The sequence below is a fragment of the Kiloniella sp. genome (assembly GCF_965205715.1).
Classification (GTDB): Bacteria; Pseudomonadota; Alphaproteobacteria; order Kiloniellales; family Kiloniellaceae; genus Kiloniella.
The window spans coordinates 115,344-230,686 of sequence record NZ_CBDBHW010000002.1; the positions used below are offsets into that span (position 1 = coordinate 115,344).

At 44.9% G+C, this 115,343-nt stretch carries 107 protein-coding genes, 5 tRNA genes and 1 riboswitch (1 of these 113 only partly in view); of the genes, 22 read left to right on the forward strand and 90 right to left on the reverse strand.

The genetic code is table 11. The features are described from left to right. Window positions 1-117: 117 nt before the first annotated feature. Together ACOGW3_RS02720 and ACOGW3_RS02725 are read right to left on the reverse strand one after the other, a co-directional pair. Complete coding sequence (locus tag ACOGW3_RS02720; RefSeq protein WP_419901549.1) at window positions 118-942, reverse strand: inositol monophosphatase family protein; 825 nt, start codon at window positions 940-942, stop codon at window positions 118-120. Window positions 943-1,007: 65 nt separating this feature from the next. After that, complete coding sequence (locus ACOGW3_RS02725; protein WP_419901550.1) at window positions 1,008-2,024, reverse strand: adenosine deaminase; 1,017 nt, start codon at window positions 2,022-2,024, stop codon at window positions 1,008-1,010. Between the two features lie 143 nt (window positions 2,025-2,167). Here ACOGW3_RS02725 and ACOGW3_RS02730 point away from each other — a divergent pair, with 143 nt between their 5' ends. After that, entirely contained in the window at window positions 2,168-2,467 is a 300-nt protein-coding gene (locus tag ACOGW3_RS02730; RefSeq protein ID WP_419901551.1) for a MazG nucleotide pyrophosphohydrolase domain-containing protein, read from the forward strand. A 129-nt stretch (window positions 2,468-2,596) separates the two neighbouring features. On the opposite strand, the gene groL is transcribed toward ACOGW3_RS02730, so the two are convergent. The 12 genes from groL to ACOGW3_RS02790 form a co-directional block, all read right to left on the reverse strand. Further along, window positions 2,597-4,237, reverse strand: coding sequence for a chaperonin GroEL (groL, locus tag ACOGW3_RS02735; RefSeq protein ID WP_419901552.1), 1,641 nt, complete (start codon window positions 4,235-4,237; stop codon window positions 2,597-2,599). A gap of 62 nt (window positions 4,238-4,299) precedes the next feature. Further along, window positions 4,300-4,587 (reverse strand): co-chaperone GroES, encoded by a 288-nt coding sequence (gene groES / locus ACOGW3_RS02740; RefSeq protein ID WP_419901553.1) that lies wholly within the window; start codon window positions 4,585-4,587, stop codon window positions 4,300-4,302. Between the two features lie 163 nt (window positions 4,588-4,750). Then, complete coding sequence (gene hflX, locus ACOGW3_RS02745) at window positions 4,751-6,076, reverse strand: GTPase HflX (protein ID WP_419901554.1); 1,326 nt, start codon at window positions 6,074-6,076, stop codon at window positions 4,751-4,753. Window positions 6,077-6,102: 26 nt separating this feature from the next. Then, window positions 6,103-6,363, reverse strand: a complete 261-nt coding sequence (gene hfq / locus ACOGW3_RS02750) for an RNA chaperone Hfq (protein WP_047763419.1) — start codon at window positions 6,361-6,363, stop codon at window positions 6,103-6,105. Window positions 6,364-6,526: 163 nt separating this feature from the next. Then, complete coding sequence (locus ACOGW3_RS02755; protein WP_419901555.1) at window positions 6,527-7,174, reverse strand: HAD family hydrolase; 648 nt, start codon at window positions 7,172-7,174, stop codon at window positions 6,527-6,529. A gap of 65 nt (window positions 7,175-7,239) precedes the next feature. Then, window positions 7,240-8,616, reverse strand: coding sequence for a Trk system potassium transporter TrkA (trkA, locus tag ACOGW3_RS02760; RefSeq protein ID WP_419901556.1), 1,377 nt, complete (start codon window positions 8,614-8,616; stop codon window positions 7,240-7,242). Between the two features lie 27 nt (window positions 8,617-8,643). After that, a complete protein-coding gene (locus tag ACOGW3_RS02765; protein WP_419901557.1) occupies window positions 8,644-10,035 on the reverse strand; it encodes a sigma-54-dependent transcriptional regulator in 1,392 nt (463 codons plus the stop codon). 39 nt (window positions 10,036-10,074) lie between these two features. Beyond that, entirely contained in the window at window positions 10,075-12,381 is a 2,307-nt protein-coding gene (locus tag ACOGW3_RS02770; protein ID WP_419901558.1) for an ATP-binding protein, read from the reverse strand. Then, entirely contained in the window at window positions 12,381-13,850 is a 1,470-nt protein-coding gene (gene ntrC / locus ACOGW3_RS02775; protein WP_419901559.1) for a nitrogen regulation protein NR(I), read from the reverse strand. The genes ACOGW3_RS02770 and ntrC overlap by 1 nt, the downstream gene beginning before the upstream one ends. Continuing rightward, window positions 13,850-14,977 carry a two-component system sensor histidine kinase NtrB gene (locus ACOGW3_RS02780; protein WP_419901560.1) on the reverse strand — a complete coding sequence of 376 codons (1,128 nt, stop codon included), beginning with the start codon at window positions 14,975-14,977 and terminating at the stop codon, window positions 13,850-13,852. Before ACOGW3_RS02780 ends, ntrC begins: the two co-directional genes overlap by 1 nt. A gap of 1 nt (window position 14,978) precedes the next feature. Then, the gene (gene dusB / locus ACOGW3_RS02785; protein WP_419901762.1) at window positions 14,979-15,962 is read right to left on the reverse strand and encodes a tRNA dihydrouridine synthase DusB; all 984 of its coding nucleotides are present in this window, start codon (window positions 15,960-15,962) and stop codon (window positions 14,979-14,981) included. Window positions 15,963-16,101: 139 nt separating this feature from the next. Then, window positions 16,102-16,905: a cytochrome C assembly family protein gene (locus ACOGW3_RS02790; RefSeq protein WP_419901561.1), complete on the reverse strand. Its 804-nt coding sequence runs from the start codon at window positions 16,903-16,905 to the stop codon at window positions 16,102-16,104. Between the two features lie 109 nt (window positions 16,906-17,014). On the opposite strand from ACOGW3_RS02790, the gene ACOGW3_RS02795 reads away from it, so the two are divergent. Genes ACOGW3_RS02795 through ACOGW3_RS02810 form a run of 4 tightly spaced genes read left to right on the forward strand, consistent with a single transcriptional unit; the run spans window position 17,015 to window position 19,998 of the window. Continuing rightward, complete coding sequence (locus tag ACOGW3_RS02795) at window positions 17,015-18,196, forward strand: bifunctional 2-C-methyl-D-erythritol 4-phosphate cytidylyltransferase/2-C-methyl-D-erythritol 2,4-cyclodiphosphate synthase (protein WP_419901562.1); 1,182 nt, start codon at window positions 17,015-17,017, stop codon at window positions 18,194-18,196. 36 nt (window positions 18,197-18,232) lie between these two features. Beyond that, window positions 18,233-18,736, forward strand: a complete 504-nt coding sequence (locus ACOGW3_RS02800; protein WP_419901563.1) for a phosphatidylglycerophosphatase A — start codon at window positions 18,233-18,235, stop codon at window positions 18,734-18,736. A gap of 9 nt (window positions 18,737-18,745) precedes the next feature. After that, window positions 18,746-19,237 (forward strand): CinA family protein, encoded by a 492-nt coding sequence (locus ACOGW3_RS02805; protein ID WP_419901564.1) that lies wholly within the window; start codon window positions 18,746-18,748, stop codon window positions 19,235-19,237. After that, window positions 19,234-19,998 (forward strand): CPBP family intramembrane glutamic endopeptidase, encoded by a 765-nt coding sequence (locus tag ACOGW3_RS02810; RefSeq protein ID WP_419901565.1) that lies wholly within the window; start codon window positions 19,234-19,236, stop codon window positions 19,996-19,998. Before ACOGW3_RS02805 ends, ACOGW3_RS02810 begins: the two co-directional genes overlap by 4 nt. Before the next feature lie 104 nt (window positions 19,999-20,102). Here the strand turns inward: ACOGW3_RS02810 and ACOGW3_RS02815 are convergent, their stop codons facing one another. The 12 genes from ACOGW3_RS02815 to tpiA all read right to left on the reverse strand — a co-directional run bounded on the left by ACOGW3_RS02815 (window position 20,103) and on the right by tpiA (window position 33,055). Next, a complete protein-coding gene (locus ACOGW3_RS02815) occupies window positions 20,103-20,564 on the reverse strand; it encodes a type II toxin-antitoxin system RatA family toxin (RefSeq protein WP_419901566.1) in 462 nt (153 codons plus the stop codon). 15 nt (window positions 20,565-20,579) lie between these two features. Next, complete coding sequence (gene lipA / locus ACOGW3_RS02820) at window positions 20,580-21,596, reverse strand: lipoyl synthase (protein WP_419901567.1); 1,017 nt, start codon at window positions 21,594-21,596, stop codon at window positions 20,580-20,582. Window positions 21,597-21,765: 169 nt separating this feature from the next. After that, window positions 21,766-23,163, reverse strand: a complete 1,398-nt coding sequence (gene lpdA, locus ACOGW3_RS02825) for a dihydrolipoyl dehydrogenase (protein ID WP_419901568.1) — start codon at window positions 23,161-23,163, stop codon at window positions 21,766-21,768. An 11-nt stretch (window positions 23,164-23,174) separates the two neighbouring features. Beyond that, window positions 23,175-24,488: a pyruvate dehydrogenase complex dihydrolipoamide acetyltransferase gene (locus ACOGW3_RS02830; RefSeq protein WP_419901569.1), complete on the reverse strand. Its 1,314-nt coding sequence runs from the start codon at window positions 24,486-24,488 to the stop codon at window positions 23,175-23,177. A 21-nt stretch (window positions 24,489-24,509) separates the two neighbouring features. Then, complete coding sequence (locus tag ACOGW3_RS02835) at window positions 24,510-25,889, reverse strand: pyruvate dehydrogenase complex E1 component subunit beta (protein WP_419901570.1); 1,380 nt, start codon at window positions 25,887-25,889, stop codon at window positions 24,510-24,512. A 27-nt stretch (window positions 25,890-25,916) separates the two neighbouring features. After that, entirely contained in the window at window positions 25,917-26,942 is a 1,026-nt protein-coding gene (pdhA, locus tag ACOGW3_RS02840; RefSeq protein WP_419901571.1) for a pyruvate dehydrogenase (acetyl-transferring) E1 component subunit alpha, read from the reverse strand. A 190-nt stretch (window positions 26,943-27,132) separates the two neighbouring features. Next, window positions 27,133-27,447 (reverse strand): FtsB family cell division protein, encoded by a 315-nt coding sequence (locus ACOGW3_RS02845; protein ID WP_419901572.1) that lies wholly within the window; start codon window positions 27,445-27,447, stop codon window positions 27,133-27,135. Window positions 27,448-27,857: 410 nt separating this feature from the next. After that, window positions 27,858-29,132, reverse strand: a complete 1,275-nt coding sequence (gene eno / locus ACOGW3_RS02850; RefSeq protein ID WP_419901573.1) for a phosphopyruvate hydratase — start codon at window positions 29,130-29,132, stop codon at window positions 27,858-27,860. Between the two features lie 61 nt (window positions 29,133-29,193). Continuing rightward, entirely contained in the window at window positions 29,194-30,057 is an 864-nt protein-coding gene (kdsA, locus tag ACOGW3_RS02855) for a 3-deoxy-8-phosphooctulonate synthase (RefSeq protein ID WP_419901574.1), read from the reverse strand. Between the two features lie 48 nt (window positions 30,058-30,105). After that, window positions 30,106-31,734 carry a CTP synthase gene (locus tag ACOGW3_RS02860; RefSeq protein WP_419901575.1) on the reverse strand — a complete coding sequence of 543 codons (1,629 nt, stop codon included), beginning with the start codon at window positions 31,732-31,734 and terminating at the stop codon, window positions 30,106-30,108. A gap of 90 nt (window positions 31,735-31,824) precedes the next feature. Beyond that, the gene (gene secG, locus ACOGW3_RS02865) at window positions 31,825-32,160 is read right to left on the reverse strand and encodes a preprotein translocase subunit SecG (RefSeq protein ID WP_419901576.1); all 336 of its coding nucleotides are present in this window, start codon (window positions 32,158-32,160) and stop codon (window positions 31,825-31,827) included. A gap of 148 nt (window positions 32,161-32,308) precedes the next feature. After that, window positions 32,309-33,055, reverse strand: a complete 747-nt coding sequence (gene tpiA / locus ACOGW3_RS02870; protein WP_419901577.1) for a triose-phosphate isomerase — start codon at window positions 33,053-33,055, stop codon at window positions 32,309-32,311. Between the two features lie 247 nt (window positions 33,056-33,302). On the opposite strand from tpiA, the gene ACOGW3_RS02875 reads away from it, so the two are divergent. Continuing rightward, on the forward strand, window positions 33,303-35,204 hold the full coding sequence (locus tag ACOGW3_RS02875; RefSeq protein WP_419901578.1) for a SurA N-terminal domain-containing protein: 1,902 nt from the start codon (window positions 33,303-33,305) through the stop codon (window positions 35,202-35,204). Beyond that, the gene (gene trpE, locus ACOGW3_RS02880; protein ID WP_419901579.1) at window positions 35,204-36,721 is read left to right on the forward strand and encodes an anthranilate synthase component I; all 1,518 of its coding nucleotides are present in this window, start codon (window positions 35,204-35,206) and stop codon (window positions 36,719-36,721) included. Before ACOGW3_RS02875 ends, trpE begins: the two co-directional genes overlap by 1 nt. A 39-nt stretch (window positions 36,722-36,760) precedes the next feature. Here trpE and ACOGW3_RS02885 read toward each other — a convergent pair whose 3' ends face one another. From ACOGW3_RS02885 to ACOGW3_RS02895, 3 genes are all read right to left on the reverse strand, one after another. Further along, window positions 36,761-37,987, reverse strand: a complete 1,227-nt coding sequence (locus ACOGW3_RS02885; protein ID WP_419901580.1) for a divergent polysaccharide deacetylase family protein — start codon at window positions 37,985-37,987, stop codon at window positions 36,761-36,763. 100 nt (window positions 37,988-38,087) lie between these two features. Further along, entirely contained in the window at window positions 38,088-38,492 is a 405-nt protein-coding gene (gene cueR, locus ACOGW3_RS02890) for a Cu(I)-responsive transcriptional regulator (protein ID WP_419901581.1), read from the reverse strand. Between the two features lie 3 nt (window positions 38,493-38,495). Then, on the reverse strand, window positions 38,496-40,976 hold the full coding sequence (locus ACOGW3_RS02895) for a heavy metal translocating P-type ATPase (RefSeq protein ID WP_419901582.1): 2,481 nt from the start codon (window positions 40,974-40,976) through the stop codon (window positions 38,496-38,498). 203 nt (window positions 40,977-41,179) lie between these two features. Between ACOGW3_RS02895 and ACOGW3_RS02900 the strand changes: the two genes are divergently transcribed. The 6 genes from ACOGW3_RS02900 (at window position 41,180) to lexA (ending at window position 46,180) form a co-directional block, all read left to right on the forward strand. Continuing rightward, window positions 41,180-41,743, forward strand: a complete 564-nt coding sequence (locus ACOGW3_RS02900) for an anthranilate synthase component II (protein ID WP_419901583.1) — start codon at window positions 41,180-41,182, stop codon at window positions 41,741-41,743. 63 nt (window positions 41,744-41,806) lie between these two features. Continuing rightward, entirely contained in the window at window positions 41,807-42,874 is a 1,068-nt protein-coding gene (gene trpD / locus ACOGW3_RS02905; RefSeq protein ID WP_419901584.1) for an anthranilate phosphoribosyltransferase, read from the forward strand. Continuing rightward, entirely contained in the window at window positions 42,871-43,665 is a 795-nt protein-coding gene (trpC, locus tag ACOGW3_RS02910) for an indole-3-glycerol phosphate synthase TrpC (RefSeq protein WP_419901585.1), read from the forward strand. Before trpD ends, trpC begins: the two co-directional genes overlap by 4 nt. Before the next feature lie 24 nt (window positions 43,666-43,689). Then, the gene (moaC, locus tag ACOGW3_RS02915; protein ID WP_419901586.1) at window positions 43,690-44,172 is read left to right on the forward strand and encodes a cyclic pyranopterin monophosphate synthase MoaC; all 483 of its coding nucleotides are present in this window, start codon (window positions 43,690-43,692) and stop codon (window positions 44,170-44,172) included. Further along, window positions 44,172-45,365 (forward strand): gephyrin-like molybdotransferase Glp, encoded by a 1,194-nt coding sequence (gene glp, locus ACOGW3_RS02920; RefSeq protein ID WP_419901587.1) that lies wholly within the window; start codon window positions 44,172-44,174, stop codon window positions 45,363-45,365. The genes moaC and glp overlap by 1 nt, the downstream gene beginning before the upstream one ends. A 113-nt stretch (window positions 45,366-45,478) precedes the next feature. Beyond that, complete coding sequence (lexA, locus tag ACOGW3_RS02925) at window positions 45,479-46,180, forward strand: transcriptional repressor LexA (protein ID WP_419901588.1); 702 nt, start codon at window positions 45,479-45,481, stop codon at window positions 46,178-46,180. A gap of 7 nt (window positions 46,181-46,187) precedes the next feature. On the opposite strand, the gene ACOGW3_RS02930 is transcribed toward lexA, so the two are convergent. After that, window positions 46,188-48,230, reverse strand: a complete 2,043-nt coding sequence (locus tag ACOGW3_RS02930; RefSeq protein ID WP_419901589.1) for a ComEC/Rec2 family competence protein — start codon at window positions 48,228-48,230, stop codon at window positions 46,188-46,190. 208 nt (window positions 48,231-48,438) lie between these two features. Then, window positions 48,439-48,590, forward strand: a riboswitch (FMN riboswitch). An 81-nt stretch (window positions 48,591-48,671) separates the two neighbouring features. On the opposite strand from ACOGW3_RS02930, the gene ACOGW3_RS02935 reads away from it, so the two are divergent. The 3 genes from ACOGW3_RS02935 to ACOGW3_RS02945 all read left to right on the forward strand — a co-directional run bounded on the left by ACOGW3_RS02935 (window position 48,672) and on the right by ACOGW3_RS02945 (window position 52,293). Next, entirely contained in the window at window positions 48,672-49,157 is a 486-nt protein-coding gene (locus ACOGW3_RS02935) for a 6,7-dimethyl-8-ribityllumazine synthase (RefSeq protein WP_419901590.1), read from the forward strand. Between the two features lie 302 nt (window positions 49,158-49,459). Next, window positions 49,460-50,875, forward strand: a complete 1,416-nt coding sequence (gene gltX, locus ACOGW3_RS02940) for a glutamate--tRNA ligase (RefSeq protein ID WP_419901591.1) — start codon at window positions 49,460-49,462, stop codon at window positions 50,873-50,875. Between the two features lie 113 nt (window positions 50,876-50,988). Continuing rightward, complete coding sequence (locus ACOGW3_RS02945) at window positions 50,989-52,293, forward strand: citrate synthase (RefSeq protein WP_419901592.1); 1,305 nt, start codon at window positions 50,989-50,991, stop codon at window positions 52,291-52,293. A 75-nt stretch (window positions 52,294-52,368) separates the two neighbouring features. On the opposite strand, the gene gloA is transcribed toward ACOGW3_RS02945, so the two are convergent. The 21 genes from gloA to ACOGW3_RS03050 form a co-directional block, all read right to left on the reverse strand. Then, on the reverse strand, window positions 52,369-52,773 hold the full coding sequence (gloA, locus tag ACOGW3_RS02950) for a lactoylglutathione lyase (protein WP_419901593.1): 405 nt from the start codon (window positions 52,771-52,773) through the stop codon (window positions 52,369-52,371). Window positions 52,774-52,810: 37 nt separating this feature from the next. Beyond that, window positions 52,811-53,995 carry a lipid-A-disaccharide synthase gene (lpxB, locus tag ACOGW3_RS02955; protein ID WP_419901594.1) on the reverse strand — a complete coding sequence of 395 codons (1,185 nt, stop codon included), beginning with the start codon at window positions 53,993-53,995 and terminating at the stop codon, window positions 52,811-52,813. Continuing rightward, window positions 53,988-54,815 (reverse strand): LpxI family protein, encoded by an 828-nt coding sequence (locus tag ACOGW3_RS02960; protein WP_419901595.1) that lies wholly within the window; start codon window positions 54,813-54,815, stop codon window positions 53,988-53,990. The genes lpxB and ACOGW3_RS02960 overlap by 8 nt, the downstream gene beginning before the upstream one ends. A 2-nt stretch (window positions 54,816-54,817) precedes the next feature. Beyond that, window positions 54,818-55,603 carry an acyl-ACP--UDP-N-acetylglucosamine O-acyltransferase gene (gene lpxA, locus ACOGW3_RS02965; protein WP_419901763.1) on the reverse strand — a complete coding sequence of 262 codons (786 nt, stop codon included), beginning with the start codon at window positions 55,601-55,603 and terminating at the stop codon, window positions 54,818-54,820. Next, on the reverse strand, window positions 55,603-56,073 hold the full coding sequence (fabZ, locus tag ACOGW3_RS02970) for a 3-hydroxyacyl-ACP dehydratase FabZ (RefSeq protein WP_419901596.1): 471 nt from the start codon (window positions 56,071-56,073) through the stop codon (window positions 55,603-55,605). The genes lpxA and fabZ overlap by 1 nt, the downstream gene beginning before the upstream one ends. A gap of 4 nt (window positions 56,074-56,077) precedes the next feature. Continuing rightward, complete coding sequence (gene lpxD, locus ACOGW3_RS02975; protein WP_419901597.1) at window positions 56,078-57,106, reverse strand: UDP-3-O-(3-hydroxymyristoyl)glucosamine N-acyltransferase; 1,029 nt, start codon at window positions 57,104-57,106, stop codon at window positions 56,078-56,080. A 19-nt stretch (window positions 57,107-57,125) separates the two neighbouring features. Then, entirely contained in the window at window positions 57,126-57,683 is a 558-nt protein-coding gene (locus ACOGW3_RS02980; protein WP_419901598.1) for an OmpH family outer membrane protein, read from the reverse strand. 3 nt (window positions 57,684-57,686) lie between these two features. Further along, on the reverse strand, window positions 57,687-59,978 hold the full coding sequence (bamA, locus tag ACOGW3_RS02985) for an outer membrane protein assembly factor BamA (RefSeq protein WP_419901599.1): 2,292 nt from the start codon (window positions 59,976-59,978) through the stop codon (window positions 57,687-57,689). Between the two features lie 46 nt (window positions 59,979-60,024). Beyond that, window positions 60,025-61,125 carry an RIP metalloprotease RseP gene (gene rseP / locus ACOGW3_RS02990; RefSeq protein WP_419901600.1) on the reverse strand — a complete coding sequence of 367 codons (1,101 nt, stop codon included), beginning with the start codon at window positions 61,123-61,125 and terminating at the stop codon, window positions 60,025-60,027. Window positions 61,126-61,225: 100 nt separating this feature from the next. Beyond that, a complete protein-coding gene (locus ACOGW3_RS02995; RefSeq protein ID WP_419901601.1) occupies window positions 61,226-62,428 on the reverse strand; it encodes a 1-deoxy-D-xylulose-5-phosphate reductoisomerase in 1,203 nt (400 codons plus the stop codon). An 18-nt stretch (window positions 62,429-62,446) separates the two neighbouring features. Then, window positions 62,447-63,271 (reverse strand): phosphatidate cytidylyltransferase, encoded by an 825-nt coding sequence (locus tag ACOGW3_RS03000; protein WP_419901602.1) that lies wholly within the window; start codon window positions 63,269-63,271, stop codon window positions 62,447-62,449. After that, entirely contained in the window at window positions 63,234-63,950 is a 717-nt protein-coding gene (locus tag ACOGW3_RS03005) for an isoprenyl transferase (protein WP_419901764.1), read from the reverse strand. Before ACOGW3_RS03005 ends, ACOGW3_RS03000 begins: the two co-directional genes overlap by 38 nt. Window positions 63,951-63,976: 26 nt before the next feature. Then, complete coding sequence (gene frr, locus ACOGW3_RS03010; RefSeq protein ID WP_419901603.1) at window positions 63,977-64,519, reverse strand: ribosome recycling factor; 543 nt, start codon at window positions 64,517-64,519, stop codon at window positions 63,977-63,979. A 31-nt stretch (window positions 64,520-64,550) separates the two neighbouring features. Then, on the reverse strand, window positions 64,551-65,267 hold the full coding sequence (gene pyrH, locus ACOGW3_RS03015) for a UMP kinase (protein WP_419901604.1): 717 nt from the start codon (window positions 65,265-65,267) through the stop codon (window positions 64,551-64,553). Between the two features lie 174 nt (window positions 65,268-65,441). After that, window positions 65,442-66,368, reverse strand: coding sequence for a translation elongation factor Ts (gene tsf / locus ACOGW3_RS03020; protein ID WP_419901605.1), 927 nt, complete (start codon window positions 66,366-66,368; stop codon window positions 65,442-65,444). Window positions 66,369-66,465: 97 nt separating this feature from the next. Then, on the reverse strand, window positions 66,466-67,284 hold the full coding sequence (gene rpsB / locus ACOGW3_RS03025; protein WP_419901606.1) for a 30S ribosomal protein S2: 819 nt from the start codon (window positions 67,282-67,284) through the stop codon (window positions 66,466-66,468). Between the two features lie 196 nt (window positions 67,285-67,480). Continuing rightward, the gene (dnaE, locus tag ACOGW3_RS03030) at window positions 67,481-70,966 is read right to left on the reverse strand and encodes a DNA polymerase III subunit alpha (RefSeq protein WP_419901607.1); all 3,486 of its coding nucleotides are present in this window, start codon (window positions 70,964-70,966) and stop codon (window positions 67,481-67,483) included. 184 nt (window positions 70,967-71,150) lie between these two features. After that, a complete protein-coding gene (locus tag ACOGW3_RS03035; protein ID WP_419901608.1) occupies window positions 71,151-71,831 on the reverse strand; it encodes an ABC transporter ATP-binding protein in 681 nt (226 codons plus the stop codon). Further along, window positions 71,824-73,071: a lipoprotein-releasing ABC transporter permease subunit gene (locus ACOGW3_RS03040; RefSeq protein ID WP_419901609.1), complete on the reverse strand. Its 1,248-nt coding sequence runs from the start codon at window positions 73,069-73,071 to the stop codon at window positions 71,824-71,826. The genes ACOGW3_RS03035 and ACOGW3_RS03040 overlap by 8 nt, the downstream gene beginning before the upstream one ends. A gap of 40 nt (window positions 73,072-73,111) precedes the next feature. Further along, window positions 73,112-74,431: a proline--tRNA ligase gene (proS, locus tag ACOGW3_RS03045; protein ID WP_419901610.1), complete on the reverse strand. Its 1,320-nt coding sequence runs from the start codon at window positions 74,429-74,431 to the stop codon at window positions 73,112-73,114. A 181-nt stretch (window positions 74,432-74,612) separates the two neighbouring features. Then, window positions 74,613-74,840, reverse strand: coding sequence for a hypothetical protein (locus ACOGW3_RS03050; protein ID WP_419901611.1), 228 nt, complete (start codon window positions 74,838-74,840; stop codon window positions 74,613-74,615). 145 nt (window positions 74,841-74,985) lie between these two features. Here ACOGW3_RS03050 and istA point away from each other — a divergent pair, with 145 nt between their 5' ends. Together istA and istB are read left to right on the forward strand one after the other, a co-directional pair. Continuing rightward, window positions 74,986-76,494 carry an IS21 family transposase gene (gene istA / locus ACOGW3_RS03055; protein ID WP_419901087.1) on the forward strand — a complete coding sequence of 503 codons (1,509 nt, stop codon included), beginning with the start codon at window positions 74,986-74,988 and terminating at the stop codon, window positions 76,492-76,494. Next, entirely contained in the window at window positions 76,491-77,303 is an 813-nt protein-coding gene (gene istB, locus ACOGW3_RS03060) for an IS21-like element helper ATPase IstB (protein WP_419901088.1), read from the forward strand. Before istA ends, istB begins: the two co-directional genes overlap by 4 nt. Before the next feature lie 7 nt (window positions 77,304-77,310). On the opposite strand, the gene ACOGW3_RS03065 is transcribed toward istB, so the two are convergent. The 33 genes from ACOGW3_RS03065 to ACOGW3_RS03225 form a co-directional block, all read right to left on the reverse strand. Then, the gene (locus ACOGW3_RS03065; protein WP_419901612.1) at window positions 77,311-77,655 is read right to left on the reverse strand and encodes a hypothetical protein; all 345 of its coding nucleotides are present in this window, start codon (window positions 77,653-77,655) and stop codon (window positions 77,311-77,313) included. 132 nt (window positions 77,656-77,787) lie between these two features. Next, the gene (locus ACOGW3_RS03070; protein WP_419901613.1) at window positions 77,788-78,030 is read right to left on the reverse strand and encodes a DUF1467 family protein; all 243 of its coding nucleotides are present in this window, start codon (window positions 78,028-78,030) and stop codon (window positions 77,788-77,790) included. Window positions 78,031-78,066: 36 nt separating this feature from the next. Then, window positions 78,067-78,471 carry a methylmalonyl-CoA epimerase gene (gene mce / locus ACOGW3_RS03075; RefSeq protein WP_419901614.1) on the reverse strand — a complete coding sequence of 135 codons (405 nt, stop codon included), beginning with the start codon at window positions 78,469-78,471 and terminating at the stop codon, window positions 78,067-78,069. A gap of 12 nt (window positions 78,472-78,483) precedes the next feature. Continuing rightward, the gene (locus ACOGW3_RS03080) at window positions 78,484-80,169 is read right to left on the reverse strand and encodes a ribonuclease J (protein WP_419901615.1); all 1,686 of its coding nucleotides are present in this window, start codon (window positions 80,167-80,169) and stop codon (window positions 78,484-78,486) included. Window positions 80,170-80,183: 14 nt separating this feature from the next. Beyond that, window positions 80,184-80,960 (reverse strand): type III pantothenate kinase, encoded by a 777-nt coding sequence (locus ACOGW3_RS03085; RefSeq protein ID WP_419901616.1) that lies wholly within the window; start codon window positions 80,958-80,960, stop codon window positions 80,184-80,186. Between the two features lie 13 nt (window positions 80,961-80,973). Further along, window positions 80,974-81,741 (reverse strand): biotin--[acetyl-CoA-carboxylase] ligase, encoded by a 768-nt coding sequence (locus ACOGW3_RS03090; protein WP_419901617.1) that lies wholly within the window; start codon window positions 81,739-81,741, stop codon window positions 80,974-80,976. A 7-nt stretch (window positions 81,742-81,748) separates the two neighbouring features. Next, window positions 81,749-83,194 carry an NADH-quinone oxidoreductase subunit NuoN gene (nuoN, locus tag ACOGW3_RS03095; RefSeq protein WP_419901618.1) on the reverse strand — a complete coding sequence of 482 codons (1,446 nt, stop codon included), beginning with the start codon at window positions 83,192-83,194 and terminating at the stop codon, window positions 81,749-81,751. 13 nt (window positions 83,195-83,207) lie between these two features. Next, a complete protein-coding gene (locus ACOGW3_RS03100; RefSeq protein WP_419901619.1) occupies window positions 83,208-84,734 on the reverse strand; it encodes an NADH-quinone oxidoreductase subunit M in 1,527 nt (508 codons plus the stop codon). Window positions 84,735-84,739: 5 nt separating this feature from the next. Next, window positions 84,740-86,671, reverse strand: coding sequence for an NADH-quinone oxidoreductase subunit L (gene nuoL / locus ACOGW3_RS03105; RefSeq protein WP_419901620.1), 1,932 nt, complete (start codon window positions 86,669-86,671; stop codon window positions 84,740-84,742). Between the two features lie 7 nt (window positions 86,672-86,678). Beyond that, window positions 86,679-86,990: an NADH-quinone oxidoreductase subunit NuoK gene (gene nuoK, locus ACOGW3_RS03110; RefSeq protein WP_419901621.1), complete on the reverse strand. Its 312-nt coding sequence runs from the start codon at window positions 86,988-86,990 to the stop codon at window positions 86,679-86,681. A 2-nt stretch (window positions 86,991-86,992) separates the two neighbouring features. Next, window positions 86,993-87,607, reverse strand: coding sequence for an NADH-quinone oxidoreductase subunit J (locus ACOGW3_RS03115; protein ID WP_419901622.1), 615 nt, complete (start codon window positions 87,605-87,607; stop codon window positions 86,993-86,995). Between the two features lie 73 nt (window positions 87,608-87,680). Next, window positions 87,681-88,169 carry an NADH-quinone oxidoreductase subunit NuoI gene (gene nuoI / locus ACOGW3_RS03120; RefSeq protein ID WP_419901623.1) on the reverse strand — a complete coding sequence of 163 codons (489 nt, stop codon included), beginning with the start codon at window positions 88,167-88,169 and terminating at the stop codon, window positions 87,681-87,683. 56 nt (window positions 88,170-88,225) lie between these two features. After that, a complete protein-coding gene (gene nuoH, locus ACOGW3_RS03125; RefSeq protein ID WP_419901624.1) occupies window positions 88,226-89,257 on the reverse strand; it encodes an NADH-quinone oxidoreductase subunit NuoH in 1,032 nt (343 codons plus the stop codon). Then, window positions 89,250-91,316: an NADH-quinone oxidoreductase subunit NuoG gene (nuoG, locus tag ACOGW3_RS03130; RefSeq protein ID WP_419901625.1), complete on the reverse strand. Its 2,067-nt coding sequence runs from the start codon at window positions 91,314-91,316 to the stop codon at window positions 89,250-89,252. Before nuoG ends, nuoH begins: the two co-directional genes overlap by 8 nt. A 9-nt stretch (window positions 91,317-91,325) precedes the next feature. Continuing rightward, window positions 91,326-92,612 (reverse strand): NADH-quinone oxidoreductase subunit NuoF, encoded by a 1,287-nt coding sequence (gene nuoF, locus ACOGW3_RS03135; RefSeq protein WP_419901765.1) that lies wholly within the window; start codon window positions 92,610-92,612, stop codon window positions 91,326-91,328. A 5-nt stretch (window positions 92,613-92,617) separates the two neighbouring features. After that, the gene (nuoE, locus tag ACOGW3_RS03140; RefSeq protein ID WP_419901626.1) at window positions 92,618-93,223 is read right to left on the reverse strand and encodes an NADH-quinone oxidoreductase subunit NuoE; all 606 of its coding nucleotides are present in this window, start codon (window positions 93,221-93,223) and stop codon (window positions 92,618-92,620) included. Beyond that, entirely contained in the window at window positions 93,220-94,398 is a 1,179-nt protein-coding gene (locus ACOGW3_RS03145; protein ID WP_419901627.1) for an NADH-quinone oxidoreductase subunit D, read from the reverse strand. The genes nuoE and ACOGW3_RS03145 overlap by 4 nt, the downstream gene beginning before the upstream one ends. Further along, window positions 94,398-95,018 (reverse strand): NADH-quinone oxidoreductase subunit C, encoded by a 621-nt coding sequence (locus ACOGW3_RS03150; protein WP_419901628.1) that lies wholly within the window; start codon window positions 95,016-95,018, stop codon window positions 94,398-94,400. The genes ACOGW3_RS03145 and ACOGW3_RS03150 overlap by 1 nt, the downstream gene beginning before the upstream one ends. Before the next feature lie 33 nt (window positions 95,019-95,051). Next, window positions 95,052-95,606, reverse strand: a complete 555-nt coding sequence (locus ACOGW3_RS03155; protein ID WP_380253753.1) for a NuoB/complex I 20 kDa subunit family protein — start codon at window positions 95,604-95,606, stop codon at window positions 95,052-95,054. Beyond that, window positions 95,597-95,968, reverse strand: coding sequence for an NADH-quinone oxidoreductase subunit A (locus tag ACOGW3_RS03160; RefSeq protein ID WP_419901629.1), 372 nt, complete (start codon window positions 95,966-95,968; stop codon window positions 95,597-95,599). Before ACOGW3_RS03160 ends, ACOGW3_RS03155 begins: the two co-directional genes overlap by 10 nt. 256 nt (window positions 95,969-96,224) lie before the next feature. Beyond that, a tRNA-Asp gene (locus ACOGW3_RS03165) sits at window positions 96,225-96,301 on the reverse strand. A gap of 29 nt (window positions 96,302-96,330) precedes the next feature. Beyond that, window positions 96,331-96,407 (reverse strand) — tRNA-Asp (locus tag ACOGW3_RS03170). A gap of 856 nt (window positions 96,408-97,263) precedes the next feature. Then, window positions 97,264-97,339: transfer RNA gene (locus tag ACOGW3_RS03175), tRNA-Val, on the reverse strand. Between the two features lie 163 nt (window positions 97,340-97,502). Continuing rightward, window positions 97,503-97,781: an HU family DNA-binding protein gene (locus tag ACOGW3_RS03180; protein WP_380253749.1), complete on the reverse strand. Its 279-nt coding sequence runs from the start codon at window positions 97,779-97,781 to the stop codon at window positions 97,503-97,505. Between the two features lie 167 nt (window positions 97,782-97,948). After that, on the reverse strand, window positions 97,949-100,348 hold the full coding sequence (gene lon, locus ACOGW3_RS03185) for an endopeptidase La (RefSeq protein ID WP_419901630.1): 2,400 nt from the start codon (window positions 100,346-100,348) through the stop codon (window positions 97,949-97,951). Window positions 100,349-100,479: 131 nt separating this feature from the next. Further along, the gene (gene clpX, locus ACOGW3_RS03190; protein WP_419901631.1) at window positions 100,480-101,745 is read right to left on the reverse strand and encodes an ATP-dependent Clp protease ATP-binding subunit ClpX; all 1,266 of its coding nucleotides are present in this window, start codon (window positions 101,743-101,745) and stop codon (window positions 100,480-100,482) included. 190 nt (window positions 101,746-101,935) lie between these two features. Further along, a complete protein-coding gene (clpP, locus tag ACOGW3_RS03195) occupies window positions 101,936-102,577 on the reverse strand; it encodes an ATP-dependent Clp endopeptidase proteolytic subunit ClpP (protein WP_419901632.1) in 642 nt (213 codons plus the stop codon). Between the two features lie 141 nt (window positions 102,578-102,718). Further along, complete coding sequence (gene tig, locus ACOGW3_RS03200) at window positions 102,719-104,164, reverse strand: trigger factor (protein ID WP_419901633.1); 1,446 nt, start codon at window positions 104,162-104,164, stop codon at window positions 102,719-102,721. A gap of 104 nt (window positions 104,165-104,268) precedes the next feature. Then, window positions 104,269-104,354, reverse strand: a tRNA-Leu gene (locus ACOGW3_RS03205). A gap of 149 nt (window positions 104,355-104,503) precedes the next feature. Next, window positions 104,504-105,142 carry a DUF4197 domain-containing protein gene (locus ACOGW3_RS03210; RefSeq protein WP_419901634.1) on the reverse strand — a complete coding sequence of 213 codons (639 nt, stop codon included), beginning with the start codon at window positions 105,140-105,142 and terminating at the stop codon, window positions 104,504-104,506. Window positions 105,143-105,281: 139 nt separating this feature from the next. Beyond that, window positions 105,282-105,716: an IS200/IS605 family transposase gene (tnpA, locus tag ACOGW3_RS03215; RefSeq protein WP_419901154.1), complete on the reverse strand. Its 435-nt coding sequence runs from the start codon at window positions 105,714-105,716 to the stop codon at window positions 105,282-105,284. 355 nt (window positions 105,717-106,071) lie between these two features. Further along, window positions 106,072-106,323, reverse strand: coding sequence for a hypothetical protein (locus ACOGW3_RS03220; protein WP_419901635.1), 252 nt, complete (start codon window positions 106,321-106,323; stop codon window positions 106,072-106,074). A 142-nt stretch (window positions 106,324-106,465) separates the two neighbouring features. Continuing rightward, the gene (locus ACOGW3_RS03225; RefSeq protein ID WP_419901636.1) at window positions 106,466-107,536 is read right to left on the reverse strand and encodes an NAD(P)H-hydrate dehydratase; all 1,071 of its coding nucleotides are present in this window, start codon (window positions 107,534-107,536) and stop codon (window positions 106,466-106,468) included. On the opposite strand from ACOGW3_RS03225, the gene ACOGW3_RS03230 reads away from it, so the two are divergent. Then, window positions 107,523-108,755 (forward strand): ISL3 family transposase, encoded by a 1,233-nt coding sequence (locus ACOGW3_RS03230; RefSeq protein ID WP_419901077.1) that lies wholly within the window; start codon window positions 107,523-107,525, stop codon window positions 108,753-108,755. The two genes, ACOGW3_RS03225 and ACOGW3_RS03230, sit on opposite strands and share 14 nt — an antisense overlap. Window positions 108,756-108,761: 6 nt before the next feature. On the opposite strand, the gene ACOGW3_RS03235 is transcribed toward ACOGW3_RS03230, so the two are convergent. The 5 genes from ACOGW3_RS03235 to ACOGW3_RS03255 all read right to left on the reverse strand — a co-directional run bounded on the left by ACOGW3_RS03235 (window position 108,762) and on the right by ACOGW3_RS03255 (window position 111,636). Further along, window positions 108,762-109,292, reverse strand: coding sequence for an NAD(P)H-hydrate epimerase (locus tag ACOGW3_RS03235; protein ID WP_419901637.1), 531 nt, complete (start codon window positions 109,290-109,292; stop codon window positions 108,762-108,764). 122 nt (window positions 109,293-109,414) lie between these two features. Beyond that, a complete protein-coding gene (locus ACOGW3_RS03240; protein ID WP_419901638.1) occupies window positions 109,415-110,326 on the reverse strand; it encodes a tetratricopeptide repeat protein in 912 nt (303 codons plus the stop codon). Window positions 110,327-110,406: 80 nt separating this feature from the next. Beyond that, window positions 110,407-110,760 carry a PilZ domain-containing protein gene (locus tag ACOGW3_RS03245; protein ID WP_419901639.1) on the reverse strand — a complete coding sequence of 118 codons (354 nt, stop codon included), beginning with the start codon at window positions 110,758-110,760 and terminating at the stop codon, window positions 110,407-110,409. Between the two features lie 80 nt (window positions 110,761-110,840). Next, the gene (gene tnpA / locus ACOGW3_RS03250; protein WP_419901640.1) at window positions 110,841-111,257 is read right to left on the reverse strand and encodes an IS200/IS605 family transposase; all 417 of its coding nucleotides are present in this window, start codon (window positions 111,255-111,257) and stop codon (window positions 110,841-110,843) included. A 302-nt stretch (window positions 111,258-111,559) separates the two neighbouring features. Continuing rightward, window positions 111,560-111,636: transfer RNA gene (locus ACOGW3_RS03255), tRNA-His, on the reverse strand. A 492-nt stretch (window positions 111,637-112,128) separates the two neighbouring features. Between ACOGW3_RS03255 and ACOGW3_RS03260 the strand changes: the two genes are divergently transcribed. Both ACOGW3_RS03260 and glnA read left to right on the forward strand, forming a co-directional pair. Beyond that, complete coding sequence (locus ACOGW3_RS03260; protein ID WP_419901641.1) at window positions 112,129-112,467, forward strand: P-II family nitrogen regulator; 339 nt, start codon at window positions 112,129-112,131, stop codon at window positions 112,465-112,467. A gap of 57 nt (window positions 112,468-112,524) precedes the next feature. After that, window positions 112,525-113,934 carry a type I glutamate--ammonia ligase gene (gene glnA, locus ACOGW3_RS03265; protein WP_419901642.1) on the forward strand — a complete coding sequence of 470 codons (1,410 nt, stop codon included), beginning with the start codon at window positions 112,525-112,527 and terminating at the stop codon, window positions 113,932-113,934. 292 nt (window positions 113,935-114,226) lie between these two features. Here glnA and ACOGW3_RS03270 read toward each other — a convergent pair whose 3' ends face one another. After that, window positions 114,227-114,853, reverse strand: coding sequence for a response regulator transcription factor (locus ACOGW3_RS03270; protein WP_419901643.1), 627 nt, complete (start codon window positions 114,851-114,853; stop codon window positions 114,227-114,229). A gap of 217 nt (window positions 114,854-115,070) precedes the next feature. Here ACOGW3_RS03270 and ACOGW3_RS03275 point away from each other — a divergent pair, with 217 nt between their 5' ends. After that, on the forward strand, window positions 115,071-115,343 hold the start of the coding sequence (locus ACOGW3_RS03275) for a CHASE2 domain-containing protein (RefSeq protein ID WP_419901644.1). The gene runs 1,821 nt beyond the window's last position; 273 of the gene's 2,094 nt are visible here — the first part of the coding sequence; it begins with the start codon at window positions 115,071-115,073; the stop codon falls past the right edge of the window.

Genomic DNA, 115,343 nt, shown 5'->3' on the forward strand with positions numbered 1-115,343 from the left:
ACCTCAGGATTATTGCCTTCCTGTGATAATGCTATTGTGCCATTTCCAACTAATTTGGATCCCCCGAAATAACTAAAATAGCTAACCTTAGAATAAGGATAGATGTTTTAATTTTTGTTAAAATATAAGAAGTTTTGGAAATAGAGCCTTATGAATTTGATGCCATATATCTTTATTCGGAGCGAGAAGAAGTCCACTTTTCCCAAAGGAATCAAAGTTATATTCTTTTTGATCAAGACAGGCTCCAAAGCCACCTGCTTCTCGATGAATTAACACACCAGGTAAATGATCCCAAGGCATCAACCTTGTATATAAGGAAAATTGTGTTTTAGAGGTCGCAAGCCTTTCATAGTCGGCACCAGCACAACGTAGCGTCTTTACGACGTTGAGTTTGCACCTATTCTTTTCAATCCAGGAGACAACCTCTGTATCCAGCCCCTTTGAACCGTGTAAAGTCCCGATACAATCAGAACTCTCAATTCCAAAAGGTGTTGTTACCTTTAATCGAATACCATCTTTAAAAGCCCCCTCACCCGTACGCACTTGAAGAAGAGACGTCGTCAGTGGATCATAAATCCAGCCAGCAACAGTTTCTCCTTTATAAATCAAAGCCAGCATGCACTTAAAAGTTTCGATGCCCCCCGCGAAGTTATTGGTACCGTCGATCGGATCAATTACCCATGTAAGCTGATCATGATTTATTTTGTTTAATAGATCTGGCTCCAGAGCAACCCTCTCTTCTCCAATGACATCACTCCCAGGAAAAATATCTTTGATCAAACCTGATAGGCGATGCTCAGTATTTATATCTGCAACGGTAACAGTCTCTCCTCCCATTTTCTGGGAGATGTCACCTTCCTGCAGGTTTCTAAAACGAGGGACTATCTCTAAATCTGAAACGACTTTGAGTAACTCTTCGACTTTATCAAGTTTGGAAAACATACGCCCTTTCAATATCGCAATGAACGATACTATCAATAATATAATTATATCGTATTCTTGCTTTCTTAATGTTGAGCAAGAATATCTGCAATCCGATTTATATGAGGGGCTTTTTCTTCATCGGTCAGAAAAGATCCCTCAATCGAGTTGTGGCACAGTTTAGCAATTTCTGTTTTAGATAAACTTAAAGCCTCAACAACGGATATAAAATTGGCTGTCATATATCCACCAAAGTAGGCGGGATCATCGGAATTGACGGTCACATTAAGTCCTGCAGCCATCATCTCTTTCAACGGGTGCTCTTTCATGTCACTTACGCCACAAAGCTTAAGGTTTGAAAGAGGGCAAACCGTCAAAGCGATACCCAAATTGGCCACTTGTTTGGTCAATTCAGCATCTTCGATTGTTCGATTGCCATGATCTAACCGATCAATTTGCAAAAGATCTATTGCTTCACGAACATATTCTGCAGGACCCTCTTCACCAGCATGCGCGACCAACTTCAATCCCATTTCTCTAGCGGCATTGAAAACCCTTAAGAACTTCGATGGCGGGTGTCCCAACTCGCTGGAATCCAAGCCTACGCCAACAATACGGCCATCAAACCATGGTTCAGCTTCGTTCAAGGTCGCAAATGCCTCTTCTTCACTAAGATGGCGTAAAAATGACATTATCAGTTCGGAAGAAACACCAAGTCTTTCTTGTCCATCATCTAAGGCGCGTAATATACCATTGGTAACTTCAGAGAAGCTCACACCACGACTTGTATGCCCTTGTGGGTCATAGAACACCTCTACATGAACAACGCCTTCTTGAGCTACCTTCTCAAGATACGCCATGGTAAGAGCATAAAAATCTTCTTCACTCTGAAGTACGTTCATACCTTGATAGTATATATCAAGGAAATCCTGAAGGTTTGAGAAATCATAAGCTGTACGAATTTCATCAACGGTTTTATAAGGCAGCTCAATACTATTTTTTGTTGCCAACTCCATCATCAATTCAGGCTCAAGAGAGCCTTCTAAATGGAGGTGGAGCTCAGCCTTAGGTAACGCATTGATAAAATTCTCTAGATCACTCATATATCTTTTCCAAAACTCAATTTGTATTCACGCTCAATTCTATCTTCTTATCCCAGGAAAGAAAATAGCACTAAGATTAGTATAATTTTTTGACTTCAAGGGATTTCACTAGCCGACGGCAATACCTAATCGAAAGCGACAAAATGGAAACACAACAAACAATATGCCAATGGGCTGAAGATACTTTTGGCCCCGTATCAAACCCCATGAATTTAGTGACGAGAGCTCTACAAGAAATGAAAGAGCTTTCTGAAGCCATTGAGGCAAACAACCGTGAGGAAATTGGCAAAGAAACCGCTGATGTCGTCATTCTTTTTCATCGTCTTCTCGCACAATACGATCTCGACCTTGCTCAGGAATTAGAGAGAAAGATGACGATAAACCGTTCCCGTCAGTGGGTTTCAAAAGGAGATGGTACAGGAAAACACATCCCTCAAGGTTAGATAAAGTTCGCGGGAAATTCCCGATGAAAACTCGTAAGATTGAAATCCCGAAAAATACCGAGAAGAGAATACAGAAAAAGGGGAGCCAATTGGCTCCCCTTCTCTTTAGCAAAACGGTGTTTGGCTGGCTTAGAAGCCCATGCCACCCATACCGCCCATGTCAGGCATTGCAGGAGCTGCAGATTTGTCTTCAGGCTGATCAGCAACCATAGCTTCGGTTGTGATCATCAGGCCGGAAACGGAGCCCGCATCTTGAAGAGCTGTACGAACAACTTTAACCGGATCGATGATACCAGCATCAAACAGGTCTTTGTATACACCAGTTTGAGCGTCAAAACCGAAACCAGCTTTGTTTTCGTCAGTGATCTTACCAACAACGATAGAACCTTCGAAGCCAGCATTTTCAGAGATCTGACGGATCGGAGCTTCAAGAGCACGACGGACAACGTTGATACCAACGTCTTGATCGTTGTTTTCGCCTTTAAGATCAGCAAGAGAGGAAACTGCAGCAAGAAGAGCAGTACCACCACCAGCAACAATGCCTTCTTCAACAGCAGCACGTGTAGCGTTCATGGCATCTTCAACGCGATCTTTACGTTCCTTAACTTCGATTTCAGTGGAACCACCAACACGAAGAACAGCAACACCACCAGCAAGTTTAGCTAGACGCTCTTGCAATTTCTCACGATCGTAATCGGAAGAAGTGTCTTCAGCCTGGGCACGGATCTGAGCACAACGACCTTCGATCTGTTCGCGATCACCAGCACCATCAACAACAACAGTTTCTTCTTTGGAGATGTTAACGCGCTTAGCAGTACCGAGCATGTCCAGAGTAACGTTTTCCAGTTTGATACCAAGATCTTCTGAAACAACAGTACCACCAGTTAGAACAGCGATATCTTCAAGCATTGCTTTACGACGATCACCGAAACCAGGAGCTTTAACAGCAGCGATTTTCAGACCACCACGAAGTTTGTTCACAACGAGAGTTGCAAGCGCTTCGCCTTCAACGTCTTCAGCAATGATCAGTAGCGGACGGCCGGACTGAACAGCAGCTTCGAGAAGTGGAAGCATTGGCTGAAGGTTAGTTAGTTTTGCTTCGTGAAGAAGAATGTATGGTGCTTCAAGATCAGCAACCATTTTCTCTGCGTTCGTTACGAAGTATGGTGAAAGGTAACCACGGTCGAACTGCATACCTTCAACAACGTCAAGTTCAGTTGCGAGAGATTTTGCTTCTTCAACAGTGATAACGCCTTCTTTACCAACACGTTCCATTGCTTCAGCAATCATGTTGCCGATTTCAGCTTCACCGTTAGCAGAGATTGTACCAACCTGAGCAACTTCTTCAGTTGTAGAGATCTGTTTAGCAGCACCTTTAAGGTGCTCAACAGCTGTAGAAACAGCAAGATCCATACCGCGCTTAACGTCCATTGGGTTCATGCCAGCGGCAACAGCTTTTGCGCCTTCACGAACAAGACCTTGTGTTAGAACAGTCGCAGTTGTTGTTCCGTCACCAGCAACATCGTTGGTTTTTGAAGCAACTTCACGAACCATCTGTGCGCCCATGTTTTCAAACTTGTCAGCAAGTTCGATTTCTTTAGCAACAGAAACACCATCTTTAGTGATGCGTGGAGCACCAAAAGATTTGTCGAGAACAACGTTACGGCCTTTAGGACCGAGAGTAACTTTTACAGCGTTAGCAAGGATATCAACACCGCGAAGCATTTTGTCGCGAGCGTCAGTACCAAATTTTACATCTTTAGCAGACATGATCTTTTATTTCCTTTAATTCGAGTATCCGTTTAGTGAAACCAGCTTTACTGATCTCAATCTTAATTAAGGATGCCCATAATGTCGGACTCACGCATGATCAGCAGTGTTTTGCCGTCAAGCTTGACTTCTGTGCCGGACCACTTGCCATAAAGAACGGTGTCGCCTTCTTTAACATCAAGAGCAACAACTTTACCGTCATCACCACGAGCGCCACTGCCAACAGCAGTAACTTTGCCCTGCATTGGTTTTTCTTTAGCAGTATCGGGAATGATAATTCCGCCAGAAGTTTTTTCTTCTTGGTCTAGTGGCTCGATTACGACCCGGTCGTGAAGAGGCTTAAAGCTCATAGATCAACTCCGTTAGAGTAAGCTTATTTAAAAAAAATTCGGGCACATTCGGTGAGAGATTTTATCATTATTAGCACTCCCACCAAACGAGTGCTAAAAGCCATATAGAATGCAGGTAGGGTGATGTCAACCAACGGCTAAAAAAATATCTCTATTTTGAGGGCTAATCTTCGTCGGGAAGGATACCAAATTTACTCGTAAACTTGGCAGCATCGGCCTGAGAAATTGAAAGCGAGATCCATACCCCGTTCTCATGATGCTCTTGTTCGATCACATTTCCATGGTCGTGCAACCACGATAATGCAGCCCCCTCACTGTACGGCACCTCAAATTCATGGACGAGATTTTGGGCATCCAGTAATTCCTCAACCATAGCCAGGAAATCATCACACCCTTCCCCGGTTATTGCTGAACACAGGAGAGTGGTTTCATTATGGCTAGATTGAATATCCAGGGAAGACTTAACTTCGTCGGACAGGAGATCTGATTTATTCCAGACCTCGATCATATTGTCTTGGATATCGGGATCGAGTTCTAAATCTTTCAGGACAGACTTAACATCTTCTTTTTGGGCATCCGTATCCTCATGAGAGACATCGCGCACATGCACAAGAACATTCGCCTCGCGGACTTCCTCCAGGGTCGCCCGGAAAGAAGCAATCAAATCTGTGGGCAATTCAGAAATAAACCCAACAGTGTCAGATAAAATAATTTCTCGCCCGGAAGGGAGATTAACCCGTCGCATCGTCGGATCCAAAGTTGCGAACAGAAGATTTTCAGCAAACACGTCTGACTGAGTTAAACGGTTAAAGAGTGTCGATTTGCCGGCGTTGGTATACCCCACAAGCGATACAATGGGGAAAGGCACTTTACGTCGGGCAGATCGATGAAGCTCTCGGGTCTTTTTGACTAATTCGAGATCACTCTTCAGGCGGACGATCCGCTCATCGATAAGACGTCTATCGATTTCGATTTGACGTTCCCCCGGACCGCCCATAAAGCCCGCACCACCTCTTTGCCTTTCAAGGTGGGTCCATGACCGAACCAGTCGGGATCTCTGATAGCTTAGTTGGGCAAGGTCAACCTGTAATTTCCCCTCTTTAGTGCGTGCACGTTCACCAAAAATTTCAAGAATAAGACCTGTACGATCAATAACCTTAGCTTCCCAACCATTTTCCAGATTGCGCTGCTGTACAGGCGTTAAAGCAGTATCGACGATAACAACTTCAATTTCATTATCGTGGATATATTCATGAAACTTATCGATGATCCCTGAACCAAAGAGTGTAGAAGGTTTTGGCCGAGTAACTTTGATAACGTCGTGTAAGACGATATCCAAATCAATCGCGAGCGCAAGACCATAGGCCTCTTCAAGGCGCGCTTCTGCACTCCGAGAAGAAGTCGAAAACTTCTTTAGTTCAGGATGAAGTACAATGGCGCGAACCTTTTTATCCCGATCCACGCCACCGTCATTTTGTTGAGAACCCATATATATTCAACCAAACCCTAGTGGGTTTAAGATGCTGCTCCACCTTCATCGTCTTTACCTGGATCAAAGAGCTGTACAGGTGTAGCTGGCATAATTGTAGAAATCGCGTGTTTGTATACAAGCTGTGCATGCGCATCACGACGTAACAACACCGAGAAATTGTCAAACCAGGAAATAATGCCTTGTAATTTGACACCGTTTACCAAAAAGACCGTTACTGGGACTTTATTTTTGCGAATCGTATTCAGGAATACGTCCTGTACGTTCTGTGATTTTTCCGCGGCCATCGCGTTTAATCCCCTTATTGTTTTTATACGTGTTTTTATTGGTTGGTATTTATTAGCTTTTGGGGTTGTGCCCGATTTAAAACGAGCAAGGGAGATTCTTTATCATTCTGCTGGGGAAATACAACCCCTCATCTACCAACAAAGAAAAAAACTCTTCAAAACATTATGACAAAGAAATCATTATATCTTTGCACGAAGTGAAATATTGCGCCGGCTTGCAGCTTGTAAATTCACCATCGGTAGGAGGTGTTGGACGAATAAGAACGGGATAACATTGAGCGTTATGGGCACATTGAAGATCAATATCCGTATCACCCACAAACCATACATCCTGATCAGATTGAAGATCACTACCATTCAGAGCAAGATCCACAACCATTGGATTTGGCTTATCTTGTGCAGCGTCATTTGCACCGATGAGCCGAGTGAAATAACCACTCCAGCCAAGATGTTCAGCCTCTTTTCTTAAAAGTGATCCTTGCTTGTTGCTTACTATTGCAAGGTAGGCACCCTTATTTCTTAGATGATCAAGAAGTTCTTTTGCGTAAGGTAATGGTGTCAAAACATCGAGATGGTTGGCCTCGTAGGTATCATAAAATATTTTTGTGGCAATATCGGACTCGCTTCCAAAGATCGCGGGAAAGCTATCTCTTGCAGAAGCACGAACCCGGTCCTTGGCCTCCTCAAGTGTCCAGGGAGTTTTTCCCATTTCCCTAAAGGTCACAGATAACGCATGGTGAATAGTTATCCAGCTATCGATTAAAGTGTTATCCCAATCGAAAATTACGGCTTTGGGGAAAGACAAACTCATAAATCACACACTTTTATTAATTTTCGAATTAACGATATTATTTATTAAACTAGCTTGGGTCTATTTTAGAAAAATTCTAATTTCACGGCGAACAGTTTCTCTATTTTTTTCACGGCTTCTGCGGCAGAGAAAATCACAACTAAATCATGCGCCCTAACAACTGTACCGCCACGAGGAATAATCACTTCTCCATCCCTGACAATAGCACCAACGATAACTCCAGCCGGGAGTTTTGCTTCTCGGATCGGAACACCGACCAAGCTAGATGTCTCTAGGGCTTCGGCTTCAATAACCTCTCCCAATCCATCAGCAATTGTATGAACAGAACGTATCCGGCCTCTACGTACATGCTGAAGGATATTCGATACCGTGATAGATCTTGGATTTACAACAGTATCAATTCCAAGCGTGCTGATTAAAGGCGTGTATGAGGTTGTGTTAATCAAAGTAACAGCTCGCTCACACCCATGTCTTTTAGCAAGCAATGATGTCAAAATGTTGACTTCATCATCGTTGGTCACAGCAACGATTGTTTCCGTTGTGGAAATATTTACCTCATTGAGGATTTCTGCATCGAGCGAATCACCATGAATGACAACCGTTTTCTTGAGCGATCGTGCGACAAACTCTGCACGTTTTTTATCGAGTTCTATCAGTTTCAGTTTCACCTGAGGGTGTTTTTCTTCCATCGCTTTTGCAAGATACAAGCCGATATTACCACCACCAATGATAACAACTCTGCGCGCTTCTAATTCGGAATGCCCAAAAGCATCCATTGTACGGTTAAGGTGTTCATGATCCAAAACCAAATACACATCATCACCGGGACGCAACTCATCATCGGGTGTTGGAACAAACCCCTTTCCCTGACGAAAAACCCCTACAACGACAACATTCAGAGTTGGAAACAGCTCAGTAAGCTGTCGCAAAGGCGTATATATAATCGGTGTATCTTCGGTACAGTGAACTCCGATTAGGCTCACTTTTCCGTCCGCAAGTGGATAGACATCAAACGCGCCTGGAATTTGCAGTCTTCGCTCGATCGCATCTGCAACTTCTATTTCCGGAGATATAATAACGTCGATGGGCATGTGATCTCTGGTAAATAGATCCGACCACATAGGATCAAGGTAGCTCTGTTCTCTAATGCGAGCAATCTTAGTTGGAACATCAAATAACGAGTGGCATATCTGGCAAGCAACCATGTTGACTTCATCTGCGTGCGTCACTGCAATGATCATATCAGCATCAGAGGCCCCGGCTTTTTCCAAAACATCAGGGTGTGATGCAAAACCAATTACGCCTTTTACATCAAGGGAATCTGTAATTTTACCAACCAAAACAGGATCGCGGTCAATAACAGTAATATCAGCATTCTCGCTTGCCAGATACTTGGCAATGTTGAACCCAACTTGGCCTGCGCCACAAATCACAACTTTCATAATCGGGTCCTAATATCCTGCTTTTGTTTAGGCGCGCTCAGTAGATATACCGAGTGTACGTAGCTTTCGGTGAAGAGCGGATCGTTCCATACCAATAAAATTAGATGTTTTCGAGATATTTCCTCCAAAGCGCAAAATTTGAGCTTCCAGATACTGCTTTTCAAACAATTCCCGCGCTTCCCTCAATGACAAAGCCATCAAATCATCCTGCCCTGAATTATTGGACGAAACATTTGGAGAAAGCGAGCCAATATCAGGCGGCATCATATCTGCTGATATAGGACTGTCCCCATCGCCTGGAGCCATAATTAAAAGCCAATCAATGACATTTCTAAGCTGACGCACGTTCCCTGGCCACTCATAAGCCTGGAGAGATACTATGGCATCTTGTGCCAGCGGTCGCACTGGTATCCCATTCGTCCGGGCAGAGAGTTCCATGAAATATTCAATAAGTGCAGGAATATCTTCTCTGCGTTCTACCAATGCAGGAACAGCAAGAGGGACAACATTTAACCTGTAATATAAATCTTCTCTGAATTCACCAGCAGAAATTAACGCCTGTAAATCCTTGTTGGTCGAAGCGATAACCCTAACATCAACATCGACCTCGACATCCCCGCCGACCCTACTAAAAGATTGTTCCTGTAATACACGTACAATCTTCCCCTGTGTTTCCAAAGGCATGTCTGCAACTTCATCAAGAAGCAGAGTACCGCCATGAGCTTGCTCAAAGGTTCCGATACGAATGGATATTTCGCCGTCATCCCCTTTTGTTTCAGTGCCAAAAAGCTCACTTTCCAGACGGTCGGGGTGCATCGTTGCACAATTAAGTGCAACAAAAGCTTCATTGTAGCGCGTTGATTGTTGATGCAATTGCCGCGCGACAACTTCTTTCCCTGCTCCCGCAGGTCCGGTAATTAAAACCCGGCTGCCTGTTGGGGCAACCTTATCAAGAGCCTGCTGAAGAAGAAGGACAGGCGCAGAATTTCCAATCAGGGAAGACTGGACAGCTGCACTCACCTTTAAACGTTCATTCTCGCGTCGTAGTTCAGAAATCTCAATCGCGCGATTAAGGATAAGAAGCAATCGGTCAGACTTAAAAGGCTTTTCGATAAAATCATAAGCACCAATTTTGATCGCATTAACAGCCGTCTCAATAGTTCCATGACCTGACATCATTATGACTGGCAAGTCGTTATAGTCATGCTTAATTGCTTCAAGAATACCAATGCCATCCAGCTCTGAATTATTGAGCCATATATCCAGCACGACCAAGCTTGGTCGACGGGAATGGATTGCAGCGAGCGCTTCCTGGCTATTAGCTGCTTCTTTAACAGAAAATCCCTCATCCTCTAATATACCACTTAGAGCCATTCTGATATCTGCTTCATCGTCGACAATAAGTATGTCACGGGCCATAAAAAATCTACTTATTCAATATGTTAACAAAAATCTCAATTACGAAGCCTGTTCGGGAAAAACCAAACTAGCTTGAGCACCAATAATATTTCCAGTTTGATCCATATTATCTTCGAGGACAAGATATCCTCCGTGATCTTCCATAACTTTCTTTACAATTGCGAGCCCCAAACCGGTACCCTTCGCCCTGTTTGTTACATATGGCTCAGTCAATTTTTCTCGGTCTCCCGCCGGCAATCCCTTACCTGTATCTTGGATTACCATCGTTACCCCTTCATCGAAAGTAGATAAGTTAAGGCAAATCACTGAATTCCCCTCGGTCTCTTTAAGAGAAGGGTTTTCCTCAATTTTTCCTTCGATTGATTCCGCAGCATTCAGGAGGAGATTGGTCAACACACGATTTATTTGTTCGGGATCGCAAGACAAAGTAACGTCTTCGTTTGGGAGATTTGTAACGAACTTGATATCAGGGTGAGAAGTATCTTGTAGAAAGATTGCCTCCCTAATCAGTTTATTCAAGTTTGTGTCTTTCATCCGTGGAACAGGCATACGAGCAAAGGATGAAAATTCATTTACCATTGTTCCGATGTCCGTCACATGACGGATGATCGTATCAATACACAGCTCAAACGTCTTTTTATCGCTATCGATCTCTTTTAAATATTTCCGTTTTAATCGCTCAGCAGATAGTTGAATAGGTGTCAGCGGATTTTTAATTTCATGTGCAATACGTCGCGCAACATCGGACCAAGCAGCTTTCCTCTGCGCAGAAACCAATTCCGTAATATCATCAAAAGTAATCACAAATCCGATGATTTCGAAATCATCGCCGAGTTCAGCAACAGCTCTCAACAATAAGGTTCTCTGAATTCCATTTTGCTGAGTATAAGGGATATGTTTTTCTACAGGCCTTAAAGGACGGGCTCTAGCTTCTTCAACAAACTCTGATACTTCTGGCATAACTGTTGAGATATGTTTTCCACGCAAGTCTTCAAACTGATCAACAAAAAATGATGAAGCTGCGCGATTGGGAAGGGTTATTTCCCCCTCACGGTTTAAACCAATTACCCCTGCAGACACCCCTCCCAACACCGCTTCAATAAATCGGGTACGCTCATCAAGTTGAGAGTTTGTACTCAAAAGCTCTTGTTGTTGCCTCTGAAGTTCGCCCGTCATAAGGTTGAAAGTTCTAGATAATCTTCCTATTTCATCTTCAGTTTGATTTGATATCACCCGGGTATCCAAATTACCCTCTCGAACCTTTTCTGCTGCCGCAATTAAATTACTAATAGGCCCAGTTAAATTGTTAGAGAAAGTCAAACCGACCCAGACAGATGCCAAAAGTATCATCAAGGCAACAATTGCAAAGATCATCGCAAAGGTTAAAACGAAGCCTGAGCGCTTCCCCTCGAGATCGGTATAGAGGGATACAGCTTCCTTAGCACGTTCAATGTGTTTAAGAATATTAGGATCAACTAAACGTCCGACTATTAGAAACGAGCCATCAAACCCTCCCAAATATACAAGAGCTCGAACGCGATCGTTATTTTCGGGAGATAAAATAACAACTTCACCATTAATCGCATTATTTATTGCAAAATCAGGTATTTCCGGGGCAAAATTCAGCAAAAAGCTAAACGCAGCTTTACCCTGAACTTGTCCAGAACGATCAAATACGACAATTTCAGTGAGGTTTAAACGATTAGCCTGTTCGGTTAAGAATTCATCAAACTGGGGCTCATCTTGAATCAGAGAGTTCAATGTCTGGCTGATGTCAAATGACACAGCCAAAGCATCCGCGGTAATACCTTGCCGATGCTCATGAAGATAAGCTTCAGCAACAGCATAAGATTCTTTAACGGCCGTACTTACACGCTCATTAAACCACCCCTTTAACCCAAATTCAAAAAAACCAACGGATACAACAGCAACAATAATGGTAGGGGTGACAGCAACCACACTAAACAAACCAACCAGTCGGGAGTGAAGTTTAGCGCCTGCTAAACCTCTTTTACGCTCCAACCAAAGGAGAACAAGACGACGCACAACAATGGCGATTAGAGCCATCAACAAGATGAAATCAGCTGTAAGTAAAAGAAGTAAATTTCCAGGTTTAATGACTTGAGACAAATCACCCGATAGGGCTAAAAAAGTTGTTATCCCACTTACACTCGCAGCAAGTAAAAGCGAAATAGCCAACTTTCTTTCTAAGCCAACTCGCTTGGCCCATACCAAGATACGGAGCCAAAAACTGTTATTTTCGACGACAGTGTTTGCAGTTGAATTTTCAGTAGAGCTCTGATTTTGACTTTCTGGATTTTTGTGAACCTGAGTTTCACTCGCCATTATTTAGCACCCTTAATTATGGATACATTGAGCTCTTTTATTTTTTTTCTTAAAGTATTTCGATTTAGGCCTAGCAGTTTCGAGGCTTGAATTTGATTGCCATTGGTTGACATTAAAGATAGCTCGATCAAAGGCTTCTCTATTTCTTTTAATATTCTATCGTAAAGTCCGCTCGAAGGTAATTCTGGAAAATGTGCCGCAAAATATTCACTTAAATGACGCTCTACGGCTTCACTCAATGACTCGTTAAACGGAGGTTGTGTGATTTTTCCCTCTGTTTCAGTGTCTTCATTATTGGCCTTTGCCACGAGACTTAATTCATGTTCGACGATATCACAGGTAATAACATCTTGACTGTAGAGCACAGTTAACCGGCGAACGATATTTTCCAGCTCGCGGATATTACCCGACCAATGATGATTTCGAAGAGAAGCCATCCCTCCCTGGTCAATGATTTTGCTCGGCAACCCCTCAGCTTCACATATCCTCAAAAAATGGGAAACCAGTTCAGGTATATCTTCAGATCGCTCTCTCAAAGGAGGAAGTCGCAGCGGAACCACACTCAGACGATAATACAGATCTTCCCTAAAACTACCCTGCTCAACCATTTGAGTGAGGTCTCTGTGCGTTGCCGTAATAATTCTAACATCAGCTTTTATCGGAATACGCCCACCTACTGTTGTAAATTCACTCTCTTGCAAGACCCTTAACAATCTCGTTTGCGCTTCAACTGGCATGTCACCAATTTCATCGAGAAAAAGTGTTCCTCCTGCCGCCTGCTCAAACCGGCCTGAATAACGTGAAGTCGCCCCTGTGAAAGCCCCTTTTTCGTGGCCAAAAAGTTCGCTCTCAATCAATTCCTTTGGTATTGCAGCCATATTAACGGCAACAAAAGGTCCCTCTTTCCTTTTCCCATAATCATGTAAGGCACGCGAAATCAGCTCTTTCCCCGTTCCGGACTCACCCGTCACCATAACCGTCAGATCTGTCGGCATTAAACGCGCCATCACACGATAGATCTCCTGCATGGCTACAGAGCGTCCTATTAGGGGCAACTGTTCGTCTTGACTTTGCTCTTCTTGTATTTCTTCAGGTAAATCCTGAGGTTCAGATAGCGCCCGACGTACGGTTAAGGACAGTTCCTTTAGATCAAAAGGCTTTGGAAGATATTCAAAAGCTCCCCGCTCTGTCGCCTTTACCGCTGTGAGCAGTGTATTTTGCGCAGACATAACAATTATGCGTAAATCGGGTCTTATCTTCTTGATCCTTGGAATCAGATCCAGACCATTTTCATCTGGCATGACGACGTCGGTAATTACCAGATCACCTTCTCCTTTGGCGACCCATTGCCAAAGTGAGGCGGCGCTACTTGCAGCTTGAACCCGGTAACCTTCCCGTCCCAGCGCATGAGTTAAAACGGTCCTTATGGCTTGATCATCATCTGCAATCAAAATCGTTGCTGAATTCATTAGCCGTCCAAACTTTTATTATTATTTGCTGTGTGAAGATCAGCCCTCAATTCTTTAGGTACCAGAGGTAGACTGACAGAAAAACGTGTTAAACGTGGCTGGCTAGTAAATTCTATGACACCACCATGTTCTTCTATGACTTTGGAAACCAGCGCCAAACCAAGCCCCTTACCACCAGCCTTAGTCGAAACAAAAGGATCAAAAAGATGTTCATGTAAATCTTCAGGAATCCCCGGCCCGGTGTCTTCTATCGTTACAAGCATAGGCAGATCCATTCGATCCTTCCCCCCGAGCAATCGCATACGGACCCCTTGCTGATAACTCGTCTTTAAAACTATCTCGCCACCTTGAGTGCCAATAGCTTCAGCCGCATTTTTCACAAGATTTAAAAAAGCCTGCACCAGAAGGTCTCTATTGCCATAAACCTCAGGCAAGGAAGGATCGTACTTTTCTATAAAGGTAACATTTTCACCAAAGGCAGACTTTGATAAAAGTCGCACATGCGAGAGAACTTCATGGATATTAACGGCAGTTCTTTCGAGAGGCCGGGTATCTGAAAACATTTCAATACGATCAACCAATTTCACAATACGGTCGGCTTCATCACATATTAACCGGGTCAACTGCCGATCATCGTCATCTGCATTCAATTCAAGCAACTGCGCCGCCCCCCTGATACCAGAGAGTGGATTTTTAACTTCGTGCGCAAGCATAGCGCCCATTGCCGTTATAGAGCGGGCAGCATTGCGATGAACGAGTTGGTGATCAATTTTCCGCGCAATACTTTGCTGTTGAACAGTAACGACGCAATGATCCGCGCTATCTTGAACAGGTGAAGTGGTGACAGCAACGAGGTGGCTCCCAATGCGGGGACTGTCCAGACGTAAACCGTATTCCGCAACTGAACTCTGCTCTTTCCTCGTTTGTTCTAGCAATTGATAAATTGGCGAGCCATCCAGAAAATATAGATTTAATTTGCTTCCAACCAATACGGATTGGCTACTTTGCAAAAACTGTTCAGCAGATTGATTCACAAAGGAAATATTATTTCCGCCATCAACGACAAACACTGGATCATTTAGGGAATTGAGAATTGTGGTCGACGATCCGTGATTTAAGGGCGTCATACTATGCCACCTTATCAAGATGTGGCTGGAAGTATTCACCAATCATTTTGATAACAGTTTCGGGTTCAACAACCTTGTTAACTTCAGCTCTAAAAGCTGCAGAATCAGGTAACCCTTTGCAATACCATGCAAGGTGTTTTCTCGCAATCGCAACCCCTTTTCTGGCCCCGTAATGGGTCAACATGGCATCGTAGTGCTCACAAATAAGGTCGTGAATTTCCTGAAGTGGAGGAGTTTCCTTCTTAGTACCGTCTTTTAGATATTGTATGACCTCGTTTAAGATCCAAGGTTTTCCATAGCACCCTCGCCCAATCATTACCCCATCGGCCCCTGATATTTCCATCGCCTTACTTGCATCTTCAGGGGTCAAAATATCACCGTTAATAATAACCGGTATTTTAACACTTTCTTTCACGCCCTTTACTGCGTTCCAGTCAGCCTCACCTTTATACATTTGATTCCGAGTGCGTCCATGAACTGTTACCAATTGAATACCGACATCTTCCGCTCTTTTGGCTAATTCCGGGGCGTTTTTATGCTCATCATCCCAACCGAGACGCATTTTCACTGTAACCGGCACATCAACAGCCTTAACTGTCTCCTCCATAATTTTCTCAGCAAGAAGTTCGTCTTTCATCAAAGCTGAGCCAGCATATTTGGATACAATTTTTTTTACAGGGCATCCAAAGTTGATATCGATTATCGCGGCACCACGATCAACGTTCATTTTTGCCGCTTCAGCCATAATCTGAGGATCACATCCTGCAAGCTGCACTGCCATGGGAAATTCTTCCGCACAATTAGTACTTAATTTGAGGGATTCCCTGCTCTCTTGAAGCATCGCCTTGCTTGCGATCATTTCTGAAATCACCAAGCCAGCGCCATAACGCTTTACAAGACGGCGATAGGGCATGTCTGTCACGCCAGACATCGGAGCCAAAAAGACAGGATCATCTATCTTTAGCGGGCCTATGGATATGCTCATTAGTTGGGCACCAATCACAAACGCCTAAGAAATAGGCAAAATTAAATTCTGACTGGTTTATACATCGTTTGTACAAAAATGCGAAGGATTTATCACACCTAAAAATGATCAGATATATCAAAGATTACTTATTGAGCACCTACGAGCCAAGCAAGACATCCGAAACAAATTTTACCCCCGGGTAAGACAATGTCATCAGCAAATAAACTGCCAATACAATGCGAACGGCATTCTTTCCCCTAATGCCGATAAAACTATGAAGTAAAAGAAGTAAGGCAATTACCACAAAGGCGATAAGGGCTAATAAGGTTTTATGGTCAAATTCAATAAAACTTCCATAGGAAGAATATTGTCGAGCTATCCCAGTTAGAATACCAAGCCCAAGCAGAATTTCCGCCATTGATAACAGGCTAACTTGAAAACGGTCAGCAACATATACTGCTGGTAATTTCTCTATAAAACGACCTTCTACTTTCTTTGCTTTAAGAGAACGCTCTCGAAGAAGAACGGCAAAGGCAGAAATCGCTGCCAAAGTACACAAGGCATAAGTTATAATAGATGCCATAATGTGTAGCACCAGCCACAAATCCGGCTCAGTATTAAAGCTATGATTTCCAGATTGCCCCTCCCATAAAAGAGCAAATATCCCCAGTACGAATAAATATGGCAAAAGTAATAAAGCCAATTTCTCGAAATCTTTTACAAGAAGAGAAAAACATAAAAATAACAAAAGGCTAAACGAAATAGTCACCCATAAAGAAATGCTTACCCCGCTATCCCATTGGCAGCCAAAGTGAATCATCGTCACAAAACTTGGGCCCGCGAGGGCAAGTAGCAACGCCCCCCTTCCAAGCCAAGAAGCCCTAGTGTTTGTGCCGAGCCAATTTATCAAAATTGCAGGCACCATGGAGACCAAGGCAATCACACCCCAGAAAATGGTCATTTTAACACCTTCTTACTAGACATCTTACTGGCCTTTGTTACATATCTTAGTTGTTATTACTGTATGTTAGCCTGACAAGGCAAGAATCGAGAATTCAGGAGAAATGCTTATGCCGGGTACCTGGGCTGTAATCGTTGCTGCAGGCAGAGGAAGCCGCCTTGGGTCAGAAGTCCCAAAGCAGTACCTACTCCTAGGTAAACACAGTATCCTGACACATACACTTAGAAAGTTTTCTAGCCACCCCTCAGTTGATGGCATTATCGTCGTAATACACCCAGATGACGAACAGCTTTTTGGTATGTATTGTACCGAATTCAAAAACAAAGTACGCCTTCAACATGGTGGGGACACGAGACAAGATTCTGTCAGGAACGGATTGCTCGCTTTAAAAAGCGATGCCCCAGACTGTGTGCTAATTCACGACGCAGCGAGACCCTTTGTCACCAATGAAGTCATTACCCAACTGATCAAGTCTGCAAACAATGGCGATGCGGCAATCGCAGCCACACCAGTCGTCGATAGCCTGAAATACACTGCAAACAACACGATAGAAAAAAATGTTGAGAGAGCAGGCTTATGGCATGCCCAGACACCACAAGCATTTCCCTATAAAATGATTTTGGATGCACATATCAGCACTTCTAAGGGCAATGACTATACAGATGACGCTGCTGTAGCTGAGGCTTGCGGCCATAGCGTGTCGCTCGTTACATCAGATCGTAACAATCTAAAAATAACAACGAACGAAGACTTAAAATTGGCAGAAAAAATGATTTCCTCGCCATCAACAAACAGGAAGACAATGGAAAGCAGAACTGGGCTAGGTTATGACGTACACTGTTTTGAAGATGGAGATCACGTTACTCTGTGCGGCGTGGATGTTCCCCATACACGTAAACTCAAAGGACACTCTGATGCAGACGTCGGCCTCCACGCTTTAACTGACGCCATCCTGGGAGCTATTTGTGAAGGAGACATCGGCACTCATTTTCCACCAAGCGACCCTCAATGGAAGGGAGCGATGTCTGATCAGTTTTTAGAATTTGCAAAAAATCGGGTAACGACACGTGGCGGAAAAATTATCCATGTCGATGTAACCCTTGTTTGCGAGAAGCCCAAAATTGGACCTCATAGAGAAAACATGGTTGCCAGGATGGCTGAAATACTTGACATCTCTCCTTCACGCGTCAGCATAAAAGCCACCACATCCGAAAGATTAGGTTTTACAGGCAGAGAAGAAGGGATAGCGGCACAAGCTGTTGCTACCATACAAATTCCTGCAGAAGACTAATTATTCCAATCCAACGAAATTACAAAGACTGAATTGATGAGCACTTCACCTTTAAAGTTCCTTCACCCCGCAACACTAATTTCAACTTGGTTCGGATCAGGTCTAATTAAATTTGCCCCGGGAACATGGGGCTCTCTTGCTGCCCTTCCCTTTGCCTGGATAATTTCTGCCCAGTTCGGTTGGGTGGGCTTGGTTGTTGCATCGCTGTTAGCCTATGGCATAGGTATATGGGCAAGCGACAAATACTCAAAAGCCCTTGGCAAAGAAGATCCGGGCTCTGTCGTCATTGATGAAGTTGCAGGACAGTGGCTTGCTTTAGCTATCGTCCCCCTAGACCCTGTTCTTTATCTCATCAGCTTTTTACTTTTCCGATTTTTTGATATCGTAAAAGTGTTCCCAGCCAACTGGCTGGACAAAAATGTCAAAGGTGGATTGGGAATTATGTCTGACGATATGGTTGCCGGATTGTATGCTTTGATTATCTTTTACCTTTTTCAACTATTTATACCTTATGATGGAGAAATGTTTAAGTTCTTCTAGGAGAGCCAAATGAATATCGGGAATGAAATTGATAGTTTAGCGACTGAAATCCTTGATCTCTGTCGGACCCAAGGCTTAAGGATTACTACTGCTGAATCCTGCACAGGAGGATTGATCATAGCTTCCCTTACAAACATCGAAGGATCATCTGATGTCATTGACAGGGGCTTTATCACTTACTCCAACGAATCCAAGTGCGAGATGCTAAATGTTCGCCTTGAGCTTCTTTCAATGCATGGCGCAGTTAGCGCTCCAGTAGCAAGCGCCATGTGTGAAGGTGCTATGAATAACTCGGATGCAGAACTTGCCGTTTCTGTTACAGGTATCGCAGGCCCAGGTGGCGGCACAGCAGATAAACCCGTTGGAACAGTATACATTGGTACTTCACTGGTTGAAGATCGTACTCTCTATCAAAAGTATTTCTTTGAAGGTGGTCGGGACTCAATCCGTCAACAAACAGTCCTTGCAGCCCTAACGTCTTTAAAATCTCGCATTACATGAACAATCCCGTTCCCAAATATGAAGCTCTCCCTCCTCAAGGCAAAAAGTCACTTGGTCACGTCCCTTTTACAGACCTTTTATTAACTTTTATCGTCTTTATTGTCGTAATCAGAGTTTCCATCCCCTTCATCACCGACTTTATCGTTCACCAATCGGAACAAATAACACCTTCTTTCGCAATCACTTGCCTGGTCTTGTTCCAAAATCTCATACTACTCAAAATCGTGCATCATTTTGTATTGAGAAAACATGGACTTACATGGAAAGATGCTGGTCTAAAACCCACGACAACACGCTGGTGTTACAGTGCGATATTGCTAACGTTGCCACTAGTGATTGTCGTGGGCTTTGTTAACTTTTCCATGATGCAACTTATTGACGATAAGTTCGTAAACCCACAACTACAGACGATCACTCCCGAAGGTTTTAGTTGGCCTTCGTTTATTTTTATTATTCTAGCAACAGGCATCATTGCCCCCGTCGCAGAAGAACTAACTTTCAGAGGCGTATTGTTAGGTTGGCTCGATCAAAGGTTTGGAAGATTGATCGCGATTATAACAAGTTCAGTCTTTTTCGGATCTGTACACGGCGTACCAATGCTTATCCCTGCCCTCTCTGTCGCAGGCCTCGCTTTTGCCTTCATCACCTACCGCAGCAAGTCACTCTGGCCTGCAATAATACTACACGCGACTTTTAATATGTTTATGACCTCTACGCTCTTCTTTGCCCTCTCCCAAGGCGCCTCTATCCCTGGCGCCTAAATTATACACACCAGATTGTAGAAGCTGAGAAGACTAGGCACCCCTCATAACGTCGGAGAGCTGACAAGTATAACCAATTATATAGCTTGAAAATAAAACGATGATTACGCTGTAGCAGTACCTTGCCCAGTGTAAGGCTCATAAAGGACAGCTGCTCTGGTTTCAAAAGCATGAACCATCCGCCGAACAGCTTCATGGAAAAAGGGTTCCATCAAGATTTGCAACATTCGGGATTTAAACTCGAAATCCACATGAAAATCGACTAGGCATCCATCGGGATGCTCTTCAAATATCCAGGTATTAGTTAGGTATTTAAAAGGCCCATCCACGTAGGCAACGTCAATTCTAAGTTGCTCATGATGCAAATCCACACGACTAGTGAACTTCTCCCTGACCATCTTAAAACCAATAATCAGATCGGCAAAGATTCGGGTATCTTGGCGTCGTTTAATTCTTGCCCCCACGCACCAGGGCAGGAAATCAGGATAGCGCTCTACATCGGCAACCATCTCAAAGACCTGCTCTGGTCGAAAATTCAAAACTTTTTTTTCTGCGTGGACAGGCATTTTATTGTTCCGCAATCAGGAGGCAGAAAGCTTCTGCTCTCTTGCTTTCCTCAATTCCTGAAAATCCTCATCTGCATGATAGGAAGACCGGGTTAGAGGAGAGGATGCAACATGTAAGAAGCCTTTATTATAGGCCATCTTTTCATAAAACTCGAACTCTTCAGGCGTAACAAAACGATCTACGGGATGATGTTTGGGTGTTGGTTGCAGATATTGACCAATGGTCAGAAAATCCACATCCGCAGCACGCATATCGTCCATTACCTGTAGTACTTCTTCTTTTGTCTCACCCAAACCCACCATAAGGCCCGACTTTGTAAAAAGCGTCGGATCCATTTCTTTGGCACGGTCTAAGATCTTCAGACTGTGATAATACCGTGCGCCAGGGCGAACAGTTATATAAAGACGGGGAACCGTTTCAAGGTTATGATTGAAGACGTCAGGCTTAGCCTTCACGACAACTTCTAGCGCACCATCTTTATGTCTAAAATCAGGTGTTAAAATTTCAATTGTTGTCTCAGGCGCTTCTTTTCTCGTCGCTGCGATAACTTTGGAGAAGTGATCCGCACCACCATCATCCAGATCGTCGCGATCAACAGAAGTAATAACCACATGGCGTAATTGAAGCTTAGAAACCGCTGCTGCAACACTATAAGGCTCAAATGGGCTTAGAGCCTGTGGCTTTCCTGTCGCAATATTACAAAATGAACAGGCGCGGGTACAGATCCCGCCCATAATCATCATCGTCGCATGTTTTTTAGACCAACACTCGCCAATATTTGGACAGGCCGCCTCTTCACAAACGGTGGTCAGGTTATTATCACGCATTAATTTGCGAGTTTCCTGATATCCTTTGGATACAGGGGCCTTTACTCTGATCCAGGATGGTTTTCTCTGGATGGGAGAGTCGGGACGTTTGGCCTTTTCAGGGTGCCGCATCTTCGCGCGGTCATCCTTAGAAGAAATAATGCGCTCGGCGCGATCTTTCCCCTCGAGCTGGGATGTGTGTTCTGAAACAACTGTTTCTGTCATCAACTCACTCCGACCTATCGTGAACCATATCTTACTACAAACAGGTTTTACACGAGGTTACAAACCGGAAGATAACACTACCTTCCGGCATCACGCTGTAATACATATGGCATTACAACAAAATCTCAAGCTTTCAGATGCGACACAATGCCTTTATCTAGATCTTCTTCTAGAAGTGGATTGCACGATCATAAGCATCTAACACAGACTCATGCATCATTTCTGATAATGTTGGGTGCGGGAAGACAGTATGCATCAACTCTTCTTCCGTGGTTTCCAGTCCCATGGCAACAACAAAGCCTTGTATAAGCTCAGTTACCTCTGCTCCGACCATATGCGCGCCCAATAATTCACCCGTTTTCGCATCAAAGATGGTTTTAATCAAGCCTTCTGCTTCACCCAAGGCAATAGCCTTACCGTTACCGGCAAACGGAAACCGTCCTATTTTGACTTCACGACCTTCTTTTTTCGCCGTCTGCTCATTCATGCCAACAGAAGCAATCTGGGGATGACAATATGTGCAGCCCGGGATTTTACTTTTATCAATAGGGTGCGCAGATAATCCCGCAATTTTTTCGATACAGACAACACCTTCATGTTCGGCCTTGTGAGCCAGCATCGGAGGACCAGCGACATCCCCAATGGCAAAGATGCCGGGCACATTCGTGCGAGAGAATTCGTCCGTTACAATGCAGCCACGATCGGTCTTGATACCAACAGCTTCAAGGCCGATGTTTTCAATGTTGCCAACAACTCCAACAGCAGAAATCACGCGATCTACGGTTATCTGTTCCGTCTTACCGTTCTTTTCCAGTGTTGCCGTCACCTGACTACTCGCCTTATCAAGCTTGGTAACCATCGTGCCAGTACGGAATTTCATTCCATGCTTGCTTAACTGTTTTTGAGCAAGCTTTGAAATTTCGTCATCCTCAACAGGCAGAATTTTGTCAAAGACTTCGACAACAGTCACTTCTGCACCAAATGTGCTGTAGAAATCTGCAAACTCAATCCCAATTGCACCGGATCCAACAACCAATATGGACTTGGGCATGATATCCGGACGCAAAGCTTCACGGTAGGTCCAGACAAGTTTTCCATCGGGCTCAAGGCCCGGAAGAGTACGGGCTCGAGCACCCGTAGCAACAATAATGTTCTTGGCAGTAAGGGCAGTCTTTTTCTTATCCTTACTTTCAACAGACAATTTGCCAGGACCAGTTAGCGCTCCCGCACCGTCAAAAACGGTGACTTTATTCTTTTTGAGAAGATGACCAACGCCGCCATTGAGTTGCTTGGAAACCCCTTTGGAGCGCTCAACGATCTTCTGCAGATCAAAATCAACGCCTTTGGCAGACAAACCGTAATCTTCGGCGTGCTTCATATTGCGATAGATTTCAGCAGATCTTAGCAATGCCTTTGTTGGAATACAGCCCCAGTTCAGGCAGATCCCACCAAGGTGATCGCGCTCAACCACAGCCGTTTTCAAACCCAGTTGAGCAGAACGAATAGCAGTTACGTAGCCCCCTGGGCCACCACCAAGGATGATAACGTCAAAGTTTGTATCACTCATAGTTTCATCCCTTACAAAAGCATAGAAAGAGGTTCTTGGATCAGGCTTTTGAACGCTGCCATATATTCAGCACCAACCGCACCATCAACAACCCTGTGATCAACCGAAAGTGTACAAGTCATCACTGTTGCGATAGCCAAGGCGCCATCCTTAACAACAGGGCGCTGTTCACCAGCACCAACCGCGAGAATACATCCTTGTGGAGGATTGATGATCGCAGAGAAATCCTTGATACCAAACATACCCAGGTTGGATATAGAGAAGGTTCCGCCTTGATATTCTTCAGGCTTCAACTTGCCATCGCGGGCACGGCCAGCAAGATCTTTCATTTCAGAAGAGATCACACCAAGCCCCTTACCTTCAGCTGCTTTGATAATCGGAGTTATCAATCCAGATGGAGTTGCCACAGCGACAGAAATATCAGCGTTTTTATAACTCAGAATACCTTCTTCGCTATAAGATGCGTTGGCAGCAGGAACTTTTTTCAAAGCAAGAGCTGTTGCGCGAATTACAAAATCATTTACGGAAATTTTCACATCACCGCTCGCATTCAACTCCTTACGGAATGCAAGCAGTTTATCCATCTCACAATCAACAGAAAGATAGAAATGAGGAACTGTTTGCTTTGATTCCGTCAGGCGATTTGCAATAACGCGACGCATTGAAGTCAACGGTTCCAGCTCGTATTCCATTCCGAGCAGATCAGCGAGTTCACGTGCATTAGGGCCAGATGCTACCGGAGCTGCTGCTTGTGCAGCAGAAACTGGCGTAGATGCAGCTGAAGGTGTGGCTTTAGCTACCCCCTGAACAAGTGCAGCTTCAATGTCAGCTTTGACAATACGCCCATGGGGGCCCGTTCCCTGAAGAGCAGCAAGATCGAGATTTTCCTGAGACGCCATACGTCGTGCGAGTGGGCTTGCGAAAACCCGTGCCCCTGACGCAGCCACAGGAGCTGCAGGAGCTGCAGGAGCTGGCGCAGCCAGCGGTACTGCTGCTGGTGTTGCAACAACTTCTTGTGACGGTTGAGCCGCTACAGGAGCTGGAGCAGCTGTTTCCACTGCATCAATAGCACTGGCATCTTCATCTTCTTCTAGTAGAATCGCAATTGTTTGGTTTACGGCTACCCCCTCTGTTCCTCCAGGAATAAGGATCTTGGCAACCGTACCTTCGTCAATTGCTTCAACTTCCATCGTTGCTTTATCAGTCTCGATTTCAGCAAGAATATCACCTGAAGTAACTGTATCACCTTCATTAACCAGCCAGCGGGCCAGCGTGCCTTCTGTCATGGTAGGGGACAGGGCGGGCATAAGAATATTGATTGGCATCGTATATCTCCCCTGCCCCGCTTATGAGCGGTAGCAGACTTCTTTAGCTGAAGTAATGATGTGAGAACTCTGAGGCAACGCTAGTTGCTCAAGGTTAGCGGCATAAGGAAGCGGGACATCCACACCAGCGACGCGTTTAACCGGAGCATCCAAGTAATCAAAAGCTTGCTCCATTACGATGGCTGAAATTTCAGAACCGATACCAGAGAAGGCCCATCCTTCCTCTACAGTAACCAAGCGATTGGTCTTGCGTACAGAAGCAAGGATCGTTTCGGTATCGAGCGGGCGGATCGTCCGCAGATCGATAACTTCAGCAGATATACCTTCTTTTGCAAGCTCTTCAGCAGCATCCAGGGCCTTACCAACCATCAAAGAGAAAGTAACGATGGTCACGTCAGTACCAGGACGAACAACTTTTGCCTTGCCGATTGGAACAGTCCAATCATCTGTATCTGGAACATCAAAACTCGTGCCGTACATCAACTCGTTTTCGAGGAAGATAACAGGGTTTGGATCACGAATAGCAGACTTCAAAAGTCCTTTTGCATCAGCAGCGGAATAAGGGGAAACCACCTTCAGTCCTGGGCAGTGCGCATACCAACTTGCATAACACTGCGAGTGCTGAGCTCCCACACGAGAGGCAACACCGTTAGGACCACGGAAAACGATCGGGCTGCTTACTTGACCACCGGACATATAGCGGGTTTTTGCAGCTGAATTGATAATGTGATCAATCGCCTGCATCGCAAAGTTAAACGTCATGAACTCGACAATTGGGTTCAGACCATAAAATGCAGCACCAACACCCAAACCAGCAAACCCGTGCTCTGTAATCGGCGTATCAATAACACGCTTTGCACCGAATTCATCCAGGAGCCCCTGGCTGATTTTATAAGCACCCTGATACTGGGCAACTTCCTCGCCCATCAGGAATACTTTTTTGTTACGACGCATTTCTTCAGCCATCGCATCACGCAGAGCTTCGCGTACAGTGGTCTTGGTTACTGATCCGGTCCACTCGTTCTCTGGAGCTACAAACTCAACCTCTGGGCCGGAAACAGTAACTGGTGCAGGGGCAGAGCTCTCAACCGCAACTTCGGCAGCAGGAGCTGCAACAGGAGTTGCAGAAGAAACACTGTTAAGATCAGCGTCTGTTTCCCCATCTTCGAGCAAGATCGCAATTGGTGTGTTTACTGCAACGTTATCAGTATCGCCCGCAATAAGAATTTTTCCGAGAATACCTTCATCAACGGCTTCAACTTCCATTGTGGCTTTGTCGGTTTCAATTTCGGCCAGAATATCGCCTGAGGATACGCTGTCGCCTTCGTTTTTCAGCCATTGCGCCAACTTCCCTTCGGTCATCGTCGGGGATAGCGCAGGCATAAGGATTTCTATTGGCATATTTTGTTCTCCGGAATGTCGGACAGCTTACGCGTCTGCGTACACATCGGTGTAAAGTTCTGAAGGATCTGGCTCAGGGCTAGATTGGGCGAATTCAGCCGATTTAGAAACGATAGCTTTTACATCTTTATCTATCTGCTTCATACCAGCTTCATCGATGATCTTTTTCTTGAGCATAACCGCGCGAAGTCGTTCGATAGGATCACGCTCTTCACGGACCTTTTGAACTTCTTCCTTTGAACGATACTTGGCTGGATCAGACATGGAATGACCACGATAACGGTAGGTCATCATTTCCATGATATAGGGGCCTTTGCCACTACGTGCATGTTCAACAGCGATTTTAGCAGCTTCACGGACAGCAACAACATCCATACCATCTACCTGCATTCCGGGAATGCCGTAAGCAGCGCCACGATGATAGAGTTCAGTCGAGTTCGCTGAAGAACGCGCTGTAGATGTTCCCATCGCATAACTGTTGTTTTCTATCACATAAACAACAGGAAGCTCCCAGAGGGAAGCCATGTTGAATGATTCGTAAACCTGCCCCTGGTTCAAAGCACCATCGCCAAGATAGGCGACATTTACTGCATTCTCTTCCAGATACTTATGAGCAAAGGCGATACCTGTTCCAATAGGAACCTGAGCACCAACGATACCGTGCCCACCGTAAAAGCCTTTTTCCTCACTGAACATGTGCATGGAACCGCCCTTACCTTTGGAGTAGCCACCACTACGTCCAGTAAGTTCTGCCATAACACCGTCAGGATCCATACCACATGCCAACATGTGTCCATGATCACGGTAGGAAGTAAGGATCGTATCACGATCTTCCAATGCCGATTGAATACCGACAACGACGGCTTCTTGACCTATATAGAGGTGACAGAAACCACCGATAAGCCCCATGCCGTACATCTGGCCAGCTTTTTCTTCAAAGCGGCGAATAAGAAGCATTTCACGGTAAAAATCGAGGATTTGTTCATTTGTAACGTCAGAAGAAGCTGTACGTTTCTTCGGTGCCCGTTTCGTGGGCGTTTTTTTTGTCGCCATGCGAGGTATCCCATAAGATCTAGTGTTGTTCACTAAGGGGTGTGTTTCTCGCAGCTAATGTAAGGCAACCGAAATAAAATTACAACAAGTTTTATCTTATTGATATATATGATTTTTTTGCATATTAACTAAAAATAAGTTAATTTGTGAAAAATTGTTGCATTGCACAATATCAAGTTAACTATACAACTTATCTTCTCTGAATAACAACGTAGTCATTTTCCAGGCCATAATTAAGAACATCCCTCGCCCTTTCCTCTAAAAGGTCGGGGTCAAGATTATCAGGGCGCAAGAGAACAACACGCGCTTCCAGTTTCTGACGCTCAGCAAGAGTCACTTGCATTTCAGCCTGTTTTACTGCCAGATCATTTTTGAGATGTATCCACGCCCAGATGCCACGCTCACCCTCGATGGTGTGATACGCAAAATAGGCAACAAGAGACGCCCCCAACACTTGAGGTATTACAAAACGGGAACGTTTATGGATCTCTCTAAATAACGACATCTCGTAAATCGGTTCTATACTTTTCTGCACGCAGGACGGTTAAACTAACAGATAAAGTAGTTATTGGGAATAAACAAAGAGTTAAACAATATATTCGTAAGTAAAATTACGAGGAGCACAAATTTTGTCAGTTCTCGCGCCAACTGAAGTTTTGAGAAGCCTCTATGAACTTCGTTAATGTGGGGGATACAACAGCGTTAGCTGCCATCAGGGTCGACTGGATACCTTCGCCGGGCGTAGACACAGGATACAGCACTGCCGGTATTGGCTTACCATGCACGATATGACGCAAGATAAAATGGCTGTGATAAAACTCTAAGATAAATACTTAGTTTCTGGCGAGATTGCATATAAAAAAGGGCGTAGCTTGAAGCTACGCCCTTTTGCATACTTATTTATCCAGAATCTATCTAGCGAAGAATAGATCGACCTGCGTAGTGTGCCATAGAACCGAGCTCTTCTTCGATCCGGATCAACTGGTTGTATTTTGCAATCCGGTCAGAACGGGACAATGAGCCTGTTTTAATCTGACCACAATTTGTTGCAACTGCAAGGTCTGCAATAGTGCTGTCTTCAGTTTCACCAGAACGATGTGACATGACTGATGTGTAGCCAGCTTTATGCGCCATATCAACAGCTTCCAGAGTTTCTGAAAGCGTGCCAATTTGGTTTACCTTGATCAAGATTGAGTTGGCAGTACCGGTTTCAATACCACGGCTAAGACGCTTTGGATTTGTTACAAAGAGATCATCACCAACCAACTGAACTTTATTACCAATAGCCTGAGTAAGTGATTTCCAGCCATCCCAGTCGTCTTCGTTCATGCCGTCTTCAATAGAGAAAATCGGGTAGCGGTTAGCCAGGTCTTCGAGATAGCGAACCATCTCGTCAGAACCGAGAGACTTGCCCTCGCCTGCGAGCTCGTATTTGCCGTCTTTAAAGTACTCAGAAGCCGCGCAATCAAGAGCCAGCATGACATCATCACCGAGGTGGTAGCCTGCATTACCAACAGCTTTAGTAATAAACTGAAGGGCCTCGTCAGTAGATGCCAGGCTTGGTGCAAAACCACCTTCATCACCAACATTGGTATTGTGGCCTGCATCGCTCAGAGATTTCTTCAAAGAGTGGAAGATTTCTGCGCCCATACGGATAGCTTCTGAACCAGAAGCCGCCCCAACAGGCATAACCATGAATTCCTGGATATCGATTGGATTATCAGCATGTGCGCCACCGTTAATGATATTCATCATCGGAACTGGGAGCGTACGGGCAAAAGATCCACCAACATAACGATAAAGCGGTAGACCTGCATCTTCAGCTGACGCCTTAGCAACAGCAAGACTAACGCCAAGAATGGCGTTTGCACCTAAGCGAGATTTGTTTTCAGTGCCATCGAGATCGATCATAACCCGATCAACGAGGAGCTGATCTGCCCCGTCAAGATCAATAAGTGATTCGTAAATTTCTTCATTTACGGAAGCGACAGCGTTTTGAACGCCTTTGCCCAAATATCGGTTCTTATCGCCATCACGCAGCTCTACAGCTTCGTAGATACCTGTAGAGGCACCAGAGGGAACTGCAGCGCGGCCAAAGGCACCGCTTTCTAAAAGAACGTCAACTTCTACGGTAGGGTTTCCACGAGAATCGAGGATCTCACGACCTTTAATGTCGATGATCGCCGTCATTTTATTCTATCTCCGTTAAGAAAGTTGAGGCGCAGAGAGGGTGCGGGCCTCGGTATAACCATTAAGCAATAGACACCGGATGTGCTTTTGCCAGTTTATCAAATTCAACCAGAACTGAAAGTAGCTCCGGAAGCTGTTGTACAGGAACCATGTTTGGCCCGTCAGACGGTGCTTTATCAGGATCCTGATGTGTTTCCATAAATACGCCAGCTACACCAGTAGCAATAGCAGCCCGTGCAAGAACAGGAACAAATTCACGCTGACCGCCTGAACTGGCACCTTGTCCGCCGGGTTGAGCCACAGAATGCGTTGCATCAAAAATAACAGGGCAGCCAGTCTGGAGCGCCATGATTGGAAGAGATCGCATATCGGATACGAGCGTATTGTAGCCAAATGAGGCCCCACGCTCACAGACCATGACTTTTTCATTTCCAGAATCGATGATTTTTTGTGAGACATTTTTCATGTCCCAGGGAGCCAGAAATTGTCCCTTTTTAACATTGATCGCCCGACCGGTATTTGCAGCCGCAATCAAAAGGTCTGTCTGTCTACACAAGAAAGCCGGGATCTGTAAAATATCAACAACTTGGGCTACTGCATCACATTGATCAGCTGAATGCACATCGGTGAGAACCGGACAACCAAACTTACTTTTTATCTCTTCAAAGATAGGAAGAGCATCGTCAAGGCCTATCCCACGTTGAGCGGTTAGACTAGTACGGTTAGCTTTATCAAAAGAACTTTTGTAAATCAGGGGAATAGAGAGTTTATTACAGGCCTGAGAGAGTGTCTCAGCCATTTCCAGTGCATGTTCCCGGCTTTCCATCTGGCATGGACCTGCAATTAAAACAAATGGCAAATCATTTCCAAAAGTAACATCACCAACGCTTACGTGACGCGATTGAAGCCCTGCATGCACTGTCATAAATATTTCTTTCTATTCTACCCTGTTATTTACACCACCCAGTTACAATTACACCAGGCGAGACTGTTCAATTGCCGCTTTCACAAAAGAAGTGAAAAGCGGATGAGGTTCAAATGGACGGGATTTCAATTCCGGATGGAATTGAACGCCAATAAACCAAGGATGCTCTTCAAGCTCAACAATTTCAGGAAGCCCACCATCTGGTGATAGACCAGAGAACTTCATGCCTGCAGCTTCCAGTTTTTCACGATAGTTGATATTCACTTCATAACGATGACGATGGCGTTCCTCGATCATATCAGTGCCGTAGGCTTCACGAACACGGGAGCCTTCGCTCAATGCACAAGGATAAGCACCCAAACGCATAGTTCCACCAAGATCGCTACCGTCTGAGCGTTGTTCTAGCTCATTACCACGCGCCCATTCTGTCATAATACCGACAAGAGGTTCTTCACAAGGACCAAACTCAGATGAACTCGCATCTTTAAGTCCAGCTAAATTGCGTGCCGCATCAAGAACGGCCATCTGCATACCAAAACAAATACCAAAGTAGGGAACATTTGTTTTACGTGCAAAGCCAGCTGCTGCAATTTTACCTTCAGAGCCACGTTCACCAAAGCCACCAGGCACAAGAATGCCATGGACATTCTCAAGAGCTTCAACAGCGCCTTCGCTTTCAAAAACTTCAGAATCGAGCCAGTTAATTTTGACCTTAACGTTATTTGCAATACCACCGTGAACAAGAGCTTCGGCAAGAGATTTATAAGCATCCAACAAGGAAGTGTATTTTCCGACAACACCAATCGTTACTTCACCATCAGGCTCACGAATGGTTTGGGTAATACTATCCCAACGATCCAGATCCAGCTCTTCTTCGGCCTTCATTCCAAAGTGGCGTAGAACTTCGTCATCCAGGCCACGCTCATGATACGCACGCGGCACGGCATAAATTGTATCAACATCCAGTGCCGGAATGACCGCGGTTTCTCGTACATTACAGAACTGGGCAATCTTGCGAAGCGCACCTTCGGGGATTTCCTGCTCACAACGGCAAAGCAGCATGTCAGGTTGAATACCCAAAGACTGGAGCTCTTTAACGGAGTGCTGCGTTGGTTTTGTTTTCAACTCGCCAGCAGCTCTCAGATAAGGGATCAATGTCAGATGGATGAAAAGACTGCGCTCTTTACCAAGTTCGTTTCCTAGTTGACGGATCGCCTCTAAGAAAGGAAGCCCTTCGATATCGCCGACAGTACCTCCGATTTCGCAAAGGATGAAATCTTCATCCCCGATATCGGACATCACAAATTCTTTAATCGCATTCGTGATATGCGGAATAACCTGAATAGTCGCGCCGAGATAATCGCCGCGACGTTCTTTTGCCAGAACTTCAGAGTAAATTTTACCCGTCGTGACATTATCACTTTTACTGGCGGATACACCTGTATAGCGCTCGTAATGGCCCAAATCCAGATCTGTCTCAGCGCCATCATCGGTTACAAACACTTCACCATGCTGGTAAGGGCTCATAGTTCCTGGATCAACGTTGAGATACGGATCAAGTTTGCGAAGGCGGACTTTGTAGCCGCGCGCCTGAAGCAGCGCACCAACAGCCGCGGAGGTCAATCCCTTCCCCAAAGAAGAAGTCACACCACCGGTAATAAAAATAAAGCGCGTCATGGAACTCGTTGTCACTTAAAACAGTTTCAACAAAACCGGGACCCTAATGGTCCCGGTCAATGATAGTACGTATCGGATGCAATCCGAAACTTATTCTGAAACCGGCGGAGCAACTGGTTGCTCAGTCTCGGTTGGAGCCACTGGTGCGATGATATCATCAGCAATTGAACGTGAACTACCTGTATCAGCAAGGATGGTCAACAATAGGCTTGAAGCAATAAAGGCTGCTGCAAGGATTGCTGTTGTACGCGTAAGAAGGTTAGCTGTGCTTTGGCCTGTAAGGAATCCACCAAAACCGCCAGCACCGCCACCGCCTCCACCGCCGCCGCCCATACCAAGGCCGCCACCTTCGCTCTTTTGAACGAGGACAACGCCGATTAGCGACAGTGTAATCAACAAATGAATGACCAATAGAACTTCGTTCATGGTTAGTAGTCTCTCAATACTTTCCGGGATTTTCATCCCAAACCAACACACAAATACGGCCTTGTATCACAGTAAAGATACAAAACATCTGTGTGACTATGTAGATCTTTACAGGCTATTTAGCCTTTTCCGATCGATATGGCTAGAGTCATCTGACACCAATTGCCCAAAAATCTTCAACTTTTAAACTTGCACCGCCAACCAATGCTCCGTCAACGTTGGAAACAGCGAGTAATTCCGCTGCATTAGACGGTTTCACTGACCCACCATATAAGATGTTAATTTTATTAGCTGCTTCCCTACCAAATCGGGATACGAGGAGCTCTCTAATAAAATTATGCACTTCAGCAACATCATCCGGTGTAGCCGTCTTACCTGTACCGATTGCCCAAACAGGCTCGTATGCCAAAACAATAGCACTCGAATCAGCATCATCCGGCAGGGAGTTTGTCACCTGCTGTTCAATGACTTTAAGAGTATTTCCTGAAACACGTTCGCCTTCGGTCTCACCAATACAAATAATTGGCGTAAGACCTGCTTTCAAGGCAGCCGTACTTTTTGCCTTAACATCTGAATCTGTTTCACCGTGATCAGTTCTTCGCTCTGAATGACCCGTTAGAACATAACCACATCCGATGTCTTTCAACAGTTCCGCAGATGTATCCCCTGTATGGGCACCTGATACATTGGCATGACAATCCTGACCACCAACCGATAATTTTGTACCTTTGGCTAGAGAAAGAACGGAACCGAGAAGTGCAGCAGGAGGACAAACGACAAAATCAGCGGAAACATCTTGCTGTTCAATCTTTGATAACAGTCCACCAACGAGCTCAGAAGCAAAGGAAACGGAACCATTCATTTTCCAGTTACCCGCAATGAGTTTACGCACCATATTCGATTCTCCTGTTTAAAATTCGCCACATCTATACAGCCTCCCTCCCCACAAACCAAGTCAGAAGAGAAATCTGCCCCATAATAAAGTCGGTTAATTAGGGTAAGTATGAATTGAAAGGGATCACATCTGTGGCACTGAGAAGATAATCTTTAAAAACGCTGTTGCCCCAAGATAGCTCCATCCTTAATATGCCCGCACGATTATATATAATTCAAACTTTCTATAGAATTTTCACGGGTAAGTTATGGCTCATAAAAAACCAGGCCTTTTTAAGCGAATTGTTGTTATTGCTCTATTCTCCCTACTCATTTTAAGTTTTGCAGCTTGGGGGATCCAAGACATCTTCTTAAATTTAGGGTCAAATCAGGTTGTAGCCAAAGTTGGAGACATAGAAGTCACCCAGACTGAATTCTCTAACAATCTTTCTCGTGAAACCAATAGTATCGCTCAGCAACTCGGTCGCGCGATTGATTTTCAAGAAGCTCAACAATTGGGACTTACAGACAGGGTCATTGCCCAGCTTGTTAGACAGGCGATGTTTACCATTCAATCTCAAGAAATGGGAATGACGGTATCAGAGGCTCAATTAAAAGAAGAAATCCTGAAAATTGACGCCTTCAAAAACGAGTTCGGAGATTTTGACCCAAACCGTTTCCAGAACACCCTTTATCAAGCAGGTATCTCTGAAACGACTTTTCTTGCCGATTTAGCTAAAGATATTGAGCGCCAGCAAATCAACAACGCCATTACCAATGCGATACCTGTTCCACAAAAACTCGCGGAACAGCTCTATAGTTATACAAGCGAAAAACGTTTGGTTGATTATATTGAAATTCCCTACGCTCGCTTTGCAAACATGGCCAACCCTTCTGATTCAGAACTCGCATCTTATTATGAAACAGAGAAACAAAACTACTTAGCGCCAGAATTTAAATCTGTTAGCTACCTCCACCTCAATCCTAAAGAAGTCGCTAAAACGATTACCCTTACAGATGAGCAGATCGAAGAAGAGTTCTTAGCCCAAAAGGATAGCCTATCCTTGCCCGATCGCCGCAGCTTGGTTCAGATGCTTCTCAACGACGAAGCACAAGCAAAAGAAGCTCAGGCGAAACTTCAAGGTGGAGCAGATTTTAACGCCGTCGCAAAAGAGTTAACCGGCTCAGAGGGTGTGGATCTTGGTGTTATGGAGCAATCAGACCTTTTACCTGAGTTGGCAGACGCAATTTTTGCCCTTGATACGACTGGTATTACGGATCCCATTCAGTCTCCTCTCGGCTGGCACATTGTTTCTGTTGTAGAGATTTCACCTGCGAGAGAAGCCGTTTTCGAAGAAGTCCGTGAGCAAGTTACGAATGATGCGGCACTTCGGGTTGCCACCGATGAGCTGATTTCTCTTGCCAACCAACTGGATGATGAGATCGCTTCAGGAGCCAACCTTGATGAAGCTGCAACAAAGCTCAATCAAGTTATGTTAAGTTATGATGTGATTGATGCAGAAGGCCGCGACCGCGATGGGTTACCTTTAACAGGTCTTGCTGAGAACGCAAAATTCCAAGAGGTTTTGAACCAAACTACCGGGAATGATGACAGTCTTCTCACTGAGCTTGATGATGGTGGCTACTTCATTCTCAAAGTAAATTCCACAACACCTTCTGCTCCACGTGACCTTCTGGAAATCAAATCTGAGCTTACTCAGGCTTGGGTAGAAAACCGTCAAAACGAAGAAGCAAAAAAGATTGCAGAAAAGCTCGCTGATGAATCCCGCAACGGAACAGCGCTTCAAGCTGTAACAGATGAAGCAGCCGAACTGATAAAATTTGGCGTAGAAATCAACCGCTTCTCCTCAAATATTGGCGATGCTCTTGCCCCTGCCCTCGTCAGAGATATCTATAAGGCCAAAAAGGGCGATGTTCTTACTGGACAAGGCGCTAATGGACATCTCGTTGCGACTGTAAGCGAGATTGTACAGGCAGACTTAAGCAATCAATCCGAAGAGGTTGATGGCATGAAATCGTCAGTCGAAAGTTCATATAAAAACGACGTATATTCGCAGTACCTCTCCTCTCTCAGACAGGACTTTGGTGTGGAAATTAATCAAAGTTCTATAGAGCAGGTCATCAATCCTTATGGCACTTCTCCATACTAATGACTGAATCCATTACATACGAAGCTTTCTCTGCTGTTTACAATGACAACAAACCACAGGTTGTCTGGACAACATTGATTGCAGATTTAGAAACGCCGGTTTCGGCGTTTCTAAAACTCGCCGAACAAAGAGCGAATAGCTTTTTGTTTGAATCTGTAGAGGGCGGAAATACTATTGGCCGTTACTCTTTTATCGGCTTTGACCCAGATCTCGTATGGCGTTGTAATGGAGCAAAGGCCGAGATCAATCGGCAATACAAAACCAAGCCTGAAGCTTTCGAAGCGGAAGAAGCAACGGCACTAGAAAGTCTTCGCAAACTGGTTGCTGAGTGTAAATTTGATCTTCCTGAAGACCTGCCTCCAATGGCGGCTGGTATTGTCGGTTATATGGGGTATGAGACCGTCAGGCAGATGGAACACCTCCCCACCGATAATCCCGACCCTTTAGGTCTACCCGAAGGTATGTATCTTCGCCCCACTGTCACAGCCATTTTTGACAGGGTCGAAGACCAAATTCTGGTGACCACAGCGGTTTGGCCGGAACAGGGCGTTGATGCACGGAAAGCTTTTGAAAAAGCCCACGACAGACTTGCAGCAGTGAGCGCTGATTTTAATGCGCCGCTTGAACACCAACCTGACGCATTCGAGGGCGACCTCGTTCCTCCGGAGACTGCATCTAACCTTACCCGTGAAGAGTTCCACGCTATCATTGAAAGAGCTAAAGAATACATTTTGGCAGGGGATATCTTCCAGGTTGTTCTCTCTCAAAGATTCTCTGTGCCCTTCACTCTTCCTCCCTTTGCACTTTATCGAGCGCTGAGAAGGCTTAATCCTTCCCCATTTCTATTCTATCTCAATTTCGGAAACTTTTCCGTTGTCGGATCCAGCCCGGAAATTTTGGTCAGAGTTAGGGATGGCAAGGTTACCATCCGCCCTATAGCGGGTACAAGAAAGCGTGGCGCAAATACCGCTGAAGACAAAGAACTTGCTGCTGATTTACTCTCAGATCCCAAAGAGCTCGCTGAACATTTAATGCTACTCGATCTGGGTCGAAATGACGTTGGCCGTGTTGCTGAAGTCGGCAGCATTGAAGTAACTGAACGTATGATCATCGAGTTATACAGTCACGTTATGCATATCGTATCCAACGTTGAAGGCACCCTTGATACCAAGCGTGCTGATATGATCGATGCACTTGCGGCAGGTTTTCCAGCTGGTACGGTTTCAGGAGCCCCAAAAGTTCGTGCAATGGAAATCATTGACGAACTAGAGCCTGAAAGGCGTGGGATCTATGGCGGTGCCGTTGGGTATTTTGGTGCCGGGGGTGGCATGGATACCTGTATTGCTTTACGTACAGCCATTGTCAAAGATCAAACGATGTATATTCAAGCTGGTGCGGGTGTGGTTGCTGATTCTGTTCCAGAATCTGAATACCAGGAATGCCATAACAAAGCCCGCGCTTTAATACGGGCCGCAGAAGAAGCCGTTCGTTTTGCAGCACAGAAAAGCAATATTTAACGTTAAAATATACGTTTAATGTTAAAAGCCGGCTGACAATTACCCAGCCGGCTTTTTTAATGCCAAAATTGCTGAAATTGGAACGACATCAAATCCGCGGCGCTCTGCTGACTTTATCCATTGATGCAGGACTTTGACTGTTGTTTTATGGGGATGACCAATGGCAATAGCATGGCCATTTTTTTGAGCAACCTTTTCAGTCAGCTTTAACTGCGCTTCGATTGTATCAGGGTTTTGGTAATCATTATCGAGAAAAGTATCACGGCTTAGAACTGGAACTCCAAGAGTAGCTGCTGTCGACGCTGCGACACTATTTGGGGAAGTACGGGAGTCCATGAAGAAATAATCCGTCTCCTCTATCCGCTGCATTACAACCTGCATCCCTAGGTCCCAGCCCGTAAATTTACTTCCCATATGATTATTAATACCGATATAGCCATCAAATTGGTCCATTCCCCATTCAAGCCGAGATAATATCTCCTCCTCGGATAATCCGGTGAGAAGCGCATTGGGTCCAGGGTCAGCTCTACCCAGTGGTTCCATGGGCACATGTAACATCAACTCATGGCCATTTTTTCGAGCTTTCTCGGTCAATTCCTTAACCCCGGGCGCATAGGTCATAAATGCCAGGGTGATTTCTGCTGGTAATTCTATGGCGAGTTCAGCTCCCCTTCGATTGACCCCGACATCATCCAGCACAATAGCTATCATAGGACGTTCGGGCCTTTGCCAAGTGGTCTTGGGGACAGGGCTTTTATTTATCTGAACAGCTGGCGGAAGGGATGCAACCTCACTCCCTTTTTCGTCTTTTATCTGATCCGCAGTATTTTTATCCGGTTCCGAAGAGTTTATTTGATTAGAAAGATTGATATTCTCAATAATCTTTTCTGGAGCCTTTTTGGGGGCTTCCTTAGGAATTGTGACCGTTACACTAGGCGGAAGCTTAATCGTCTCAGCTTCACTACCATCATCGATAACGGTATCATCTACCGAAATGTTACCAAGGTTTATGGGGTGTGGTTTATTTACAGGGGCGGCTTCAAGAGCTTTGATTTTAGCTTGTTCTTGTGTTTGTACTATGGGCTCTTTTTGCTCAAGGCTTTCCTTATCACTCCGCTGAAAAACCAAAATAGAAGAAACAGTTATTGCCAGAAAAAAAACAAAACCAAGAACAATAGATAAGTTCCCAACACGAAAACCTCTCTTGAGTTGAGTTGTTTTCCTTTTAGTCAGTTCATTGTGCTTTTGTTTGCGTTTATCTGCCATGAATCCACTCGACGGTGAGGGTTCATATGTATATCAGCAATACACCAGTTAATAGAAGAAACTTGATCAATCTACGAGAATTACTGATTAATGAATACGACTACTCTTTTTTAGCATTTAATCGCGCAAAGTCGTTAAGAATGGGGCAGTCAGGTCGATGATCACCCTGACATTTATTGATAAGTTCACTCAGGGTATCCTTCATCGATTGTAGCTCGGAAATTTTTCTATCCATTTCCTCTACATGCCGTCTGGCGAGCTCTTTAACTTGAGCACTGGCCCTGTTGCGATCATTCCAAAGGGTCAATAACGCAGAGACTTCACTTATAGAAAAACCCAGACTTCTAGCCCTCTGAATAAATCGAAGAGTTTGAATATCCTTGTCTTCGTAAGCTCTGTATCCTGCCGAGGTTCTACCTGCTGGGTCTATCAAACCAATTGATTCGTAATAGCGAATAGTTTTTGCAGGCAAACCTGATTTCGTTGCTACTTGGCCAATTTTCATGATTTAATCGATCCGCTTCAGTGAAGAATAAAGAGATAAAGAACTTGTCATCACGGTGACAGAACTCAAAGCCATCGCAATTCCAGCCAATACCGGGTTGAGCATACCAAATGCTGCTAAGGGAATACCGATAACATTGTACACAAAAGCACCGAGTAGATTTTGTGCTATTTTTTGGCGAATAATTCGCCCTGTTCGTATGGTTTTGAGAACCAGATAGGGGTCGCTCTGGGTCAAAGAGGCATCTGCCGAGCCAATAGCAACATCGGTACCATCACCCATAGCAAGGCCAACATCCGCCCCTGCCAAAGCGGGGGCATCATTGATGCCATCCCCAACCATTACCACTTTCTCTCCCTGATCGTGCAGCGCCCTAAGGCAAGACAGTTTATCAGCAGGTAATAGATTGGCTTGGACATGATCAATCCCCAATTCCTTGGCGACCATATCTGCAGCGGGCTTTTGATCTCCACTGAGCATCATGACTTTTAGGCCTGCAGCTTTCAGAGCTGCGATTGCTTTGTAGGACTGCTTTCTGATTTGATCTTTTAAGGCAAAAACACCCAAAACAGACGTTACACCACCTGCACGTTCTGCAAGCCAAACAAGAGTTGCGCCCTCTTGCCCCGATTGCTCTGAAAACTCATCAAAACCTTTCGTCTCAGCACCTTCTCTCATCATAAGTTTCAAACTACCCATAAAGAGGTCATTTTGATCGACGAGGCCCCTCACCCCCAAACCAGGTATGGCCAGAGAATTCTCTATATCCACAGGAGACAATCCTTCTTGTTCTACATGATTTAATATCGCTTTTGACAAGGGGTGAGAACTATCTTTAGATAGACCCGCAGCTAGTGCCAAAATTTTATCGGAAGCAAAATTAGCTGACAACAAGCTACCAACGACTTGCGGATGACCAGAGGTCAGAGTACCCGTCTTATCAAACACAACAGTCGTGGCCCCAGCCAATCCGTCTATAGCGTCAGCGTTCTTTATCAAGATGCCCATACGGGCGGCCTGTCCGCTCCCAACCATAATCGCGGTAGGAGTTGCTAAACCAAGGGCACAAGGGCAAGCAATAACCAGAACAGTTACAGCATTGATAATTGCAATTTCCAGCGACGCATCCCCAATCAGCCACCATGATAAAAAGGTGCCTGTCGCGATAACAAGTACGGTGGGAACAAAAATAGCACTAACCCGGTCAACGAGTTGTTGAATTCTAGGTTTACTAGTTCTGGCCGATTTAACTTGCTCAATGATTTGAGAAAGCTTTGAATCTTTCCCCAGAGTTGTCGGCTGAACACGGAGAAGCCCTTCACCATTGATCGTGCCACCAATCAAATGATCACCAGTAACTCTTGATGCTGGCATTGATTCGCCCGTTACCATCGCTTCATCAATTTGGCTGCGACCTGAAATAATAATTCCATCAACAGGGACTAAATCTCCGGGGCGAACAATAACGATATCACTTTCAAGTACCCGACTTGCAGAAATCTCTTGCTGTGTACCATCCCGCTCTACAATCGCGAGAGAAGGTTGCAGCTTCATCAATGCCAATAAAGCTTCGTTGGTTTTCCCTTTGGCTCTTTCTTCAAGTATCTTACCAAGAAGAACCAGGGTAATAACGGCAGCAGAGGCTTCAAAATAAAGGCTGTGCGCTACATGCGAGGACCAGGATAACCATTCAGAGGTATCGCCAAGCATGACAGCAACAGAAAGCCCAAAAGCCGCCGATGTTCCCACAGCAACAAGCGTATCCATCTTACTTTGGCCATGTCGAAAAGCGTTCCAAAACCCTTTATAAAACCGAGCTCCCGCAAAAATTTGGACAGGAAGGGCCAGTAAAAATTGGAATAAAGGTGGGATGGTGAATTCAACGCCAAAAGGCATCAGGAGCATTTGCCCAACCAATGGAACCGTTAGGATCATTGCAAGAAAGAAAATTTTATGCGTTTGAGCTTGGCTGCCCTGCTCATCGAGCCCTGAAATTGATAAAATATCGTTTTGCTGAACAGTGGCTTCATAACCAGCTTCAGATATTTTAGCGATTAACTGACGCTCTAAAGAGTTGATGTCATCAATTTCCTTAGAAAGAGAAACTCGTGCCACACCATTCATCAAATCAACTGAAGTTGAACTGACGCCAGGCACTTGCATGATTGCTTTTTCAATGGAACGAACACACCCAGCACAAGTCATCCCTTTGATGGCCAACTCAACGGATTTCTCTGTCTGATCTGTATCTGGATCTGGATCTGGATCTGGATCAATGATTTTTGCTTTATAGCCTTTTTCTGAAAGAGCTTTCAGCAGACGTCCCTCTTCGACCGTACCATCCGATGTCACCATTGCGGAGTTGCTCATAAGATCAGGCTGGGCTTCAATAACACCCTCAACGGACTGAAGTGCTTTACTGACGGAACGAACACAGCCCGCGCAACTCATACCATCAATGGTTAGTTCAATAGCTTTTGACATCTAGTGGGTACTCTCAAAATTCCACGATGAGCTATATATGGAGTTTACAGTAACTGGAAGGTCAAGTCACTAAAGCAGAAATTCTAATTAGTTTTCAATTTCGTTAGAAAATCTGACCTTTCTTTATTTCTTCACCTTTACCTTACTGCTATAAGTTCCTAAATTTTATACTGTGCTCAATAAGTGAAAGCCCGCGTGCCGATATGTTACTCCTAATCGACAACTACGATAGTTTTACCTACAACCTCTATCATTTTCTGGGGGAACTCGGCGCGACGATATCTGTCGAACGCAATGACCAAATTTCAGTTGATGAAATCTTGGAAATGAAACCAGAGAGAATTGTTATTTCTCCCGGCCCTTGTGACCCTTCCTCGGCAGGTATCTGCCTGGAACTTGTAGAACGCGCCGCAGGTAAAATCCCTGTTCTCGGTGTTTGTCTTGGCCACCAATCGATAGGACAAGCCTTCGGGGCCAAAGTTGTCCGGGCGCCATCTCCTATGCACGGCAAGACCAGTGCAATACGACACAATGGAAACAGCGTCTTTAAAGGCCTACCCGATCCATTGACTGTAACGCGTTATCATTCGCTGACGATCGAGCCCGACAGTATGCCAGATTGCCTAGAGGTCACAGCCTGGAGCGATGATGGCGTGATCATGGGGTTACAGCACAAAGAACTGGCTGTTCACGGGGTACAGTTTCACCCAGAGAGTATCGCATCCGAAAAAGGACATGACCTCTTAAAGAACTTCCTCACAGTATAAGTTGATAATTTAAGCATAAAATAACTTTGATAAAACAGGGTTTGAAATAAGGGAGACATCTCCATGTCCAGTTCCAATTCTGGGTCTAGTTCCTCCTCCTTGGAATTAAACGACATAAAATCTTTCATCGCCTATACGGCGGATGGGAATAGCTTATCGGCTGAACAGGCTGAACAAGCATTTGATCTTCTGATGACTGGCGAAGCGACCCCTTCACAGGTTGCTGGGTTCCTTATGTCCTTGCGTGTACGCGGTGAAACCGTCGATGAAATCACAGGCGCCGCACGTTCAATGCGCAGCAAGATGCTGACGATCAACGCCCCTAAAGGCTCAATTGACGTATGTGGTACCGGCGGAGATGCAAAAGGCACACTTAATGTGTCGACGGCTACAGCATTTGTTGTCGCTGCTGCCGGAGTGACCGTCGCCAAGCACGGCAACCGGGCAGCTTCGTCTAAAAGCGGTGCTTCTGATGTGCTTGGTGCCCTAGGTATTGGTCTGGAAGCAAATGTGGAAGCTGTCGAGCACGCACTCGCAGAAAATGGCACCTGTTTTCTCGCCGCACCTCTTTATCATTCCGCAATGAGACACGTCGGCCCCACCCGCGTTGAACTAGGCACAAGGACGATATTCAATGTCCTGGGTCCATTGTCGAACCCAGGTAAAGTCACCCGTCAGATAACCGGTGTCTATAGCCGTGATCTGGTTAACCCCATAGCGAATGTTCTTAAAGCTCTTGGCCATGAAAAAGCATGGGTCGTGCACGGCGCAGAAGGCTTGGACGAATTATCGATTTCAGGATTAAGCTTTATATCTGAGCTAGATCAAGGACGGGTTCGTAACTTTGAGATTATTCCTGAAATGGCGGGATTGGAAAGATCTCCAATCGAAGAAATCATCGGGGGTGATGCTGAGTTTAACGCCAAAGCCATGAGATCAATGCTTGGCGGTGAGAAAAATGCCTATCGGGATGCCGTTGTTTTGAATTCAGCGGGTGCTCTGATTGTTGCAGGAATAACTGATGATCTTAAAGAGGCTGCTATAATCGCAGCTAAGGCAATCGACAGCGGCGCTGCTTTGGCGAAATTGGATGGCCTTGTGTCACTTACAAATGAGGGTTCACCATCGTGAGCGATGTTCTAAAACGTATCTGTGATGACAAACTAGCATTTGTCAAAGCTCGCAAAGAAATTACTTCTCTGAATGATCTCGAGGTTCAAGCTGCTAAACAAGCTAAGCCACGAGGTTTTTATCGCGCACTTAAAGCCAGACATGATCAGGGCCTCTATGGTTTGATCAGCGAGATCAAAAAAGCATCTCCGAGCAAAGGTTTGATACGCGCCGACTTCGACCCCGCATCCTTAGCTGAGGCTTATCAAGCTGGTGGAGCGACTTGTTTGTCTGTTTTAACAGACGAGCCGTACTTTCAAGGTGCTGACAAATATCTTCTGGAAGCTCGTGCCGCAGTTGAGCTCCCGGCATTACGTAAAGATTTCATGCTGGAACCATACCAAATCGTAGAATCTCGTGCCCTTGGCGCCGATTGTATTCTGCTGATAATGGCGGCGCTTACAAATGAGCAGGCGCGTGATCTGGAAGCACTGGCTTTTGAATACGGTATGGATGTTCTGGTTGAAGTTCATAATGCTGAAGAGTTAGAACGAGCGCTCGAACATCTTAAATCGCCACTTCTCGGGATTAATAATCGCAACCTGAAAACCCTTAAAGTCGATATCGCAACGACTGAAGAGCTCTCTCAGATGGTTCCTTCCGGGAAATTACTGATTTCTGAAAGTGGTCTTTATACACCAGAAGATCTAAGGCGCATGAAGGTCACAGGTGCGACAACCTTCCTTATTGGCGAATCTCTTATGCGCCAAGATGATGTTACAGCCGCAACGAAAACACTTTTAAAACAATAAGCGTAACAAGAAAGAACTATGCAGATGTCTGGTAGCGGGTTCACACATTTTGACAAAGAAGGTAAGGCCGTCATGGTCGATGTCTCTGATAAAGAAGAGACAACACGTACCGCAACTGCAATGGGCCGCGTTCTTGTCCAACCTGGAACCATGAAACTGATCCAAGAAGGCGGTTTCAAAAAAGGTGATGTGCTTTCTGTCGCGCGTTTGGCAGGAATAATGGGTGCGAAAAGAACACCCGATCTTATTCCTCTCTGCCATCCCCTGATGCTGACTTCTGTCAAAGTTGATTTCGAATTGCATCCGGATGAAAATGCAATAGATGTCATTGGAACATGTAAACTTGCTGGCCAGACGGGCGTTGAAATGGAAGCCCTCACAGCGGTATCCGTTGCCTCTCTTACCATCTACGACATGTGTAAGGCAGTAGATAAGGGAATTCAAATCACTGACGTCCGGCTGATCAAAAAAACTGGTGGAAAATCAGGAACTTACGAGGCTAAATAATGTTATCTGTTGAAGAAGCTCTCGAACGAGTACTCTCTGGCTTTTCCAAGTTGTCCCCGGAAACAGTATCACTACACGATGCATTGGGTCGGGTTCTGGCCAAAGACATCAAAGCCCGCCTCACCCAACCTCCTACAGATGTATCCGCCATGGATGGATACGCTGTCAGATCATCAGATATCGCAAAAGTACCCGCACAGTTAACGGTTCTCGGAGAATCACCCGCAGGTGGAAGCTTTGACCAGACCTTAAAAGCTGGCCAAGCGGTACGGATTTTCACCGGCGGACCTGTTCCTCCCGGGGCTGATTGCATCGTCATTCAGGAAAATACTGACCGAAAAGACGACAAAGTTACCGTTAAACAAAGTGAAGATCCCGGCCGCTACATTCGTCCTGCCGGCTTGGATTTCAAAGAAGGCCAAGTCGGACTTGAAAAAGGAACAGTCTTAACGGCCAGAGATCTCGCTCTTGCAGCAGCTATGAACCATCCATGGCTGGAAGTGTATCGCAAACCTCGTGTGGCAATACTCGCTACCGGGAACGAGATCGTTTTACCGGGCGAAACACCAGGTCCCAATCAGATTGTCAGCTCCAACACGACGGCTCTGATGTCCTTTGTCAGGGAATGCGGAGGTGAGCCTATTTCTTTGGGGATTGCCCCAGATGATAGCGAGGCTCTCTCTGCCATGGCAAAAGGAGCCGAAGGTGCTGATTTACTCCTTACAACGGGTGGCGCCTCTGTTGGCGATCATGACCTTGTCCGATCTGTTCTTGGAGAACAGGGCCTCGAAATAGATTTTTGGCGTATCGCCATGCGCCCGGGGAAACCATTGATCTTTGGAAAACTTGGTAATACCCCAATGATCGGTCTTCCTGGAAATCCAGTTTCCACATTGGTTTGCGCTTATATATTTGCTCGTCCTGCTCTGTGGAAAATGACAGGACAGGATCCACACTCAGAACGGGTTGAGCGTGCGATCTTAGCAAGTGATCTGGGTGAAAACGACAAGCGGCAAGATTACCTTCGTGCGGAATTGTCACACAATGATAAAGGCCAACTCCTTGCGACCCCTTTTAACAGACAAGATAGCGCAATGCTAAACCTGCTTCGTCAGGCCGATTGCCTTCTTATTCGCCCACCCTTCGCCCACCCTATTAGCAAAGGCAGCGAAGTCGATATCATTCGGCTCTAAGCTCACTCAAACTACGTTTTTAGCCTTGACCCCAGAAGAGAACCAAAGTAGAACAAAATATATGTTTTTGTTTTGTTCTACCAACAAAACGTTATTTATTCGGGGGAATGACAGTGCTGACAAAGAAACAACGCGAGCTACTACTCTATATACGGGATCACCTATCCCATTCTGGAGTTTCGCCATCCTTTGATGAAATGAAGGACGCGTTGAATCTGAAATCAAAATCAGGCATTCATCGGCTAGTTACCGCACTGGAAGAACGCGGCTTTATTCGCCGCCTTGCTCATAGAGCCCGTGCAGTAGAAATCCTCAGGTTACCCGAAGATCTAGGCCCCGTTCCGCAGACAACAAATCAGAACCCAACCCCAGATAACCCCCTGTTACAATCTGGTGTTCAGGCCGCTAATCAATCTTTGTCAGTAGATGAAACGCTTCAACTCCCCCTATATGGTAAGATCGCAGCTGGTACCCCTATCGAAGCTTTAAACGACCCTGCCAGTTATGTTGATGTTCCAACTGGCCTAATAGGACGGGGTGATCATTATGCTCTCACAGTCGAAGGGGATTCAATGATTGAAGCAGGTATTCTGGATGGCGACACCGTTCTTATTCAACGTTGTGATGTTATCGAAAATGGACAGATTGGTGTAGCCTTTGTCGATAATGTTGAAGCAACGCTAAAACACGTAAGACGTCAGAGTGGAAAAATAGAGCTTGAGCCTGCAAACGCATCTTACGAAACTAAAGTGTATGATGCTGAGCGTGTACAGGTACAAGGCAAGCTCGTCGGTCTCTTACGTCAATACCACTAAAAAGGCTCTATCTCGCCCACGGCCTGTCACCTACTGTTGCTCTAACATTCACTATCTCAATGTTTGAACCGGATATTGCTAAGCTGTGTGCTCCCTTTTTTCGTAAATCCCAATAGTCGAGGACGAGATTTTCTTTTCCTCGGCACCAACTAGGGGATTTTACGGTGGTAATTATATAATCAGCACGTAGACAGTCCTCGTAAAACGCTGTGCCATTTAATACAAATGATATCGTTTTATCCTCTGTTTTATATAAGCAAGCCCTAGCATCACATCGAAAAATAACCTCTGGCAGCTCATGCCAGTCTCTAATGGATGTAACGGCTAAATCTTGTTTCCAGACTTTAGCTGTGAACCGGGACCTTTTGGTAAGGTTGAGATAAAGTTCATTATCTCTCTTAATTGCAATCAATCCTGTCTTGCCATCAATCAGAATATCTCTTCCTCGATCACCCAGACCAACAAGAAGTATAAACACAACGACAGGAATTCCCCCGAGCAATCGTATTCTGCTTTTGATCAGGCATAACCAAATTCCACCTATCGAAACCAAGGCCAGAAATATGACTGGAAATGCTGAAACAGTCATTTGCCCCATGGGGATCGAAGCCACGGACTTTGAAAGCCACAACAATAAATCAAAAGCCCACCCAAGAGGTATTAAGGAGAACGCCTCCAAGCCGAAAGGAATCAGCAAGTAACTCAATAGTACCAAAGGCATAAGTACCAAGCCTGTAAAAGGTACAGCAAACAAATTAGCGAGGATTCCATAAAGGGGAAGACTATGGAAATGGTACAAAACAAACGGTGCCGTCGCGAGGGAGGCAACAAAGGAACAAATAATCGTAACCTTAAGTCCAGCCAACACCCTTCCCATAAAGGACTTACTTCTTTCTCGTTGATCGTAATATTCGAAGACCGCCACCAGGGCGATAACGGCTGCAAAAGAGAGCTGAAAACTAGCCGATATCAAAACTTCAGGTGTTAAGATGAGTAAGACCAGCGCAGCAACAGACACGGTTCTCATGGAGATAGCCTGCCTATCCAGAACAATGGCAAGAAGAGATACTCCCGCCATCATATAAGCACGTTGTGCTGACAGCGGCATTCCAATTAATTCTAAATACCCATAGCAAATAAAGAGAGTTAAAACGGCTGAAATTTTCTTTATAGGATAGTTTAGAGCAAACGAAGAAATTGACGCCATAACAAGTCGAAGAGAAAAGAAAATTATGCCTGCAACCAACCCCATGTGTAAGCCCGATATTGCCAAGAGATGGGCCAATCCTGATTTTCGAATATTATCCTTGGCTTTACGAGAGATAGATCCTTTTTGGCCTGTTAAAAAGGTAATCGCCAAAGCACGTTCATCACCCTCCAAATGATTTGAGATTTTGCTGACGAGCTTGTTCCGTAGATCATTCCAAAAGAGATTAAATTGTGATGCAGCATTGATATCTGCCTCAACTCTCTCAACTTTACCCCAAATATAACCCACGCCCCCTATCTGTTTGTAGTAAGCGTAACGGGCAAAATTAAACCCTGAAGGGATAACGGGTTGTGTTGGTGGTTTTACGACAACGCGTGCTCTGATTTTATCCCCAACCTCAATGCCGTTCTGACGAATATTAGATCGTAGGCGAATGTATTTAGGAGTTGGTTGATTATTAAATCCGCGAGCATCCAGATTTCCAATTATGTATCGCTGCCCAGGTGATAAAGGCTCAATGGATAGAATAGAGCCTTCTAAAAATCGTGGCCCAATTTCATAATTAAGTACTGGTGCCTGAACAATAAGTGAGCGAACTGTGGCAAGGCTAACACCCGAAGATAATAAGGTCAGAGTGACTATACCAAGCCAAATTTTAGCGTTTGTATTTCTTAGATTTCGACCAAGGACAACGCAAATCCAAAGGGTAAGGCTTATAGCTGATACCAGATATATATTTGGTTCGTAGGGTAGTGAAAAATAAAACGCAATTCCAAGAGCAACAAAGACCGGAAGCCAATTAAGCAGCCGTGTTCTTTCGTGCTCGAAAGCAGCCTCCACAGAATGATAAACCCTCTTCCAGCCTATCCTCCTTCTCCCTTCTCTTTAGATCCCCGAATACCAATTACGATAACCTAGATATCATTATCAACTTAAGGCAGTACTCATCCTTATCACATATTATTTAAATTAATTAGCCTCAGAAAAATATTACGTAGATATCTTTGCCATCATCAGATAATAAGATCACGTCTTATCATTTGATGAGACATGTTCTCGGGGCGGGGTGAAAATCCCCACCGGCGGTGATAACAAAATTGTTTCAGCCCGCGAGCGCTTTTTGGTTCACATCCAAGAAGGTCAGCAGACTTGGTTAAATTCCAAGGCCGACGGTTATAGTCCGGATGGTAGAGAACGGATTGATGAAGCCTTCTGTTAGTATACAGAGGTTATATCATTACGTACGCCCTGATTCTCGTTTTAAGTAATATTGGAAAATCGATGAATCAGAATTCAAATAAAAAGTTACCTAGTGATACCTATCAAGACATGCGGTTCGCCTTTATACAGGCACAATGGCACAGTGACATTGTCGGCAATTGCCGGGCCTCTTTCCTAAGTGAGATTGAAAATCGGTCAAATGGCACTGCAAGTGTTGAGATCTTTGATGTTCCGGGTGCACTTGAGATACCGCTCGTGGCAAGAAAACTTGCAAAAACGGGTCGCTTTGCTGCAGTTGTCGGAACGGCATTTGTTGTGGATGGTGGCATATACCGTCACGAGTTTGTTTCTCAAACAGTGATATCGGGAATGATGCAGGCACAAATGGATACAGACATCCCCGTTTTGAGCGCCATATTAACACCCCATCACTTCCATAACTCTGAAGAGCATCACCAGTTCTTTCTTGAACATTTCAAGATCAAGGGTAAAGAAGTTGCCGATGCCTGTCTTTCTATAGCAGCCCTTCACAAAGAGCTGGATTAATAGCATTTTGAGGAGCCTGGTATCAGCTGTTGCCAGGTTCCATATCCATTCTTTACCTAGCTCATGCCCTTATATTAAGCCAATAAGAGTGCCTTAATACATAGACCGCTTTTATATTAGGTAACTTCATAAATAATCAGGATAATTTGAACTCTATTTGCGATATCCAAGACATTATGCTACATATCCCTCGAAACAAAAGTCTCTGTTGTTCCCTGATGGACTTGAACTTGCTCCACAAATTTACGAACAAGCCCTACTGAGACAAATACCCAAACACTCTTGATTTATGAAAGATCATCATGAGCCAGCCCACGAAACAGGTTGTAACCCGTTTTGCCCCTTCACCAACCGGATTTTTACATATTGGTGGGGCCCGTACTGCACTTTTTAACTGGCTTTTTGCTAAACACCACGGTGGTAAATACCTTCTTCGTATTGAAGACACCGACAGAAAAAGATCAACCCCTGAAGCGATTGAAGCCATTATTGACGGCCTCAACTGGCTTGGTCTCAATCATGATGATGAAATAACGTATCAATTTGCTGGCGCCAGCCGACATCAGGAAGTTGCTCACAAACTTCTGGCAGAAGGCAAAGCGTACCATTGTTATTGCAGCCCAGAAGAGCTCACTGAAATGCGGGAAAAGGCCAAAGCAGAAGGTCGCCCCATGAAATATGATGGTCGCTGGCGTGACCGTCCTGCTTCAGAAGCTCCCGAAGGTGTGGATCCGGTCGTCCGATTAAAGATGCCACTTGATGGTGAAACCGTAATCAAAGATCTGGTACAAGGCGATGTAACAGTAGCAAACAGTCAACTCGATGACATGATCTTGCTTCGTGCTGATGGTACACCAACCTATATGCTTTCTGTTGTCGTAGATGATCATGATATGGGCATTACTCACGTTATCCGTGGTGACGATCATCTGACCAATGCTTTCCGTCAGGTACAACTTTTTAAGGCAATGGGCTGGGATTTACCAGAGTTTGCACACATTCCTCTAATTCATGGTGCAGATGGCGCAAAGCTATCTAAACGCCACGGTGCTCTCGGTGTTGAAGCCTATCGAGATGAAATGGGCTACCTCCCGGAAGCTCTTAGAAATTACCTGCTTCGTTTGGGCTGGGGTCATGGTGACGAAGAAGTTATCTCCACGGAACAGGCCATAGAATGGTTTGATGTTGATAGCGTTGGAAAATCTCCATCACGGTTTGATTTTGCCAAGCTAGAAAACTTAAACGGGATATATATTCGAAATGCAGAGAATAGTTATCTGACTGATATAATCTCGCCTCTGATCACAAAAGCGGAAAGTGTGGCCATAGAAGCCGAAGGACGCGCTCGTTTAATCAGTGGTATGGCAGGACTTAAAGAGCGGGCGAAGACTGTCAATGAATTAGCCGAAAGTGCCGCTTTTTATGTCAAAGAGCGTCCCCTTAGCCTAAACGCCAAGGCAGAAAAGCTCCTTTCTGATGAAGGTAAAGCAAACCTAGGTAACCTATTACCTTTACTAAATGATATTACGGCGTGGAAGGAAGAAGTCCTGGAAACCACGGTTAAAACATTCGCTGAAGAGAACGAGATAAAGCTTGGTAAAGTAGCTCAGCCTCTTCGCGCAGCCCTTAGCGGTTCGAATGTTTCACCTGGAATATTTGAAGTCATGGATATCCTGGGTAAGGAAGAATCAATTAACCGAATTTCAGATCAAATCTAGAGATGGTGAAAGCTTAAAAAATATTGCAGCGCACAATTTGATCTTAAGTAGTAAAAGTATTATGCTGCTGCGCAACAAACCAGTAAAAATAACAAAGAGCAGAGGTTCCAAATATGTCAGATACCAATCCTAATAACAGTGTTACCGTAACGGACAACCGTACGGGAAAAAGTTTTGACATGCCTATCCTAGACGGAACCTCTGGTCCTAGTGTTATTGATATCCGTAAGCTTTATAGTGAATCCGGCTGCTTTACTTATGACCCAGGATTCACCTCAACGGGTAGTTGTGATTCATCGATCACATATATTGATGGTGATAAAGGTATATTGCGCCACCGCGGTTATTCAATTGAAGATCTCGCCACCAAAAGCGACTACATGGATACATGTTACTTACTTCTAAATGGTGAGCTACCGACTAAAGACCAATCCACCGAGTTCAAAGACACGATTACCTACCACACGATGCTCCATGAGCAGATGATGAACTTCTATCGCGGTTTCCGTCGGGATTCACACCCAATGGCAATTATGGTAGGTGTTGTCGGAGCTCTATCTGCTTTTTACCATGATTCAACCGATATTCGTGATCCAAATCAGCGCTTAATCGCTTCACACCGTCTCATAGCAAAAATGCCAACCATCGCTGCTTATGCTTATAAATACGCGGTCGGCCAGCCATTTGTTTATCCTAAAAATGAACTTAGCTATGCTGAAAACTTCCTGCACATGACATTCTCTGTTCCATGTGAAGATTACAAAGCAAGCCCGGCACTCGTTCGCGCCATGGATAGAATTTTTATTCTCCATGCTGATCATGAACAAAATGCTTCTACTTCTACTGTCCGTCTTGCAGGATCTAGTGGTGCAAATCCATTTGCCTGTATTGCTGCGGGTATTGCTTCTCTTTGGGGGCCTGCACACGGTGGAGCCAACGAAGCTGTCCTTAGCATGCTTCAGCAGATTGGCCACAAAGACAATATTCCAAAGTACATTGAACGCGCCAAAGACAAAAATGATCCATTCCGCCTCATGGGATTTGGTCACCGCGTGTATAAGAACTACGATCCACGCGCGTCAGTGATGCGTGAATCCTGCCATGAAGTTCTTTCTGAGCTTGGTATTAATGATCCATTGCTCGAATTGGCCATGGAACTGGAACGTGTTGCTTTGTCTGATCCATACTTTGCTGAGAAGAAACTCTTCCCGAACGTAGATTTCTATTCCGGAATCATTTTGCGGGCGATGAACTTCCCGACTTCAATGTTTACTGTTCTCTTCGCCCTGGCCAGAACGGTTGGTTGGGTTGCCCAGTGGAGAGAAATGATCGAAGATCCTCACCATAAAATTGGCCGTCCACGCCAGCTCTTTTTGGGCCAGCAGGAACGTGAATTTATTCCAGTCGAAAAAAGATAAGTCACGAAATGATACAAGCAAAAAAGCGCTGCGAAATCCGCAGCGCTTTTTTTTATTTAATTTAACTGTGTCGCTCTAACCGCGCTCAATCAATTCAATTTTATAACCATCGGGATCATCAATAAAAGCTATCACGGTAGATCCATGCTGCATTGGGCCGGGTTTACGGGGAATGTTAACCCCTTCTTTCTCCAACTCTGCGCAAGTCGCGTAGATATCTGGAACTCCCAAAGCTAAATGACCAAAAGCATTTCCTTGTTCATAAGGCTCTTTTTGTCCCCAATTATGAGTAAGCTCGATAACCGTATGGTCCTCTTCGTCACCATACCCAAGGAAAGCGAGGGTGAATTCACCTGAAGGAAAATCTTTTTTCCTTAATAACTTCATTCCGAGATGACGGGTATAAAAATCTATCGACTTGTCGAGGTCGACAACTCTGATCATCGTATGTAAGAAACGGAAAGATTTCGTATCAGCCATATTGGGCTCCTTAAGGGTTTTTAGCCCGAAACAGAAATCAAATAGATGATTTCTGTGCAATGACAGCCAAAATTGTTTTTGCAGCTTTAATACTTGGCATATCATCGCCGGATTTCAATAGCTTAATTACTTTATCATAACTGCTAACCTGATCATTTTTAATCAACTTATCCAGCAACAAACTCTCAATATCCCGAGCCAGAATTTCAGCAGTACAATTCTCTTGAATACGTTCAGGTTGGACCTCCCTGTCCAATAAAATATTGGGCAGACTGGCAAATTTAATTTTAATCAATAGCCGGGCTATAAAAGCCGTGACCGGAGCAACCTTATAGGCAATTACCGTTGGAACACGGTCTACAGCAAGCTCAAGCGCAACAGTACCAGAAGCTGCCAGAGCTGCATTAGCACACCGAAATGCCTTATGCTTCCCTTCAACACCCTCAACAACCTTTACAGGCACTGGCCAATCACTTGTAAGATCTATAACCGCATTTTTGACATTACTTACAGTCGGGATAATACATTGGAGGTCAGGGATTGATTTTGATAACAAACCGACTGTTTCTTTAAACACAGGGCCAAGCTTGGTAACTTCACCTTTGCGGCTACCTGGCAAAACAGCAAGTATTGGCATTTCTGAAGACAGTCCCAACTCGGAACAAAGTTGATCTCTTTCTATCTCAGAAAAAGCTCCCTCAGCTTCAATGACCGGATGACCGACAAATGTTGTTTCAAGTCCATGCTTCTGAAAATAAGGCGGCTCAAAAGGAAGGAGAGTTAGCAGGTGGTCTAGATAGGCAGATACTTTCTTAGCCCGTTTCTTTTTCCAGGCCCAAACTGATGGTGCGACATAATGAATTAAGGGAATGCCTTCTCCTTTAAGGGCCTTACTGACTTTGAGGCTGAATCCAGGAGAATCAATTGTTATCAACGCAGCTGGCTGTTCTTTTAAAATATCATTCTTGGTCTGCTTGATCCGGCGAAGGATATTGGGAATATGGGGGAGAACCTCTGCCAGCCCCATAATTGCCAGTTCGTGAATAGGGAAAAGGCTTTCTAGTCCTTCGGAAGCCATTCGCTCCCCACCAATCCCGGCAAACCGAACTTCTCCACATGTTTCTTGCTTGAGGGCAGACATCAACCTTGCCCCCAATTGATCACCGGAAGGTTCTCCCGCAATCAAATATATCAGCGGAATTTCTTTAGCGATATCATTCATAGTCTGTAGGATTTATCCCGATGACAAACAAACCATGTTTATCAGCCATATTGACCAATGCATCTCTATCCACCACCAAAGCACCTCCTGCTTCAATAGCAATACCCTTTAGTCCCGCATTAAAGGCACTTTTGAGGGTTTCGACACCAATAGTTGGCAAATCCGCGCGGCGTTCCTGCTCTGGTTTCTTTAATTTCACCAGAACACCTCCCTCACCGCCTCTTTTCAATTCTCCACAACGTGAGAGTAAGGCGTCAGTCCCCTCTATCGCTTCTACACCGAGAACCAGACCTTGCTGAATTACGACGGACTGACCGACATCAACACGTCCCATTGCCTTAGCAACCTCAACACCACGCTTGATATCTTCATAGGCTTGCTCGTTAGGGCCAATGGATCCATAGATGCCTTCTGTAGCCAACAAGTCACTCAAAAGATCATCTACCCCCCTGAATAAGAAACCTTCATCCTCTACGGCAGAAATTACTGAACGGAGAAGACCATCATCACCGAGACTTTTAGCTCCAATCTTGGCAAAAAACTGTAAAGCACGCCAATCTGGACGAAGCTCTGCCATAGAAGGCCTTTTTACGGGGCCGACCATAACAAGTTCTTTTACTTGTTCATCTTTTAATTTTTTTAGAATTTTTCCTGCTGCGCCAAGACGTGTCCACATATGGTCTACGTCTGTTGCTGTTTCAGGATCTGTTTGCCCCTTAAAAGCAACCAGAAATACTTCCCGGTTGGTTTCCTCACACAGTTTTATCAACTGACTGGGAAGTCTGCCTCCACCGGCAAGTATTCCAAGCTTTGCGCTCATCGTTATTTAGGCTGGCAAATTGCCCGAGAAGAATCTTCAGCAACAAAATCGATTACTTCTTTGGCAGTATTGTTATCTGAGAATTTACTTTTCGCACTATCAATACGCTCAGAAAGCGTACCTTCATCAGCAAAGATAAGCTTAAAAACATTTTGCAGACTGGAGATATCCTCACGAGGAAGCCCGTGCCTCTTCATACCAACCAGATTTAAACCGCTGAGACGAGCACGTTCCCCCATAACCATTCCAAATGGAATGACGTCATTTTCTACACCCGACATGCCGCCAATCATTGCATTTCGACCGATACGGACAAATTGATGTACAGCAGACAATCCCCCGATTATTGCGAAGTCATCAACTTCAACATGCCCTCCGAGGGTCGCGTTGTTCACAAGGATTACATTGTTACCAATGACACAATCATGAGCAACATGAGCAGACATCATAAGTAGGCAGTTATCACCAATGCGGGTTACTAAACCACCCCCAGAAGTGCCTGGATTTATTGTTACGTGTTCACGGATCTTGTTATTTTTGCCAATAACAAGTTCTGACTTTTCGCCATCAAACTTTAAATCCTGAGGTTGGTGGCCAACAGATGCAAAAGGAAATATTTCAGTTCCCTCACCAACCAAGGTTATACCCGCCACGACAACATGACTATGCAATATCACATTAGCAGCTAAAGTCACCTTTGGCCCAACTACACAATAAGGCCCGATTTGAGCCGTATCGTGTATTTTTGCACCGTCTTCAATAATTGCTGTGGGGTGTATACTCACAATTAATCGTCCATAATCATAGCTTTGAATTCTGCATTGGCGACAACTTTACCATCAACCTTGGCTTTACCGTCAAATTTCCATACGTTTCCACGTTGTTGAATCTTAGTAACATGGATTTTTAATTGATCGCCAGGCACGACCGGTTTACGAAACTTGGCGCTATCAACAGACATGAAATATACGATTTTACCTGCTGCGGCCCCATCAAGGGTTTCCACAACAAATACAGCAGCTGTCTGTGCCATTGCTTCAACTATAAGCACACCTGGCATAACAGGTTGACGTGGAAAATGACCTTCAAAGAAGGGCTCATTTATCGTCACATTTTTTAAACCGACCGCAGTTTCATCTTTAATAATATTGTCTACACGATCAATAAGTAGGAAAGGGTAGCGATGAGGGATCATTTCCTTGATTTCCAATATCCCTACAGAGCGCCCCTCGTCCGTTACTACGGCTTCTTCACTCATTCTATTAACCTTTCTTCGTATTCAACTGTTTTTTCCACATAGCTACTAGGCGGAAGAAATCTTTAATTGGCATCGCTGGGGTACCTGCAACAGCTTGTCCTGGTTCGACATCTTTAATGACAGCCGCGCGACCTGCAATTTGTGCACCTGTTCCCAACTTAAGATGGCCTGCAATACCTGATTGCGCACCCATTACCACATAATCTTCAAGGGTGGTACTACCCGCAATACCAGACTGTGCGACAACCACACATTGTTTGCCCAATTGTACATTATGTCCAATTTGAACCAGATTATCGATCTTGGTGCCATTTCCAACTACGGTATCGGGACCAGCACCACGATCAATAGTCGAGTTAGCCCCTATCTCAACATCGTCACCTATAATGACACGACCCAATTGGGGTACGTCTATGTATCCATCGGGTTCCATGGCGAAACCAAACCCTCGATTACCAATGCGGACACCAGCATGAATTTGGCAATTCGATCCTACAAAACAATATTCTAACGACGAGTTGGCACCCAATACTGTTTTCGAACCAACTTTAACCCCATTCGCGATAACAACATTAGGCTCGATAATGCATTCGTCACCAATTTCAACATTTTTCCCGATACAAACACCCGCAGATATATGACATCCATTTCCAACGCTCGCGGATTCATCAATGACTGCTGTTTTATGTATATTGGACGCACTTTGTTCTATTTGCCTGGGGTAAAATTTCTGAGCAATCAATGCATAAGCTTTGTATGGCTTCGGAGTTAGAATAAGCGACGTACCTTCAGGCTTCTTTGAAGCAAATTTTGGATCAACGATGCAAACCCCCGCTTTAGTGACACCGAAATCAGATAAATACTTTTTGTTATCCAAAAAGCTGATCTCTGTCTGATCAGCGGCCTCTAAAGTAGAAACGTCTTGAATGAGTTGCTCTGGATCTGCGCCTTCGGACAAGGTGCCATCGACAAGATGGCAAAGTTCCAAAAGGGAAAAAGGGCCCGCATTTTGAAAGAAATGTGAATCGGCCATTGTTATATAAACTCTTTAATTATTGGAGTGTCACAGCAGGAAGAGAAGCGTTTAAATTTTGAACCACTGCATCAGTAATATCTAGACTAGGTTTAGTCCAAACCAGAGACTGTTTTGCAATAATTAAGTCAAAGCCATTGGCAGCAACCATCTGGTCAATTATCAATCCAAGTTGATTTTGTATTTGCTTTAATCCCGCATTTCGTAATTGGTTTATACTTTTTTTGCGCTCTTTAGCCTGACTACGAATAATGGCTGCCTGCTTATCTATATCTGCTTTTTTTTGCGCATAAACTTCTGCAGCAAGAATAGATTTCTGACGCACCAGCTTTTGATTCTCAGCGACTAAATTCTGCTCTTTTCCTTTAAACTCTTGTTGGAACTGATTTCTAAGCCCCTCAACTTTTTGATTGATTTGCTTATAAGCCTGAGAAGCCTGTATCACTTTTTGAGTATCAACCACAGCGACTTTCAACTGTAAACTTTGAGCGTGAGATACTTTCATAGAAGCAAATACAGCCAAAGAAACTATCAGTAAAAGGCCAAGAGTTCGAAAATAAGGTTTAAAATTAGTCATTGTTTAAAAATTCGTCCCAAAGCTGAAACTAAAGATTTCAGTATCATCATAATCTTCTTTTAGAGCAGCAAAACCTAGATCCATTGCAAGTGGTCCAAAAGGTGACTTCCAAGTCAAACCAGTACCAAAGGAAAGTCTTGGATTTGATGAATCATCAACACCGGAATCCGCACCATCAATGTTCCATGTAGATCCAAAGTCACTAAAAACACGCCCTTTAACACCAAATTCTTCTGGTAAACCAAGAGGAAAGGTTAATTCGACACTACCATTATAGAAGTGTTTACCACCAAGGGCATCATCACTTGCCCGATCCCTAGGGCCTACACCACCACTTTTAAATCCACGTAATTTATCCCCGCCTAAGAAGAAACGATCGACAATACGCGTATCCTCTCCAATCCCGATAATATTACCAATCTCAGCACGAGACTTCAAAATGAGTTCATCAGAGAAGGAGTAATAATGTGTCCCACCGAGAGAAACTTTCAAGTGTTTTACATCTCCGCCAAGGCCAGCAACTTCATTTTCCAACTTGAGAAGATATCCATCAGTTGGAGCAACCCTAGAATCTAGTTGATCATAAGTAAGTGTACTTGAGACTGCTGATTTTATCGTTGAGCCTTCCTGTTCTTTTACGAGGGTTGCTGCATCAGAATCGACATCTTGTATCTCAATATATTCAAAGCGATACCTGAGTACCTGACGTAACTCCTCTGACAAATCATATCCGACCCTAAGCGCACCCCCAGTTTTCTTTTCTTCAAAGGAGAGAGTATCTTCGTCACGCGTAATGCGGAAGACATCAAAGCCAGCAGCGATTTCTTTATCTAGGAAATAAGGTTCTGTGAAACTAACATCAGCCTCTGAACCCGAACCAGCAATAGCGATGTTAAACCGTAGATCTTGGCCGCGGCCGAGTAGGTTTCGCTCTCTAATGCCTATACTTCCAAGAGGCCCAGAAGAGGATGAAAAACCAGCCCCGAAAGTAAGCTCACCGGTAGACTGTTCTTCGACTTCTACCTGGATTACAGTACGATCAGGCGTACTTCCGGGTTGGTTATCTACATTTACAGACTGGAAAAATCCTAGTTGTTGAATTCGGGAACGTGAGCGCCTTAGCTTTGAGCTGTTAAAGGCATCCCCTTCGACCAAACGGAACTCACGTCGAATGACTTTATCAAGCGTTCTGACGTTACCTTGAATATCGATACGTTCAACAAAGACTTTCGGTCCTTCAGATATATTAAAGATGAGATCTATAACTTTGTTCTCGGTATCTTTTTCTGGAAGCGGTCTGATATCAACAAACGCATAGCCAAGGTTCCCAACCGCGTCTGTGAGATTATCTACGGTTTTGTCAATGAGATCCGCATTATACCATTCGCTTTCCTCAGGCAGAACTTGATCCTCAACTGTTGCGGGATCAAAGTCTTTAAGAGCACTCTCAACACCCACTGTCCCAAAAGTGTATCTTTCTCCCTCAGAGATCGTAAACGTTACGACAAAAGATTCACGATTAGACGTTAATTCAGCAACGACAGATTGCACCTCAAAGTCAGCATAACCCTCTTTCAGATAAAAGCGGCGCAAAAGTTCCCGATCAAACGTCAATCGATCAGGATCATAAGTGTCGGTGTCAGTCAGGAAGTTCCAAAATACAGTTTCAGAGGTGGAAACAGTACTTTGGAGAGAACTGTCAGAAAATTCCTTATTTCCGATAAAGTTAACCGTCGTAACATAACTACGGTCGCCCTCACTGATTTCAAAAACCAGATCAACACGATTCTGTGGTAGCTGGATTACTTTGGGTTCGACTGTCGCGGCAAAACGGCCAGAACGACGATAGAGTTCCAATAGGCGTTGTGCATCGGCTTGAGCTTTTGTCCGGGTAAAAACCACACGTTCACGAAGAGTAGATTCACCCTGAAGGATTTCATCGTCTAACCGTTGGTTTCCCTCGAAAGCAATTCGGTTAATAATTGGATTTTCAACGACGACAACAATAAGATCATTTCCCTGCCTCCGTAGAGAAACATCGGCAAACAACCCAGTTGCAAATATGCTTTTTAGGGAGCGATTAAGGAGTACGGGATCAAAGGTATCTCCAGAATTTACTTCCATATAGGATCTTACGGATTCAGGTTCTATCCTTTGAGTACCCTCAACAACAACGTTGTCAATTGTTCCTCCAGACATCAATGCCTGTGCATAGGCACGCGTTTGAATGCTTGCAACTCCAAGAGTTAAAAACATCCCCCAAACTAATAGCGAAAGAAGCGATTTACGCAACACATTTACCCCCGGTAATCTGTATATGATTTTAATGTTCATAAACAGATCAGAACCATTGTTTCGACACGACATCGTTCCAAGTAACAAATACCATTAAGCTCAATACCAGAGCTAACCCAACTCTGAAACAGTATTCTTGTTTTCGTTCACTTAAAGGACGACCTCGTATAGCTTCGTAAGCATAAAAGAAGAGATGACCACCATCAAGCATAGGAACTGGCATTAGATTCAGTAACCCAAGATTTATGGAGAGCATTGCCATAAACCATATATAAGTTGCAAAGCCAGCCTCAGCGGCCATACCGGACATTTCGGCTATTTTAACTGGCCCCCCTAATTCCTTAACAGAACGGTGCCCGTCAAACATTTGTCCAATTGCTTTGAATGTACCAATAGAAATCTCGTAGGTTTCATATACTGAAGCCACTACAGCAGAAGGGAAATCATATTTTTTAAAGGATGACCCATTGTTACTCGCAATTCCTATCAACCAACGCTTTGCTTCTAAACCATTATGATCTTTATAAATATCAACTTTTGGCGTGACCGTTAAACCGACATTTTCACTGTTCCGTACAACGACAACCTCAATTGCCTCACCCGACCCGAGCTGCACGAGACGTTGCAGATCTTCAAACCGGTCAACTTTTGACCCATCAGCTTCTACAACAAGATCACCCGGCTGAAAACCTGCTGTTTCAGCGGCACTTCCTTCGATAACCTTGGATACAATTGCAGCAGAATATGGTTGACCAACAAAAGTATACAAACCGCTTAACAAGATAATTGCCAAAATAAAATTGGCAATTGGCCCCGCAGCAACAATTGCCGCACGCTGCATTACTGACTTGGCCTTAAAGGTCGTTTCTAGCTCTTCAGGCGTAAGCTCGGAATTTTCTTCTGACGTAGAGCTTGTGACGTCTCCATCTCCAAACATTTTAACGTAACCGCCCAAAGGAATGATGCTAAATTTCCAACGGGTTCTATTCTTATCATAAAAACCAAAAAGCTCTGGCCCAAACCCAACGGAAAACACGTCAACCTTTACACCATTCTTTCTCGCCACCCAATAATGACCAAGCTCATGAAAGAATACCAGCACAGTAAGAAGCACTAAAAAAGCGAGTGTTGCAGTAAGAAAGTCCATTAGTTTTAACTTATTATAGTTGTTACGTTAATTATAAATCTAAGTGAGTACGCATAATAACCTTTTGAGCCCTTGTTCAAAAGCCCTTAGGTTGATTAATTCAGATCATTTGAGATTTTATTAATTCTTCACTCCAGATCCGAACTTCTTTATCTAACTCTATAATCTCATCAAGGCTATTCATCTGGAATGATCCGAAGCTGACGATTGCTCTCTCGAGGATTTTAGAAATTCCAGTAAATGAGATGGTTTTTTGCAAGAAACTTTCAACGGCGATTTCATTTGCAGCGTTGAAAATTATGGTTTTATGTTCTTGAAGTGCTTGTCTTGCAAGGTTTAACGCAGGAAAACGTTCACAGTCAGGGTGCTCGAACGTCAACTTCGAAATTTCGGCTAGATCCAATTGCTTTACCGGCGTTTGCAGTCGTTCCGGCCATGAAAGAGCACAAGCAATCGGAGTGCGCATGTCAGGCGTTCCCAACTGAGCCAGTACGGAGCCATCAACATAACTAACGGTCGAGTGAATAATTGATTGAGGATGAATCAGTACTTTTATCTTATCTTCAGGAAGGTCAAACAAATAAGCAGCTTCGATTAATTCCAGCCCTTTATTAACCATGGTCGCTGAATCAATTGAAATTTTTGCACCCATGTCCCAATTTGGATGTGCAAGAGCTTGCTCTTGTGTCACATTATCCATTTGCGCCTTGCTAAAAAGACGAAACGGTCCTCCTGAAGCTGTTAAGGTAATATGATCAATACCGGCTCTGTTCTGGTAATCAAAAACCTGGAAAATAGCATTGTGCTCGGAATCAACAGGTAACAGGTTCGCCCCATATCTCTTAACTTCACCAACCATAAGATCACCAGCACAAACCAGCGATTCCTTATTCGCAAGTAAGATTGTTGCGCCCCGTTTAATTGCCGTAAGTGTTGGCGCTAATCCAGCAAACCCAACTATTGCAGCCATTACCATGTCTGATGGACGACTTGCCGCTTCCAGCAAAGCCTCGGGACCAGCTCCCACTTCTATCCCTGTACCAGCAAGGGCATCTTTGAGGTCGTTATAGCTATTAACATCAGCAACTACAGCAAATTTAGCCTTAAGTTCAATTGCCTGCTTGGCCAACAGCCCCACATTTCGGTTGGCAGTTAAAGCTTCAACAGTGAAGAGTTCAGGAGATCTCGTGAGTAAATCAACAGTACTTGTCCCAACAGAACCTGTTGAGCCCATAACAGTAATCGACCTGGGATTACTTAAAACACCAGCTGTCTTTTGAGATACACCATCACAGGAAAGCATCAATAACCTACTCGTAAACTAAAAAATATTGTAACCAGCAACAACAATTGCACAGGCGAGAAGCCCATCAACCCGGTCAAACAAGCCACCGTGCCCCGGAATTAACCTACTTGAATCTTTCGCATCAAATCTTCTTTTTACGTGTGATTCGAAAAAATCACCCGCTTGCGATATTACCGCGAGTAATGCGCCAGAAATTACCAGTTCCCATGGGGAAACGTCATTCATCCACCGGGTAAAGATATAACTAACAACAGCAGCGGAAAGCATACCACCGATCAACCCGGCCCAGGTCTTATTGGGACTGATTTTTGGCGCTATTTTGGGCCCACCAATACTCCGGCCGGAAAAATACGCCCCAATATCCGTTGCCCATACAACAAACAGGACCCAGAAAATCAACTCCAGCCCCTGTTCAGGGATATTCCTGATCCATAATAACGCTAATGAACTTATGGAAATATAAAATAAACCAAGTATGTACCAGTGACTGTTATTTACACTTTTAAAAAATAACCGCGTAAGCCCATAAAAGGAGACCAGTACTATAGGCAGTCCCCACATGATTAAAGAGAATTGATCAAACAAACCAACCAACATCACGACAATCACGGATGCTATAAGCGAAAGCCCTATAGGTCCTAATGTACCTCGCCCACAGAGTGAAGCCCACTCCCATGCAAGAATACCCGAACAAAGGAAAATTAATAAATCGCTGTAAGGAGAGCCAAAATATACCGCTGCTAAGACCAGTGGACCAAGTAGGATAGATGACAATGACCTTACCAGCAGGTCACTCTTCTTTTTAGGCTGTTTCGGCTGCGGATCCATAACGTCGGTCACGTTTTTGGTACTCCTCAATAGCAAAAAGAAGATCTTCTTTAGAAAAATCAGGCCAATTTTTTTCAACAAAAACCATTTCACTATAGGCAAGCTGCCATAATAGGAAATTACTGATCCTCATCTCGCCACTTGTACGAATAAGAAGGTCAGGGTCAGGAATGTCATTGGTATATAGTTCCTGCTCAAACAAGTCCTCTGACAATTCATCAGCGTCAAGAGATCCCGACTTTACCTTGAGAGCAATATTACGAGCGGCTTCAACAATTTCCTGACGCCCCCCGTAGCTAAGTGCCATGACGACTGTCAGTTTATCATTGCTCGCCGTTTGGCGTTCAGCATCTTCAATAAGCAAAACGATATCGTCTGCCAAACGAGACCTATCACCAATGACCTTTAGTTTTATCCCCGCCTTATGGAAAGTTGCGAGTTCACTCTGTAAATAGCGTCGCAACAACCCCATAATGTCATTAATTTCACTCTGGGGGCGGCTCCAGTTTTCAGAAGAAAAACTATAAAACGTCATATAGGGAATACCAATTTCAATTGCTGACTTAAGCAATTCCCGCAAGGCTTCAGCACCTTTACGATGGCCGAAAGCACGCGGTAAATGCCGTGCTTTGGCCCATCTGCCATTGCCATCCATTATGACGGCAATATGATTTGGTATTCCTTTTTTCATCGCTTGTTTGTAAAAATCATACAAGATTAAACTTGCATGATCTCTTCTTCTTTCTGCGCTGAAATTTCGTCAATGGTTTTGATGTGAGCATCTGTCAACTCTTGGATCTTATCACTCCAGGAATGCATCTCATCCTGAGAGATTTCTCCATCTTTTTCCATTTTCTTAAGAGATTCCATACCATCACGACGAACATTACGAACAGCAATTTTACCCTGTTCAGAATATTTCCCCGCAATTTTTGTCAACTCTTTACGCCGCTCTTCGGAAAGAGGAGGCAAAGGTACGCGGACCAATTGCCCATCAGGGGAAGGATTCAACCCCAATCCAGAATTTCTAATGGCCTTTTCAACGGCACCAACCATTGATTTGTCCCAGACTTGAACTGCAAGCATACGAGATTCAGGAACTGTGACGGTACCAACCTGATTGAGGGGCATAGCAGCGCCATAGGCTTCTACCATTATCGTATCAAGTAGTGCTGCGGATGCACGACCAGTTCTAAGGCCAGTGAATTCTTTATGGAGGGCTTCTAAAGCACCATCCATACGACGTGACAAATCTTTCATGAGGGCATCTTGCGACACAGTCTATCCCCTTTTATTTTATAATAGTGAAACAGCCATTCCCGCCAACAGCTTTAGCGAAAGACCCTGTTTCGTAAATTGAAAACACAATAATCGGTATATTATTTTCACGCGTAAGTGCAATAGCAGAATGATCCATAACTCCGATATCATCTGTTAACACTTTTTTATAGGAAAGACTTTCAAAGCGTGTCGCGGTAGGATCTTTAACTGGATCAGCAGAGTACACACCATCAACTTTGGTTCCCTTTAAGAGAACTTCACATCCCATTTCTGATGCGCGCAAGGCAGCAGCAGTATCTGTTGTAAAGTAAGGGTTACCAGTACCTGCGCCAAAAATAACAACACGCCCTTTGGTCAAATGCCTTTCAGCACGCCTGCGAATATATGGTTCAGCAACAGTATCCATTGGAATGGCTGTTTGAACCCGTGTTGTCACCCCAACCTGTTCCAGAGCATTCTGCATTGCCAAAGAGTTCATAACGGTCGCCAACATACCCATGTAATCGGCTGTGGAACGCTCCATACCTGATGCAGCACCAGACAGACCACGGAAGATGTTCCCCCCCCCAACAACAATACAAACTTCAACCCCAAGCGCGACAACTTCTTTGATATCGAGTGCGATTTGGTTCACCGTTTCAGGATCAAGACCAAACTGACCAGAGCCCATAAGAGCTTCACCAGAAAGCTTCAAAAGGACGCGTTTATAAGGGGGCGTGTCTGTCACAGATATCTCCTTGTTCCACTTAGTTTTGAACGTCTAATTCTCTAGCACAACTGTTTAAGCTTAAAATGTGCCCGAAAAATGACTATCATAATGGAAGGTTGTGATTTTGAATACAAAAATGGCCGCGTCCCGTCTGAAAAAAAATCAGACAAGTCGCGGCCACCTTTAAATAACTTAGTTACCGAGGGTCGCAGCCACTTCAGCAGCAAAATCTTCTTCTTTTTTCTCGATGCCTTCACCAAGCTGGTAACGAACGAAACCAGTAAGTGTAACAGGAGAACCAAGATCTTTTGCAAAAAGCTCAACAGCTTTACCTACGCTGTTTTCACCGTCGATAACATAACCCTGCTCAAGCAAGCATACTTCTTCGTAATATTTACGGAGACGACCAACGAGCATTTTCTCGATGATTTCTTCCGGTTTGCCAGAAGCACGGGCTTGATCAGAAAGGACTTCTTTTTCACGCTCAAGAGCAGTTACATCAACAGAATCACGATCTAGTGCCTGAGGGTTAGCTGCAGCAACGTGCATTGCGACCTGCTTACCAAAAGCTTCAAGTTTAGAAGCATCACCAGTGGATTCAAGAGCAACCAAGACACCAATCTTACCAAGACCAGGAGCGGTCTGGTTGTGGATGTATGAAGCAACAACACCTTCGCTTACTTCAAGAGAAGCAGTGCGACGCAGGCTCATGTTTTCACCAATAGTTGCGATACGCTTAGTAAGCGCGTCTGCAACGGAACCGTCTTCGCCAGGGAAGTCAGCATTAGCCAAAGCTTCAACATCACCACCAGCAGTCATAGCCTGCTGGGCAACAGCAGTAACAAATGATTGGAACTGGTCATTACGAGAAACGAAGTCAGTTTCAGCATTTACTTCAACTACGGCGCCTTTGTTACCAGCAGTAGCAGCTGCAACAAGACCTTCAGAAGCAACGCGGCCGGATTTTTTCGCAGCAGCCGCTAGGCCCTTTTTACGAAGCCAATCGACAGCACCATCAACGTCACCATCAGTTTCAGTAAGGGCTTTTTTGCAATCCATCATGCCAGCACCGGACTGATCACGGAGCTGTTTAACCAGAGCAGCAGTTATCTGGGCCATTTTCCATCTCTTTTCAGAAATTAAATATCATCTTAGGTATAAACGCGAGAACGGCGGCATTGTAGCCGCCGTTTCGCATTGTTCATTTGCGAACAGCTTAAGCTTTAGCAGCTTCAGCTTCTTCAGCTGGCTTCTCTTCAGAAACAGCTTCTGCAGCAGGAGCTTCTTCAGGCAACTGCTCAACAGGGGCTTCTTCAGATGCACCGATATCTGTACCAGAGGCAGTCAGTTCTTCCTGTAGGCCATCAATTACCGCATCGGCAAAAAGGTCACAGTACAGGCTGATTGCACGGATAGCATCGTCGTTCCCAGGGATTGGGAAAGTGATGTTAGCTGGGCTAGAATTAGAATCAAGAATTCCGACAACTGGAATTTTCAATTTAGTAGCTTCGGCAATTGCTAGGTGTTCCTTGTTAGTGTCGATAACAACGATCACATCAGGAATACCACCCATTTCCTTAATACCACCAAGAGCACGCTCTAGCTTGTCGCGCTTGCGGGTAAGATTAAGAAGTTCTTTTTTAGTCAGGCCACCCTGATTGTTTTCGAGGCGCTCATCAAGCTCCTTCAGAAGACGAATAGAGTTGGAAACCGTTTTCCAGTTGGTTAACATACCGCCGAGCCAACGGTGGTTAACGTAATACTGACCGCAACGTTTTGCTGCTTCAGCCATTTTCTCACTTGCCTGACGCTTTGTTCCAACGAACAGAACGCGACCACCACCGGCCACAACTTCACGTGTAAACGCAAGACCTTTGTGCAGCATAGGAACAGACTGCTCAAGATCAAGAATGTGAATGCCGTTGCGAGCGCCGAAGATGTACTGAGCCATCTTTGGGTTCCAACGACGGGTTGTGTGACCAAAGTGAACACCAGCTTCAAGAAGCTGACGCATAGTAAAAGTAGGAAGCGCCATAGAATAAAACCTTTTCTCTTCCGGTTAAACTTCCGCAGGCCGTAATCTCCAATTAATATGGAAACACCAGAAACAGCGATTAGAAAACCAATCCCGTTAAGCCCACGTGTTTTATTAGTAATGCTGCGGGTGATACTCCCCTACAGCAATGGATGCAAGTCTTTTCTCGCCCAAAACAACAAACAAGAATAATTCCTTACACCTCTTCCAAGTCGATACCTTCAATCGCCTTGATTGCCTGTCGAATTGACGGCGAAACAGTATACCCTTTTGGCAGCTCCAGTTCTAGCTCTTGCCCATCTTTTAGACCGAGAATAATGGATATGCGTCCTCGGCCAGGAACAGCATGCTGATCTAGGATGGTTTTTAAGGGCTCCAAGGGATTGTCCGTACTCACGTATAGCTTCAACCCCGTATCTGTTAGCGAAGCTGCCTCGTCCAGTGGTTTAACTGCTTGCAATAAGAATCGAGGCTCATCATCATCTGGCTTAACTTCGCCCGTCAAAGAAACAAGGAGTGGAACATTGCTTTCAAGAATCTCTCTACTCGCCATCAAGACATTCGAGAAAACCATCGCCTCAATGGTACCAAAGGCATCCGAGATTTGAACAAAAGCAAATTTTGAACCCTTCTTAGAAATCCGTTCCTGTTTACCCAGTACAATTGCACCGATTTTAATCGGGCCGCCCTGCCCTTTGTTGTTTTTTGTTTGCTGTATAGCCTCTTGAATATTGATGGCTCGAAGTCTTTTTAGGATTTGACCATACGTATCAATTGGGTGAGAGGATAAATAGAAACCAATTGCATCGAATTCATGTTTGAGCCGTTCAAGCTCTGGCCAATCAGGGACTTTCGGCAAAGCGAGTTCAATTAAAGGACCGCTATCATCACCACCAAAAAGGTTTACCTGATCACTGTTTCTTTCCTGTGCAGCTGCTGAAATGTTTCTGACAATATTCTCAGCCCCCAGATAAACTTTTTGACGGTTATCCATCAAACTATCAAAGGCCCCCGCCTTGGACAGGTTCTCGATCAGCCTCTTATTAATTGTCTTCGCATCCACGCGAGCAACAAAATCTGTCAAATCCTTGAAGGGACCGTTAATACCGCGCTCATGGGTTATATTCTCAATAGCTTGCTCACCAACATTCTTAACGGCTGCCATAGCGTAGCGAACAGCCTTTACCCCATCCTCTTGAGTTTCGACCATGAATTCAGCGTAAGAATTGTTGATATCAGGCACTAGAAGCGGAATTTTCAAACGAGAGAGTTCTTGCCGAAAAATATTAAGTTTGTCTGTATTGGTCAGGTCGTAAGTCATGGACGCAGCCATAAACTCAACAGGGTAATTCGCCTTCAAGTAAGCCGTATGATAAGCAACCAAAGCATAAGCGGCTGCGTGACTTTTGTTAAAACCATATCCCGCAAACTTATTAACCTGATCAAAAATTTCATCCGCCTTTTCGGCTTTGACTTTATTTTTAACTGCGCCTTCAACAAAAATCTTACGCTGAGCATCCATCTCGGCCTGGATTTTTTTACCCATCGCCCGCCGGAGAAGATCCGCACCCCCAAGTGAATACCCGGATAGGAACTGAGCAATCTGCATGACCTGTTCTTGATAGATCATGATGCCATAAGTTTCTTTGAGTATATCCTCGATCAACGGATGCATATAATCCGGGGTTTCCTCCCCTTTTTTCCGTCGGATATAACTCGGAATATTTTCCATTGGTCCGGGGCGATAAAGAGCAACGACCGCGATAATATCTTCAAACCTATCCGGCTTCATGCGCTTGAGCACATCTCGCATGCCCGTAGATTCCAATTGAAACACCCCGACGGTATCCCCCTTACCCAACAACTCAAAAGAAGCCGGATCATCCAAGGGAACTTCGCTGAGATTGATAGGCGTTCCTGCAGATCGGATAAATTCACAAGCTCGCTCAAGGACGGTCAGGGTTTTCAGGCCCAAAAAGTCAAACTTGACCAACCCCGCCTGCTCAACAAATTTCATGTTGAACTGGGTAACAGGCATATCTGAACGAGGATCACGATAAAGAGGCACCAACTGATCTAGTGGACGATCCCCGATAACAACACCCGCAGCATGAGTTGATGCATGCCTATACAGCCCCTCAATCTTCTGGGCTACGTTTAGCAGATTATCAACTGTCTCATCCGTCCGGGCCATCTCCCGCAATTGCGGTTCCTGAGCAATTGCTTCAGGTAGTGAAGTCGGATTAGCTGGATTATTTGGAATTAACTTACTAAGCCTGTCCACTTGAGGATAGGGCATCTGCAAGACACGCCCAACATCACGAAGAGCTGCCTTGGCCTGGAGCTTACCAAAGGTGATAATTTGAGCAACTTTATCCCGGCCATACTTATCTTGGACATAGGTAATAACCTTGTCCCGCTTATCCTGACAGAAATCGATATCAAAATCGGGCATGGATACACGTTCAGGATTGAGGAACCTCTCAAACAGGAGCCCCCACCGTAAAGGATCAAGGTCGGTAATCGTTAATACCCAGGCCACAACCGACCCAGCACCAGAACCACGACCAGGACCTACGGGAATTGAATGCTCTTTTGCCCACATAATAAAGTCGGCAACGATGAGGAAGTATCCAGGAAACCCCATCTGAACAATAATACCGAGTTCGTATTCAAGGCGATCTTCGTATGGCTTTGCGACTTCTTTGCGCTTTTCATCATCCATGTCTTCAGTGAAAACATGTTTTTTTAAGCGATCAACCAAACCTACTTCGGATAAATGCCGCAACTCTTCGACTTCAGTACGTCCTGCACCTGTATCGAAAGGAGGTAAAATGGGACCAATTGGCTCCACAAACCAAGAACAACGTTTCGCAATCAATAGAGTATTGGAAATAGCCTCAGGAATATCTGCAAAAAGCCGTTTCATTTCATCAGAGGATTTAAAACGGTGTTCGGGCGTCAAACGTCGACGCTCACTTTGTGAAACGTATGCGCCCTCAGCAATGCAAATCAATGCATCGTGAGGCAAGTACATGTCTTCGCCCGCAAAAAAGGCTTCGTTTGTGGCAACAAGAGGAATGTCGTGTTGATAGGCTAAATTAATAAGCCGATCCTCAATCGCCCTTTCTTCAGGCATGCTATGACGCATTAGCTCGATATAAAGCCGACCTGAAAAAATTTTGGACATCTTTAACAGTGATGCCTCTGCTTCGCTATCGCGATTTTCGAGTAATTGCCGCCCAACGGCGCCTTTTGGCCCCGCAGTTAGAGCAATTAAACCTTCATGACATCTTTGCAGATCTTCAATTTTTATTTGAGGTGTTAGCCCTGTTTCCGTTTCCATAAAGGCTCGGGAAATAAGGTGCATTAAATTCATGTAACCTTTTTGGTTCTGCGCCAAGAGTACGAGTTGATCTGGTTCAGGAGTAATAGCCCCTGTACGTTGATCAGCATCTTCCCGGCCCACCAAAATTTGGGTCCCCAGAATTGGCTGTACTCCTGCGGCTTTTGCCGACAGAGAGAATTCAAGGGCACCAAACATATTATTGCTGTCGGTCATCCCCGCAGCAGGCATATCATGCTTTTTGCATAACTCTACCAGTTCCTTCGCCTTAATTGCTCCCTCAGAAAGGGAATAGGCCGAGTGAACCCGCAGATGAACAAAATCAGCATAAGCCATGAAACTACCTCAGTGTAAGCCCGGTTATTGAGCTAAATAAACTTAACCTGTCATACCCCAAAAAGCCTGGGCTATGCAAAATAAAACCCAGCACACTTTATATGCCAGGCTTTATACATCACTTATCATATCTCTAATTTATCAATAGCTTATATTTAAATTTTAAACTAAACCCACATATTGTTTATAGAATTTTCCCGCCTTCAAAATGTAGTACTCTATCCATACGACTGGCCAGCTCGTGGTTATGAGTTGCGATCAAAGCTGTAAGCCCGACCGACCGAACCAATTTTAAAAGAAGATCAAACACACGGTTCGCTGTTTCAGGATCCAGATTGCCTGTCGGCTCATCTGCTAATAATACGGTGGGAGCATTAGCCAGAGCCCGCGCAATAGCTACACGTTGCTGTTCGCCCCCGGAAAGCTCTCCAGGTCGATGGGTCAATCTTTCTGCAAGTCCGACCATATCCAATAATTCGGACGCTCTCTTATGGGCTTTCGTTTTGGACAGGCCCGTAATCATCTGAGGGAGGATGACATTTTCAACAGCCGAGAACTCAGGCAAGAGATGGTGATACTGATAAACAAAACCAATCGTATCTCTGCGAAGGGCTGTCCTACGTTTGTCATTCAAAGAAGCAGAGGATATGCCGTTGACCAAAATGTCTCCGCTGTCGGGCTTTTCCAATAATCCAGCACTGTGCAGTAATGTCGATTTACCTGCTCCAGAAGGGCCGACGAGCGCAACTATTTCCCCGGGTACCAGATCAAAGCTGACATCGTTCAATACGTGTAGTTCTTTCCGCCCTTGCCGATAAGTCTTGTTAACAATCGAGAGGGACAAGCCTTTATTAACACTACTCATAGCGAATAGCCTCTACAGGATCCAGGCGTGCCGCACGCCATGCCGGGAAAATCGGTGCAAGAAAGGAGAAGAACAAGGCCATGCCTACGATTTGAACTACTTCGATTGGATCAACGACAGCAGGGAGTTTCGATAGAAAATATATTTCAGGTTGAAATAGATTTGAACCAGAAAGTCCTTCGAGCCATTGACGTATGGTCTCGATATTTGAAGCAAATGAAAGCCCAAGAGCAAATCCTACCAGAGTTCCAAAAAGACCAATAGACGCCCCACTCAAGAAAAACACCCGCAAGATCATGCCTCGGGTTGCCCCCATAGTTCTTAGAATAGCGATGTCTCTTCCTTTGTCCTTCACCAACATAATTTGGCCGGAAACAATATTAAACACAGCGACCAGAATAATGAGCGAAAGAATGAGGAACATCACATTCCTCTCGACTTGAATGGCATTGAAAAAACTTGAATTTGACTGCTGCCAATCCTGTGTTCGGATATTAGTCCCCAGGGTTTGATGGATTTCCCGACGGATCGGCCTGGTCATATCAACGTTGTCGACAAACACTTCAATCGTGTTCACTTTTTCCGGGAGTTCAAAGAATATTTGAGCTGCTTCTAAGGGCATATAAATAAAGCTGCTATCGTATTCATACATGCCAACGTCAAAAAGTCCTGCAATCGTGTAGGCTTTTAGTCTCGGCATTGATCCAAAAACTGTGACCGCACTGTTTGGCGAAATCAGTGTGATTTTATCGCCCACGCCCAAACGTAAACTTTGAGCTAAACGCGCACCAATGACGACGCTATTATTTCCTTTGAAATCATCCAGAGAGCCTGCGACAATTTTATCCGCAATTAAGGCACGGGCCTTTAGATCCTCTGGCGCCATACCACGGACCAGCCCACCAGTGGCAGTACCACTGGCTGTAACCATCACTTGTCCCTGAACTTGAGGGGTCGCACTCTTAACACCACTGATTTCAGAGATCCGTTCGGCAAGAGTTTTATACTCAACCAGGTCGCCTTGAACCCCCATAACAGCTAAATGACCATTAACGCCAAGAATACGGCCAAGAAGCTCCTGACGAAACCCGTTCATCACCGACATGACAATAATCAAGGTAGCAACACCCAAGGCGATGCCAACAAGGGAGAAGCCGGCAATAACGGATATAAAACCTTCTTTACGACGGGAACGGAGGTAGCGAAGAGCCACCAATCGTTCAAAGGCACCAAAAATCATTTACTCCCCCAATCCCCGTCTATTTCAGTCGATCTAAATCTTAAAGGCCAAGTTTTGTAAGAGCAGCCTCGAGAGACAACTCTTCTTTTTCACCAGTCTTGCGATTTTTCAACTCAACTACGCCATTTTTAAGGCCGCGAGGTCCAACAACCATCTGCCACGGAACTCCAATCAGATCCATGTCCTTAAATTTACCGCCAGCAGAAGTATCCCGATCATCATAGAGAACGTCGATACCTGCACTGTTGAACTTTTGATAAAGGTCGTCACAAGCCTTGGTACAATCTTCATCTTTTGCCTTAAGATTGATCAAACCAACCTTATATGGAGCAACTGCTTCTGGCCAAATAATGCCATTCTCATCGTGGCTCGCTTCGATAATCGCACCGAGTAAACGGGAAACACCAATACCATAAGAGCCCATAAAGACAGGGACGTTCTGGCCTTCTTTATTTAAGACAGTCGCCCCCATAGGTTCAGAGTACTTGGTACCAAAATGGAAAATGTGACCAACCTCGATACCACGGCACTGCATGCGCTTATCTTCAGGTACAGAGCTTTCAAAATCTTCCTGGATATACATTTCATCCGTAGCCGCATAGGTACTGGTCCAGTCATCAACGATCGACTGAAGATCTCCACTGTAATCAACATCAGCAGAAGGTGAGGCTTTCTCAAGAAAATCAGAGTGACAGAAAACTTCTGACTCACCCGTATCAGCCAGAATAAGAAATTCATGACTGAGCTTGCCACCGATTGGTCCGGTATCTGCTACCATTGGAATAGCCCGTAGACCGAGACGATCAAAGGTCCGAAGGTAGGAAACAAACATACGGTTATAAGCAGCTTTGGAAGATTCAAAGTCAATATCGAAGGAATAGCCGTCCTTCATGAAGAATTCACGGCCCCGCATCACCCCAAAACGAGGGCGAACTTCGTCGCGGAACTTCCACTGGATGTGATAAAGATTTTTTGGCAGATCTTTATAGCTCTTTACCGAATTGGCAAAGATATCTGTCACCAGTTCTTCGTTTGTTGGTCCATAGAGCATGTCGCGACCATGCCGATCCTGAATACGCAACATTTCCTTGCCGTAATCATCATAACGGCCAGACTTTTGCCAAAGGTCGGCTGGCTGGATCGTCGGCATTAAAATCTCTAAGGCCCCAGCACGATTCTGTTCTTCGCGGACAATCTGCTCAATTTTTCTCAAGACCTTAAGGCCTAGAGGCAACCATGAATAAATACCAGATGTAGCTTGGCGAATCATACCAGCGCGAAGCATGTAGCGGTGTGAGACAATCTGGGCCTCGGTAGGGTTTTCCTTCAGAGTAGGAAGGAAATAAGCAGAAAGGCGCATCTCTATATCCTGGAGCGTTATTGAGTTGTGTTAGGGCGAATTATTCCAGCAGTCACTGCTGGAAAATATTTCGGACATATATATGGGATCAGGGACCACTTGTCCATGCAAGACAATCAGCTATCGCGATCGAAAAATTGTAAAAGGAAAGGATCTAAAGACGATAGAAAGATAATACCCGTTATCTTTCGTTTTTAATAATTTCCTGGCACCTAAGAGAAAGCTCGCGCTGTTCCTCACTTTGCAAAGGCTGACCATTAAAATATGAACTGCCATCTTTATGAACTTCAACAGTTCCGATTTCAGCCTCGGCACCAAAATTGGCTTTGTTGGCCGGAATGTTATACCGCTCAAACATATCAACCGTAATCGGATGTTCAGCGACAATAACCTTGGCCGGTTGCGACAACCACCTTGGCCGGTGGATCTGATCATTAAAAAGGGCGTGCCCGTTTGATAATCAGATCCACCGGCCAAGGCTTAATTTGGTGTTAGTTACAAGCTGCTGTGAGTTGATAAATTAGGAACCTCTAGATGTAATTGGAGGAACCTGTTTGCCGTATAAATTTATCACAGATGAACAACTGAGACTTTACATGACAGATAGAAAAACTCATGGTCAACGAACCGCCGCTGCCCGCGCAGGGTTTAGCGAACGCACGGCCCGCCGATTTGACGTTGATGCGACTTTACCGTCACAACGCAATATAAAGCGAGGGCGAACAGTTTCTGATCCGCTTGAAGATATCTGGGATAAGGACATCCTTCCCATTTTGGATAAAGACAACTCGGTCAAACCCATTACTTTGTTGCGCCACATACAGAGCCTCTATCCGCTCCGTTTTCCCGATGACCGTGTCAAGCGCACGTTAGAGCGCCGAGTTCGGGGATGGCGGGCTCTGAATGGCCCTGAAAAGGATATCATTTTCAGGCAAACACCTGAGCCGGGTTACATGGGCCAATCAGATTTCACGGATGCAGCCGACTTAAGTATTACCATTGCAGGAGATCCTTTGGTGCATCGGCTCTATCATTTTGTTCTGGTATATAGCCGATGGGAACATGTTGGGGTCGTACTTGGCGGTGAGAGTTTTACAGCCCTTGCGGAGAACTTACAAAATGCGCTTTGGTCCTTGGGGGGCGCTCCTGAAAACCACCGGACCGACAGCCTGTCTGCGGCCTTTCGGAATTTGAGCGTTGAGGAAAAGGAGGACATTACCAAACGTTATTCTGCTTTTGTTGAGCACTACGGTATGGAGGCCAGTCGAAATAACAGAGGGGAATCACACGAGAACGGTGCCATTGAATCTCACCACGGTCACCTTAAGACTGCGATAAAGCAGGCCCTGATTTTGCGTGGCAGTAATGACTTTGACACTTTGGATGAGTATCGGCGATTTTTGGACGAGCTGATTGCTAGACGGAACAAACATCGTGACCAAGATATCCAAACAGAGTTGAAATCTCTCAAGGCGTTACCTCCTCGGCGAACAACAGATTACACTGAAGTCGTGTCGAGAGTTACCAAAACAAGTGGTTTTTTAGTTAAGCAGGTTTTTTATAGCGCCCCTTCTCGCCTAATTGGTCAACGCTTGCGTGTCCATATTTACGATAACCGGATAGAAGCCTATCTAGGCAGCACTCATGTCGTCAGCCATTCTCGTGAGCGGGGGCACGGCAAAGGCCCCCGCATTCATGTTATCAATTATCATCACGTCATTCATGCTCTCAAACGTAAACCTCAGGCACTCGCCAATTCTATTTATCGTGACAGTATTTTTCCAAGAACCGAGTACTCCCTGGCCTGGACATTGTTTCAGAAAAAGTTGTCCCGCAGAGATGCGTGTCGTCAGATGGTTGGGATACTTTTCCTTGCGCACGAAGAGGCTTGTGAGGCCGAAGTCGCGCACCTGATTTCGAGAGAAATCAATGCAGGAAGGCTACCTTGCGCAAAAAAACTTAAGCTGAATATCACAAAAAAGAACACGGATTTACCTCCTGATATTCCCGTGGTTCAACCTTCATTATCAGTCTTTGATACTCTGTTGGAGGATCGGGCATGACAAACATTGAAGTGGATCAGCACAAGCTGCCTCTTATGCTAACTGACTTACGATTACCCAGCTTTCACAAACACTGGCAAGATATCGCAATCCAATCCGACAAGGAGGGCTGGTCAGCAGCCAGGTTCCTTGCCGTTTTGGCCGAATATGAATTGGCCGAAAGGGACACGCGACGCATTCAACGCCATCTCAACGCATCAAACCTGCTGGGCGGAAAAACTCTGGCCACTTTTAACTTCAAGCGGCTGCCTAACGTGAAAAAGGCGCAGGTCGAAGCCTTGTCTGCCGGTGACTGGATTGACGCAAGAGCAAATCTGATTGCCATTGGAAATTCAGGGGGAGGAAAAACTCATCTCCTATGCGCCGTAGGTTATGCTCTTATAGAGGCTGGATACCGTGTGCTCTATACGCAAACCAGTGATCTGGTGCAAAAACTCCAGGCTGCCAGACGTGAACTTATGCTCGAAAACGCCCTCGCAAAACTCGATAAATTTGATCTCATCATTCTCGATGATATTACCTATGCACAAAGGGATATATCTGAAACATCCGTGCTCTTTGAATTGATCGCCAGACGATATGAGTACCGAAGTATTGCAATTGCTGCCAATCAACCTTTTAGCGGATGGGACAATATTTTTCAAGATAAGGCCATGACCGTTGCAGCAATCGATCGTCTTGTTCACCACTCAACCATTCTTGAGATGAATATCGACAGCTACAGACAATGGGAAGCCGCCCAAAATCTCAAAAAAATGTTGCGGAAAACCACAAACAAAAAGGTGAAAAATATGCCTGAAGCATCGTAAATAAACGTCAGATCACAGCCGCATCAAAAGCGGCCAAGGTGGTTGACGCAACCGGACAAAGTGGTTGACGCTCTACAATCGGAATTTTGATAATTTCCGGCAACACTATCGGCTGTGCATTCAGATATGCCGATACGACCTTTTTACCTCTTTTGGTAACGCCCGGTGTGTAGGTAACATCATCTGAAGGGGTATGTTTGATCAAACGCGAACAATCTTCGCGACTAATGTTAACGATGCCATCTGAACTTTCCTGTGCGGAAGGCGACCCCGTATTAACACTCAAAATCAACGTTGCTAGCAGGCTACTAAAAACCAGAACATTGTGTGTTTGGATAAAAAACTTAGACATACTCACCACCCGTCGATAATAAGTCCAAAAACGATAAACAGCCTGAGATTAGAATAACCACAGGCTGTTTACATTCAATGAATAAGATTTTTCATTTGAAAACAACCACTAATAAAGAGTAACTGCGATGAATTAGTAAGGTAGCTCGCCTATCGTGATAATTCCGCTATCAATAATGTAAAAGGCTATACCCCAAAGTATAGCAGCTATAACACTCGTAATAAGCGCCTTACGCCCCAACATGGGATTTGCTGGTGCAGAGGGTTCATGACCTACTTCAGGATTTTCCTGCGGCTTTACACCAAAGGGTAATGCCATAAAGAAAATCAGCCACCAGATAACCACGTAAACCAGTATGCCTGTAACCCAGTTCATAAATTCTTCTCACCTAATTTATTAAGCCAAAACTGATCAGGCTTGTTCAAGTTCAACCAACGTTCCACAGAAATCTTTCGGATGTAAAAAGAGAACCGGTTTGTCGTGGGCCCCATTTTTAGGCTCTCCATCACCAAGAATTCGAGCACCTTCAGAAACCAGTTTGTCTCTGGCGGCTAAGATATCATCAACCTCATAACAAATATGATGAATTCCGCCGGCAGGATTCTTCTCCAGGAAGTTCAAAATTGGAGATTTATCACCTAGTGGATAAAGAAACTCTATTTTTGTATTGGGGAGTTCAACAAACACAACGGTCACACCATGATCAGGCTGGTCAACGGGATCAGTGACAGTTGCTCCTAAAACATTTTTGTATTGTGCGACTGCCGTATCCAAGTCAGGAACAGCGATTGCCACATGGTTTAGTCTTCCGATCATGTTATCCCCCTCTTACTCAAAAAAATCATTCAATCGAATGATATGAACATCCGTAACTGGTTTTTTACCATATCGTTTGTTGCAATGACGACGTACAGCACGGATAGCAACTTCACGGACGACTTCATCACGTTTCATGTCAGCTTTTTTCAACAACCTTACCCCGTCGCGTACTGCATCAACGACATCTTCGAAATTTTCGAACTCGTCTTCAAGATCAATAACACCCTGGATCGTCAATTGAGGGGTAACAGCCAATTTAAAAGCTTCATCGATTACAAGAGTAACGACGGCGGAACCGTTATACATCATCTTTTGACGGGCAACGATAATCGGGCTTTTCAAGGGTACCAACCGTCGGGATTCAATGGCAAGTAATCCACAAGGCACTTCTGAAACCCTCGTCGGTTTCCCGGGTGCCAGACGAATTAAATCACCGTTTTTAGCAACGAATTGCGTTTTCACGCCACATTCACCAGCGAGTTTGGCGTGCGCTCGAAGATGGCGAGCCTCACCATGAACAGGAATGGATATTTGCGGCTGTACCCACTCATATAGTTTTTTGACTTCTTCTTTACCCGGGTGACCTGACACATGAACGTGCTCATCTTTATCTGTAATGATGCGCACACCCAGTTCAGACAAGTTGTTTTGTAATTTGTAAATAGAGGTTTCATTTCCAGGAATAATTCTCGAAGAGAAAATGATTGTGTCCTCTTCTTCTAGATACACATTCTTGAAACCATCTGTCGATAAGCGGGAAAGAGCAGAACGAGGCTCTCCCTGGCTACCAGTACAAAGAACGACAACTTCTCGTGGCGGGATATAAGAGAACTCTTCTTCAGATAACAACGGCGCTACGTTTTGCAAATAACCGTTATCGCGTGCTGCAGAATAAATTCTGTGCATGGATCTTCCGAGAAGAACAACTCTACGGCCACATATTTCAGCGGCTTTCATAACTGATTCAACCCGGGCTACATTACTGGCAAAACAGGTAACAGCCACACGGCCCGTACATTTAGAAATGACATCAACCAAACCATTTCGAACTGAAGCTTCAGATCCGGATTCACTAGAGTTCATAACATTGGTTGAATCGCTGACCATCGCCAAAATATCTTCATCGGCAAGGGACTGCAGGCGCTTCTTGTCATAATGCGGGCCAACAAGTGGTTCAGGGTCGAATTTCCAATCACCGGAATGAAAGACCGTGCCGCATGATGTACGAATTAAAAGTGACGCAGGCTCTGGTATTGAGTGAGTCATTGACACCAATTCAATATCAAACGGACCAGCAGAGAACTTTCCTGCGACAGGTATCACAGTGATTTCAGCCTGGTCTTCTAAACCCGCCTCAACCAGCTTTGAATAAACCATCGATTTGGTGAAAGGAGTACAGAAAATGGGACAACGCAAATCAGCCCATAGGTGGGGTACTGCCCCGATGTGGTCTTCGTGAGCATGAGTTAATACCAGACCAACAAGATTATCACGCTGTTTTTCGATAAATTCTGGATCAGGCATAATCACATCAATGCCCGGGAACTTACCGCCATCAGCAAAGGAAATGCCAAGGTCAACCATCAACCATTTGCCATTATGGCCATAGAGATTGAGGTTCATACCGATCTCGCCCGTCCCCCCCAGGGGTAAGAACAAAAGTTCGTCTTTTTTTGGGACCACCGGTTTACTCATAATTTCTACCTAACTCAGTCATTCTGGGTATTAAGTTCATAAATTTCAATCAACCCACGAAGCGTTACATCTTTATCAATGTGATCAATTACATCTGTTGCTTTGATGAAAAGCTGGGCCAAGCCGCCCGTTGCCACAACTGTCATTGGCTTTGCGTATTCATCTTTAATACGTTTGACCATGCCCTCAACCATAGAAATGTATCCCCAGAATATTCCTGATTCCATGGCCGGGATCGTTGCTTTTCCAATTACGTTTTGTGGGCGCCTTATATCAATCCGCGGTAATTTTGCTGTAGCCATGTACAAGGCATCAACCGACAGGTTGACCCCGGGAGCAATAATCCCGCCCTCATAGGCCCCATCTGTGCCGACAATATCAAACGTAGTCGCTGAACCGAAGTCTATCATGATCAGATCCCCACCATAACGATTATAACCTGCCACAGCATTAACTAGTCGGTCGGCACCAGCTTGTTCGGGATGATCAATTCGGACTTCTAATCCGAGATCAATCTTACCCAACTCAACCATCAAGGGGCTACAGTCAAAGTACGTTTTACAAAGGGAGGTCAGATTGTAATTCGAAGCAGGAACGACATTGGCCAGAATTGCGCCTGATATATCTTCTGGTGTTAACCCCTTGAGCGCCATGAGTTGCGTTAGCCAGACAGCATATTCATCTGACGTTTTTTTGCTGTCACTCGTCGCGCGCCAATATCCTTTTTGTTCATTGCCGTCATATACAGCAAAAACGACATTGGTATTACCGGAATCAATTACAAGCAGCATAGTTAATCTCTAATTATGACGAAGCGAAAAAAACATCGCCCGCAGTGATTAGACGTTGATTGCCATTATCAAGGTCTAAATCCAGGGCACCATCTTGATCTATTGTAACAAAACGGCCTGAAAGGGTCTCTCCGGGAAGTCGAACATAGATTTTATCGCCAAGCCCGTGAGCCTGATCTAACCAAGCCGTTCTTATAGAAGCGAAGCCTTCCTTGTTCCATAGTTTATACCAAGGGTCAAAACTATTGAGAAATGCCTCCAACATTTTTCCCGGCTTGGGAGTATTGTCTTTGTTTTGTTCCAAAATACTCGTCGCAGGATATCTCGCATCATCAGGATAATGCTGAAGATTTACGCCAATTCCCATGATGAGGTATTCAAGCTTACCTGAATTATTGGCCTTACTCTCAAGTAGAACACCAGAAATTTTACGCCCTTCAAGAAGAACATCGTTAGGCCATTTCAGGCTTATCTTACACTCAGGGATAAATGTTCTGATGGCATCTGCCAGCCCCAGAGAAGCAACAAAGCTTAAATTAGCGGCTTCAGCGATAGAGACGCTAGGACGCAGAAGAATAGAAAAATAAAGATTTCCCTCGGGACTGGTCCAAGTTCTTCCGTGCCTTCCTCTTCCTGCAGATTGACGAAGGGCCCAGACGACTGTGCCGTCCTGGGCCCCTTGTTCAGCAAGAAGGCGGACTTCGTCATTGGTACTTCCAACTTCATCCCTGCTCTGCAGATCAAAAAAAGGTGGAATAGTTAAGGACGAAGAGCCCTTCATAACATTATTACCCGACAAAAAGTGCCGAAGCAGCAACTGCTGCCCCGTCCATAATCGGTGTGGAGAAAAGAATGAAGAACACGATAAAAGCAGTAGATACTGTCAATACCAAGGTCATTTCCCCACCGATGGGTTTATCAAAAGATGTGCTTGCCTCATCGAAGTACATAACCTTGATGATGCGGAGATAATAGAATGCTCCGATCACAGAAGTTAAGATACCGATGACAGCAAGGGTTGTTAGGCCCGCGTTAACAGCTGCAGCAAAAACAACATACTTTGCGAAGAAACCAGCCAATGGAGGAATACCCGCCATTGAGAACATGAAGATAGTAAGAGCAAAAGCCATCATAGGACTTGTTTTACTCAAGCCTTTGAGGTCATCAATATTCTCAACCATATTTCCCTTCTGGCGCATACTGAGAATGCAGGCAAAAGTTCCCATGTTCATGAATATGTAAATGGTCATATAGATAATAAGGCCAGATATACCTTCTTCAGTTCCAGCTGCAAGGCCAACCAAAGCAAAACCAATATTACCAATAGAGCTATACGCCATCAGACGTTTGATATTTGTCTGCTTAATAGCAGCCAAAGAACCCAAAATCATGGACGCAAGAGCAACGAAGACAATTATCTGCTGCCATTCGTTTACAAGAGATCCGAAAGGATCACTCAGCAAACGGGCAAACAAGGTAATAGCCGCGACTTTAGGCGCAGAGGCAAAAAAGGCTGTAACAGGTGTTGGCGCACCTTCGTAAACATCAGGTGTCCACATGTGGAAAGGAACCGCAGAGATCTTGAAAGCAATCGCAGCACAAACGAATACCAAACCAACAATTAAGCCAATCTGTGGTGATTGATCAGCACTAGACAACACATTACCAAGAATGTCGAAATCCGTAGTTCCGGTAAAGCCATAGATCATGGAGCAACCGTAAAGCAGCATTCCGGAAGACAAAGCGCCAAGTACGAAATACTTCAAACCTGCTTCTGAAGAACGGAGATTTTCACGGCGAATAGCTGCAATCACATAAAGTGCGAGACTTTGAAGTTCCAGGCCAACGTATAGTGACATCAGGTCATTCGCTGAAATCATCATCAGCATACCCAGTGTCGCAAGAACCATCAGGACAGGAATTTCGAACTTGGCCATACCCTCTCGTTCAACAAAGCGTTGGGTCATGAGAATACCGAAACCAGATGCCACCAAAACAACGAGTTTCATGTAATCGCCATAGGCATCAACAATATATAAACCGTCGAAGGCAAGCCCTGCGGGGCGGTCACCAAGAAAGATAATTGCAAAGGCGATTGCCAAAACGGCAACTGACATTGCAGAGACAAAACTGGCGGTATTTTTGCCAGCATAAGCCCCATACATCAGAAGAACTGTAGCTGCACATGCCAGGAAAATTTCGGGCAATGCCAGTGATAGATCTGTTGTGATCATCTTGATAGACCCTCTATTGACCAAAGACCTGCGCAAACATCGGCGCAGCGTTAGAGGCTGCAATTGCAGTCTCATAGTTATTTACAAGGTTGCTCACAGAGGCTGACATCACATCCAGGAAACTCGGCGGGTAAATACCCATCCAAATTGTGATTACAATCAAAGGAGCAAAAATAGCTTTTTCGCGAAGACTCAGATCCATCAGAGATTTCAGGTCGTCTTTTTCGAGCTTGCCAAAGATTACTTTGCGATACAGCCAAAGCATATAGGCTGCGCCAAGAACCATCCCGGTTGCAGCCAAAGCAGCAACCCAAGTGTTAGCTTTGAAAGCACCGACTAAAACCAAGAACTCGCCAACAAAACCACCCGTTCCAGGTAGACCGACAGAAGCCAGCATAAAGACCATGAACATCAGAGCATAAACAGGCATGCGTTCAACGACACCACCATAACTCGCAATCATACGAGTGTGCATCCGGTCATATATCACCCCAACACAAAGGAAGAGTGCAGCAGATACGATACCGTGAGAGAGCATTTGGTAGATAGCCCCTTCGATACCCTGTTGGTTAGCTGCGAAGATCCCGATAGTCACAAAACCCATATGCGCAACGGAAGAATAAGCAATAAGCTTTTTCATATCTTCCTGTGCAAGAGCAACCAGAGACGTATAAATCACCGCAATAATAGATAGAGCGTAGATTAGTGGGGTAAAGTAAACAGATGCTTCAGGCATCATCGGTAAAGAGAACCGTAAGAAACCATAAGCACCCATTTTCAGAAGAACACCGGCCAGGATCACCGACCCTGCTGTTGGAGCTTCAACGTGTGCATCTGGAAGCCAGGTATGAACTGGCCACATCGGTACTTTCACAGCAAAAGAAGCAAAGAAGGCAATCCAGAGCCATTTCTGCATTTCAGCCGGGAAATTATAGGTAAGCAATTCGGTGATATCAGCGGAACCTGCTTCGTAATACATAGCTAGAATAGCCACGAGCATCAAAACAGAACCAGCAAGAGTATAGAGGAAAAGCTTAAACGCTGCATATACCCGACGCGCTCCACCCCAAATCCCGATGATCAGGAACATTGGAATAAGAACGCCTTCGAAGAAGATATAGAAGACGACGATATCCAAAGCACAGAACATACCGATCATCATGGTTTCCAGAATAAGGAAGGAAACCATGTATTCTTTAACGCGGGTTTTAACTGGTCCCCATGAAGAAAGAATACAGATTGGTGTCAGAAGTGTTGAAAGAAGTACAAACAGTACGGAAATACCATCAACACCCATACGGTATGATAACCCAAGGGATGGCATCCACTCTACTTCTTCAACAAACTGGAACTCAGCAGTTCCGCGCTCAAAACCAGTCCAGAGGAGAAGTGAGACAAGGAACGTAACGCCAGATACCCAAATAGCTACCCAGCGGGAATTCTTTGCTACGGCTTCTTCATTATCACCACGAATTAAAAGAATGAACAGGGCACCGAGTAATGGCGCAAAGGTCACGATAGAGAGAATATGATCTTGCATAGCTTCTAACCCGCGTTGGTAACAATGTACCAAGTAATCAGAGCAACAACCCCGATCAACATGGCAAAAGCATAATGATAGACATACCCGCTCTGAAGCTGACTAGCCTTACCAGCAAGTCTGCGTGTCAGAGCAGTAACACCGTCAGGACCATAAGCATCAATCACAGCACCATCCCCAGATTTCCAGAGGAAGCGACCGAGTTTGAGTGCCGGACGTACGAACAAGAAGTCATACAACTCGTCAAACATCCACTTTCTGTACACGAAAGTATGGATTGGCTTGATGAGACTAACAAATGTTGCAGGTAAGCTTGGTACGAACATATAGAAGACATATGCCAATACGATCCCACTTACAGCAGCCGCAAGAGGTACAATTTTAACCCACGTTTCGACATGGTGAGCGGCTTCGACACTATCGTTACCAGCAAGTACGAAGATCGAATCACCCCAGAAATCGGCTCTCGCATCGCCAACAAAATAGCTATAGCCCATCCAACCAGCGAAGACTGCACCAATTGCAAGAACGATCAGCGGTATCATCATTGACATCGGCGATTCATGAACGCCCTGCATGGTGTGTTCATCAGCACGTGGGTTACCGTGGAAGGTCATGATAATCAGACGCCAGGAATAAAACGCTGTCATGAAAGCCGCAGCCGTTCCAGCCCAAAAAGCAAAATTACCCTGTGTAGTATGCGCACCGTAAGCCGCTTCAAGGATTAGATCTTTAGAGAAGAAACCCGAGAAAGGAGGTAAACCAGCCAGTGCAATTGAACCAATCCACATCAAGATATAGGTCGCAGGGATCATTTTCCAGATACCGCCCATCTTGCGCATGTCCTGCTCATGATGCATGGCGTGAATGACAGAACCAGCACCAAGGAACAACAACGCTTTGAAGAAAGCGTGAGTCATCAGGTGGAAAATTGCACCGCCATAAGCAGAAACGCCAATCGCAAAGAACATATAACCCAACTGAGAGCAGGTTGAATAAGCGATCACACGCTTGATATCAAACTGTGTCAGGCCAATTGTCGCCGCAAAGAAAGCTGTCGCAGCACCGACATAGGTAACCACTTCAAGAGCAGCAGGTGCATATTCGAACACAGGTGAGAAGCGACAGAGCATAAAGATACCAGCCGTCACCATCGTTGCAGCATGAATGAGCGCGGAAACAGGCGTTGGGCCTTCCATCGCATCCGGTAACCAGGTGTGCAAACCAAGCTGAGCTGATTTACCCATGGCACCGATAAAGAGCAATAGACACACAATCGTCAGCGCGTGGCCTTCAAAGCCAAGGAAGGTGAATTGAGCTGTTGAAAGAGCCGCAGCTTGCGGAAAGATCTGGGCAAAATTAACTGTTCCAAAAAGAACAAAAACACCCATGATCCCAAGTGCAAAACCGATATCCGCGACCCGGTTTACCAAGAAAGCCTTGATAGCAGCAGCACATGCTGATGGTTTTTCATACCAAAAACCAATGAGCAGGTAAGACGCCAGGCCAACACCTTCCCAACCAAAAAACATTTGAACCAGGTTATCTGAAGTAACCAGCATCAACATAAAGAAGGTGAAAAGAGAAAGGTATGAGAAGAACCGTGAGATTGATTTATCCTCGGACATGTACCCGATGGAATAAAGATGAACCATGGAGGAAACCACGGTTACAACAATCAACATTACCGCTGTAAGGGTATCTACTTTCAGTGCCCAATTTAGCTGCAGATCACCAGAGTTGATCCAAGTAAACACAGGAGAGATACGCGCATTACCATCAAGTGCGACATCTTTGAATACCACGAATGATAGAACCGCAGATACAAGCAATAACCCCGTAGTTAAGACCTGTGCCCCACGATCGCCTATCACCTTGCCAAAAAGACCCGCGATGAAAGCACCGAGTAGAGGCAGAAAGACTATAAAATATTCCATCGTCGGATTAGCCCTTCATCATGTTAATATCTTCGACCGCGATAGAACCGCGATTACGGAAGTAGATTACCAGGATCGCCAGACCAATTGCAGCTTCAGCAGCAGCAACTGTAAGAATAAAGACGGCGAAGACCTGACCAACCAGATCACCCATATGGGTAGAGAAAGCCACAAAATTGATGTTTACGGCGAGTAACATCAGTTCAATAGACATCAGGATAACGATGACGTTCTTTCTGTTAAAAAAGATGCCAAAGATACCAAGAGTAAATAAAACTGCCGCAACAATCAGGTAATGGGCTAGACCAATTTCTAACATGGTTAGATTCCACTCCCGCTGGATACTTTTTTGATTTCAACGGACTCTTCACGGGTACGATTTACCTGATCGGAAATGACCTGTTTGCGAACACCTTCACGTTTACGGAGGGTCAGTACAATTGCACCGATCATCGCAACGAGCAGGATCATTCCACAAGCTTGGAAGAGATATACATATTTAGTGTAGAGAACTTGGCCCAATGCCCGGGTATTATGAACCACATCAATATTCGGGATTGGAACAGCAGCTACAGCAACTGCATCTGGCGACGCAAAGGTGGAAGAGAGGATAAGAACCAGCTCAACCAGTAAAACGAGGCCAATAGAACCACCAAGTAAAAGGTGTTGTTTAAAACCCTGGCGCGCTCTCTCTATGTTGATATCAAGCATCATAACAACAAAGAGGAACAGAACTGCCACAGCTCCAACGTAAACAACGACCAAGATCATTGCTAAGAATTCAGCCCCCATTAATACAAATAGGCCTGCTGCGTTGAAGAAACAGAGGATCAAGAACAATACCGAATGAACCGGGTTCTTAGAGGAGACCACCATAAGAGCCGAAGCAATGGAGATCGTTGCAAATACATAAAAGACGAGAGCCTGAATGATCATTTGGCTACCCTTTCTTTACGAGCCTGGTGTCGGCATATGATATTTTTCATAAACACTTTTTTATCCCAAGCTCTTAGCGGTAAGGCGCATCCAAAGCGATGTTTTGCGCAATTTCGGTTTCCCAACGGTCACCGTTCGAAAGAAGCTTGTCCTTATTGTAGAAAAGCTCCTCACGTGTCTCAGTCGCAAACTCAAAGTTTGGTCCCTCAACAATGGCGTCCACGGGGCAAGCCTCTTGGCAAAATCCGCAATAGATACACTTCGTCATGTCAATGTCGTAACGCGTTGTACGACGACTGCCGTCATCACGCGGTTCGGACTCAATTGTAATGGCTTGCGCAGGGCAAATCGCTTCACACAATTTACAAGCAATGCAACGTTCTTCCCCATTAGGGTATCGACGTAATGCATGTTCTCCACGAAAACGCGCACTGATCGGCCCCTTTTCGAATGGATAGTTCAGGGTAACCTTTGGTTTGAAGAAGTACTTCAAAGTTAAGGCCATGCCGGAAAGCAGTTCCGTCAAAAGAAGACTGCGGACTGGGTTTTTCATAAAAGCCATCGTCCTCTATCTCTCCACGTTTTTAATTTTTTTGTTTTTTTTCATTGCCATTAATCTCACTGAGCCGCCGGTAAGAGGTCAAAGCCAACGAGAACACCAGCTGTAAGCAATACCCAAAATAGTGTGAATGGTAAGAATACTTTCCACCCAAGGCGCATCAACTGGTCATAACGGAACCGAGGGAAAGTCGCTCGAACCCAAAGGAAACCAAAAAGTACAAGTGCAATTTTAAGAGATAACCAAATCGGACCCGGGATCCAATTAAAGGGCGCAATATCGAAAGGTGGCAACCATCCACCAAGGAACAAGATTGCAGCCATCGCACTCATCAGGATCATGTTTGCGTATTCACCAAGGAAGAATAGCGCAAAACTCATCGAAGAATATTCGACCATGAAACCAGCTACGAGTTCTGACTCACCTTCAGGCAAATCGAAGGGTGAACGGTTGGTTTCCGCCAGAATAGAAATGAAGAAGATCACAAACATTGGAAGCAGCGGGAAAGCATACCAGTTGAAAATGCCGTAATCACCCTTCTGGGCTAGGACAATATCCGAAAGGTTTAGCGAGCCTACACACATCAAAACGGTGATAATGACTAGTCCCATGGAAACTTCGTAAGAAACCATCTGGGCTGCAGAACGAAGAGCACCAATAAATGGATATTTAGAGTTGGAGGCCCACCCCGCCATAATCACGCCGTATACACCGAGTGACGAAATAGCAAAGAGGTAGAGAATACCAACGTTAATATCGCTGATCACGAGGCCGTCACCAAAAGGGATCACCGACCAAGCTACAAGGCTGAGGATAAAGGTCAGCATTGGCGCCATGATGAAAACGATTTTGTTAGATCCTGAAGGAAGAATTGTTTCCTTCATCATTAACTTCACCGCATCAGCAAAAGGCTGCAGTAGGCCAAAAGGACCAACTACGTTAGGGCCTTTACGCAATTGCATCGCCCCGATAACTTTACGCTCAAAGTAAGTCAGGTAGGCAACGGCAATAAGTAGTGGCCCAACGACCAGCATAATTTGCGCAACGATAATTATCGTTGGCAGAGCGTATCCTTCCCAGAAATCAACCATTGGTTCCTGTAGCTCCCTGCTCTTTACCTAGTACAAATTGCTCTGTACAGGCAGACATCGTTTCGGATGAACGGCTGATTGGATCAGTCATGTAGAAGTTTTCAATAACTGCGCTGAACGGATCAGATGAAAGCTCTCCGGTATCTTTGGCGAAATCAGTCCAGGCACCGCTGTCGACTTGATCAACTGCTGCAAATATTGGATTAACTTCAATAAGACGCTGACGGAGCTGGCCAATATTATCATATGGTAAAGCTTCACCCACGTGTTCAGACAAAGCACGAAGAATTGTCCAATCCTCCCGTGCTTCACCAGGTGGGAAGACCGCCAAGCGACCGAGTTGAACTCGACCTTCCGTATTCACGTAAGTACCGTTCTTTTCTGTGTAGGCAGCACCAGGCAAAATTACATCCGCAGCTGACGCTCCGGCATCTCCATGGTGCCCCTGATAGATAACAAAAGTATCTTTGAGTTTTGAAGTATCAACTTCGTCAGCCCCGAGAAGATAAACCGCTTTCACGCTACCTTTTTCAGCACCATCAAGGATACCCTCGACATCAAGTCCGTCATTACCAGGAACAAAGCCCAGATCCAGACCTGCAACGCGAGATGCTGCAGTATGAAGAATGTTAAATCCATTCCAATCATCCTGAACAAGATCAAACTTGTCAGCAATCGCCTTAGCTTCAGCCAATACAGCTGCGCCATCTTTACGAGTAAGCGCCCCCATACCAACAATGATCATTGGCTTTTTGGCTTCTTTAAGAACCTTTGCAAAGGAATTCTTGCCGGAAGCAACGTCCTTAAGTGTGTCAGGACCTGCGCCAAGATACTCATATTCATAAGTAAGATCGACGGCTTCGCCAATCATACCCACCTTGAAACCACCTTCTAGGAAACGCTTACGAAGGCGTGCATTTACAAGAGCGGCTTCCCAACGTGGGTTTGTGCCAACAAGAAGTACAGCATCGGCGTCTTCAATACCTGCGATAGAGGTATTGAACAGATAAGCTGAGCGGCTTGTGCTATCGATTTTTGCACCATCTTGACGACAATCGATATTGGAAGACCCTAGATTGGACATCAGATCTTTAAGAGCGAGCATTGATTCGGCGTCATTCAGATCACCCGTAATCGCAGCGATTTCACTACCTTTAAGGGGAGACAACTTCTCTTTTATTGCAGAGAAAGCTTCGTCCCAAGTCGCAGCCTTGAGCTTACCATCAACACGGACATAAGGACGGTCGAGGCGCTGACGGCTCAATCCATCCGTAATATAACGGGTTTTATCCGAGATCCACTCTTCATTTACATCTTCGTGAATACGCGGAAGCACACGAAGAACTTCGCGACCACGAACATCAACCCGAATGTTTGAACCAACCGCATCCATAACATCCACAGAGTTTACTTTTTTCAACTCCCAGGGACGTGCGTTAAATGCATAAGGCTTTGATGTCAGAGCACCGACAGGACAAACATCCACCAGGTTTCCTGACAGTTCAGTATTTACAGCCTTTTCCAAGGTTGTAATCTCAACATGGCCACCACGGTTAAGTAGACCCATTTCTTCAATACCGGCAACTTCGGTCGAAAAACGAACACAACGTGTGCACTGGATACAACGGGTCATGATCGTTTTGATCAAAGGGCCCATGTACTTTTCTTTGGCAGCACGTTTGGTTTCTTTGTAACGCCCGTGATCAAGACCGAAAGCCATGGCTTGATCCTGCAAATCACACTCACCACCTTGGTCACAAATCGGACAATCAAGTGGGTGGTTGATCAGAAGGAATTCCATAACCCCTTTACGGGCCTTTTTAACTACGTCACTGTCCGTTTTGATGACCATGCCTTCACCAACCGGCATTGCACAAGAAGCAATCGGTTTAGGGGCACGTTCCATCTCAACCAGACACATCCGGCAGTTACCAGCTACGGAGAGACGCTCGTGATAACAAAAACGAGGAACCTCTGCACCGGCAAGTTCGCAGGCCTGAAGAACTGTCAGACCATTTGCGACTTCGATTTCTTTACCGTCAATCGTCAACTTTGGCATCAGTCTCTCCTATTCCGCTGCCTGGCGAGATTGCTTGTACTCATTAATCCTGCGTTCGAGTTCCGGACGGAAATTCCGGATCAAACCCTGGACTGGCCAAGCAGCAGCATCACCTAGTGCACAGATGGTGTGACCTTCAACTTGCTTTGTTACATCCCAAAGCATATCGATCTCTTCAACATCTGCTTCACCACGAACCATGCGTTGCATCAAGCGGAACATCCAGCCTGTGCCTTCACGACAAGGCGTACATTGTCCACAACTTTCATGTTGATAGAAATGTGAAAGGCGACAAATAGCTTCGACAACATCGGTTGATTTATCCATCACGATAACAGCAGCAGTCCCAAGACCAGAACCTGCTTCGCGTAGAGCGTCAAAGTCCATTGTCATGGTGTCACATACGTGTTTTGGAAGCATTGGTACTGATGATCCGCCCGGAATAACAGCCAGGAGGTTATCCCAACCGCCACGTACACCACCGGCATGTTTTTCGATAAGCTCACGCAAAGGAATACTCATGGCTTCCTCAACGTTACATGGCTTATTTACATGACCGGAAATGGAGAAGATTTTGGTACCTGTGTTGTTTTCCCGACCGAATTGTTTCCACCAATCAGCTCCACGACGGAGAATGGTTGGAGAAACCGCAACGGTCTCAACATTGGTAACGGTCGTCGGGCAGCCATACAGGCCACAAGCAGCTGGGAATGGAGGCTTCAAACGAGGTTGGCCTTTTTTACCTTCCAGGCTTTCAAGCAGAGCCGTTTCTTCACCACAGATATAAGCACCTGCGCCGCGATGGACATGAACGTCAAACGCCCAACCGGATCCACAGGCATCATCACCTAACAAACCGTCAGCGCGCGCCTGCTCTACTGCAGCTTCCAGACGTGTGGATTCAAGATAGTACTCACCACGGATATAGATATAAGCCGTGTGGGCGCCCATCGCAAAACCAGCAATTAAACACCCTTCGATTAGCGTGTGTGGATCGTTACGCATGATCTCACGGTCTTTACAAGAACCAGGCTCTGATTCATCTGCGTTAACCACAAGATAACTCGGACGACTTGGATCTTCTTTCGGCATGAAGGACCACTTGATCCCAGCGGGGAAACCCGCTCCACCACGTCCACGAAGACCAGAATCTTTCATCCGGTTAACAATTTCTTCGCGGCCAAGAGCAACCAAGTCTTTAGTGTTATTCCAGATGCCACGTTCTTTAGCACCTTCAAGACCCCAGTCATTCTGGCCGTAAAGATTTTGGAAAATACGATCTTTATCTTCTAGCAGCTGCATCACTCACCCCCTTTTAGGGTTGTGCGCTCGCCTTCCGGCGCTGAAGTTAATCGACCAGTCTGGGATCCGATTGGAACATCTTTTCCTGCACGAAGGTCGTCAACAATTTCACTCATGCGCTCAGGAGATAAATCTTCGTAATACCAATCGTTAATCTGGACCATCGGCGCATTGCAACATGCCCCCATGCATTCAACTTCAACAACTGAGAACAGACCATCTTCGCTAACGTCACCAGCTTTACTTACGCCAATTTTATCCATCGCAGCTTTGAGGATGTTATCCGAGCCGTTCAACCAACAAGGCGTTGTACGGCATACTTGAATAAAGTACTTCCCTACCGGCTTCAGATTAAACATCGTGTAGAAAGTTGCTACCTCATGGGCACGAATAGGTGCAATATCGAGGTACTCTGCAACGTATTCGATTGCTTCAGGTGGTAGCCAGCCATCATTTTGCTTCTGAGCTATATAAAACAGACTGATAATGGCACTGGCCTGACGACCTTCTGGATACTTAGCAACGATTTTCTCTGCTTCACGAAGGCTTTCTTCGGTAAACTTGAAATCGCCTGTTTTAGCTTTTGGAAAACTACTGGTTTTCATCGGTCGACCTCGCCAAACACGATATCCATGGATCCAAGAATAGCCACACTATCGGCCAACATATGACCGCGGCACATATAATCCATGGCAGCAAGATGGGCAAAGCCCGGTGCTTTGATTTTACAACGGTAAGGTTTGTTAGATCCATCTGAAACGAGATAGACACCAAACTCACCCTTAGGAGCTTCTACAGCGACATAGGTTTCCCCTTCAGGAACGTGGAAACCTTCTGTGTAAAGCTTGAAGTGATGGATCAATGCTTCCATTGATTTTTTCATATCATCACGTCTTGGGGGTGTTACCTTATGATTAGGCGCAAGAACAGGTCCCTCAGGCATATTAGCAATACACTGCTTCATAATGCTCAAGGACTGGCGCATTTCTTCGATACGTACCAAGTACCGATCGAAACAGTCACCGTTTTTACCAACAGGAATGTCAAAATCGAGCTCAGCGTAACAATCGTAAGGTTGTGACTTTCTTAGATCCCAAGCGACGCCAGAACCACGAAGCATTGGACCTGACAATCCCCAATCCATGGCTTCATCAAAGTTCATAACCCCGATATCAACGGTACGTTGACGGAAAATTCTGTTCTCAGTCAACAGGCCTTCGAGATCGTCTAGGAAAGCGGGATACTGTTCAATGAAGTCAGAAATATCGCTCAACAACCCAGCAGGAAGGTCCTGGTGAACACCACCTGGACGGAAATAAGCTGCGTGCATACGTGCACCACAAGCTCTTTCGTAGAACTCCATCAGAATTTCACGTTGCTCAAAGCCCCAAAGGATCGGGGTCATAGCACCGACGTCAATGGCAAAGGTCGAGATATTAAGGATGTGATTTAAGATACGTCCGATTTCACAGTAAAGTACCCGAATGTACTGACCGCGTTTTGGCACTTCGATATCAAGCATCTTTTCAACGGCAAGGGCAAAAGCGTGCTCTTGGTTCATTGGAGCGACATAATCGAGACGATCGAAATATGGCAAAGCCTGTAAATAGGTTTTGTATTCGATTAGCTTTTCTGTACCGCGATGAAGAAGACCGACATGCGGATCAGCGCGTTCAATGATCTCACCGTCCATTTCCAGGACGAGACGAAGAACACCGTGAGCAGCTGGATGCTGAGGGCCAAAGTTCAGCGTAAGTGGCTTAATCGTAGCTTCAGCCATTAAGCATTGCCCCCTTCTTTGTCTTGCTCGGCTTTTTCATCACCAGGAAGGTTTACAATCCCTTCCCATGGGCTTGAAAAATCAAAGTTACGAAACTCTTGCGCCAACTTAACGGGCTCATAGACAACCCGTTTCTGGGTTTCGTCGTAACGCACTTCAACATAGCCTGTAAGCGGAAAGTCTTTGCGTAGAGGATGCCCTTCAAAACCATAATCTGTAAGCATGCGACGCAGGTCAGGATGGTTCGCAAAAAAGATACCGTACATGTCCCAGATCTCGCGCTCATACCAGATTGCAGAGCTAAACAAGGGCGCCACCGATTCTACCGGTACATCCTCTGTCGCAGCGATCTTTACTTTGATGCGTTGATTATGGGTCAGAGAAAGGAGACAGTAAACAATCTCAAAACGCAATTCACGGCTAGGATAATCCACAGCCGTTTGTTCTACGAGCTGTCTAAATTGACAGTTCTGATTATCTCTTAAGAACTTTAGCACTTCGAGAAGTGTATCTGGTTTAGCCCAAACAACGAGTTCGTCGTTTTTAAGCTCAGTCCCAGTAACAGCTTCGCCCAAAGTGGTAGCGATAAAATCGCTTAAGTCCAGTAAAGCCTGATTCATATGGTTCACCAGTATTAGGAATGCCGAGAAGGCTTACCTGCGGAATTTCGCGGTACGTTTGATTTTCTTTTGAAGCTGCAAGATACCATAAATTAGGGCTTCAGCCGTAGGCGGGCACCCGGGAACATAGATATCAACAGGAACAACACGATCGCAGCCACGAACAACTGAATAGGAGTAGTGATAATAACCACCGCCATTAGCACATGACCCCATTGAGATTACCCAACGAGGTTCAGGCATTTGATCGTAAACCTTACGAAGCGCCGGTGCCATTTTATTGGTTAGCGTTCCAGCAACAATCATCACGTCTGACTGACGTGGTGAAGGGCGGAATACCATTCCAAAACGGTCAAGATCATAACGGCTACAAGCCGAATGCATCATTTCTACAGCACAACATGCCAGACCAAAAGACATTGGCCATAAAGAACCTGTCTGAGCCCAACCTGCTAGCTGATCCATCCGCGCCAAGACAAAACCACGATCGGCGAGTTCTTCGCCAACGTTTTGCAGAACAAGATCTTGCTCAGGTCCTGGAGGCAGCGGAGCCCCATCCTTGAGAGCTGGATTAGAGATTACTCCCATTCCAAAGCCCCTTTCTTCCATTCGTATGCAAAGCCAATCGTCAAGATGACCAGGAAGATCACCATGGACCAGAAACCGAAAAGACCGATATCACTTAAGGATACGGCCCAAGGGAACAGGAAGGCTACTTCAAGATCAAAAATAATGAAGAGGATAGCTACCAAGTAGAAGCGTACATCAAAACGACCACGAGCATCGTCAAATGCTTCGAAGCCACACTCATAAGAACTGAATTTTTCCGAATCAGGGTGCTGTTTAGCCATGATTACAGATGCCAGCAACATAACGGTTGCCAGACCAATCGCTATTCCGAGAAAGATCAAAATTGGCAAGTATTCTGCCAACAATCCATCTAAGCCCATCTCTCCATTCGATCTGCACAATCGTTATCGCACAAATCGCCTTTCATGTCGTATATGACAAGAAGCCTTACCGGCCCTATTTTTTGGTACGTCCTTAATATCGCCCAAAGGCGACATAAGCAAACACAGAATCGCCACAATCCCTAAAAAAATCGTGTATTCCGAGTGTTAGAATCAAGTATTATCCCGAAGAACTAAAGAAATCACTCTCGTCCTGCAGGATACAATAATTACTGATTTTTATTTAAAGAAGTGATGGCGAGGATGACGAGACTTGAACTCGCGACCTCTGGCGTGACAGGCCAGCGCTCTAACCAACTGAGCTACACCCCCGCAGTAGGTGCCATCGGTGGACGGTTAAGTGGCGAGGATGACGAGACTTGAACTCGCGACCTCTGGCGTGACAGGCCAGCGCTCTAACCAACTGAGCTACACCCCCACATAACCATCCCTGCGGACGAGGGTTTATTTAGTGTAGTACCCTCCCCCTGTCAAGCGACTGAATAGATTCTTCTTTGTTTTTTTCATCTTTTTTTCAAGATGGCGGAAATCCGTAGAAAATCCTTTAGCTTCAATGCCCTAAGAATCGTAATTCATGGTAGAACTTTCCTGAAAATTACCCTTCTTTTACGTAAGAACGATAATTAACAGGTAAGAATCTAGGCAAAAATTTTATCACAATATTTAAAAGAGAACGAATCAACTCTAAGAATGCTTATGTTCGTGGAAATTCTGATTTATGGATACGAGATACTCAAGAAATTCACATCGTGTGAACCATGAAATTCGGCCATGTTTAATTGGTAGAAAGGAATATTGTTAAATTTCAGAACGGGTAATTTTCAAACACGCGACACCACGAATAAAATTTATCCTTTTAGCATCTCTTAACCTCTTCCCTACCACTTTTGGTATATGGGTACAGAAGGTTTAGTTGAATAAATTTCGATAAAGAAATCTCGACCAGATAAATATAAAGTTCACCCTATTAAGAAACTGTACTTCCTGGAACAAATTAGCCTGAACAAAACCAAACTACGATCCGGCCTGCATTAACAGGAACTAAGTTCCGCCAGATAAAGATTAGGAAGTGAATTTTATGGTTCGATTCTCAAAGAACATTCGATAATAAATTTAGAGACTACTTTCGTTGTGATCAGCCCTTGTTGCCAAAGCCCCAGACGAATAAAAGAAGAAGTCTGAACACACACCCGATGACGGGAGATCCAAACCAACCATAAGGCACAAACAAAAACGGCACTCCGTAGAGGAGTGCCGTTTTTTATTAAGACATCTGGTGGGCGATGACAGGCTCGAACTGCCGACCCTCTCGGTGTAAACGAGATGCTCTACCAACTGAGCTAATCGCCCACCAGATGTCTCCGTCTGATGAAGGAGCTTTTAAGGTGATTCGGTTACCTTGGCAAGCCTAAAAATACACAAAAATGACAATAAATATAAAAAAAAGAAATTGAGGCAAAAAAAAACCGGCTGGCGAAGCGCCAACCGGTTTTTTCACAACAACTACAAACAGTTATTTATTGTTCACAGCGTCTTTAAGGCCTTTACCGGCCTTGAACTTAGGCTGCTTAGAAGCAGGGATCTGGATTACTTCACCAGTACGTGGGTTACGGCCCTGTGATGCAGCACGTGCAGCAACACTAAAAGTACCGAAACCAACTAGGCGAACTTCATCACCACCAGTTAGAGCACCAGTAACGGCTTCAAATACACCGTCGATAGCTTTACCAGCATCAGCCTTTGACAGACCAGTTTTCTCGGCAACAGCTGCGACCAAATCATTTTTATTCATGTTGACCCCCCCTCTAATTTTTACGGGTAAGATTGAAAATGTGTCTAGCGACTTCTTGATTGTGCGGTGATTGTAGATCGCTAATGGTTGCGACGTCAATGCAAGAAACGACCGAATCCCAAGGGTTTTGGTAGCATTTTATCTATCTTGCCCCACAAAAAGCACAACTAGTGCGTAATTACTCCCTCACGATCACCCTCATGATGCTTTTCAGAGCCTTTTTCTTCCACCCAATCATCAATAGGCGTTAGATTCTCTGACAAAGCTTCCTTGAGGACCTCATCAACCGTAGAGCAAGGGATAACCTTAAGTCCTTCGAGTACATTCGCAGGAATATCGGCCAAATCTTTTTCATTTTCCTTCGGAATAATGACGGTTTTGATATTCCCTCGCAGAGCGGCAAGCATTTTTTCTTTAAGCCCGCCAATCGGAAGCACTCTTCCACGCAAAGTTACTTCTCCAGTCATCGCCACATCATGACGAATCGGAGTTCCTGTTAATACAGATACGATTGAAGTAACCATCGCAACACCAGCGGATGGACCGTCTTTAGGAGTCGCTCCTTCAGGAACATGTACATGGATATCTTTTTTATCAAAGAGAGATGGTTTAATACCAAATTCCAAGCTGCGACTTTTAACGAAATACTCTGCAGCCTGGATCGATTCTTTCATCACATCACCCAGCTTACCTGTTGCAGATACCTTACCCTTACCCGCAACAGTTACAGATTCGATGGTTAACAATTCACCACCAACTTCAGTCCACGCAAGCCCCGTCACAACACCAACCAGATCTTCTTGTTCTGGTTCACCATACCTAAAGCGTTGAATACCGGCAAAATCACCCAAATTATCGACAGTCACCTGAACAGAATCTTGCTCACCCATTTCGATGTTTTTAATTGCCTTACGCAATAGTTTGGCAATTTCACGTTCTAGGTTACGGACACCGGCTTCACGTGTGTAGTGCTGAATAAGCTTACGGAGAGCTTCATCGTCAATCGCCCATTCACCAGATTTAACACCGTGGTCTTTCAACTGCTTTGGAATTAGATGTCGAATTGCAATCTGCAGCTTCTCGTCTTCTGTGTAGCCAGGAATACGGATAATTTCCATACGATCCAATAGTGGCTGCGGCATACGAAGAGAGTTCGCCGTGGTCACAAACATAACATCTGACAGATCATAATCAACTTCGAGATAGTGATCGTTGAAAGTGTTGTTCTGCTCTGGATCCAAAACCTCAAGCAATGCTGAAGAAGGATCGCCGCGCCAGTCATTCCCGAGCTTATCAATTTCATCTAAGAGGAAAAGCGGATTTGAAGACTTAGCTTTCTTCATCCCCTGAACAACTTTACCCGGCATGGAGCCAATATAGGTACGACGGTGACCGCGAACTTCTGACTCATCACGTACGCCACCCAAGCTCATACGAACAAAATTACGGCCTGTTGCCTTTGCAATGGACTTACCAAGCGAGGTCTTACCAACCCCAGGAGGTCCAACAAGACACAAAATAGGTCCTTTAACTTTGCGCATACGCTGCTGAACTGCCAAATACTCGAGGATACGTTCTTTGACCTTTTCAAGCCCGAAGTGCTCTTCATCAAGAACTTTTCCAGCATTTGGAATGTCTTTCTTGATTTTGGAGCGCTTCTTCCAAGGAATAGAAAGCATCCAATCAAGGTAATTACGAACAACAGTCGCTTCAGCGGACATTGGGCTCATGTTGCGTAATTTTTTGAGCTCAGTTGTCGCCTTTTCATTGGCTTCTTTGGTCAGTTTGGTTTTGGCGATCTTTTCTTCGAGTTCAGCGAGTTCATCTTTACCATCTTCGCCCTCGCCCAACTCTTTCTGAATAGCTTTGAGCTGTTCATTAAGATAATACTCGCGCTGAGTTTTCTCCATTTGGCGTTTAACGCGGTTCCGAATTCTCTTTTCTACCTGCAGAACCCCGATTTCACCTTCCATGAATCCATAGATTGTCTCTAGGCGTTCAGCAATTGTTTCACACTCAAGAAGTTCCTGTTTTTCGGATATCTTAAGCGATAAATGAGAGGCAACTGTATCTGCAAGCTTCCCAGATTCATCAATCTGGTTAATGGAAACAAGAACTTCAGGTGGAATTTTTTTGTTTAGCTTAATGTACTGCTCAAACTGAGAAACGACACTGCGTGTCAATGCATCCAGTTCGCGCTCATCACCCTCGTCTTCCTCAAGAGAAACAGCTTCAGCTTGGAAAAATTCTTCATTATCTGAGAACTTGATAATTTTTGCCCGGCGCACACCCTCGACAAGAACTTTTACAGTTCCATCCGGTAATTTTAATAGCTGGAGAACAGTACCAATCGTTCCAACAGAATATATGTCTGATGGACTAGGATCGTCTTGTGAAGCATTTTTCTGAGTAACAAGCAAAATCTGCTTGTCCTCTTTCATTACATCCTCAAGCGCACGAACGGATTTATCCCGGCCGACAAAGAGAGGCACGATCATATGCGGGAAAACCACAATGTCTCGTAATGGGAGTACGGGATAAATATCACCGTGAGAAATTTCCAACATATATCCTCACAAGCTCTCTGGCTCTAAAACAGATTCGAGGGGGGCGAAAACTCACCCCCCCATAATTAATTCAACTTGATAGTTATGAAGCATTTCCTAACTTTCAAGCCCTCAAAGAGGAACGAAGATTGTTAGGAATCAGTACCGGTATCTTCTTTGCTATCGCCGTAAATATAGAGAGGCTGTGTATTACCAAGAACAACCTCGCTATTAATGACAATCTCTTCGACACCCTTAAGTCCTGGCAATTCGAACATCGTATCGAGAAGAATTCCTTCCATAATGGATCGGAGCCCACGGGCACCGGTTTTACGTTCGATTGCTTTTTTCGCAATTTCAAGTAAAGCACCATCAGTAAAAGTAACGTTTACATCTTCCATCTCGAAGAGACGTTTGTATTGCTTAACCAATGCATTTTTGGGCTGAGACAGAATCTCAACAAGTGCATCAGCATCAAGATCTTCAAGAGTAGCAACAACAGGCAGGCGACCTACGAATTCAGGAATAAGCCCAAACTTCAACAGGTCCTCTGGTTCCACTTCGCGAAGGATATCCCCCATGCGACGTTCATCAGGCCCGACAACATCTGCTCCAAAGCCAATGGAAGACCCCTTGCCACGGCCTGATATAATTTTATCAAGACCAGCAAAAGCACCACCGACAATAAAGAGGATATTTGTCGTATCAACCTGCAAGAATTCCTGTTGAGGATGTTTACGTCCACCTTGTGGTGGAACAGATGCAACCGTGCCTTCCATAATTTTTAGAAGCGCTTGTTGCACACCCTCACCCGAAACATCTCGCGTGATCGAAGGATTGTCGGATTTCCTACTAATTTTATCAACTTCATCAATGTAAACGATACCACGTTGGGCACGCTCTACATTGTAATCGGCAGATTGAAGTAGTTTTAGGATAATATTTTCTACATCTTCACCAACATAACCAGCCTCAGTAAGGGTGGTTGCATCAGCCATTGTAAAGGGAACATCCAAAATGCGGGCAAGTGTTTGAGCAAGAAGCGTTTTACCGCAACCTGTCGGACCAACCAACATAATGTTTGATTTGGCCAACTCGACGTCGCCAGATTTATTCCCATGCGCCAAGCGCTTGTAGTGGTTATGTACAGCGACCGCGAGCACTTTTTTAGCGTGCTTCTGCCCGATGACATAATCATTTAATACATCACAGATGTCCTGAGGAGATGGAACCCCATCGCCAGACTTCACCAGTGAGGATTTATGTTCTTCACGAATGATATCCATACATAGTTCGACACACTCGTCACAAATAAAGACGGTGGGTCCCGCAATAAGCTTGCGAACTTCATGCTGGCTCTTGCCACAGAAGGAACAGTAGAGAGTATTTTTCGAGTCGTTATCGCTCGATTTTGACATTGCGTATGAGCCTCGAAATCAATTCCCAACTAGGTCATGTTGACAGACAGACCCGACCCGCACAATGGGAAATTATCCAGTAACAAGTAAAATTCCTAGACACAGCGCCTAAAGACTTCACTCAGTTTTTAAAAGGGTAACAAACCTTCGTTAATGAACAGTTCCCTGTGCGAATCAAATATAAATAAAATTAGGATGCGTTATCTTCAGTGCTTGGATCAGCTTTACGATGAGAAACTACTTCATCAATCAAACCAAATTTCAGCGCTTCGTCAGGAGTCATAAAGTTATCACGCTCCATACCAGCCTCAATTTTCTCAATCGGCTGACCACAATGCTGAGCATAAAGGTCATTAAGGCGAGCACGGGTTTTGATAATTTCCTGAGCATGGATTTCAATGTCAGTCGCCTGGCCTTGAAAACCGCCTGAAGGCTGATGAATCATAACTTTGGCATTAGGAAGTGCAAAACGCTTACCCTTTGCTCCAGCCATCAGTAGCAATGAACCAGCAGAAGCTGCCTGTCCAACACAAACGGTTGATACCTGTGGCTTGATGTACTGCATAGTGTCGTACATTGCCAGTCCAGCAGTAACAACACCGCCAGGAGAGTTAATATAGAAAGAGATATCCTTTTTGGGGTTATCTGATTCTAGAAACAGCAACTGAGCACAAACCAAACTTGCAACCTGGTCGTTAACTTGACCGGTCAGAAAAATGATCCGCTCTTTCAGAAGCCGGGAATAAATATCATAAGATCGTTCTCCACGGCTAGTCTGCTCGACAACCATGGGAACGAGAGTGTTCATATATATATCGCGTGGATCACTCATGGCTTCCCCTCAAAGTAAAACGCGTGTCGTAGATAAACCAACGAGTTTAGGTCGTTAACTATTCTTCACCAGAAAGTAATATGGGTTGCGCGAGAGATTCGCACAACCCATACCACACGTTTAGTTTTAATAAGCCGAGACTTAAGCGTCTGCGTCAGCCTTTTTAGCAGCAGCTTTTTTAGCTGGCTTCTTAGCTGTTTCTTTTTTCGCAGCCTTCTTAGCCGGCGCTTTTTTCGCAGGCTTTTTCTTAGCAGTTTCAGAGTTTTCAGCTTCGATCTCTTTACGGAGATCTTCTGGAGAAATTGATTTCTCTGTAACTTCTGCCAAATCTACGATGTAGTCGACAACCTTGTCTTCAAAAACAGGGGCGCGAAGATTTGCAAGGGCTTGTGGGTTCTTTTGATAGAACTCAAAAACAGCCTGCTCTTGACCAGGATAGTTACGAGCTTCCTGAAGCAAAGCAGCGTTCAACTCTTCTTGAGTAACTTCGATTTCGTTTTTGGTACCAACTTCAGAAAGAAGCAAACCAAGACGAACACGACGTACAGCGATTGCACGGTACTCTTCTTTCAACTCATCTTCAGATTTGGAAGCATCTTCTTCGTCGAGCTTACCCTGCTCTTTATCAGCCTCAATCTGTTTCCAGATGCCATCGAATTCTGATTCAACCATTGATTCTGGAACATCAAAATCGTGGTTTTCAGCAAGCTGATCAAGAACGTCACGCTTAAGGTGAGAATGAGCGATACGGTCATATTCAACTTTAACCTGCTCAGCTACACGCTCTTTAAGCTTCTCGAGATTTTCTTCACCAAGTTTTTCAGCAAGAGCATCATCGATTTCAGCTGGCGCAGTTTCTTCGATGTCTTTTACTTTAACTTCAAAGATAGCGTCTTGGCCGGAAAGTTTCTCATTGCCATAACCTTCTGGGAAGGTAACGTTTACAGTAACATCATCATCGATGTTCGCACCAACAACCTGCTCTTCAAAACCAGGGATAAACTGGCCAGAACCAAGCTCAAGCTTGAAATCGTCCCCAGCCATTCCAGGAAGAGCTTCACCACCAACAGTTCCTTTGAAATCGATGGTAACAACGTCACCGTCTTTAGCTTTACGCTTTTTCTTCAATGGATTAGTTGTTTTGTGATTTTCAGCAATCCGTCCTAAAGAATCTTCAACTTCTTCGGCAGGAACATCAACAGAAAGCTTTTCAAGCTTCAGTTTTGCGAAATCCATTGGCTCGACATCAGGGATGATTTCGAAAGCAATGCTGTATTCAAGGTCTTTACCTTCATCAAAGGAAGTAACTTCGATTTTAGGCTGCATTGCAGGACGCAGGCTGCGTTCTGAGATAACTTCCTGAGAAGTTTCATTGACTAGAGCTTCAAGCACTTCACCCATTACAGACTTACCGTAACGTTGCTTCATCATAGTCATTGGAACTTTACCAGGACGGAAGCCAGGGAGCTTAACTTGGGTACTTAGCTCAACCAATCGGCTATCGATCTTTGCGTCGATGTCCGCGGCGGAAACAACCACCGTAAATTCGCGTTTCAGATTGTCCGCGTTTGTCTCAGTTACCTGCATTTGCCGGCGACGCCTTTCATATAACGAAAAAAAGACCTGGAGGAACAAAAGCAAGCTGCCCGGGCAGCGCTGGCCTTCCAGGGTCAAACATATTATTTTCGAGTTGGTGCGGGTGAGAGGACTTGAACCTCCACGCCCATAAGGCGCCAGAACCTAAATCTGGTGCGTCTACCAATTCCGCCACACCCGCAATCATTCTCGATTTGGAGGTGTTTAATACATCAATCCGGGGTACGCAACTAAGACTTTACAGTTTTTTGATTTTTTTTTCCGTTCCCTGAAATTTAATACTCAAAAAAGACTAAAATCACTGGTTTTAAGCCATATTTCATTCAGACGCTAAGAACCGAAAACATCTTTGAGAATCTCTGTTGTCCGCGCCAACGGATTCTGACGAATCTGTTCTTCCTCTTTTGCGAGATAGTAAAAAAGACCATCCAACGCTTTTCCAACGGTATAATTAGTAAGATCAGACTTCACATCTGGTACGAAAGGAATCGTTTTATAATTAGCAATCATTTCTTCGTAGGTTTGCACAGCACCAACCTCTGACAAGGTTCTGTCAATCACTGGCTTAAACCGGTCCGTAAGATCAGGCGTCATCTTTTCCTGGAAGTACCGCGTCGCTTCATCATCACGTCCGTTATAAATCCGCTTTGCATCATCCAGTGTCATTTCACTGATTGCCTGGAAAAATAGTTCTTTAGCTTCCACTGCAGCCTGCTCAGCGCCACGGTTTAACTTCAACTCAAGTTCATCAGCCATAGATGATAGCCCAACAGTACGAAGAGCACTCTGGACACTCTTTAAAGAATCCGGGAGCGGAATGTGAATTTGAGCATCATCATTGTAACCGTTCTGCAGGCTGACCTGATCAACAACGCGCTCTGACCCAACCCGCAAAGCCTCTTTTAGTCCAGATGAAATTTCACCCACAGATAAATCGTTTGTCTCACTTGCTTCACCACCGCCGAGCAACTTTAGCCCCTGCCCTAACAGATCCCCATTTGCAGGAAGAGCTGTTAAAGAAACACCTATAGTTAAATGACCCCCGGCAAAGCCGGGGGCTTAAGCGGGTGAGCCCCTTAAAGGGGCAAATTGGGAACCGCTAAAGCGGTTATGGATTGAATATATCCATTTGGTCAAAGTACTTATCACGCTCTTCTTGCGTTCTGATATACTCCCTCACCATCTGTTCATCGAGCCCTACAGTTGAGACGAAATATCCACGGGCCCAAAAATTTTCACCCTTGAAATTCCGTGCTTTATTTTTGAATTTTCGAGCTATGGCAATCGCGCTTTTTCCTTTTAGGTATCCAACGACTTTTGAAACAGCATGTTTGGGCGGTATGCTGATACACATGTGAATGTGATCCGGCATCAAATGGCCCTCCTCAATCTTACTTTCGCGATGCCCGGCCAGTTCATGGAAAATTTCACCAAGATACTGACGTAGGTTGCCATAGATAACTTTTTGCCTGCGTTTAGGGATGAAAACCACGTGGTATTTACAATCCCATCTCGTATGTGCAAGGCTTTTGTAATCTCTCATCGGCTAATTCCTTTGTTATTTTGGTCAATAAACAAAGAAATGTAAGACCGTGGGAACGGTCAAACCATTGAGAGTCCCCCGGCATAGCCGGGGGTTTACCGGATTAAATTAGAGGGATAGTGAAAATCGCTTTATACATAAAATTATCCTAGCTGCACCATACTCACCCAATGGGTGACAACATAAAACGCTAGAATATTACACATAAAGCTTTGGCAAAAGAACGTAAATCTACTTAAACAATTTCACCTAATAGTGCCACACGTTGCCTATGAGATTCAACAAATAGGACACATGGAAAAAGCCCGAAAGGATAATTCTCCGGGCCTTTAATACTTCGCGATATGAAATCAGCTTAGATTGCTTCGCAGTACCGTTCTGAGAAACTAGAGATGCCAAGAGTTCGGAAGTCCTCAAACCCAGTACTAGTATCACCATCTACTGAAATGGAAAAGTGAACATGCGGAATACCAAATGTATCCGTTTTCACAGTGATAACTTTGGCCGTCTCAATAACCCTGTGTGGATTTATATAGCGATATCTGTGGCCAACTTTCACTTCATCTGATTCGCGCTTGAACTTATAAATACTATCGACAAATGACATACCATTACCTTATTTGCGAACATACCTGTTTACATGACAAGGACAGTATTGTCGGCTAGCTATTAAATAAACGTAAATAAATAGATCAAACACTTGCTAATTTTTTTGTAACTTAAAGGGCTTAGCTAAAAAATTATATACTTTAATCAGCTTCTTTATGTAAAATTCTCTCAACAACAAGCTTAATACCGCCCAACAAATCATCCGCAATCATCCCAGGTCCTGCATGGCGTGCAGCCATTCCATGAACCCAAACACCGGCACAAGCAGCATCAAAGGCACAGAGGCCTTGCGCAAGTAATCCCGCAATAATACCGGCAAGGACATCTCCTGTTCCGCCCCTAGCCAGCCACCCTGGAGCATTCGTATTTACAACAACTCTCCCATCAGGAGCAGCAATGACGGTATCCGCCCCTTTCATTACAATAACACCCTGTGACAGCCTTGCTGCTGCTGTCGCATTTTCTATTTTACTTCCATTTAAATTAGGAAATAAGCGTTTAAACTCACCTTCATGAGGCGTGAGGACGGTACTTTCATCTGTCAAACTCAATAGATCATCAGGATTAGATTCGAAGACACTTATTGCATCCGCATCCAATACTATCGAGTGCGTCCTTACTTTTAATAGATCTTGAATAAATGATTTCAGCTTAACTTCCCTACCAGCACCGGGACCAATAAGTATTGAATTAATTCTTTTATCAGAAAGAAGAGCTTTGAACTCCTCTTTCGTATCCATGGGGTGAACAATCAGAGATGGTGATGTTAGTGCGTAAACCGGATGATCTCCCTCCGGACACGCCACACTCACAAGTCCTGATCCTATCCGAAGCGCAGCGAGGCTGGACAAACGGGCCGCCCCGGTCATCTTCCCGCCCCAGACCAGGGTATGCCCAAAATTATATTTATGTTTGTCATGACTAAAGCGAGGAATTTTACTTAACCAGAGACTGGGATCATTCTCTGCAATATGTGGCACAATTTGCTTAAGACATGACATCCTTATTCCAATATCAGCCACAGAGACCTCACCACACAATTTGGCTCCAGGATAAAGTAGGTGACCTGGCTTTTTAAGAAAGAATGTAACCGTCCTTTTCGGGCTCTTCTCCGCTTTGTTGAGTAGAAAAAGATGCCGACCGCCAAGTAACCTGTTGATATGTATGGTTTCTGATAACTTTACATAGAGCAGGTATATGACAATCAACATCTCGCAGCATATTTTAGGCCTCAAAGGGCAACGTGTAAATGAAATTAAACTGGATGACGGCGGTGTTAAGATTGTCATTCACTGCAGCCGAGACGCGCGTAGGAGGGCTATAGACCCTGCTACAGGCCAGAAGGGAAGCATCAACCAGCATGTCCGCCGACAAGTAAACGACATCCCCCTTTTTGGGTATCCTTGTGTGGTCGAGATTGAGCTGGCGCAGGTTTATATTAACAAGGGCGAACGCCGCATTGAGGGGTGTGATTTTGTTGATAAAGGGTGCCGTTTCACTCACCGATTTTGCCGACTGATCAGTGGATTATGTCGGCATATGTCTATTCAAGCGGTTTCCAGACATTTGGATATACGATGGGAAACGGTCAAGAATATCGACAGGGCATACCTTATTGAAACTCTCCCTACGCTTGATCCTGCAGAGCTAACTGGCTTGGAATATATTGGTGTAGATGAAGTTGCCCGGGCGAAAGGTCATGACTACATGACGGTGGTCTACGATATGGTTGGCGGTCATCTGATCTGGGTTGAAGCAGGCCGAACTGCCGAGGTTTTTTCAAGGTTTTTGAAACAACTGCAACCAGATACAGCCTGCAAAATAAAGGCCGTAGCGATGGATATGGGGCCTGCCTACCAAAAGGCTGTCAGAGAGTCCTTGCCGTTGGCCGACATAGTATTTGACCGTTTCCACGTCATGAAAAACTACAGCAAAGCTATCCATAATCAGCGTCGACTTGAGTTCAGAAAGGCCGATCCAAGTGGTAAAGAGTTGATGAAAGGGACGCATTATCTGTTGCTCAAAAATGCGGATAAGTTGAGTGAAAAACAAAGTGACAAGCTGCAAAGGTTGCTGGAGAGCAATAGCAACCTGAATGCACTTTACGTCTTGAAAGAACAGCTTCAGCTGCTGTGGAGTGCCGCTTCATTTGAGGCGATGGCGGAGCAACTGGAACGTTGGTGCCTGATAGCAGATCAGTCACAGATGCTCTATCTAAAAAAGTTCGCGAAATCCCTACGGAAACATTGTGTGGGCATCTGCAACTACGCCAAACACAAGCTCACAAGCGCCAGGATAGAGGCTGGTAATGTCAGTATAGGAATGATCCGTAAGCGAGCCAGAGGCATCAAGGATACCGAATACTTCAAACTCAAAATTAGACAATCATCCATTCCAGATAATCAATCTATGCTCTATTTGAAATCCTAAATCTACTCAACAAAGCGGAGAAGAGCCCCTTTTCGCCTCAAAAGCTACATCTCCAATTACTTGCCCCGAATCCCCGCACACTCCGCTAGGCACATCAACGGAAACTACTGGTTTAGATTTTGCCCAGCGACAATACTGTGAAACCTTACCTTCAAGAGGTCGCGACAACCCCGCACCAAATAGCGCATCAACAACTAGGTCCACTCTCTCGAAATCACTTTTCTCAAGATCAAAACAGATCCCCCCTTCCCACCTCTTCACATAAAAAAGAGCATCTCCCTTAATTGCATCAATAGGAAGCAGTGAAAACAACTTAACTTCAAACCCTTTATCTCTGAGTATTGCTGCTGCGACAAACCCATCCCCACCATTATTCCCCGGACCACAAAGAACAAGTACGCTCTTAACAGCAGCAGCTTTTTTCCCAATCTGGACCAAGACCAGAGAAGCAGCATCGGCCACCGCCTCGCCCGCATGGAGCATTAACTCCGTCCCTGTTACTCCGGATTTCATTGAAATTTCATCTGCTTCGTACATTTGCGAAACAGTAAGGATAGGGTTTTGATTCCACGTCATTTCAACACCATCTCAAAAAATACCTTTTAAAAGTACACTTTTTGAGTTCAGGAAACACAACAATCAGCGTCAACCACGGCCCTCTATCTACGAGGGTTTGGCTTTGGCTTCGATACAAAAAGAGTACCAACTCCCGCAAACCTACGGGGGTTTTTAATCGGCTTAGGATGCATTTCTATACTCAAAGCCACCACTTGACTTGTGGCAGGAGAAACATTTTGATTTTGTTCCGTTACGATCTCTTTATCTGCGACAGAACTTCCCTTTGCCTCTGCCTCTACCTTCTCAGCGACGGTATTAACTTCTTCTACCAGGGCATCAGCAGCCTGAGCATCCGCTTCACGTTTTTCTTTAGCAAGAACGGTCTCCACCTCAATAACCTTGAGAGCAGCACGTTCATTTCCCGTCTCTGCAGATTTTTTGTACCACTTTCGAGCCTCGCCCATATCTTTTGGTACCGACAGACCAAGCCGATACACTTCCCCCAGCGCATACTGGGCACCCCCCACACCATTATTTGCAGATTGATGAAACCAAAAGACAGATTGCTCAATATTCTGCTCTATTCCCTCACCACGAAAATAGGCAAGCCCCAGATTATACTGGGCCATAGCGTGCTTGGATTGAGAAGCCAACTGCCAATAATGAACCGCTTTCTCCCTATCGACATCGGCCCCTAACCCCTGAGCAAATAGACGGCCAAGATTATTTTGAGCTGCTGCAATCCCTTGCTCCGCGGCCTGGAGATACCATCGGATAGCCTCTTTGTATTGCACAACACCATCTTGCCCCCCAGTTTCATAGAGTTTTCCAAGACTATATTGGGCTTTGGCATCCCCGCTCTCCGCCATTGGGAGCCAATAGGACAAAGCCACAGCGTGATCCCCCTGCTCAAAAGCTGTTACGCCCTTAAGGTAATCATCAGCTACGCTTACATGAAATGAAGATAGAAAAATGGCTGCACTAATTGCAGATATATAAAAGGCTCGCCTCATACTTCTTGTGCCCTACGAATCTAGTTACCTATGTAGAACCTACATAAGAGATCAATATGGCTCAACAATGTCCTTTAGTACTATGACAATATTGGGTCTGGCACATCTTTATCTGGGTACAAAGCCAGACAAGTAAATTGTAGTAATTTCTCACGATCCCCAGATGACATAATAACCCGGACGCCAATTTGATTCTCGGCATGCCACATTACCTCACCACGAAAATCTCCTGCAATTGAATGCGTTAAAGTAACTTCCCCACCGACATCAGCTCCGACATTTCCTTTTAGGCAAAAGCCACCAAAAGATAAATCAGCAACAGTCGTCATAACCGATTGGCCATTCCGATCCACCACCTTGAGTGATATTGGTTCAGAAGCAGAAAATCTTTGAGACTGACGCCTATCTTCGCCAGCGATCGCCTTATTTTCCATTACCTTAGCCTTTATACAATTCAATTTAATCTATAAAATTTATGATAAATGAGAACAACTAAGCAGTAGTTACTGAACGACTACCGTCTTAAGCCGGTAGGTTCGGGGGTGTGGTTTTCGATATAATCCAGAATGGTTTGCTCAGTGACGTTTCCAGCTGTTGTACAGAAATAGCCCCGCGCCCAAAACCTCTGCCCCCAATAGCGTTTGCGTAGCTCTGGAAATTCTTGCTGGATCTTCCGGGATGTACAGCCCTTAACTTTTTGCAGGAAATCACTGACAGACAACCTGGGAGGTATTTCGACAAACATATGGACATGATTATCAGACAATACGCCTTTGACGATAGTTACACCCAACTGAGCGCATATCTGGCGGGTAATCTCACGGATACGAAGGCGCATTTCCCTGGTCAATACCCGGTATCTGTACTTCGTAATCCAGACGAGGTGATAGCGATTGTGAAAAACGGCATGGCCAGAGGCTGTGTAAGTCATTGTATACTCCCAAGAGGTTTCACCCCTCCGGGACGACCTCTTGGGAGTATACAATGACTGAGAAAAAAGGACTAAAGTCCGACTCTACCGACTGAAAGTCGGTGGTTTTAAACCTAAGTGTTGGATAATAAAGCTCTTTCTCGCGGATATTACTTTATAAAAGAAAATCACTTTAAGTAGATCTATAGAAATCAAATCATTATTAAGAGGCACAACTAGAAAGGTTTTAGATTTTAGGCAATAAAAAAGCCGCACGTTCGAACGAACATCCGGCTAACTTACTGTTTTATTTAGGGATGAGATGGGGTGGCTGAGGGGACTTGAACCCCCGACCCCCGGTACCACAAACCGGTGCTCTAACCAACTGAGCTACAGCCACCACAAAGTCATCCTCGATCGGGTATATCTTCGACCGATGTGCGAGCTTTTATACGCATAGATCTAGTGCGTCAAGAGCAACTGTACACTAGAAAAAAAATGTTTGCATAGTCTGACATTTTCCAGGCTCGACTAGAGTAGAAAAATCTCCGATAATCAACATTTCCTGACAGAAAAGGCCCAGATATCTCCAGAGAAACATATTCATTGGGCATAGCGATAAAACCGTATTAAAAACTCGAGCATCTATCTAGAATCGGTAAAAGACACCGAAGCCATAACCTATACACCTGATGCCCGCCTAATAGCCACGTAAACAACACGCTGCACATTAATTAGGCACCATATGTTTTATTTTTAATCACCCGCGAAATTTATCCCCCAAAAAGGTCCGAAAACTGCCCATCCATAGTTGGCACACATCATGCAATATTAGGTAAAAATAATATGGACGAAAGAGCCGCCCCTTACTGATACCGGAGCATTCGGACAAATGAAAAAGATCGAAGCGATCATCAAGCCCTTTAAACTCGACGAAGTGAAGGAAGCCCTTCATGAAGTTGGTATCAAAGGTATCACTGTTACTGAAGCCAAAGGATTTGGTCGCCAAAAAGGCCACACGGAACTCTACCGTGGTGCTGAGTATGTCGTAGACTTCCTGCCTAAGGTTAAAGTTGAAATCGTCCTAGAAGACGAACTTGCTGAACGAGCAACAGAGGCCATACAACAAGCCGCTCAAACTGGGCGCATTGGTGATGGCAAAATCTTTGTGAGTCAAATTGAAGAAGTTATCCGTATCAGAACAGGCGAGCGCGGCAGCGACGCTATCTAATTTATCTACCAATAATACTCCTATAAAGAGTACCAAATAGCTTAAAGGAAAGAGCTTATGTCTGACGTGCAGAGCGTTCTTGATCTCATCAAGGAAAACGAAGTCGAATTTGTTGATTACCGCTTCACAGATCCCCGTGGCAAATGGCACCACATGACCATGTGTGCTTCTGCTGTTGGCGAAGATGAGCTGGAAGACGGTATCTTGTTTGACGGCTCCTCAATCGAAGGATGGAGAGCAATCAACGAATCAGACATGGTTATCAAACCAGATCTGACTTCCGCTGTTATGGATCCCTTCTCAGCTCAATCCCAGCTCATCCTGAATTGTACTGTTTACGAACCAGATTCTGGCCAGCTTTATAACCGCGATCCACGCGCAACAGCCGAACGTGCCGAAGCTTACCTTCAGTCAACAGGCATTGGTGACACTGTATACTTTGGCCCCGAGGCTGAGTTCTTTCTTTTTGATAACGTTCAGTTTGACACAAACAGCCACAGCACATTCTTCCAGCTCGACGATGAAGAATCACCACACATGTCACGCGCTGAAATTGATGGCGGAAACTCTGGCCACCGTCCAGGCGTTAAAGGCGGCTACGTACCAGTAGGCCCTGTTGATACAGGCATTGATATTCGCGCTGAAATGACTACTGTCCTTAAAGCAATGGGCGTAGAAGCTGAAAAGCACCACCATGAAGTTGCACCATCCCAGCACGAACTTGGTGTTAAATTCAACACCCTGGTTAAAGCTGCTGATGAACTCCAGATCTACAAATATGTAGTTCACAACGTTGCACACTCTTACGGCAAGACAGCAACCTTTATGCCTAAACCAATCGCTGGTGATAACGGCTCTGGTATGCACTGCCACATGTCGATCTGGAAAGAAGGCATCCCGACTTTCGCTGGTGAAAACTATGCCGGCCTGTCAGAATCATGCCTTTACTACATTGGTGGCGTTATCAAACACGCAAAAGCACTGAACGCTTTCACAAACCCATCAACTAACAGCTACAAACGTTTGGTTCCTGGTTTTGAAGCGCCGGTTCTTCTTGCTTATTCTGCACGTAACCGCTCTGCATCCTGTCGTATTCCTCACGGCTCCAATCCGAAAGCAAAACGAGTAGAAGTTCGCTTCCCGGATCCAGTTGCAAACCCATATCTCTCTTTTTCCGCCCTTCTAATGGCTGGCCTTGACGGTATTCGCAACAAGATCCACCCAGGCGAAGCAATGGACAAAGATCTATACGATCTTCCTGCCGAAGAACTTAAAGACATTCCAACTGTTTGCGGCTCTCTACGTGAAGCTCTGGAAGCATTGGAAGCAGATCACGAGTTCCTAACAGCCGGCGACGTCTTCTCTAAAGACCAGATCGATGCTTACATTGCCCTGAAACGTGAAGAAGTACTTCGTTTTGAAATGGCGCCACACCCTGTCGAGTTCGACATGTATTACAGCGCCTAATGCTATTCTCGAAGCAACCGGCCTGATGCGTCCCTGCTAACAGGGTCGGAACTTCAAATGATAAAAGCCCCCAGTCTTCTGGGGGCTTTTATTTTTGTGTAGAATTTCAATCCTTAGGTAATCTTACCTACGTAAAAGTCGCACTATCTTGAAGCGAAACAATCTCTATCCTGAAAAGGCTAGATATGTTTAAGGCGCATGTTTGCTTCATCATACCCCCGAAGCAAAACCCCCTCGCCATGGAACATATCTAGCACCTATGCCAGGTAAGATATTAAGCCACGCTTAAATACTAAACAGGAGCTAAGGTTGCATCTCCGGTTCCTGCCAAGAAATACAATCGCACCATTTCCGGAAGGCTCTTTACTTCAAGTTTTTCCATTATACGAGCTCTGTGAACCTCAACGGTTCTGGTACTGATACCCAACTCATAGGCGATTACCTTGTTCAACAAGCCCTCAACAAGCTTGTCCAAGACTTCTTTTTCGCGAGGGGTAAGTTTGGAGATCGTGGCTTCGGCTTTCTGACGGAGTTCCGCTTGCTCATGACTGGTCTGACTTACACTTAAAGCCTCGGTAACAACGTTAATAATGTCAATGTCGGAAAAAGGCTTTTCAATAAAACTATAAGCCCCTTCTTTCATTGTCTCTACTGCCTTAGGGATATCGCCATGCCCAGAAATCATGACAACGGTTAGATTGCTCTTTTCTGCCTTAATTTTTTTAAGGACATCAACGCCGTTCATGCCTGGCATTCTGATATCCAGAAGCACACACCCCGTTGTCCCAAGCAAATCAGCAGAGAAAAAATCGTCCCCAGATGGAAAGGTTTTAATTATTTCACTTAAGTCAGTAGATTCTAGCAGTAATTGTGTAGATTCACGCACTGCATCATCATCGTCAATAATGTAAACATACATCTAAAAACTCTCTACCTTTCCATATCACCCAAAGAATAAAGGAATTTGACTTCCGATAAATTCTACGATGAAACCTATCGCTTTGACCTGACTTAAACTATTATCCAGAACTTGAAGAGCCCTAACAAGGTTAAGTTTTAAATCTCTACCATGAGCTTATAAAAATACAGGCCTGTTTTCACCTTATTAGAGGCACATAAAAGGTAATAAATTTTAGATGAAGTCTTTGAAAAAAATGTACTCTCTTTTACCCCGGCTCTTCACGCTAAACCGCCTGATGATCATCATTGTGTTGGGCGTAATTATACTCCGCATAAACGACCCCTGGGCGGTTAAAGAAATACGGTACAATACTTTTGACAGCTATCAAAAAATAAGTCCCCGTGAAATTACCTCCGAACAGATCATTCTCGTAGAAATAGACGAGAATAGCTTAAAGACGAGGGGACAATGGCCTTGGCCCAGAAATCTACTCTCAGAATTGACAGAA

Coding starts and splice junctions, on each gene's coding strand:
- clpP (WP_419901632.1), bottom strand. CDS start 102,577: ATGAGTGATCCACGCGATATATATATGAACACTCTCGTTCCCATGGTT.
- rpsB (WP_419901606.1), bottom strand. CDS start 67,284: ATGGCGCTTCCTACTTTTACTATGCGTCAGCTTCTTGAAGCTGGTGTT.
- groL (WP_419901552.1), bottom strand. CDS start 4,237: ATGTCTGCTAAAGATGTAAAATTTGGTACTGACGCTCGCGACAAAATG.
- frr (WP_419901603.1), bottom strand. CDS start 64,519: ATGAAAGATTTGTCACGTCGTATGGATGGTGCTTTAGAAGCCCTCCAT.
- ACOGW3_RS03155 (WP_380253753.1), bottom strand. CDS start 95,606: ATGGGAGTAATCTCTAATCCAGCTCTCAAGGATGGGGCTCCGCTGCCT.
- hfq (WP_047763419.1), bottom strand. CDS start 6,363: ATGGCCGCGGAAAAATCACAGAACGTACAGGACGTATTCCTGAATACG.
- lpdA (WP_419901568.1), bottom strand. CDS start 23,163: ATGAGTGATACAAACTTTGACGTTATCATCCTTGGTGGTGGCCCAGGG.
- clpX (WP_419901631.1), bottom strand. CDS start 101,745: ATGTCAAAATCGAGCGATAACGACTCGAAAAATACTCTCTACTGTTCC.
- ACOGW3_RS02980 (WP_419901598.1), bottom strand. CDS start 57,683: ATGACTAATTTTAAACCTTATTTTCGAACTCTTGGCCTTTTACTGATA.
- lpxB (WP_419901594.1), bottom strand. CDS start 53,995: ATGAATGATATCGCTAAAGAAATTCCGCTGATATATTTGATTGCGGGA.
- ACOGW3_RS03005 (WP_419901764.1), bottom strand. CDS start 63,950: ATGAAAAAAGGAATACCAAATCATATTGCCGTCATAATGGATGGCAAT.
- ACOGW3_RS02895 (WP_419901582.1), bottom strand. CDS start 40,976: ATGTCAAAAGCTATTGAACTAACCATTGATGGTATGAGTTGCGCGGGC.
- pdhA (WP_419901571.1), bottom strand. CDS start 26,942: ATGGCGACAAAAAAAACGCCCACGAAACGGGCACCGAAGAAACGTACA.
- ACOGW3_RS02770 (WP_419901558.1), bottom strand. CDS start 12,381: ATGGCGAGTGAAACTCAGGTTCACAAAAATCCAGAAAGTCAAAATCAG.
- dnaE (WP_419901607.1), bottom strand. CDS start 70,966: ATGGCTTATGCTGATTTTGTTCATCTGCGGGTTCACTCGGCCTATTCC.
- ACOGW3_RS02995 (WP_419901601.1), bottom strand. CDS start 62,428: ATGCTTTCCTGTGATGGTGTATCTCAAAAGACAGCTGGTGTTTTAAGT.
- ACOGW3_RS02720 (WP_419901549.1), bottom strand. CDS start 942: ATGTTTTCCAAACTTGATAAAGTCGAAGAGTTACTCAAAGTCGTTTCA.
- ACOGW3_RS03080 (WP_419901615.1), bottom strand. CDS start 80,169: ATGAGTAAACCGGTGGTCCCAAAAAAAGACGAACTTTTGTTCTTACCC.
- lipA (WP_419901567.1), bottom strand. CDS start 21,596: ATGACAGAAACAGTTGTTTCAGAACACACATCCCAGCTCGAGGGGAAA.
- ACOGW3_RS02875 (WP_419901578.1), top strand. CDS start 33,303: ATGGCTCATAAAAAACCAGGCCTTTTTAAGCGAATTGTTGTTATTGCT.
- ACOGW3_RS02810 (WP_419901565.1), top strand. CDS start 19,234: ATGAACAATCCCGTTCCCAAATATGAAGCTCTCCCTCCTCAAGGCAAA.
- ACOGW3_RS02725 (WP_419901550.1), bottom strand. CDS start 2,024: ATGAGTGATCTAGAGAATTTTATCAATGCGTTACCTAAGGCTGAGCTC.
- ACOGW3_RS03260 (WP_419901641.1), top strand. CDS start 112,129: ATGAAAAAGATCGAAGCGATCATCAAGCCCTTTAAACTCGACGAAGTG.
- ACOGW3_RS02935 (WP_419901590.1), top strand. CDS start 48,672: ATGAATCAGAATTCAAATAAAAAGTTACCTAGTGATACCTATCAAGAC.
- ACOGW3_RS02795 (WP_419901562.1), top strand. CDS start 17,015: ATGCCGGGTACCTGGGCTGTAATCGTTGCTGCAGGCAGAGGAAGCCGC.
- ACOGW3_RS03145 (WP_419901627.1), bottom strand. CDS start 94,398: ATGGCTGAAGCTACGATTAAGCCACTTACGCTGAACTTTGGCCCTCAG.
- ACOGW3_RS03065 (WP_419901612.1), bottom strand. CDS start 77,655: ATGTCTAAGTTTTTTATCCAAACACACAATGTTCTGGTTTTTAGTAGC.
- trkA (WP_419901556.1), bottom strand. CDS start 8,616: ATGAAAGTTGTGATTTGTGGCGCAGGCCAAGTTGGGTTCAACATTGCC.
- ACOGW3_RS03230 (WP_419901077.1), top strand. CDS start 107,523: ATGACAATCAACATCTCGCAGCATATTTTAGGCCTCAAAGGGCAACGT.
- gltX (WP_419901591.1), top strand. CDS start 49,460: ATGAGCCAGCCCACGAAACAGGTTGTAACCCGTTTTGCCCCTTCACCA.
- ACOGW3_RS03270 (WP_419901643.1), bottom strand. CDS start 114,853: ATGTATGTTTACATTATTGACGATGATGATGCAGTGCGTGAATCTACA.
- ACOGW3_RS02790 (WP_419901561.1), bottom strand. CDS start 16,905: ATGACCATTTTCTGGGGTGTGATTGCCTTGGTCTCCATGGTGCCTGCA.
- ACOGW3_RS03040 (WP_419901609.1), bottom strand. CDS start 73,071: ATGATTTTTGGTGCCTTTGAACGATTGGTGGCTCTTCGCTACCTCCGT.
- ACOGW3_RS03150 (WP_419901628.1), bottom strand. CDS start 95,018: ATGAATCAGGCTTTACTGGACTTAAGCGATTTTATCGCTACCACTTTG.
- gloA (WP_419901593.1), bottom strand. CDS start 52,773: ATGGCTGATACGAAATCTTTCCGTTTCTTACATACGATGATCAGAGTT.
- ACOGW3_RS03180 (WP_380253749.1), bottom strand. CDS start 97,781: ATGAATAAAAATGATTTGGTCGCAGCTGTTGCCGAGAAAACTGGTCTG.
- kdsA (WP_419901574.1), bottom strand. CDS start 30,057: ATGACAGTGCATGCAGGGCTTCAATCGCGTCACGTAAGCGTTGGTGAT.
- ntrC (WP_419901559.1), bottom strand. CDS start 13,850: ATGAATTCAGCAACGATTTTGATTGCAGATGATGATCAAGCCATAAGG.
- lpxD (WP_419901597.1), bottom strand. CDS start 57,106: ATGGCCGATTCACATTTCTTTCAAAATGCGGGCCCTTTTTCCCTTTTG.
- ACOGW3_RS03115 (WP_419901622.1), bottom strand. CDS start 87,607: ATGATCATTCAGGCTCTCGTCTTTTATGTATTTGCAACGATCTCCATT.
- ACOGW3_RS02800 (WP_419901563.1), top strand. CDS start 18,233: ATGAGCACTTCACCTTTAAAGTTCCTTCACCCCGCAACACTAATTTCA.
- ACOGW3_RS02830 (WP_419901569.1), bottom strand. CDS start 24,488: ATGCCAATCAATATTCTTATGCCCGCCCTGTCCCCTACCATGACAGAA.
- lon (WP_419901630.1), bottom strand. CDS start 100,348: ATGTTGGAAATTTCTCACGGTGATATTTATCCCGTACTCCCATTACGA.
- ACOGW3_RS02885 (WP_419901580.1), bottom strand. CDS start 37,987: ATGGCAGATAAACGCAAACAAAAGCACAATGAACTGACTAAAAGGAAA.
- glp (WP_419901587.1), top strand. CDS start 44,172: ATGTTATCTGTTGAAGAAGCTCTCGAACGAGTACTCTCTGGCTTTTCC.
- mce (WP_419901614.1), bottom strand. CDS start 78,471: ATGATCGGAAGACTAAACCATGTGGCAATCGCTGTTCCTGACTTGGAT.
- tpiA (WP_419901577.1), bottom strand. CDS start 33,055: ATGGTGCGTAAACTCATTGCGGGTAACTGGAAAATGAATGGTTCCGTT.
- ACOGW3_RS03225 (WP_419901636.1), bottom strand. CDS start 107,536: ATGTTGATTGTCATATACCTGCTCTATGTAAAGTTATCAGAAACCATA.
- ACOGW3_RS03235 (WP_419901637.1), bottom strand. CDS start 109,292: ATGTACGAAGCAGATGAAATTTCAATGAAATCCGGAGTAACAGGGACG.
- ACOGW3_RS03070 (WP_419901613.1), bottom strand. CDS start 78,030: ATGAACTGGGTTACAGGCATACTGGTTTACGTGGTTATCTGGTGGCTG.
- nuoL (WP_419901620.1), bottom strand. CDS start 86,671: ATGGAATATTTTATAGTCTTTCTGCCTCTACTCGGTGCTTTCATCGCG.
- ACOGW3_RS03240 (WP_419901638.1), bottom strand. CDS start 110,326: ATGAGGCGAGCCTTTTATATATCTGCAATTAGTGCAGCCATTTTTCTA.
- eno (WP_419901573.1), bottom strand. CDS start 29,132: ATGACGGCGATCATCGACATTAAAGGTCGTGAGATCCTCGATTCTCGT.
- nuoG (WP_419901625.1), bottom strand. CDS start 91,316: ATGCCAAAGTTGACGATTGACGGTAAAGAAATCGAAGTCGCAAATGGT.
- ACOGW3_RS02815 (WP_419901566.1), bottom strand. CDS start 20,564: ATGCCTGTCCACGCAGAAAAAAAAGTTTTGAATTTTCGACCAGAGCAG.
- proS (WP_419901610.1), bottom strand. CDS start 74,431: ATGCGCCTTTCTGCTTATTTCCTTCCTACTCTGAAGGAAAACCCTACC.
- ACOGW3_RS02960 (WP_419901595.1), bottom strand. CDS start 54,815: ATGAGCGCAAAGCTTGGAATACTTGCCGGTGGAGGCAGACTTCCCAGT.
- hflX (WP_419901554.1), bottom strand. CDS start 6,076: ATGGGTTCTCAACAAAATGACGGTGGCGTGGATCGGGATAAAAAGGTT.
- ACOGW3_RS03035 (WP_419901608.1), bottom strand. CDS start 71,831: ATGAGTAGTGTTAATAAAGGCTTGTCCCTCTCGATTGTTAACAAGACT.
- tig (WP_419901633.1), bottom strand. CDS start 104,164: ATGCAGGTAACTGAGACAAACGCGGACAATCTGAAACGCGAATTTACG.
- ACOGW3_RS02835 (WP_419901570.1), bottom strand. CDS start 25,889: ATGCCAATAGAAATCCTTATGCCTGCGCTATCCCCGACGATGACCGAA.
- ACOGW3_RS02845 (WP_419901572.1), bottom strand. CDS start 27,447: ATGTCGTTATTTAGAGAGATCCATAAACGTTCCCGTTTTGTAATACCT.
- ACOGW3_RS03085 (WP_419901616.1), bottom strand. CDS start 80,960: ATGCTGCTTGTAATTGATTCCGGTAATACCAATGTCGTTTTTGCTGTA.
- ACOGW3_RS03160 (WP_419901629.1), bottom strand. CDS start 95,968: ATGGGCTTAGATGGATTGTTGGCAGAATACTTGCCAATTTTGATCTTT.
- tnpA (WP_419901640.1), bottom strand. CDS start 111,257: ATGACTTACACAGCCTCTGGCCATGCCGTTTTTCACAATCGCTATCAC.
- nuoE (WP_419901626.1), bottom strand. CDS start 93,223: ATGAAAACCAGTAGTTTTCCAAAAGCTAAAACAGGCGATTTCAAGTTT.
- ACOGW3_RS03220 (WP_419901635.1), bottom strand. CDS start 106,323: ATGTCATTTGTCGATAGTATTTATAAGTTCAAGCGCGAATCAGATGAA.
- istB (WP_419901088.1), top strand. CDS start 76,491: ATGACAAACATTGAAGTGGATCAGCACAAGCTGCCTCTTATGCTAACT.
- fabZ (WP_419901596.1), bottom strand. CDS start 56,073: ATGAGTGAAGAAGCCGTAGTAACGGACGAGGGGCGCTCTGTAGGGATA.
- ACOGW3_RS03100 (WP_419901619.1), bottom strand. CDS start 84,734: ATGCAAGATCATATTCTCTCTATCGTGACCTTTGCGCCATTACTCGGT.
- trpD (WP_419901584.1), top strand. CDS start 41,807: ATGTCCAGTTCCAATTCTGGGTCTAGTTCCTCCTCCTTGGAATTAAAC.
- trpE (WP_419901579.1), top strand. CDS start 35,204: ATGACTGAATCCATTACATACGAAGCTTTCTCTGCTGTTTACAATGAC.
- tsf (WP_419901605.1), bottom strand. CDS start 66,368: ATGGCCCAGATAACTGCTGCTCTGGTTAAACAGCTCCGTGATCAGTCC.
- ACOGW3_RS02860 (WP_419901575.1), bottom strand. CDS start 31,734: ATGACGCGCTTTATTTTTATTACCGGTGGTGTGACTTCTTCTTTGGGG.
- rseP (WP_419901600.1), bottom strand. CDS start 61,125: ATGGACTTTCTTACTGCAACACTCGCTTTTTTAGTGCTTCTTACTGTG.
- moaC (WP_419901586.1), top strand. CDS start 43,690: ATGTCTGGTAGCGGGTTCACACATTTTGACAAAGAAGGTAAGGCCGTC.
- nuoH (WP_419901624.1), bottom strand. CDS start 89,257: ATGGTTGATTTCTGGGAAGGATACGCTCTGCCAACGATAATTATCGTT.
- nuoK (WP_419901621.1), bottom strand. CDS start 86,990: ATGTTAGAAATTGGTCTAGCCCATTACCTGATTGTTGCGGCAGTTTTA.
- tnpA (WP_419901154.1), bottom strand. CDS start 105,716: ATGAGAGATTACAAAAGCCTTGCACATACGAGATGGGATTGTAAATAC.
- ACOGW3_RS03090 (WP_419901617.1), bottom strand. CDS start 81,741: ATGAAGGGCTCTTCGTCCTTAACTATTCCACCTTTTTTTGATCTGCAG.
- ACOGW3_RS02730 (WP_419901551.1), top strand. CDS start 2,168: ATGGAAACACAACAAACAATATGCCAATGGGCTGAAGATACTTTTGGC.
- ACOGW3_RS02765 (WP_419901557.1), bottom strand. CDS start 10,035: ATGGCCCGTGACATACTTATTGTCGACGATGAAGCAGATATCAGAATG.
- dusB (WP_419901762.1), bottom strand. CDS start 15,962: ATGAGCATATCCATAGGCCCGCTAAAGATAGATGATCCTGTCTTTTTG.
- ACOGW3_RS02805 (WP_419901564.1), top strand. CDS start 18,746: ATGAATATCGGGAATGAAATTGATAGTTTAGCGACTGAAATCCTTGAT.
- groES (WP_419901553.1), bottom strand. CDS start 4,587: ATGAGCTTTAAGCCTCTTCACGACCGGGTCGTAATCGAGCCACTAGAC.
- cueR (WP_419901581.1), bottom strand. CDS start 38,492: ATGAAAATTGGCCAAGTAGCAACGAAATCAGGTTTGCCTGCAAAAACT.
- ACOGW3_RS02945 (WP_419901592.1), top strand. CDS start 50,989: ATGTCAGATACCAATCCTAATAACAGTGTTACCGTAACGGACAACCGT.
- ACOGW3_RS02900 (WP_419901583.1), top strand. CDS start 41,180: ATGTTACTCCTAATCGACAACTACGATAGTTTTACCTACAACCTCTAT.
- ACOGW3_RS02780 (WP_419901560.1), bottom strand. CDS start 14,977: ATGACGCCCTTAAATCACGGATCGTCGACCACAATTCTCAATTCCCTA.
- nuoI (WP_419901623.1), bottom strand. CDS start 88,169: ATGGCTTTTATGAAAAACCCAGTCCGCAGTCTTCTTTTGACGGAACTG.
- ACOGW3_RS02755 (WP_419901555.1), bottom strand. CDS start 7,174: ATGAGTTTGTCTTTCCCCAAAGCCGTAATTTTCGATTGGGATAACACT.
- nuoN (WP_419901618.1), bottom strand. CDS start 83,194: ATGATCACAACAGATCTATCACTGGCATTGCCCGAAATTTTCCTGGCA.
- glnA (WP_419901642.1), top strand. CDS start 112,525: ATGTCTGACGTGCAGAGCGTTCTTGATCTCATCAAGGAAAACGAAGTC.
- ACOGW3_RS03245 (WP_419901639.1), bottom strand. CDS start 110,760: ATGGAAAATAAGGCGATCGCTGGCGAAGATAGGCGTCAGTCTCAAAGA.
- secG (WP_419901576.1), bottom strand. CDS start 32,160: ATGAACGAAGTTCTATTGGTCATTCATTTGTTGATTACACTGTCGCTA.